Here is a 115,343-nt window from a genome sequence, read left to right as displayed (position 1 = left end):
CCTGTGCAATGGAGGCAGTCGTCCAAGTGGCGGCGCACTTTCTCCTGGGCGGCCTGGCGCACGGCATTTCGGACGTATTTGCCTAGATAGCGCGAGAAGTCCGCGCAGGGGTCGGTGGCAGCGCCCTTCACATGTTCCTGCAGGTATGCCTGACGGAGACCCTCCCGCGCTCTGATGAGCAATGACGACACAGCGTTTGGAGTCAGTTCCATAGCCCGTGCCGCTGCAGCTGGCTTCATGCCCTCAACGTCCACATGCCAAAGTACGGCCTGCCAGCGGGATGGCAAGGAACGGAAAGCCAGCATAAGGATCGTCTTCTCGAAGTCTTTGAGAACAGTGTCATCATTGCCAACCACCACTTCACCCGCAGCGCTATTCAGCGTCGCCGCTGCTCGCCTGCTCTGCAAATTGCGGCGGTGCGACATTCGCCGAACGGTGGTCAACAGATATGACCTGAACGAGTCCACCGGTCCCCTGCCCTGAAGCAGGGATTTTAGGATCGATACAAACGCATCGGATACCACGTCGTCAGCGTCCGTTGGATTATCCGATTCAGTGCGGGCAACATAAGTGGCAATGACTTGATGCCGGCGGAAAAGTTCCTCGTAGGATCCGGAGTCTCCCCCGCGCACGGAAGCAACCAGGTATGTGTCACTCTCGCCAGCAACTAACGCATGTGTGCCCACTCCCCTCCCCTGCTGACTTTGTGCAGGTTTCAGTAGCACTTGTACTTGCTGAACCGTCGTGGAAGATTGGACGCGGCCGAACGGCAGGACGGGAGCAAGCATGGCTGCCTTCCAGAGTGTTTGAGTGGTGACGCCTAGAATCTAGGCAGCAAGTGATTGGTCACACTCAAAACGCAGGCAATTTGTTGGAAGTAGATGTTCCATGCAGGATTTCGACTTTGATGAACGGGATCTCAGGCTCCTGCATGCCCTTCAAATCCGCCCCCGCGCACCATGGACAGCCTTGGCACCTGCCGTTGGTGCCGATGCCGTCACCTTGGCCCGGCGCTGGAATTTTCTTTCCGCGGAAGGGCTGGCATGGGTAGCGACCTACCGTGGCCTCGGTTCCAAAGTCGCCTTTGCCTTGGTGGAAGTTGAGTGCGCGCCTGCCAGCATGGCAACCGTGACCGAAGAGCTTGCGGCCGATCCGGATGTGCTCTCAATGGATCACACCGCAGGTGGCAGGGACATGGTCATCACTGTCGTGAGCCGCGATGAAGCCTCCCTCGGACGATTCATTTTGGACCGCTTGCCAGCCGTCAAAGGAATTCGCAGTACAAGAACCCATCCCGGTATCAACCTTCTTGCGGACGCCCGGGCTTGGCGCTTGCGCTCCTTGCGGGACGACGAGGTAAAACTCATAGAGCGCGAAGCACCTCAACCAAGTCCCGCCGCGAAAGGCGCATCCGCAGATCTGGAAGAGCAACTTTTTTGGATCCTGCGCTCTGATGGTCGAGCCTCGATAACTGAAATATCCCAAAAGTTGGGAATCAGCCCTCCGCGTGCGAAAGCCGCTTTAAGCGCGGCCCTGGCCCAGGATCGGATCGTTGTCCGGCTCGAAATCGCCCGTACATTGTCGCCTTGGCCCGTAAACGTTTGGTACTTCCTCCGCGTCCCAGCCACGCAGGTGGAGGCAGTGGGGGGCCGCTTGGTCGGTCTCGGAGAAGTGCGTCTGGTCGTCACCACAGGCGGTCTGTATTCGATTGTGATCTCGGTGTGGCTTCGCCGCCTTGAGGACATGACCATTCTCGAACGGCAACTGGGTGAAAAGTTGCCCATGGTGGAGATCATGGACCGTTCAGTCGTCTTGCGAACGCCAAAGCATGTTGGCGTCCGGTTGGATCCCTCTGGCCGCCGCATTATGTAAGAGCCCGGACGTGCGAATGCCTCGTCCAATGCGAAGTGGACGAGGCATTCGTTCGTTTGATTATTCCGCGCGACTGCTACTGCTCCTGTTGTTGCGCTCCTGCAATATTGACCAACCAAGCTATGCCGAACTTGTCCACACACATGCCGAAGGTGTCACCCCACGGTGCGCTTTCCAGCGGCATGGTGACGGTGCCGCCGTCGGCTAGTTTGTCCCAGTAGCCACGAAGTTCGCCTTCATCCTCGGACTGACCGCTGAGCGAGACCGAGATGTTGTTGCCAGGGTTGTAGTCCATTCCATTGGGTGTGTCGGCCGCCATCAAGGTCAGGCCGTTGGGTGTCACCAGCATCGCGTGCATGACCTTCTCCGCTTCGGCGGGGTCTTCACTGGCTTGGTATTCGCCAAAAGTGCTGAGTGTCAGTTCGCCGCCAAAGACGGACTCGTAGAAGTTGATTGCGTCCCTGGCATTGTCGCGGAACGAGATATATGGGTTGAGGCGGGTTGTCATCAGTCAGTTCTCCTCATGGTTGTGATAGGTGCGCACGTCACCGTGCGGTAATGCTAGCAGCGCCCAAAGGCGCCTGTCCCCCAAATTTTCAGTCGCCGTCGTACGCCTTTTGCAGAATGTCGATGTCAAGCTTCCGCATCTTCAACATTGCTTCCATTGCCCGCTGGGATCCTGCTGGATCCGGACCATTCAACAGGCCCGGCATCCCAGCAGGGACGATCTGCCACGACAAGCCAAACTTGTCCTTCAGCCATCCGCACTGGCTTTCTTCTCCCCCTCCTTCCAAGAGCGCATTCCAGTAACGGTCCACCTCGTCCTGCGAATCGCAGTTCACCACGAGGGAAACTGCTTCGTTGAAGGTGAAGGCGGGTCCCCCGTTCAGGGCCATGAACTGCCGCCCTTCAATCTCAAAGTCCACGGTTAGGACCTGTCCGCCTGGCCCCGGCATCGATGTCAGGATGGACGAATCATCAAATGTCGAGGTGTAGAACTCAGCCGCCTCTGCCGCCCGGCCGTCAAACCACAAACAGGTGGAAATCTTCTGCATTCTGCAAGTCCTCCAGGATCATGAGGAACCACTTGTCCCCCGACCGAGGCTAGTCGTGTGGGTTCGCCCACACAACGCCCGACGGCGGCTGTCACCGCATGCGCTGTACGCACCAGCCATCGGCGGCCACTCCTTGAGCCAGAGTTAGTCGCCGGACGTCCTGATCCGGCTGACCAGGCCGACCGTATTTGCCTCGCTGTCCTCAATGAACGCCATCCATTCCTCGGAATCCGCCGGTCCGAGGAGGTCATCCTCATGGGTGAAGATCATGTGAGGCTCCGAAATGATCTTGACGCCTTTGCTCCTCAATGCCGCCACTGTGCCGTGAAGGTCTCCAACCTCGAAATAGAGCAGGGACGACGGCGCCCCTTTCTCCAGGAGAAGCCGCACGCCGCCCACGTCAAAGAAGAGGAGCCCAGGAGGGTCAAACAAGGCTTTGGGCTCGGCGCCCAGCAATGCAGCGTAAAAGGCCGCAGCCCTCTTCAGGTCTTCGGCATGCTGGGCTACTTGAACGAATCGCATGATCTCCTCCAGTAATTGGGGTGCGTCCTTTGTTCCTGCCAGTCATCGTGGCCGCAGCAGAAACCAAGCGCAAGAGAGAATCTGCGGGACGTCAACTTCGCGCCCGCACTTCCGCCCGGATAGTGTCAGACCATGCCCTCATCGCTTAGATCCTGGATTCCTGCTGCCGCCGCCGATCTCGTGTTGATTCTTGTCTTCGCCGCGATCGGCCGCGACGCCCATGCCCGGGGAGACATCATCACGGGCGCCTTTGTCACGGCCTGGCCCTTCCTCGCTGGTGCGGGCGTTGCCTGGCTGGTCGCAAGGGTTTGGCGTGCGCCCTATGCCCTCTGGCCTTCGGGCATTTGCGTCTGGATCGGTGCGGTAATGATCGGCATGCTGCTCAGGGCGGTGACTGGCCAGACGGTGGTGTTGCCCTTTGTCATCGTGGCACTTATCAGCCTGGGCGTTTTCCTGCTCGGCTTCCGCGCCATTCTCGCGTTAATTCTGCGGGCGTCACGAAAACGCCATTCCAAAGCCTGAAAGGGTCCCTTCATCTCCCATGTACTAGGCTGAAGTTCGTCCGCAATGAAGGTTTTCCGGAAAGGCCCCACGTGATCACCGCTTTCGTCCTGATCAAGACCGATGCTTCGCGCATTCCGGAAACCGCCGAGCAGATTTCGGCCATCCAGGGCATCAGTGAAGTCTATTCCGTCACTGGAGAATGGGACCTGATCGCTGTAGCCAGAGTGTCCAAGCATGAAGACCTCGCGGATGTCATCGCTGACCGCCTGTCGAAGGTGGATTCCGTGGTTCACACCACTACCCACATAGCCTTCCGTGCCTACTCGCAGCACGATCTCGACGCAGCCTTTGCCCTCGGCTTCGAATAGGACTTAAGGACGCCTCTAGATCCCGCTTCGAGGCGGCAGCACAGCCTGCGAGGCTGACGCTGTGGCTAGTCTTTGGAACTCTGGCTAAGGGCGATCCACTTGGTCAGGACACCAGCGGCCTTACCTGAGTCCACGGACTCCGCCGCCAGCATGAAGGCGGCTCGCATCCGTTCCAACAGATCGCCTTCGGCGTTCATGTCAACGGAAACCAGGCCAGCTGCAGCATTCAAGAGGACAGCATCACGCACAGGACCTGTCTTGCCATCAAGGACTTCACGTACAACCACTGCATTTGCGGCTGCGTCCCCGCCCCGCAGATCTGCAACGGTGGACGGTTCGATACCGAGCTCAGCGGGTGAGAACACCTGTTCTGTGACGGTTCCGTTCCTTATCTCCCAGACTGTGGATGGCCCCGTGGGTGTCAATTCGTCCAGCCCATCGTCGCCGCGGAACACCAGGCCGCGGCTGCCGCGACGGGCAAGGACGCCCGCAACAAGTGGAGCCATCCGGGCGTTGGCGACGCCGACTGCCGAAGCCTGAACATGAGCAGGATTCGTCATGGGGCCGAGAAAATTAAAGGCCGTGGGCACTGCCAACTCCCGCCGGGGTACTGCAGTATGACGGAACGAGGGATGGAAAACCTGCGCGAAGCAGAAGGTGATTCCTGCCTCCTCCGCATTCCGGGCAACCTGGTCAATCGAAAGGTCCAGGCGGACACCCAAGGCTTCCAATACATCAGCAGAACCAGACGTCGACGACGCCGCCCGGTTTCCGTGCTTGACGACTTTCGCGCCCGCGCCGGCCGCAACAAGGGCTGCCATGGTGGAGATGTTGACGGTGTTCAGCCTGTCCCCGCCTGTTCCCACAATGTCCAGCTTTTCACCGGAGATCTGTATGGGGTTGGCATTCTGAAGCATGGCCTCCACAAGGCCGGTCAGTTCTTCCACCGTTTCGCCCTTGGCCCGCAGGGCAACCAGGAAACCAGCGATCTGCGCGGGAGTCGCTTCGCCGGCCATGATCGTGTTCATGGCCCACTCAGTATTGCCCACTGCAAGGTCGTCGCCGTTGATCAGTGCTGAGATGAGCCCTGGCCAGTTATTGCTGGCTGCAGGTGCCGATGCCGGAGAAGTCACCCCTTGATGCTATCGACCGGGCTGCACCGATGACCAATGTGAACCGGACCGGGAACTTTTCCGCGCGATTTCGCGTCTTTGTAGAAAAAGTCTCCCGAATCGGTGGTTTGCATTGGGAACTCTGGACTTTTACAGACATAATGTCCTTGTGACATCTGCGACCCATGCCCCCAGTACCCCGGCGCACCCGACGCTGAACCGCCCCAATCTGGTTTCTGTTGGAACCGTTGTTTGGCTGTCCAGTGAGTTGATGTTCTTCGCCGGTCTCTTTGCCATGTACTTCACCCTGCGGTCCACATCAGGATTGATGTGGGCCGAGGAGACGACCAAGCTCAACTTCCCGTTTGCGCTCGTCAACACCATCGTCCTTGTGGCCAGTTCCTTCACGTGCCAGATGGGCGTTTTCGCCGCTGAGCGCCTTGAACCGCGCCGCACCGGCGGACCCCTGCAGTTCACCCGCTGGGGCATGAGCGAATGGTTCGTTCTCACCTTCATCATGGGTTCCTTCTTCGTAGCCGGACAGACCACGGAATACGCCATGCTCGTCTCAGAGCACGTTTCCCTGTCATCCAACGCCTACGGTTCCGCCTTCTACATGACCACAGGCTTCCACGGCCTTCACGTCATCGGCGGTTTGATCGCGTTCCTGTTCATCATTGGCCGTGCGTTTGCAGCCAAGAAGTTTGGGCACTTTGAAGCCACATCCGCGATCGTCACCTCGTACTACTGGCACTTCGTGGACGTTGTCTGGATTGGCCTCTTCCTGGTCATCTACGTCCTGAAGTAGCCCGGCTTTGACTCTTTTTCTACAAGAGGCAGAATTTCAAGAAGCGGCTCGCGGAGCCGACGCAGGATCGAATAAAGGAACCACCACGTGAAGGCACTCTCGCAGAAGCGACGTCACCCACTGGCAGCCATAGCGCTGCTGCTGATGGGCCTCCTCCTCACTGGTGGGCTGTACGCCGTTGCCACATCCGTCAACCAGGCCAAGGCCGACACCACCAGCTACAGCGCAAGTGACGTAGAGCAAGGCGGCAAGTTGTTTGCTGCCAACTGCGCCACCTGCCACGGCATGGGTGCAAGCGGAACCAAGGACGGCCCCTCGCTGGTCGGCGTGGGTGCCGCAGCAGTTGACTTCCAGGTTGGCACCGGCCGCATGCCCATGCAGATGAATGGCCCCCAGGCACAGAAGAAGCCCGTTCAGTTCAACGAGGAGCAGACCAGCCAGCTGGCCGCTTACGTTGCATCGCTCGGCGCGGGCCCTGCGATTCCGGAAGAACACCTCCTTGACGAAAAGGGAGATGCAGCCAAAGGTGGCGAGCTCTTCCGCGTCAACTGCGCCATGTGCCACAACGCTGCCGCAGCCGGTGGCGCCCTGACTCGCGGCAAGTTCGCTCCCGCGCTGGCAGATGTCACAGGAAAGCACATCTACGAAGCCATGGCCACGGGCCCGCAGAACATGCCTGTGTTCAACGATTCGAACGTCTCACCCGAAGGTAAGCGCGACATCATCACCTTCCTCAAGACCATCGAAGCCAACGGCTCACCGGGCGGTGCCGATCTCGGCGCCCTAGGCCCGGTGTCTGAAGGTCTCTTCGTCTGGATTGCCGGCTTGGGCGTCATCATCGCCTTCACCATCTGGCTGACGTCACGCACGTCCTAGTCCGGACGAAACAACAAACTTCTGCTGCATGGTCAGCAGTTTCGAACTGAAAATTAACTCGGCCCAGGCCGAGACAACGAGAGAAGGATGAGGCGAATTATGGGCAACCATAGTGACGGCAGTCCGAACCACTCGGGCACCGTAGCTACGGCTGGTCAGAATGAAGTGGAGAAGTTCCAGGATCCTGGACTTCCTCCGCATCGTTTGCGCCTGGCTGACACGGACCCGGTAGCCGCAAAGCGAGCCGAGCGTCAGGTAGCCATTTTGTTTGGCACCTCTGTCATCGGCACGCTGATCTTCCTGGTGGCGTACTTCGCCATCGATTTGGGCGACGATTCGACGATTGCAAACATCCGTACCCAGAACCTGCTCCTGGGCCTGGGTACGGCGTTCGCAATGCTTGGCATCGGCACCGGCATCGTGCACTGGGCCAAGGCCTTGATGCCGGATCACGAGGTGTCGGAAGAGCGCCACGCTATCCGTCACGAGGAAGATCGCCAGGCTGCGGTGCGCATCGTCGACGACATCGTCGAGGAAACCGGCATTAAGCGTCGCCCGCTGATCCGCAACACCCTTCTTGGCGCCGTTGCCCTTGCCCCGCTTCCTGCTCTCGCTATTTTCGGCGACCTGGGACCGCGTCCTGATGACAAGCTCGCACACACCATGTGGGCTCCTGAAGGTGGCAAGCTCAAACGACTGACGCGCGATCCCGATGGCACTCCCATCAAGGCTTCGGATGTCACCATCGGTTCGGCCTTCCATGTTATTCCCGAGGGCCTCAACGAACTTCACGAGGGCAAGCTGAACGCAAAGGCCAAGGCCGTCGTTCTGCTGATGCGCCTGGATCCGAACTCGCTGAACCCCTCTAAGGGCCGCGAGAACTGGAGCTACAACGGCATTGTTGCCTACTCCAAGATCTGCACACACGTTGGTTGCCCGGTTGCTCTTTACGAGCAGCAGACACACCACCTTCTGTGCCCGTGCCACCAGTCCACGTTCGACCTCACGCAGGAATGCAAGGTCATCTTTGGACCGGCCAGCCGTCCGCTCCCCCAACTGCCCATCGCAGTTGACGCAGAAGGCTACCTCGTCGCCACCAGCGACTTCAAAGAACCTGTAGGACCGAGTTACTGGGAGCGTGACGAGCATGAGCGCCTCATCAACAGCTGAAGCCCCCTTCGTAGCGAAGACCAAAGTTGGCCGTTTCACTGATTTCGTGGACGAACGTGTAGGTGGCTCCGGCATCCTGCGCGAGTTCGGACGCAAGGTCTTCCCGGACCACTGGTCATTCATGTTCGGTGAGGTGGCGCTGTATTCCTTCGTCATCCTCCTGATGTCGGGCACCTTCCTGACCTTCTTCTTCGATCCCTCGATGGCTGAAACCCACTACCAGGGTTCCTACACGCCGTTGTACAACGTCGAAATGTCCGTGGCTTACAGCTCATCACTGAACATCTCCTTCGATGTCCGCGGTGGCCTCTTCATGCGCCAGGTACACCACTGGGCGGCGCTGCTGTTCGTGGCCTCCCTGGGTGTCCACATGCTGCGCGTCTTCTTCACCGGCGCGTTCCGCAAGCCGCGTGAAATGAACTGGGTAGTGGGCGGTGTCCTGCTGATTCTGGCCATGGCTGCCGGCTTCACTGGCTACTCCCTCCCCGATGACCTCCTTTCCGGCAACGGTCTGCGCATCATCGATGGCGTTATCAAGTCCATTCCGGTCATTGGTACCTACATCTCATTCTTCCTCTTCGGCGGAGAATTCCCGGGCACAGCGATCATTGGTCGTCTCTATGTGCTTCATATCCTTCTGGTTCCGGCCCTGATTCTGCTCATGATCGTGATTCACCTGTTCATGGTTGTCGTGCACAAGCACACCCAGTACCCCGGCCCGGGACGCAATGACGGCAACGTCGTCGGTTACCCCCTTGGCCCGGTTTACGCCGCCAAGGCTGGCGGGTTCTTCTTCATCGTCTTCGGCGTCCTGGCCCTTATGGCAGCTGCCTTTACGATCAACCCGATCTGGAACTACGGTCCTTACGACCCCTCCCCGGTGTCCGCCGGTACCCAGCCTGACTGGTACATCGGATTTGTTGACGGCGCACTTCGCCTCATGCCTGGCGTCATCAACAACTTCCACTTTGAATACATCATCTTCGGACACACGCTGACGCTGAACGTCCTGCTGCCGGCACTCGTGCCCGCGGGCATCATCTTCACCGTGCTGTTCATGTACCCGTGGATCGAACGCTGGGTAACCAAGGACAACCGTGAGCACCACGTCCTTGACCGTCCCCGTAACGCACCCACCCGTACCGCGATCGGTGTTGCAGGCTTCACTTGGTACTGCGTCATGTGGGCAGCGGCAGGCTCGGACCTCATCGCAACGCACTTCCACGTATCCCTGAACGATGTCACGTACTGGTTGCGCACACTGTTCTTCATCGGCCCGATCCTCGCGTTCATCGTGACCAAGCGAATCGCACTCGCTCTGCAGCGTAAGGACCGCGAGATCGCCCTCCACGGGCGTGAGACCGGCCGCATCGTGCGGCTCCCCCACGGTGAGTTCATCGAGGTACACGCTCCCCTGGACGAGTACAAGCGCTACAAGCTCGTTGGATTCGAATCCCCGGTTCCGTTGCCCGCGACGCCGAACGAACACGGTGTCGTAACCCGCAAGGAAAAGCGGCGTGCAGCGCTCTCCAAGTGGTTCTTTGAAGACCGTGTTGCTCCGGCAACTCCTGCGGAACTTGAAGCAGCACACGCGCATGGGGCACGATCCATATGGATCGTGCCCTTCCCTGTTGCATTCACTGTTTGTGACGAGCGGACCGTTACGGACCGCTTCCGGCGCTATTGAGTTCGATAACCAGAGGAATAGTTGCGTGTGGGCCGCACCCCTGGTCGCTGTAGAGGAACCCAGAGCTTATAGCGATCTGCCCGATAGTACGAAACAGAGTAGTCCACCATTGCGCGGGCCACGAAGGCATGACGTTGGATCTTCAGCAGGGGTGCGCCCACATCCACGTTCAACAGCCTTGCCGTGGAGGGGGATGCAGCCGTTGCCTCAATCATGTCCTCTCCCCATTCCATGACCAGGCCGAAGCGTTCGCTGAGGACGTTGTAGAGCGACGTGGGCGGCGCCTCATCCAATAGTCCGGGGACACGGTGCGCCGGGATGAAATTCTCGTCGACGCTCATAGGTTCGTTGTCGGCCAACAGCAACCGCCTGAAACGGACCAACGGCGTGCCTTCCTCGAGCTGTAGCTCCCGCGCCAGAAAGGCACTGGCAGCAATCTGTTCGAAACTCAACACCTTGGCAGCCGGAACCATCCCGCGTCGTTGCATCTCCTCGCTATAGGAGGTCAGCTTCACTTGAAGATCCAGTTTGGGCTTCTTCACGAACGTGCCCAGTCCCACCACACGCTCAATGACTTCTTCGCCCACCAGCGCATCAATGGCCTGCCGTACCGTCATCCTTGCAAGGCCAAACCTTAGCGAGAGGTCCCTTTCGGACGGCAACGACGAACCAGGAGGGCATGACTGGGCTATGAAACTCCTCAATATCTCACGGAGTTGGATGTAAATGGGAGTGCTGCTGGTCCGGTCAATTTCACCGGCGATACTCGCGGCTTCAGGCATGACGAGCGCCCAACATCAAATGAGTCATGCATTAAGGGTAGATCAGTCAGGGCACAGGTCTAGACCAGCCGGAGTCCTCGATATGGAGAGCAGGCCAAGCAGCGGCTACGCTTGTATGGATCAAATTTCACGGACGCATATTCCGTCCTAGCAAAGGAGCTGGCTTGCTGGAGCAGAAATCCTTCGTCGCAGCAGAGATTGGCCTGCATGCGCGAGCAGCAGCCATATTTGTCCGCGCAGTAACTGAGACAGGCCTGCCAGTGACGATAAGGAAGCCTGACGGACCGCCAGTAGACGCACGCTCCCTCCTGGAAGTCATGACAGAAGACTTTGGCCATGGCTGCGAGGTGCACCTTGAAGTCGCGCTGGACGGCCTCCAGGACGGCCAAACTGTCTCCGCCGCCAACAATGCCCTTCGTGGGCTCTCTGCTGTGCTGGAGGGCACTCACGCCCGCTGAAGCCCCAATAATGGCCCAGGACACTATCTAAAGGCCAACGACCACCCATAGAGACAACGACGACGGGCCCCACCAAAAGGTGGGGCCCGTCGTCGTTATGCTGTTTTGTTGCTAGTGCGCGTGGTCGCCACGGCTGTATTCGAAGACCCAGCCGACCAGTGCCACAACGGCAATGCCACCCGCGATGAAGGTGATCCAGAAACCCACCGCAAGGCCCAGGAAGCCGCTTGCGCATGCAATGCCGAGAACCAGCGGCCACCAGCTCCAAGGGCTGAAGTGCCCCTGTTCACCCGCGCCCTCGTGAATTTCAGCATCAGGGCGGTCTTCTGGACGCATACCAATTCGCTTGCCAGTAAAGCCCAGGTAAGCGCCGATCATGCCTACGAGACCGCCAACCAGGAGAATGCCCAGAACGCCGACCCACTCATGCCATTCCGTCAGGAAGCCGTAGGCGATGGCGACCGGGATGAAGAAGAATGCTCCTGCTCCAAAGAGCCACGATTCAATTTTCACTTGCGAACGTCCTTCTGGTCGGCGTTGCCTAGCAGCACTGCTGCGGGGTCCGGGGACTGGGCGGTGTGGACCTGGGCCAACTCAGGGTGGTGCAGGTCCAGTGCCGGGCGCTCCGAACGGATACGGGGCAGCGATGTGAAGTTGTGGCGCGGCGGCGGGCAGGAAGTCGCCCATTCAAGCGACGCTCCGAAGCCCCAAGGGTCATCAACTTCCACCTTCTTGTTGCTGCGCCAGGTGATGTAGACATTCCAGAAGAACGGCAGCAGGGATGCACCCAGGACGAAGGAGGAGATCGTGGAGAACTGGTTCATCCAAGTGAAGTTGTCCTGCGGCATGTAGTCGGCGTAGCGGCGGGGCATACCCTCAACACCCAGCCAGTGCTGGATCAGGAAGGTGCCGTGGAAGCCAAGGAATAGAAGCCAGAAGTGAATCTTGCCCAGACGCTCGTTCAGCATCTTGCCGGTCCACTTCGGCCACCAGAAGTAGAAGCCGGCGAACATGGCGAACACAACCGTACCGAAGACCACGTAGTGGAAGTGTGCCACCACGAAGTAGGAGTCCGAGACGTGGAAGTCCAGTGGCGGGGACGCAAGGATAATACCCGTGAGGCCACCAAACAGGAAGGTCACCAGGAAGCCGATGCTCCAGAGCATCGGAGTCTCGAAGGTGATGGAACCCTGCCAGAGCGTACCGATCCAGTTGAAGAATTTCACGCCGGTGGGCACCGCAATCAACATGGTCATGAACGCGAAGAACGGAAGGAGCACCGAACCGGTCACATACATGTGGTGTGCCCAGACGGTGACGGACAGCGCCGCAATTGCGATGGTTGCGTACACAAGGCCCTTGTAACCAAAGATCGGCTTCCGGCTGAAGACCGGGAAAATCTCGGACACGATGCCGAAGAACGGCAGGGCGATGATGTACACCTCGGGGTGGCCGAAGAACCAGAAGAGGTGCTGCCAGAGGACGGCGCCGCCGTTTTCGGGGTCGAAGATGTGGGCACCAAATTTGCGGTCCGCACCGAGGGCGAACAGGGCAGCGGCCAGCGGCGGGAACGCCATAAGGACGAGGATGGACGTCACCAGGGCATTCCAGGTGAAGATCGGCATGCGCCACATGGTCATGCCGGGGGCACGCATGCAGATGATCGTGGTGATGAAGTTGACGGCACCAAGGATGGTGCCGAAGCCGGACAGTGCGAGGCCGAAGACCCACAGGTCACCGCCGACGCCGGGCGTAAAGGTGGTGTTCGACAGTGGCGCATACGCGAACCAGCCGAACGATGCAGCACCCTGCGGCGTGATGAAGCCGGACACAGCAATGGTGGAGCCGAAGAGGAAGAACCAGAAGGCCAGCGCGTTCAATCGCGGGAAGGCGACGTCGGGGGCGCCAATCTGCAGGGGCATGATGACGTTCGTGAAGCCCGCAAACAGCGGTGTCGCAAACATCAGCAGCATCACGGTGCCGTGCATCGTGAACATCTGGTTGTACTGTTCCTTGGTCTGCAGGATCTGCATACCGGGTTCGAACAGTTCAGCACGGATCAGCAGCGCCATGACGCCGCCGAGGCAGAAGAACACGAAGGACGCAATGAGGTACATGTACCCGATGGTCTTGTGGTCCGTGGAGGTGATCCAGTTGACGACTATGCGTCCCTTGGATTTAGGAACTACGGGAGCCTCTAGGGTCCCGGCGGATTGAGTGTAAGTAGCCACGTCGCTCCCCTTACTTGGTTTCGATCAGGTCCGGGTTGCGGTCGTATTCCGCACCGAGCAGGCCCGTGTTGCCGTCCTGGCGAAGCTTGTCCATGTGGTCCTGGAATTCAGACTCGGAGACAACCTTGACGCGGAACAGCATTTCGGAGTGGTATTCACCGCAGAGTTCGGCGCACTTGCCATCGAAAGTGCCCTCCTTGGTGGGAGTGAACCTGATGTAGTTGGTCTTGCCGGGGATCATGTCCCGCTTCTGCAGGAAGGCCGGGACCCAGAAAGAGTGGATGACATCGCGGGAGTTCAGCTCCAGGTCAACCGACTTGCCAACAGGCAAGTACAGCGTGGGAAGCAGGTCCTTGTTGACCTCGTTGCCGGTCAGGTGAGCCTGAACGCCGGCCTCGTGGAGGTCTTCGTTGATGACCTGGCCCTTTTTGTAGTTGAAGTCCCAAGCCCACTGCTTGCCGCGCACGTCAATGACGACGTCTGCCGGCTGTGAGCGGTCATCGATCGCGCGCTGGTCCTGGTCGGTGAAGTAGAAGAACACCAGCACCATGAACAGCGGAATGGTCAAGTAGAAGACCTCAAGCGGCAGGTTGTAGCTGAGCTGCTTCGGGAATCCAATGGTGCCCTTGCGGCGGCGGTAAGCGATGATGCACCAGACCAGAAGGCCCCACGTGATGATACCGACTGCCAAGGCGGCGATCCATGAGTTGACCCAGAGGTCCATGATCCGGTCAGTGTGGTTGGTCGTGCCGCGCTCAGTTGGCAGCCAACCCTTCTCTACCTCTGGTGAACATCCGGTCAAAACCAACGCGCCGGCTAGTGCCAAGCCAGTGATCGAGGTGATCTTTATGCGTCGGCTGCCGGTTCGGTTCTGCGAACTCACAGACGGCCCTTCCTCTTGTTGCTGTCTCCCGGCAGGCCAAAGGCCACCGGGCACACTAAAAGTTTTACTACCCGATGTAGAGCTTACCGCTATGAAGCGGTTTTCGCGCACATGTCGGCGCCGTGGCTCCGAATGCGTTGGAACGCATGCAGAGGGGCGCCGACATGCGGCGATAGCTCACGTCAGTGGAACGAATCGCCGCAAGCGCAAGACCCACCGGCGTTCGGGTTATCAATGGTGAAGCCCTGCTTCGAGATGGTGTCCTCGAAGTCGATGCTGGCCCCACTCAGGTAAGGGACGCTCATCTTGTCGACTACGACCTCAACGCCGTCGTAGTCGCGGACGGCGTCGCCGTCGAGGAGGCGCTCGTCGAAGTAGAGCTGGTAGATCAAGCCGGAGCAGCCGCCCGGCTGGACTGCAACGCGCAGCCGCAGATCGGTGCGCCCTTCCTGTTCGAGGAGGCTACGGACCTTGCCTGCCGCGACATCGGTCAGATTGACCTCATGCGTGAGAAGCTCCTCGTCGGGGACGAGCTGTGCTCCGGTGCTGTTTTCGTTGGTTGCAGTGCTCATTGGCCTACCTTCTTATGACGCTTCTGGCGGCGGCGCCGGAACGCAGCCTGCCCTTACCCAATTACGTACGGGTTATAGCTCCATGCTACGTCGCGCAGACGCTGAGCTATAACTTCTGACGTAACCACGGACGGCAATTACTTGTTCCCGGCGTGCTCGACCGCCCACGGAAAGAGTCCCCCCGTAACGCCAACGCGCTGCTTACCGGTCCAGGCCTTCGACATTAAGCCGCGCCAGCATCAGCGCCTCGGCCAGCACAGCATGACGGAAATCGCCGATGTGAAGTGATTCGTTGGCACTGTGGGCGCGGGAATCCGGATCTTCTACACCCGTCACGAGAATCTGGACATCGGGATACATCTCGGTCAGGTCGGCAATGAACGGGATGGAACCGCCGATTCCCATTTCCACTGGTTGGACTCCCCAGGCCTCCCCCAGGGCCCAGAGTGCCACCCTGGCAGCTGCTGACGAGGTATCGGTCGCGAAGGCATTTCCTCGCTCCCCCGGCGTGAATGTTACTTCTGCACCGAATGGTGCACGGGACTGAACGTGGTTCCTTAAAGCCTCCATGGCGGCGTCAGGATCCTGACCGGGTGCCAGGCGCATGCTGAATTTCGCCCGGGCTGCGGGAATGAGCGTATTTGAGGCAACGGCAACAGCGGGAACATCCATGCCGATGATGGCCAACGCCGGCTTGGTCCACAAACGCGAGCCGATCGTCCCGCTCCCGGCAAGTTTGACGCCGTCGAGCACTGAAGCGTCAGCGCGGTATTCTGCCTCGGTCAGGTCAACCGCAACGTCGTCATTTCCCACCAGGCCCGCCACGGCGACGTTTCCTTCGTCGTCGTGGAGCGTCGCGATGAGACGGGACAACAGGGTGGGGGCGTCCAGCACCGGGCCACCGTACATTCCCGAATGCACCGCATGCTCCAGCACACGGACTTCGAAGGTGCCATCCACGAGCCCACGCAGGCTGGTAGTTAAGGCGGGAATGCCGACCTTCCAGTTGCTGGAGTCCGCCACCACGATCACGTCGGAGCGGAGAAGCTCGCGATGTTCCTCAAGGAATGTCCGAAACGTGGGTGAACCCGCTTCTTCTTCGCCTTCAAAGAAGAAGGTTACGCCCAGGCCAAACTCATCCCCCAGGACTTTCGTAGCAGCGGCGTAAGCCGCCAGATGGGCCATGATGCCGGCTTTGTCGTCAGCAGCGCCACGACCATAGAGCCGGCCTTCCCGCTCCTCCGCGATGAAAGGCTCGGAAGCCCAAAGATTTCGATCGCCTGGAGGCTGGACGTCATGGTGCGCGTACAACAGAATCGTCGGCTGACCGTCGCGGGCCGGACGGCGGGCGACGACGGCGGGACCACCGGGCGTTCCATCCAATTTGTCGCAGCGAAGAATTCGGACGTCATCCATTCCCGTTGCCCTTACCAAGGAGGCGACAGCTTCAGCGCTGCGCTCCAGCTCGGCGGGGTCGAAACTGGGCCACGCGATTCCGGGGATCCCGACGAGGTCCTTTAACGAGCCGAGGGTAGCGCTAAATGATTCATCTACTGCTTTGGCCAGAGCGGCCACGCCATTGGAGTCGATGACCTGGTTCGACGACGGACCCTCCATGCTGTGGCCGGAGTTCCGTTGCTGATTCTGCGGGGTCTCCGCATGTGCTGATGTCATGCCCAAACTTTACAGCTGGCCAAGAAGCGGCGACGGAAGGCGCGGCAGGCTGCCACACGCCCACCGAACCACGGTGGGCCCGTAACCTGCGCCACCTTCCTGCGGGGTATTCTGTATGGGTGTTCGGACGCAAAAAGGAAGAGCCCAGCGCTCAAGCAGTAGTAGACCAGGCCCAGGCCGCCGCCCAGGAACCGGGCGTCGGAAAGGGCGCCCCTACGCCCAAGCGGAAGGACCAGGAGGCAGCCCGCAAGCGCCCGTTGGTGCCCACTGACCGCAAAGCTTCCAAGGAGGCCGAACGGGTAGCGGTTCAGGACCAGCGGCAGAAGATGCGGCAGGCATTGGACACGGGTGACGAAAAGTACCTGCCCCTGAGGGACAAGGGACCCCAGAAGCGTTTCGTTCGGGATTACGTCGATGCCCGGTTCAGCCTCGGTGAATACCTGATGTTCGGGGCCCTGCTGTTCGTGGTCATCTCCCTGATCATCCCGGCCAGCAGTTCACAGATTACGTATGTCCTGATTGGCTTCTGGATCATGTTCCTTGCCGTCTTTGTGGATGTTTTCATCCTTTCGCGCAAGCTCCGTAAGCGCTTGGGCGAGAAGTTCGGTGAAGTCGAGCGTGGATCAGTCTGGTATGGATGTATGCGCGCCCTGCAGTTCCGCAAGCTCCGCCTCCCCAAGCCGCAGGTCAAGCGCGGCCAGTACCCCGCTTAGCGCCACGCTGAAGAGGCCCCAACCCACTACTTATACGAAGACCCCGGACCATTGGTCCGGGGTCTTCGTATTGTCGCCTTCGTCCTGACTCCTGGATGGAGGCCCTGGACCATCGGCAGCCCTGGCCTAGCGGGAGTTACGCTTCCGGATCTTCGCCAGGCCCTTGTTAATACGCGATGCCCAGAACGGGCCCTCGTAAAGGAACGCCGTGTATCCCTGCACCAGGGTTGCGCCTGCATTCAAACGGTCCTGGACATCCTGGGCTGACTCCACCCCACCCACGGCAATGAGTACGAGCTGATCTCCCACGGCGTCCTTGAGTCGTCGCAAGACCTCCAGGGATCGCTGCTTCAGCGGGGCACCTGAAAGCCCGCCCGCTCCCAGTGATCCAACCTTCGCGGCATCAGTGGTGAGCCCCTCACGGGCGATGGTGGTGTTGGTGGCGATGATGCCGTCCAGCTTGAGGTCAAGGGCAAGCCGGGCGACGTCGTCGATGTCCTCGTTGCTCAGGTCTGGCGCAATCTTGACCAGGAGCGGAACATGGCGGCCAGCAGCTTCATCTGCCGCATCCCCTACGGCCCGGAGCAAAGGCCGCAGAGTTTCCACGTTCTGGAGCAGCCGTAGTCCTGGCGTGTTGGGCGAACTGACGTTGACCACCAGGTAGTCGGCGGCGGGAGCGAGGGTCCGGGCGCTAACGAGGTAGTCTTCCGTGGCCTCATCCAGCTCAACAACTTTCGTCTTACCGATGTTGACACCAATCACGGGTCGTACATCGGCATGCAGGCGCTGCAGGGCAGCTTTCGCCGACTTGAGCCGCGGAGCAACTGCTGCTGCGCCATCGTTGTTGAAGCCCATGCGGTTGATGACGGCGCGGTCCTCGATCAACCGGAACAAACGCGGCTTTTCGTTGCCCGGCTGGGCCTGCCCGGTAATGGTTCCCACCTCTACATGGCCAAACCCCAGTTCGGCCAGCGCTTCGATTCCATGGCCTTCCTTGTCGAAGCCGGCCGCCAAACCGAAGGGAGAAGGGAACGTCAACCCAAAAGCCTCAGTTCGAAGGGACGAATCCGGAGCTGTGATCCTGGCAAGAACCCGGCCTGCACCGGTGCGGTGGGCCGCCCGGATCGCTTGAAAGCCGATCTTGTGTGCTTTCTCGGCATCCATCCAGGAGAAGGCGAGCTTGAAGAAGGTGGGGTAAACACGCATAGTCCTAGTTTTCCGGTTTACTGACAACACACCAAACCCGTGACCTTGCCTGCGGCTAGCATGTACGCATGCCGCTACAAGATCGTGATGCAGATCATGGGAATCGAATCCTCGCCGACGTCATCGTTGTAGGTGCAGGCTTGTCCGGGCTGGTAGCCGCTGCAACTGCCTATGCGGCAGGCAAACGCGTAGCGATCCTGGAGCAGGAACCAGCGGCATCCCTGGGTGGGCAGGCGCATTGGTCCTTCGGGGGCCTGTTCATGGTTGACACCCCCGAGCAACGCCGGCTCGGTGTCAGGGACAGCGCTGAATTGGCGCTCTCGGACTGGATGGCCTCCGCAGGCTTTGATCGAGAACACGATGCGATAGCGCGGCAGTGGGCCGAGGCCTACGTCCAGTTTGCCTCCGGTGAGAAGCGCGCCTGGTTGAAGAGCCTCGACGTCGGCATCTTCCCTTTGGTGCAATGGGCAGAACGCGGGGGTTACGGCCCCCAGGGACATGGAAACACGGTTCCCCGATTCCACGTCACGTGGGGAACGGGCCCCGCCCTCGTGGAACCGTTTCTGGCCAAGGTCCAGGAAGGTGTCCGGGCCGGGAGGGTATCGCTGCACTTCCGGCATAGGGCTACTTCGCTGACGACGACGGCCGGCCGGGTGGCGGGTGTCTCGGGCCAGATACTGGAACCCTCGACGGCGGTGCGCGGCCAAGCGTCCTCGCGAGCCGCCGTCGGGGGTTTCGAAGCCACGGCGGGCGCTGTCGTAGTGACGACAGGCGGCATCGGCGGAAATCACGGGACGGTGCGTCGACAGTGGCCGGGCAATGCTGCACCGGCCGATATGCTCAGCGGTGTACCCGCTTCAGTGGATGGCGATTTCCTTCTTATTGCGGAGTCCGGCGGTGCAGCGTTGGTGAACGGAGACCGCATGTGGCACTACCCGGAGGGAATCCACAATTACGATCCGGTGTGGCCCAAGCACGGCATCCGCATCCTGCCTGGTCCGTCATCCCTGTGGTTGGATGCCGAAGGGCGCCAATTGCCTGCGCCCCTGTTCCCGGGCTTCGATTCCCTTGGCGCGCTTCGCCACATCGTCGCCACCGGTCACAGCCATTCATGGTTCGTCCTGAACCGCACCATTGCGCTCAAGGAACTTGCGCTTTCAGGATCCGAGCAGAACCCGGACCTGACGGGGAGGGACGTGTCACTGCTCGTTTCCCGACTGAAACCAGGCAGCGATACTCCCATACAACGTTTCCTGGACAAAGGCATCGACTTCATTCAGGGATCCTCACCACATGACCTTGCCGGGAAGATGAACGCACTCACGGGGAATCAACTGATCAGCGCTGAGCGCTTGGAGGCGCTGGTACGGGCCCGGGACCTTCAAGTGTCCAGCGGGCTGGGCAAGGACCCCCAACTGGCTGCTATCCGGGCGGCCCGCCGTTTTGCCACTGACAAACTGATGAGGGTGGCTCCCCCACACCGCCTGGCGGATCCTGCCCATGGGCCGCTCATTGCCATCAGGCTGTCCGTCCTCACAAGGAAGAGTCTGGGAGGGCTGCAGACTGACCTCCGATCCAGGGTCCTGGATCAGGAAGGCCGAGTGATCCCGGGCCTTTACGCTGCAGGTGAAGCGGCGGGCTTCGGCGGAGGCGGTATCCATGGGTACAGGGCGCTGGAGGGAACCTTCCTGGGTGGATGCCTTTTCACAGGCAGGTCCGCGGGACGCGAAGCCGCGGCGGATGTCTAAGCTGAAGGCATGGAGTGGTCGGCGGATATCCTCGGAATGGACTTCCAGTCATGCGCCCTGGACGTGGAAGGACCTGACGGTGTGGTGCGGCGGGCAACCTTGGTCCGTCACAGGCCGGAGTCGATGACCCAGGAGGCCGAGGCAACCCGTGGCGCGTTGCTGTTCCTGCATGGCTGGAGCGACTACTTCTTCAACGTGGAACTCGCCAGGTTTTGGGCAAGGCACGGCTATGACTTCTATGCATTGGACATGCACAACCATGGAAGGAGCCTGACTTCAGGTTCGCCGGGCGGCTACGTGGCCAACCTTGGAGACTACGACGCCGAAATCAGCCGTGCCCTCGAGGTCATCCACAGCGAAAGCCCGGGACCTCGCCCGAATGGCGTTGCCATGATGGGCCATTCCACCGGAGGCCTCATTGCAGCACTGTGGACGAGCAAACACCCAGGCCAGGTGCAACACCTGATACTGAACAGCCCTTGGCTCGAAATGCATGGCAGCTCGATTGTCAGGCGGGCCGCGCAAGTCATGGTGGGACCCATTGCCAGGGTCCGGCCCGAGATGGTTTTAAGGCTGCCTGAGCGTGGGTTCTACTTCCGTAGCATCAGCAATACCGCCGAGGGCGAATGGCCGCTGGACGAAAAGTACCGGCCTCCCCTGGCCTTTCCCGTCAGGGCAGGTTGGCTGAGCGCCGTCCTGGCCGGCCATTCACAGGTTGCACGCGGCCTGGACCTGGACATCCCGGTCCTGGTCCTGACATCGGCTGCCAGCGCCAACGGAATGGTGTGGCAGGAGTCCATGCGACGTTCGGATGCGGTGCTGGACGTGGGCATTATCGCACTGCGTGCCATGGCCTTGGGTCGCAGCGTGACCCTGGAGAGAGTGGATGGCGGGCTGCATGATGTCTTCCTGTCCGCACCCAAGGTCAGGGCAGATGCCTACGCGAGGCTTTCACGATGGATTCGCGGGTACATGGAAAGTGAGTTGCCGCAGGTACGGCAGGAAGGGGACGCATGACCACCACTGAAGAATCGGTATCTCTGTGGCAACCGGACATCCTGGGCACCGGATACGAACGTCTGGAACTTCCCCTCTCCCCTGACGAGGAAGGACCGGTCAAAGCCACACTCGTCAGGCATGCCCCGCCAGTTACGGCCCCAACTCCTCACGGCATCCTCGATTTTCTATCCTCGTTCACACAACGCAAGCGACGTGAGGCGTCCATGGATCCCACGGGGGCGCCGCGGGTGGTCCTCTACCTGCACGGCTGGGCTGACTACTTCCTGCAGACCGAACTCGCCGAGTACCTGACGGCGTCCGGCTTTCATTTCTACGCGCTGGATCTTCGGAAATTTGGACGGAGCCTGTTGCCCGGTCAGACACCCGGATACACCACTGACCTGGCTGTCTACGACGAAGATATCGAGGCGGCCTTGCTGGAGATCGAACGGGATGTTGTGGCCAGGACCAACAACCCAGCATCACCGACCATTCATATGGTCGCGCACTCCCTGGGCGGGCTGATTGCTTCGTTGTGGGCTGACCGCCATCCACGCCGGATCGGGTCACTGGTCCTGAACTCCCCTTGGCTGGAGCTTCAGGGCAGCAGCCTGGTTCGCAGCATCGCCATGCATCTGGTGGAGCCCTTCGCGCGAACCGACCCCAAGCGTCCGTTCAGGTTCCCCGAAATGCCTGCGTACTGGGAGAGCGTCAGCAACCAGGCCCACGGCGAATGGGTGCTGGATTCTGTCTGGCGGCCGCGGGCCTCATTCCCCATCCGCGCTGGCTGGACGAAGGCAGTGCTTGCCGGCCACAAAGCGGTGGAGCGAAAACTGAACATTGACGCCCCGGTCCTGGTCCTTTTATCAGGCCGGACCAGGATCCAGTCCGAATGGACAGCCGACCTCATGAGGGCCGACGCCGTGATCGACGTCGAGGAGACATCCCGGCGCGCCTTGGGCTTGGGCAGGCGAACGGCTGTGTTCCGCTACCCAGGGGCACTGCACGACATCTTCTTGTCGCGAAGGACCATTCGCCAACAGGCTTACCGTGACGTGTCGGTCTGGCTTTCGTCCTACCCGTATTGAAGTAGCAGGACCATGTTGAAGTGGCAGACCCCTGCTAATTCGCGGCTGGCGCTGCGTCGACCGCCCCGCCGTACCGGCGATCCCGCTTGGCGTAAATCTCGACGGCGTCCCAGAGCGTGCGCCTGTCAACGTCAGGCCACAGGGTGTCCATGAAGACGAATTCAGCGTAGGCGGACTGCCACAGCAGGAAGTTTGACAACCTCTGCTCGCCGGAGCTGCGGAGGAAGAGATCCACGTCAGGAAGGTCTGGCTCGTCCAGGTACTTCTGGATGGTCTTTTCCGTCACCGATCCCGGCTTGAGCCGCCCGGCGGCAACGTCCTCGGCAATGGCCGAGACGGCGTCGGCGATTTCCGCCCGCCCGCCGTAATTAACACACATGGTCAACGTGCAGGTGTCGTTGGCCTTGGTAAATTCCTCGGCCTCTTCAAGCTCACGAATCACCGAACCCCAGAGGCGCGGCCGTCGACCGGCCCAGCGGATACGGACTCCCCATTCATCGAGTTGGTTCCGTTGGCGACGTAGCACATCCTTGTTAAATCCCATCAGGAAGCGGACTTCCTCCGGGGATCGTCGCCAGTTCTCCGTGGAAAACGCATACACGCTGACGTACTTGATGCCTAGTTCGATGGCTCCGGCCATCACGTCCAACAGTGCAGGCTCACCGGCCTTGTGCCCTTCAATGCGGGGCAATCCCCGCTGGTTGGCCCAACGGCCGTTGCCATCCATGACAATGGCTACGTGCTGCGGAATAAGTTCACTTGGAATGCTGGGCGGAACGGCACCTGAAGGATGTCCGTAAGGGGCCACTACGGGCGAAGTCCGCGCCCGGCTTGTCTTGCTCTTCTTGCCAAGTGCCACAGTCAGCTTCGCTCCACGTGTTTAAGTGATTTCAAGGCGCGTTCCAAATGCCATTGCAGGTAACTGGCCACCAGTCCGGCTGCTTCGCGTCGATGTCGCGAATCCGAGGCGTCAGCTACGCTCCAATCCCCAGTCAGGAGGGCTCCCAACAACACCACGGTCTCCGGTGCCGGGGCCGGGGAGCCGGGAGGGCGGCACTCGCTACACACCATACCCCCCAATGGCGCGGCAAACGCCGTGTGGAGTCCGGGCCTGCCGCACCGGGCGCAGTCAGTAAAGCTCGGCGCCCACCCGCCAGTGGCCAACGCGCGCAAGAGATAGGAGTCCAGAATAAGTTCCGGAGCATGGTCCGAGCGGCTGAGCGCCGCCAGGGCACCCACCAAGAGGTTGTACTGGGCGGTGCCGGATTCGGCGTCCGCGTCCGTAAGCTTCTCGGCCGTCTCTGTCATGGCAGCAGCTACAGTAAAACGGCCATAGTCCGCTGCGATGCTGCTCCCATAAGCGCCTTTGGCCACAGCCTGGGTAACGATATCCAGAGTTCGGCCCGAGATGAGCTGCAAGTCCGCCACCATGAACGGTTCCAGGCGGGCGCCGAAACGACTGGTGGTCCTGCGCACACCCTTGGCAACTGCACGGACCTGCCCATGGTGCTTGGTCAGCAGGGTAATAATCCGATCTGCCTCGCCCAATTTATGGGTGCGGAGCACAACGGCATCGTCCCGATAGGACCGTGCTGCAAATGAGGAGGGATTGGCCACAACTAATCTTCGCACTAAGCCAGTGGCCAAGGAGGACCACAAGACCGTGTGGTGACGGTATTTCCCGTCACCACACCGTCCAGGCGTTAGGCCCGGGCGTCCCGAACTGCCCGGTTTACGGCAGAGATGAGTGCTTTCAGTGAAGAAGTCGTGGTGCTGGGGTCGATTCCCACGCCCCAGAGGACACGTTCTCCTACCGCGCATTCAACATAAGCAGCCGCGCTTGCGCTGCCGCCTTCCGACAGGGCATGTTCGCTGTAGTCGAGCACACGAACATCAACGCCGTCATGGTGCAGGATGTCCAGCAGCGCGGCGATTGGACCATTACCGTGCCCGGTCCTGCGCACCTCTACGCCATCAATCCGCAGGTTCGCGTTCATGGTCATGGCGCCGGACTCGTCCGTTTCAGTGCTTACGCTGCCCAGGGAGTACCGGCCCCACTGGGCTTGTTCCTCATCGGAGGGCAGGTATTCGTCCTGGAAGATCTGCCAAAGCTGCGCACCGCTGACCTCCCCGCCAACAGCATCTGTCCGGCGCTGGATAACTCCGGAGAATTCAATCTGGGCGCGCCGCGGAAGATCGAGATTGTGCTCGTTCTTCAGCAGGTAGGCGACCCCGCCCTTGCCGGACTGCGAGTTGACCCGGATGACAGCTTCATAGCTTCGGCCCAGGTCCTTGGGATCAATAGGCAGGTAGGGAACCTGCCAGGTGAAATCATCCACGGGTACGCCTGCTGCGGCAGCATCCTTCTCGAGTGCTTCGAAGCCCTTCTTAATGGCGTCCTGGTGCGATCCGGAAAAGGCAGTGAAGACGAGGTCGCCACCATAGGGCGAACGTTCGGGAACCGGCAACTGGTTGCAGTACTCAACCGTGCGGCGGATCTCGTCGATGTCTGAGAAATCGATCATCGGGTCCACGCCCTGGACAAACATGTTCAGGCCCAGGGTGACGAGGTCAACGTTTCCGGTGCGCTCCCCGTTACCAAACAGGCAGCCCTCAATGCGGTCTGCTCCAGCCAGGTAGCCGAGTTCTGCGGCAGCAACGCCGGTACCGCGATCGTTGTGCGGGTGCAGTGAAATGATGATGCCGTCACGGGGATGCAGATTGCGGTGCATCCACTCAATGGAGTCCGCGTAGACGTTGGGAGTTGCCATCTCCACCGTGGCCGGCAAGTTGATAATGACCTGCTTGTCGGCTGATGCTTCAAAAACGTCTGCAATCGCATTGCACACCCGGGCTGCATACTCCAGCTCGGTTCCGGTGAAAGACTCCGGCGAGTACTCGTACGTGATGTGGGTATCGGTCAGCGTCTCTTCATACTTCTTGCACAGGCGGGCACCCTGCAGGGCGATATCGAGGATGCCGTCCTCGTCCTGGTTGAAGACAACGCGGCGCTGCAGCACAGAAGTGGAGTTGTACAGGTGCACGATCGCCTGCTTGGCACCCACCAGCGACTCGTAGGTCCGTTCAATCAGGTGTTCACGCGCCTGGGTGAGGACCTGGATGGTGACATCGTCCGGAATATGGCCGCCTTCGATCAGCTGCCGAACGAAATCAAAGTCGGTCTGGGATGCGGAGGGGAATCCAACCTCGATCTCCTTGTATCCCATGTTGACCAGCAGCTGGAACATCTTCAGCTTGCGCGCCGGGCTCATGGGATCGATCAGCGCCTGGTTGCCATCGCGCAGGTCCACTGCACACCAGCGTGGGGCCTTGGTGATTACTTTGTCCGGCCACGTACGATCCGGAACCTCGACAGTGATCTGGTCCTGGAACGGCAGGTAGCGGTGAATCGGCATACCGGAGGGCTTTTGTGCATTACGCATGTCGTGTTGGCCTTTTCTCTAAGATCTAAATGAAAGCTTAGCCGGGCACAACTAAACTCCGCGGCGAGGGTGGCCCAGCTTTCAGATAGCTTTCAGGCCTCGCCGCGGCAGCTAAGAAGAAGCATTCCCGCACGCACAAGTTCACAGTAACACGGTGCGTATGATGACATTGCAACACCTCATGCAACGTCCACTATGCAGACGCAGCGACGGTGGCAACGCCGGCTGCAGCGTCCATTCAAGGAGCCACAGTGCCACAGTCGGGGATCACTCTTTCCAACATCGATCACAGCGTCCGGCCGCAGGACGATCTCTACCAGCACGTCAACGGTGCATGGCTGAACAGCACGACGATCCCTGACGACCGCCCGCTGGAAGGCACCTTCACCGCTTTGCGGGACGAGGCAGAATTGGCTGTCAAGGCGATCATCGAGGAAGCCGCGAACAAGGGAGCATCAGCCTCCGGCATCGAACAGAAGGTCGGCGGCCTTTACGCGAGCTTCATGGATGAGGCTGCGGCAGAGGCGAAGGGACTCGAACCCTTGCAGGAGCGACTGGAGGAAGTCCGGTCAGTGGGTTCGGTGGAGGAATTTTCGGCGTTGCTTGGCCGCCTGTTCCGATGCGACGTGTCCGGTTTGTTCTCGATCTACCCGGCACCGGACGCCGGAAACCCGGAGCGGATTCTTCTGTACATCGGCCAGGGCGGCCTCGGACTCCCGGACGAGTCGTACTATCGCGACGAAAAGTTTGCGCCGATTGTGGCCTCCTACGGTGAATACGTCGCGAAGTTGTTCGGCCTCGCCGGAGTTGCAGACGCGGAAGCCGCGGCTGGCCGCATCGTTGCCTTGGAAAAGGCCCTCGCGTCCCACCACTGGGACAACGTCACACTTCGGGATCCCCAAAAGACGTACAACCTCAAAACGGCGGAAGAAGCAGCGAAGCTGTTCCCCCTGCTGGATACCTGGTTTGAGGCCGGCCGTGTCGATGCCGGCAAACGCGCCGAGATCGTGGTCAGCACGCCGGACTTCTTTGCTGGCGCCGCAGCTCTTCTGGAATCGGAACCCCTCGCCGTCTGGAAGGAATGGCTGACCCTGAGGGTGCTCAGCTCAGCCGCGCCTTACCTTTCTTCGGAGTTTGTGGACACCAACTTCGACTTCTACGGGACCACCCTCAGTGGCACCCCGCAAAACAAGGAGCGCTGGAAGCGCGGCGTGGCCGTCGTCGAAGCAGCACTTGGCGAGGCAGTGGGCCAAATCTATGTGGAGCGCCATTTCCCCGAGGGGCACAAGGCCAGGATGCAGACCCTCGTGGCCAATCTGATCGAGGCCTACCGGGACAGCATTTCTTCCCTTGAGTGGATGGGTGAGGACACAAAGGCCGAAGCCCTTAAGAAGCTGGACGCATTCCGCCCCAAGATTGGTTTTCCTGAGAAATGGATAGACTACTCCGCTGTTGAGATCGACCCCCATGACCTCCTGGGTAACGTAGAGCGGGCCCACGACGCCGACGTCGATCGCCACCTGGATGAAATCGGCAAGCCGGTGGACTTGGACAAATGGCTCATGACTCCACAGACAGTGAACGCCTACTATCACCCGATGCTGAACGAAATCGTGTTCCCCGCCGCCATCCTCCAGCCGCCATTCTTCACTGCAGAAGCAGACGACGCAGTGAACTACGGTGGCATTGGTGCTGTAATCGGACATGAGATCGGCCATGGATTCGATGACCAGGGATCCCAATTCGACGGAAGCGGAGCCCTCCGCAATTGGTGGACCGAACAGGACAGGACGGCCTTCGAAGCCCGCACGGCAAAGTTGGTTGCCCAATTCGACGCGCTATCTCCCTACGCCGCACCTGACCACAAGGTCAACGGCAAACTGACGTTGGGTGAGAACATCGGTGACCTGGGCGGCCTCACCATTGCGTATAAGGCCTACCTGCTCAGCCTCGATGGTGCCGAGCCTGAGGTCCTGGACGGTTTCACAGGCCAGCAACGGTTCTTCATGTCCTGGGCTGCCGGCTGGCGCCAGGTGATCCGAACCGAGGAAGCAATCCGCAGGCTTGCTACGGATCCACACTCCCCCAACGAGTTCCGCACGAATGCCATTGCCCGGAACCTCGACGCCTTCCACGAAACCTTCCAGGTCAACGATCAAGACCGGATGTGGATGGCACCTGAGGACCGGGTCAGCATCTGGTAAAGCCACTACGACGAATGGCCGGACCCCGTGGATGAATCGGGTTCCGGCCATTCGTCTTTATCCTGCCTCGCAGCCAATTACCGCTGCGATGACTGTTATTGGGTGATGTAGAGCGGGTTCACCTGTTGGCACACTGCTTCTTTGGCCGTCTGGTTGACTACATCAGGTGGAACAGAGGCCGCCCCATAGGCTGTCCCCGTTCCGAAGTCGGTGCCCACGTAGAGCTGCACGCCCGAAACTCCCTTGGCTTGCTGAACCTGTGCCGCCGGGATACCGAACAGCGCGGCAACGTCGGTAGCAACGTCGGCGAAGTCCGGACCGTAGTAGACCACGGTCTTCTCCACTGGGTTGGCCAGATACGAAACGGACTGTGTAAATCCATTGCCGGTCAAGGTGGCCAGGAGTTCCTGCGCCCTGGTCCCAACCCCGCTGCCGTTGGCGACTGCTACCGGCTGGATGGCCTTGTTGTAGGCCGGGACTGCAGGGGCAGCAGTAGTAGGCGCCGTGGACGGAGTCCCGGCCCCAGGCTCTGTTGGAGCCGGGCTTGACGTTGCTCCGGGGTTTGTCAGATCCAGATCTGCGCGAAGGGCCGCAAAAAGCTGTGATGCCTGGGGCTCAACGAGCTCCAACCGATTGGGGTCCAACGCGGCTGGCTGGGTGGGGACAGCAACAAAGGCGACTTTGGAGACATCAATGTCCTTCAGCCTTCCACCAATCGTCAGCAGCGATGGCACAGACGCCAACCCCTCATCGACGGTCAGGTTTTGCGTGACGACATCAGCGATCTGCAGGAGCCTCTGGGGATTGCCGAGCGTGCCGTCGGCCTTCAGCTTCCGCGTCAGTGATGAAAGAAACGCCTGCTGGCCCTTGATTCGCCCGAGGTCCCCACCGTCTCCAAAGGCATGCCGGGTACGCAGGAATGCCAGGGCCTGCTCGCCTTCAACCTGAGAGTTGCCCTTCGGCAAACGAAGATGGGAGTCGGGATCAAAGACGGGATCGCTGACACAAACATCCACTCCGCCCACAGCCTTGGACAGTTCCTTCACCGCGTTGAAGTCGGCCATCATGAAGTGATCTATTTCCAGGCCGGTGAGCTTGTTGATGGTGTCCACGGCACAGCCGATTCCGGCTTCTGCCATGGCTTCGTTGATCATCACGCCGCTCCGCGCGGGGAACGTCTGGTTGTTGGTGTGGTCCGTGCACTGGGGCACATCCACCAGGAGGTCACGTGGGAAACTCATGACGCTGACACGTTTATTGTCCGCAGAAATGTCCAGCAGCATCATGACATCCGAGTGGCCGTAGCCCGTGGAATCGTCCGCGTTACCATACTGGGAGTTTTTCCCATCACGGGTATCCGACCCGAGGATAAGGATCTGCAGTCGGTCCGACTTGTCATTGACTACCGCATCATTGCTATCGCGCGATTCTGCCGCGGATAGCGGGGCCTTGGTGATGTTGGTCTGTAGACGGATAAACCAGAAGGCCGCAAAAGCAACGCCGGCAACGAGAGCCACTGACACGAGGCCGGTAACAATCTTGAGCCACAACGGGAGGCCCTTGGGCGCGTTCATGTGGCGCGGAGTTCCCTCGGGGTCCTCCCCATGGCGCGCCGCATCAGGAGCAGCGGTGCCGGGGCCCAGCGGGCGGGCGTCACGACGTCGCACTATTCGGTTACCTTTCCTCAAACACGTGGATCCCCGCAATCATAGTGGCGGATTCTGGGAAGTTCCTTATCGAGCCCGGGCTACGCCGTTGCCGTGACGCCGGTCAGAAGCCGAGTTTCACCAATTGCTTGGGATCACGCTGCCAGTCTTTGGCAACCTTGACATGCAAATCCAGGTAGATCCTTGTTCCCAGGAGCGTCTCGATTCCCTTACGCGCGTTGGTTCCGACCTCACGCAGCCTGCTGCCACCCTTACCAATGATGATGGCTTTCTGCGAAGGCCGCTCCACGTACAGATTGACGCGGACATCCAGCAACGGGTTGTCCTCCGTACGTCCTTCGCGGGGCACGATTTCCTCAACGACGACGGCAAGGGAGTGGGGAAGTTCATCCCGGACACCTTCGAGTGCGGCTTCACGGATGAGTTCAGCAATCATGACGGCCTCGGGCTCGTCCGTCAGCTCACCATCCGGGTAAAGGGGCGGCGACGAGGGCATGTGCCCGATAAGTACGTCGGCAACGGTGGATACCTGGAAACCGTCGGCGGCAGAAACGGGAACGATATCCGCCCAGCCTTGTTCTCCGAGGACTTCACGGCCCAATGCGGCAACAGCGAGCAGCTGTTCGGTCAGGGCCTGACGGTCCACGAGGTCAGTTTTCGTCACAAGGGCAACAATGGGCTTGCGGCCAACGGCAGCGAGCTGCGCGGCGATGTACTTATCGCCGGGACCGATTTTTTCGTTGGCCGGCAAGCAGAAGCCGATAGCGTCCACCTCGGACAACGTGTCAGCCACGAGGTCGTTGAGTCGCTTTCCCAGAAGCGTACGTGGCCGGTGGAGGCCCGGTGTATCAACCAGGATCAGTTGTGCGTCCTCGCGATGGACGATGCCACGAATCGTGTGGCGCGTGGTCTGCGGCTTGGCAGATGTAATGGCCACCTTCTGCCCTACCAACGCATTTGTCAGCGTGGACTTACCCGCGTTGGGGCGGCCAACGAGGACCGAGAATCCGGCGTGGAAGCCACCGAAATCGTCATCGGCGTCGAATTTCTTATTTTGCTTGCTCACGTGGAACTCCCTGTTGCGTTGTGTCGGCCTCATCGAGAAGGTCTTCAAAGTCAGTGTCTTCCTTTGGCATGGCTGCCGCAATGATGTGGCTGACCCGGTTTCGGCGACCCTCAAGCCTATCTGCCTTTAGCGACACACCGTTCACTTCAACGGAGCTCCCGACGATCGGAACCTGGCCGAGAGCCTTGGCAAGGAGGCCGCCAACGGTGTCCACTTCGTCGTCGTCGAGGTCGATATCGAACAGTTCCCCGAGGTCATCGATGCTCATGCGGGCACTGACACGGTAGGTTCCGTCGCCCAGGTCCACCGCTTCTTCGGCCGCGGAATCGTACTCGTCAACGATCTCTCCCACGATTTCTTCGATGAGATCCTCCAAGGTCACCAGGCCGGCGGTGCCGCCGTACTCATCGATGACGATGGCCACGTGGGTGGATTCCTTCTGCAGTTCCTTCAAGAGGTCGCTCACGGGCTTGGATTCCGGGACATACCGAACGTCCCGGGCGAGAGAATCGACGTCGTGCGGTTGCAGTCCGGGTTCGCCGCGATGCATCGCCGCGGCAACGTCCTTGAGGTAGAGAATGCCGCGGATCTGATCCGTGTTCTCGCCAATGACCGGTATCCGGGAATAGCCGGAGCGGAGGAAGAGTGCCATGGCCGCTTCAAGGTCCGAACCCGTCCCGATGCTGACGATGTCCGTGCGCGGAACCATGACCGAGCGAACCAAAGTATCGCCGAAGTCAAAGACCGAGTGGATGAGCTCTGCCTCGTTGTCTTCGATCATGTCCGATTCCGCCGCCCGGTCCACGAACTCGCGGAATTCTTCCTCGCTGACAAACGCGTCATCACCGCCGGGGGCGCCGGGCGCGACTGCGCTCCCCAACGCGACAAGCCAGCCGGGAATGGGTCCGAGGATCCAGCAGAGGAACCTGATCAGCGGGGCGGTAAAGCGGACGATGGGGCCCGAATGCGCGCGTCCCAGCTGCCGGGGCGAGACGCCAACCAAAACGAATCCGATGACAGCCATGATGCCGGTTGCCGCCAATCCGGCAAGCCACACGTTGTCCAGAAAACTGTGCATGACGACAGCGACGGCGACCGCTGCCGCCATCTCGAACCACACGCGCCAGAACCGCAGGGCACGCATATGAGCGACCGGCTTCTTGAGGATGCTCCCCAAGGCTTTGCCCTTGCTGCGGACTACCGATTGTTCAGCTTCGTGCCGGGGCAGGAAATTGAACGCAGCCTCGGCTGCGGTCAGCAAGGCGACGAAACTGAGGAAAACCAGCGCCATGCCGACCAGGATGAGCGAGGTCACTGCATGGTCTCCATGGGGGCATCCTTGCCCAGGAACTCAGACAGCAACTCACGCTGCAAACCGAACATCTCTTCCTTTTCCTCCGGTTCAGCGTGGTCGAAACCAAGCAGGTGGAGGATGCCGTGCGTGGCGAGCAACAGCATTTCGTCCTGGGTGGTGTGTCCGGCGTTCCGCGCCTGCACCTCGGCCACCTGCGGACAAATGGCTATGTCTCCGAGCATTCCCTGCGGCGTGGGCTTGTCAGGTGTGCCCGGCGTCAACTCATCCATGGGCACCGAGAGCACATCCGTGGCTCCTGGTTCGTCCATGAGCTCGATGTGCAGCTTCTCCATGGCGGGTTCATCCACCAGGAGGATGGACAGCTCAGCCTGCGGATGGATGTAGAGGCGCTCGAAGATGAACCGCGACAACGTCACCAGTTGGGCTTCGTCCACCTCCACGCCGGATTCGTTGTTGATTTCAATGCTCATTTTCGTTCTCCACGTTTGTGATGTGTGCCGGCGGCCCCATCCGTACGGTGCGCGTCATCCCACCTGCTGTAGGCCGAAACGATGTCTGCAACCAAACGGTGCCGGACGACATCCGCAGCCTCCAGGATGGAGAAATTGACGTCCTCGATCCCACTGAGGATTTCCCGTACGATCCGCAGTCCGGAGGTGGAGCCAAAAGGCAGGTCGATCTGCGTTACGTCTCCTGTGACAACCATCTTTGAGCCGAATCCGAGGCGGGTCAGGAACATCTTCATCTGTTCAGGAGTGGTGTTCTGGGCCTCGTCCAGGATGATGAATGCGTCATTGAGCGTCCGTCCACGCATATAGGCCAACGGTGCGACTTCAATGGTGCCGGCAGCCATCAGCCTGGGAATGGACTCCGGATCCATCATGTCGTGCAAGGCATCGTAAAGCGGCCGCAGGTAGGGATCGATCTTGTCGCTCAGCGTTCCCGGCAGGAAGCCCAGCCGCTCCCCTGCCTCAACAGCGGGCCGGGTCAGGATGATCCGGCTTACTTCCTTGAGTTGGAGGGCCTGCACGGCCTTGGCCATGGCGAGGTAGGTCTTGCCAGTACCTGCCGGGCCAATACCGAAGATCACTGTGTTGGCATCTATGGCATCCACATAGTTCTTCTGATTCAAGGTCTTGGGCCGGATGGTTTTGCCGCGGCTTGAAAGAATGTTGTGGGTAAGGACATCCACGGGATTCTGGACCGACTGTGTCCTCAGGAGGGAAACGAGCTGCTGCAGGACATCAGGGGTAACGACCGTTCCCCTGGCTACCAGTCCGCGGACCTCTTCAAGGAGGCGCATGATGCGCGGGATGACCGTGGACGGACCGGACATGGACAATTCATTGCCGCGAACGTGGAAGTTGACGTCCGGGAACTGCTCCTCGATGTAGCGCAAGGCTTCGTCATGGCTGCCCAATGAGTGAACCATCTGATCGGAGTTGTCGAACGTGACGATTTCCGTGCGCGTGCCCGGTAAGGTGTGCGGGAACTCGGTGGTGGCTGGGTTCCCGTTTCCGGTCCGCAGCCGCCCATTCAGGGATTCACTCATAGTGGTGGCCGTACGGCCTCTTCTCCTCCGGTCGGATAACAGTTGGTCCATCGTTTCGACAACGGGACTGGCTCAACCGCCAGGCCATATGCCGGAATGCCTTCAATCCTACGCCAGCCCGGCAGACCACGGGCGTTCGCCCGCGGATCCTCTGCCGTATCCTCCCCGCATCCTCCCCGCGAGGGCGTCCGTCGACTGCGACATTTTGTCTCAACTCGGCATCAAGCGGGTATCAATCCTGTTTCAGTTGCCGCCAGTGCCCGCAAACCCGGCCAGCCGCCGTCGACGATATGCCAAGCTGGCAGAGCGGGTAGTCAAACTACGCGCGTTCGACGGGCCGGCGACAACCACCGGCTACCAAGGCAAGGAACCCCCATCACGCAGTCAGTAAGCCATCAGCCCGGCGGGCGAAAGCGGAAAAAGTCCGCCGTCGCAGCGCCTGCGATGCTTGCTGTCCTTTTGCTGACCGGCTGTATCGCCAACGGCGGACCCACTCAAACTACGTCCAGTGCGCCGCCAGTCAGCGTCCAGGAAGCTCCGGCCAGCAACGCTCCCCTGGAGACCACCCAGGCGTCCACTAAGATCCCGGTCTACTGGATTGGGCGGAGCAAGGAAGATGTCTACCTCTACCGCGAATTCAGGGACATCTCCGGCGATGGAAACCCCGTCACCACTGCGCTGCGCATCATGATGGCCGAAAAGCCGTTGGACCACGACTTCTTCACCCCGTGGCAGGACCCCGGCAGCCTGGCAACATCCATCTCGGGCAAGAACGTGATCACCGTTGATATTTCCCGGGATGCCTTCAACTCCAACCTTGATGCAGGCATGGCGCAACGGGCTGTACAGCAGCTGGTCTACACTGCCACGGCAGCAGCTTCGTCGTCAGGCCTGATCAACTCCGGGCAGCAAATCCAAGTGGTCATCCTGGTCGACGGTCACACTGATTTCATGGCCTTCGGCCAGGTACGGCTCGGACAACCAATGGCAAGGGACGCTTCCTTGGTGGCGCCACTATGGATCATCGACCCGCAGGAGGACACCTCGCTCCCGGCTGGCGTGGTCAAGTTCAATGGCCGCAGCACTGACAGCTCCAAGCCGGTCAGCTGGCAGATCCTCCGGGACAACGGCAATGGCGAAAAGGCCAGCCTGCTGACCGGCCAGACAAAAGCCACAGGAGAGCCGGGACAATTCGGCGTCTTCTCCTTCAATGCGACCCTGAAACCAGGGAAATACGAATTGCGCGTATCCCAGGTTCAGGACTCCGGGCAAGCAGACACATCCACCACCGATACGCGGCTTTTCAGCGTCGGCTAGAGCCGGCGTCGCGCATTAGCTGGCGTTGCCTGGAAGGCGACACAGCCTACCAGCGGCCCAACACGTCGGAGGCGAGTACGACGGCGGCGGGTCCCGCCGTCGAAGACCTCAGGACGTGGTGCCCCAAGAGAGCCGTGACCGCCCCGGCGTCGCTGAGGCGCGTCACCTCGCGTGGCGAGATGCCGCCTTCCGGCCCCACGATCAAGAGGACTTCACGTGGTGAATCCAGACCGCCGGCCTCAGCCACGATGGGCGCTTCCAGGACGGTCCGCAAGGGGTTCTTGGCGTCCTCGTGAAGGATTACAGCCAGGTCCGCGGCGGCAACAGCCTTTGCCAAAGCCGCGGAATCCAGGATAGGACGCACCTCCGGTATCCACGCCCGCCGGGCCTGCTTCGCCGCGGCAGTGACCACAGACTGCCACTTCGCGTGGGCCTTGGCAGCGCGATCCCCCTTCCAGCGGACGATGGATCGCTCAGCCTGCCAGGGGATTACGGCGTCTATGCCCAGTTCGGTGGCAGTTTCAATGGCCAACTCGTCACGGTCACCCTTGGCCAACGCTTGGACCAGCACCAAACGCACGTCTGGCTGATCTTCGAAAACTACCTCGGATGCCGTGACGGACAAACTTCCAGGGCCAACTTCTGCAACCGTGCCTGTCAGGCGGGCTCCTGCGCCATCGGCGATGTCCACGGACTCACCGACAGTGAGCCTCTTCACGGTAACGGCATGCCGGGCTTCTGCACCGTCGATGACGAACACAGCGCCCGGCTCAACTCCGTCCAGGCTCCCGGCGGGCGTGAAGAAAACGGGGTTGCTCACCGCTACAGGTTACCGAGCTTGTCCCGCAGCTTGGCGAACATGCCACCGCTGGCCACGAGTTTGCCTTCGCTGAACTGCTCGCCGCGCAACTTGGCAAGCTGCTGCAGGAGCTCTTCCTGTGCTGGATCCAGCTTGACCGGTGTCTCAACGTGCAGGTGCACCTTGAGATCGCCGCGGCCGTAGCCCCTGAGGTGGGTAACGCCCAACCCGCGAAGCGTGATGACTTCGCCGGACTGGGTGCCGGCCTTGACATCAATCTCCTGGGGCCCGTCGAAAGTTTCCAGGCTCAGTTCCGTGCCCAAGGCGGCGGCTGTCATCGGAACGCTCAGTGTTGCGTGCAGGTCGTCGCCTTCACGGATATACGTGGAGTCATTGTTGACGCGGATCTCTACGTAGAGGTCGCCCGCAGGTCCGCCAGCTGGTCCTGCTTCGCCCTGTCCGGAGAGTTGGATGCGCGTACCTGTCGCAACACCGGCAGGGACCTTGATGGTGAGGGAACGCCGGCTGCGGATACGGCCCTGCCCGTTGCACTCGTTGCAGGGATCCTTGATGACCGTACCGAAGCCCTCACAGGAACCACACGGCGCCGTGGTCATGACTTGGCCCAGGATGGATCGAACGGCCCGCTGGACTTGGCCGCTGCCGCCACAGATGTCACAGCGCTCCGGGTGTGTGCCCGGCCGGCAGCAGCTGCCATCGCAGGTGGGGCAGACGACAGCCGTATCAACTTCGAGCTTCTTGTTGACACCAAACACGGCGTCCTTGAGGTCGATGCGGACACTGATCAGTGCGTCCTGGCCCCGGCGCACACGGGAGGCCGGACCAGCGTGCCCGCCGCCACCGCCGAAGAAGGTATCGAAGATGTCCTGGAACGCGAAACCCTGGCCGGAGTAGCCGCCACCAAAGCCGTTGTCAGTGCCATTCTCGTTACCGGTGGCATCGTAGACGCGGCGCTTTTGGGGGTCGGACAGCACTTCGTAAGCATGCGTCACGGCCTTGAACTGCTCCGCGACATCCTCCCCCGGGTTGACGTCCGGGTGAAGCTTTCGCGCCAACTTGCGGTACGCCTTTTTGATCTCTTCCCCGGTGGCTTCCGGCGAGACTCCCAAAACGTCATAGTGGCTGCTCAAAGTCTGTATCTCTTCCTTGTTATACGGTTACACGGCGATTCTTACCTCGGGGCTTGCGTCAGCCGCCGAGAATGCGGGAAAGGTAACGGGCCACGGCGCGCACGGCAGCCATGGTGGTGGGATAGTCCATCCGGGTTGGTCCGAGGATTCCCACCTTGGCACCGGAGCCGTACCCCGTTGCCACAACCGAGGCCTCGGCCAGGCCATCGTAAGGATTCTCGCGCCCGATGCTCACAGTCACGCCGCGGGGATCATCCCCCATATCGGACAACAACCGAAGCATGACAACTTGTTCCTCAAGAGCTTCCAGCACTGGCCCAATGCTCAACGGGAAATCGACATTGGAGCGGGCAAGGTTGGCTGTTCCGGCCATGACGATGCGCTCTTCGCGGCTGGTGTCGCTGAGGGCTTGGAGACCATGGGCAAGATGCTGCGCGAGTCCCCGAAGCTCCGGCGGGCACAGCGCCACTACGGAAGGCAACACCTGCGGCAGCAGTGCCAGCTGGGTTCCCGCGATGCTTCCCAGGAACCGGGAACGCAGTGCCATCAAGGCCTCGTTGCTTACATCAGAGCCAGCCTCGATGACCTTCTGGCCAACGCTTCCTGTATCTGCGATGAGCACCACGAGCACCTGCTTTGGCGCCAGGAGGACAAATTCAACGTGACGGACCAGGGCACGGTTGGAGTGCGGATACTGAACGACGGCGACCTGGTTGGTCAGTTGCGACAGTAGCCTGACCGTGCGCTCAAGGATGTCATCGAGGTCGTCCGGCCCTTCAAGGAGCGAGTGGATGGCTCGACGCTCCGCGGCGGACAACGGCTTGACCTGCGAGATGCGGTCCACGAACAGCCGATAGCCCTTGTCCGTGGGGATGCGGCCTGCGCTGGTATGCGGCGCTGCGATGAGGCCTTCTTCTTCCAGCACAGCCATATCGTTCCGGATGGTGGCGCTGGAAACGCCCAGATGGTGCCGCTCCACAAGTGCCTTGGATCCAACAGGCTCACGGGAATGCACATAATCCTCAACGATTGCGCGCAGCACTTCAAGCTTGCGTGGCTCACTCATTGCAACACCTCCTGACGACTGTCCGGGCCTTTATCGGGACGGATAAACAGCACTCACTTAGCACTCAACATGCCCAAGTGCTAACAAGTCTAGTATGAGCCAGCACGTTGCTAGCATTGAAACCGCCCGCGGGAGTTATTCCCAGCACAACCAGCACAGAGGGGTATGAAGTCCTTGGCTTTCGATACGTGGGGCCCGCAGGATCTGTCCGCTCCTGCCAAACGCCAACTCCCCGAGGTAGCCGTCCAGCGCGGGATGGTCCTTGAAGACGTCCAGTCCGGCTGGGTGGGCGAAGTCACACGGGTGGAGAAATCGGGGGGAATGCACATCGTCTCCCTTGAGGACAGGCGTGGCAAAACCAAGTCGTTCCAACTCGGGTTCGGTTTCCTGCTTGAAGGGCAGGCCATCCGTCTCATGCCTCCGGCAGCAAAGGCTCCTGGTTCGCCTGTGCAGTCGGGTCGAACGGCATCCGGGTCCGTAAGGGTCCTGGGCCATCGTGCACAGGTGGCCAAGGCGAGCCGTATTTGGGTGGAAGGCAAGCACGACGCCGAACTGGTGGAGAAAGTCTGGGGCGACGACCTCCGCATTGAGGGCATCGTCGTAGAGCCACTCCACGGCGTGGACGACCTCAAGTCAGCTATCGCCGCATTCTCGCCCGGGCCAGGGCGCAGGCTCGGGATCCTGGTAGACCACCTCGTGGCAGGCTCAAAAGAATCACGCATCGCCGCAGAAGCCATGACGGTACCCGGAGCCGCCGGAAACGTCCTGATCGTCGGCCATCCGTATATAGACGTCTGGCAAGCCATCCGGCCAAAAGTGCTGGGTATTGAGCGGTGGCCGGAAGTTCCACGAGGCACTGACTGGAAGACCGGGATACTGACCGCGTTCGGCTGGCCGCACGAAACCGCCGAAGACATTGGACTCGGCTGGCAGCGCCTGCTTGGTGCGGTACGCAGCTACGCCGACTTGGAAGCGTCGCTGCTGGGAAGGGTGGAGGAAGTCATCGATTTCCTCACCACTGCCTGACCGTCTTGTCCTGAATTACGTTTCCTCAATGCACTTTTCGCAGGGACGTAACGGGGCGTTGGTCCCGGGATGACCCGGAACCCAGTATTCTGGGACAGCAACACTGCAGCATCTTTACAGCAAAGGGAAGACACCGTGGCAGAGAACGCTCCTGAAGAACCGGGCAGCGCCGCAGGCCAGCCCCAGTACCATGGCGCGCCCGCAAACGCACTCCCACTGACGGCAAGCGAAGACCGGCAGTGGGCCACCCTTGCGCACTTCGGGGGAATTCTGGGATGCCTGCCGTCCCTGTTGATCTATCTCATCTTCCGTGATCGCGGGCCATTTACGGCGCAGGAATCCAAGGAAGCACTGAACTTCACGCTTCCTCCGACCATCGCGGCAGTCCTGGCAAATATCCTGGTTCTGCTTCCCGTCGTGGGCAATATCTTTGCAGTCATCGCCACGGGCATCTGGGTAGCCCTGACGTGCTTCTCAGTCTCGGCTGGTATCCGCGTCAATCACGGACAGCCCCACCGCTACAAGCTCAACCTGCGCTGGATTAAGTAGTCCAAGGCTTCCAGGATTCTGCAGACGATTAGTCCGGCAGAATCCTGCGCACCACGGCGTCGGCCAGGAGCCGGCCCTTAAGGGTAAGAACCAGGCGCCCCTTGAAGGCCGCACCCGGATCCACGAGTTCTTCAGCGATCAGTCCTGCCATCGCATGGCGGCCAACTTTGTCCAGCGCATCAACGGACAGACCTGTACCGAGCCGGGCCTCAAGCATGATGCGCTCGACTTCCCGGGTTTCGGCGTCAAGGGTTTCCCTGCCAGCTGCCGGCGAGTCTCCTGCCGCCAGACGGTTGGCGTAAGCGGTGGGGTGCTTGACGTTCCACCAGCGGACACCGCCCACGTGCGAGTGAGCGCCCGGACCGATCCCCCACCAGTCATCGCCCCGCCAATAGGCAAGATTGTGACGGCAGGCCTGTTCAGGCGCTTTCGACCAGTTGCTGACCTCGTACCATGTCAGCCCGGCTTCCGAGATCAATTTATCGGCGAGCTCATATTTCGCGGCGTGGTCGTCGTCGTCAATTCCGGGAACTTCGCCGCGGCGGATTTGGGCCGCCAGCTTTGTGCCGTCTTCCACGATCAGGGCATAGGCGCTGATGTGATCGGGTTCGTAGGACAGGGCGGTCTCAAGGGACAGTTGCCAGTCCGCCATCGACTCTCCCGGCGTGCCGTAGATGAGGTCAAGGCTAACGGCCAGGCCCGCCTCGCGCGCCCACTGGACCACCAGCGGAACGCGGCTCGGGGTATGGGTCCGGTCCAGCACTTTGAGGACGTGCGGTACCGCGGACTGCATGCCGAAAGAGACGCGCGTAAAGCCGGCATCCGCCAGCACCTGGAGCGACTCGGGCGTTACGGAGTCGGGGTTGGCTTCGGTGGTCACCTCGGCGCCCGGTTCAAGTCCCCACTGCACGACGGCGGCACGAAGGATACGAGCCAAGTCCTCGGCAGGGAGCAACGTGGGTGTCCCACCACCGAAAAATACAGTGCTCAGTGGGCGCTTCGGCAGACCGGAGGCATCCATAGCGGTGGCTGCAAAGTCCAGTTCAGTGACAGCCGTGCCTGCGTAAGCATCCTGCGACGCCCCACCACCCAGCTCCGTGGCCGTGTAGGTGTTGAAGTCGCAATAACCGCACCTCACCGCGCAGAAGGGGATGTGCACGTACAGGCCGAACTTGCGGTGCTCGACGCCGGTCAGCACCTGCGGAGGCAACAAACCGTCCGCAGGTGCAGGGTCGCCCAAAGGGAGGACGCTGGGCATTTACTTCTTTGCCTTGTCCTTGGACTCGTCGGTGGTCAGCGCAGCGATGAAAGCTTCCTGAGGCACTTCAACGCGGCCCACCATCTTCATGCGCTTCTTGCCTTCCTTCTGCTTCTCGAGCAGCTTGCGCTTACGGGTGATGTCACCGCCGTAGCACTTGGCAAGAACGTCCTTGCGGATGGCCCGAATGCTCTCGCGGGCAATAATGCGAGATCCGATGGCGGCCTGGATGGGCACCTCGAATTGCTGACGCGGGATGAGTTCGCGCAGCTTGCCGGTCATCATGACACCGTAGGCGTAGGCCTTGTCACGGTGGGTGATGGCACTGAAAGCATCCACCTGCTCGCCCTGGAGCATGATGTCCACCTTAACGAGGTCGGCAACCTGTTCGCCGTCGGCCTTCCAGTCCAGCGAGCCATAACCGCGCGTCTTGGATTTGAGGATGTCGAAGAAGTCGAACACGATTTCCGCCAAGGGAAGGCGGTACCTGATTTCCACACGGTCCTCGGAGAGGTAGTCCATACCACCCATAACGCCGCGGCGGCTCTGGCACAGCTCCATGATGGCGCCAACAAACTCGTTCGGTGCCAGGATGGTGGCTGAGACCATAGGCTCGCGGACCTCGGAGATCTTGCCTGTGGGATATTCGCTGGGGTTGGTCACGTGGATCACCTTCTTGTCCTCCAGCGTTACCTCGTACTCCACGTTGGGAGCTGTGGAGATGAGATCGAGGTTGTACTCGCGCTCAAGACGCTCACGGGTGATTTCGAGGTGGAGCAGACCCAGGAAACCAACACGGAAGCCAAAGCCCAATGCGGCGGACGTCTCGGGCTCATAGACCAGAGCGGCGTCGTTAAGCATCAGCTTCTCGAGGGCATCACGGAGCACGGGATAGTCAGTTCCATCAAGCGGGTACAGACCCGAGAAAACCATGGGCTTGGCATCGGCGTAGCCGCTGAGCGACTCCGACGCCGGCTTGGCGAGGTTGGTCACGGTATCGCCAACCTTGGATTGGCGGACGTCCTTAACACCGGTGATCAAGTAGCCGACCTCGCCCACACCCAAGCCCTTGGAAGGTGTGGGCTCCGGGGAGCTGACGCCGATTTCCAGGAGTTCGTGAGTGGCGCGCGTGGACATCATCTGGATCCGCTCACGCGGGTGCAGCATGCCGTCCACAACGCGAACGTAAGTGACCACGCCGCGGTAGGTGTCATAGACGGAGTCGAAGATCATGGCCCGGGCAGGAGCATTGGCATCGCCCACGGGAGCCGGGAGGTCACGGACAATTTTGTCCAGCAACGCTTCCACGCCTACTCCGGTCTTGCCTGAAACCTTGAGGACATCTTCCGGGTCTCCGCCAATAAGGTTGGCCAGTTCCGCCGCATACTTCTCAGGCTGGGCTGCCGGGAGGTCGATCTTGTTCAGCACCGGGATGATGGTGAGGTTGTTCTCCATCGCCAGGTAGAGGTTGGCAAGCGTCTGGGCTTCGATCCCCTGCGCTGCGTCAACCAGCAGCACCGCGCCTTCGCAAGCTGCCAGGGAACGCGAAACCTCGTAGGTGAAGTCGACGTGGCCAGGAGTATCGATCATGTTCAGGGCGTAGCTGGTGCCATCGAGTTCCCACGGCATACGCACTGCCTGGGACTTGATGGTGATGCCGCGCTCACGTTCGATATCCATACGGTCCAGATACTGGGCCTTCATGTCGCGCTGTTGAACGACGCCGGTGTACTGCAGCATGCGGTCGGCCAAGGTGGACTTACCGTGGTCGATGTGGGCAATGATGCAGAAGTTCCGGATGATGGCCGGATCTGTTGCGGCGGGCACCGGTGCGGTGCGGGCCATGGGAGACACGCAGGATCCTTACTGTCGACACTCACACGGCAAATCCACCGGCTGGGCAAAGGCCAGCCGGGACACGCCGCGCATCTGATCCTCTAGTCTCCCACGAACCGGCCGTTCACCGTACATTCCCTGCCGGAGCAGTACGTTCCAGCCGGACTCGATGAAACGCTGCGCACCGTTGCTTGGCAAACCATCGCGGTAGCGTTGTCGGCATGGCTTTGGACTTGCGCCCTTTGGGCAAACTCATCCTTCGATCCCTCAAGGCGCTCGGCGGCAGCAGTACTGGTAGGAAGAACGCTCCCGCTGGTTCCCCTCGGCAGCGAACCCGGCAACCCGCCGTCGGGCAACAACCGGGCGCCTACCCCGGCGACTTCACCGGCGTGACGAAACTGCACTACTCCCCCAAGCCGGATGGCCGGCCGGATCCCGGTGAAATTGTGTGGACCTGGGTTCCCTTTGAAGAGGACTTCTCGCAGGGCAAGGACCGCCCGGTGCTGTTGGTTGGCAGGGATGGCGAATGGCTCCTGGGCCTCATGCTGACATCCAAGGACCACGACAACGGCAGGCGGGCTGGAGATTACGTTGATGTTGGGGTGGGGCAATGGGACCGTCAAGGGCGCCCCAGCGAAGTCAAGCTTGACCGCGTGATCCGGGTGAGCCCCCAGGCGATCCGGCGCGAAGGTGCAGTCCTCGGCAAGCCAGCGTTCCTTGAGGTTTCCCAGGCCCTGAGGGATCGTCACGGCTGGAACTAATCACCGTTCCACACTGGGCCCGGCTTTCTGCTATCCTTTATAGCTGTGTGTCCGTGCAGGTCGACGGCCACTCATGGTTGGCTGCCATAGGCATCCCCACGCCGCTCAGTCGATGGCCAACCTGAAAACCCTCTAGACCATTTCCGCATTAAAAAGAGAGTTCATACGTGGCTAATATCAAGTCCCAGAAGAAGCGCATCCTCACCAACGAGAAGGCTCGCCTGCGTAACAACGCCGTCAAGTCCGAGCTGAAGACGGCCATCCGCGCCGTTGCCAACGCCGTTGAGTCTGCTGACAAGGATGCTGCTGCAACTGCACTTGTTGCTGCCAGCCGGAAGCTGGACAAGGCTGTCAGCAAGGGCGTTATTCACAAGAACAACGCTGCAAACCGCAAGTCGGCGATCTCCAAGAAGGTCAACGCACTCTAAGGTTTTTCCAGTTCGACTGAGCTGATCAAAAGGCCGGCGCCCACGGGTGCCGGCCTTTTGGGTTTAACCCCGCCGCTGGATTTAACCCCGCCGCGCGGAGGTAGCGATAACGGTTACCGCGTGTTCCACGGCATACACAGGATCGCGGGACAGGCCTTTGACTTGGGCGTCGGCCTCGGCGACAACTTGGATAGAGCGGATGAGGCCCTCGGGGGTCCAGCGGCGCACGTCCCGCTGCGCCTGCTCGACGAGCCAAGGCTGCATGCCCAAGCTTTTCGCGATGTGGGCCGAGGATCCTTGGGCTCCGGCAACTTTGGCCAGAGTGCGCAGTTTTGCTGCAAGCGCGGCCACCAAGGGAACAGGATCAACCCCGGTAGACAGGGCATGCCGCAAGGTGGACAAAGCCACTGGCCCGTTGCCCGCCATCGCGGCATCGGCCACCTTGAATGCCGTGGCCTCGACGCGTCCGCCGTAGTAACGTTCCACGGTTGCTGCATCCACGGCTGTCGTCGCGTCAGCAATTAGCTGGTTGCAAGCGGCCGCGAGCTCGGACAGATTGGCTCCCACTGCATTGACCAGGGCCTGGACAGCTTCGCCATCAATCCGGCGACCAGCGGCTTTGAATTCCGAGACAACAAACGCAGTTTTGTCCGCGTCCTTCTTAAGAGGCTGGCAATCGATCGCAGGCCATCCAGCCGATTTCACTGCGTCAAGCAGTTTCTTCCCGCGAACACCACCGGCATGGCGCAGCACCAAAACCACATCCTGTTCGGGACGGGCCAAGTACGACAAAGAGTCGGCCAGGAACGCATCATTCATGGCTTCCAGGCCCTCAACTTCAATGAGCTTTCCCTCGCCGAACAGAGACGGGGTCACGGTCATCGCCAATGACCCGGCCTCGTAGGAGCCAGCGTTCAGCCTGCTGAGTTCAACATCCGGAGTTGCCGTCCGCACTTGGGATCTGATGCGGTCCATGGCCCGGATACCGAGGTACTCCTCCGGGCCCGTGATCAGCACCACGGCGGCCGGGGTCGCGTCCCGCCAGCTGACGTTGTTCGCAGCGACGCTCTTGGCCCGGGTGTTTTGGGCAGCAGCCACAGATGGTTCCTTCCGGCGGATTTTTTGCAGACTTCAAGTCTGCCATGCCTTCGCGGCCGTGGTGCCACTGCTGTTGCGGTCGGACTCTTCCCAACATCGAACACCTGGCTGCTGTGTGGATCTTCCCTCCGCCTGCGGCACGATTCGAACAATCTTCCTACTAGGTGTGTGTTAGCGGGCAGCAAGAAATCTGCCACAGGCACCTGTAAGGGGATACCGATGTACAAGAAATCGCTGCTGGGCCTCGGGGTCGTGGCACTCGTTGGAATGGCGCTGGGTGCATGCTCAGACCTTGGAACATCGCCGGACACAGCTTCCGCTCAGCCCAGTGAGAAGGCAGCACAGGCGAAACAGTACAGCAACGGGGAACTACTGGATTTGGTCAAGCAGATCAAGGCGGCTGATGGCACCAGCCTGACCACGGTCTCCGGCGAGGAACTGTCCAGCCAGGAGAACCCGATGAAGGAACTACTGGCCTTGATGACCGTTGAGCCCGCGGAATGCAAGGCACTTGGCGCCCTCGGCTCATCGGAGACCATTGCCGGATCCACAACGGCAGGAGGGGCATCAGTTGACACTGCCGGTGGCGTGATGACGGGTGTAACCCTGACCTCTGGTTTGGGCGCAGACGCACTGCGCAATACGGTCCAGAACAACAAGTCCCAAGCAGCAGCCTGCGAGAACATCACACTCTCCATGGCGGGGCAATCAATGACCATGACAACGAAGCCGGTGGAGGGCGTCAGCTCTGTGCCTGACGCCGCGGCGTACAAGACAGCCATCAGCCTGCCCGATGGCAGGGCGCAGTCCACGTTTATCGCTTACGCCGTGAAGGACGGAGTGTTGATTACCGCTACAGCGTCAGGGCAGAACGCTGATGCAACGGGTGCCGCCGCTGCAGGTGCGCTCATGGATCAAGCAGCGGCACTCATCAAGTAGCGGACCACAAGCGGCGGCATCAGGAAATCCATGATGCGCGCTACTTCCTCCGTGCGATGTTGTCCAGCCGCTCCAACACAACCATCACCCGGTGATGAAGGACCCTCATCCGCAGAAGCACGCCGCCAGGATGCAGGGCTGTCCAGACGACGAGTACGGTAACCACCGAAGAGATGGACATGGCAACGATGCCTGCCGGTCCTTCTGCCCAGGGAAGCGCCGCGCCCGGTAATCCGGCAAAGAACCGCGCTATGCCCGCCACTCCACTGGCACAGCCACCCGCCAGCGCGATCGGAATCGCCGCTGCCAAGGGATGGATCGCGGAGAGCGGCACGGAAAGAGTCCCCAGAATCGTTATGGGAGCCACAAGCGGACCAGCGATCACGTTTGCAATGAGTGCATACGGCGAGAACTGCGGTTGGAGTGCCGCGATGACCGGTCCACACAGCACCTGCGCGGATAGCGGAACCGACACGCCCACAGCCAACCATTTGGGAATGGTGCCAGGAAACCACGACGCAATACGGCTGGCAAGCAGCACGATGCCAAGCGTAGCCAGGACGGAGAGGAGGAAGCCAAAGTTGCTGGCAAGCGTGGGATCCAGCAAAAGAAGCACAACGGTAGCCAGGCATAGGAAAGTTAGCGGTGTTCCCCGCAACCCGCCTGTCAACGCAGCCATCCCGACAAATCCCATCACGGCTGCCCGCAGGACACTGGGCTCCGGTCCCACCAAGACTACGAAGGCACCAAGGCCACATCCCGCAAAGGCGGCGGCGGGAGGACGCGCCAGTCTGAGGCATCTCGCAAGCAGGATGAAGCCGCCCAAAATGAGGCTGCAATTCGCGCCACTGACCGCGGTCAAATGCACCATTCCGGTCGTTTTCATGTCCGCTTCCAGGCTCTCCGGAAGAGCGCTGGTATCACCGGTCACCATGCCTGGCAGCAGCCCCGCAGCATCGGGAGGCAACCAACTTGCGGCATCGCGTAACTGCTCGCGCAGCTTGGCGGCCGAGTCTTGCAGGTCGAAGGCGGAGCCCAACACAACCGGTTTGGTGGAGGCTGTGAGAATCGCCGCTTCTGATTGTCCGGGCCGAACTTCCTTGAGTGTGCCAGTTGTTCGCACACGCTGTCCCGGGCGTATGTCCTGCCACGCATCGTCACCAATGACGATAAGAGAGGCAGAACCGCGAATTACGTTCCCTTCGGTGGTAAGGCTGACCAGGTTCGCCGGAACGGACCATCGGGTATTGCCGGAATGCCCGGGCTGCGGTACAGCAGAAGGGCTGCCTGTGACCCGGACCTGGATGACCACACCGGCGTCGGCGTCGACGACGGCCCCGAGGGGACCTTGGTCCCGCTTTCCGGCAGCCAAAGCACAATGCCCAGCCGCCACAGCACCAAGTACACAGGCCAAGGCGAGAGTAGCCGGAACTGTCCTGGCACGTGAGGCCCCGGTTGCCCGCAGACGCGAATGAAACAGCAAGGCGGTGGCGGCAGCGGCAAGGACTACGCCAACAGTCGCCGACCACGCGGCTGTGAGAACACTGCCAGCCAGTGCAGCGACCCACGTGAGAAGCACGGCAGGAACCAACCGGAGATCCAGACGCCTCAGCAAGCGATCGCGTTCTGAATCCTCAACCACCCTGCACCGTCACCAAATCCTTGAGCGACTCCATAAGCTTGGGCCCGATGCCGTCAATGGCATCCAACTCATCCACTGAGGCAAACGCACCGTGCTCTTTGCGCCAATCCACGATGCGCTGGGCAGTCACCGGACCCACCCTGGGCAGTGTCCCGAGCTCTTCCACGGAGGCAGTGTTGATGTTGACCTTTGTGCCTCCGGTTCCCGGGCTTGCCTTGGTTTCCGCTGGCCCACCTGCGCCGTTCGCGGGTCCGGTTTCCTGAGACGTCCCTCCCCCTGACGCCTCCCCCGCGGCAGGAACATGGATCTTTGCCCCATCTGTGACTACTTCTGCGAGGTTGAGACCATTTAGGTCAGCGCTGGCAGTTGCACCGCCCGCAGCATCGATCGCCTGAAAGACCCGGCTTCCTTCGGGAAGCGAAACGACACCGGGTTTCTGCACTGCCCCGGCGACGTGGACCAACAGCATCTTCATGTCTTGTGGCGGCCTCGCTGATCGAGTCGATTCAGGCTCCCCACCCTCGGGCACTGTTCCGGCCGATACCGACTGACTCAAGGGCTCCATAGTGGGCTGGCCCGTAGTCGCCTGAATAAGGAACCAGGCTGCGCATGCTGCACCAACAACGAAAACGGCAACTGCTACCCTCCACGACGTTCGCCACCGAGTCCGCACCGTCATCGTCTCTTGACCATGGAGGAGATCGGTAGTCACTTTGTCCGGAACGGCCTGGCCCAACGGAGGGATGGAAAGCAAGGGAGCGGGACCCTCTGGAGAGTTCAGTCCAGAGGCAAAGCGTCGCCTGGCTGCCAGCGCTGCGGCGTCTGGGGATCCATCCCGATTCCAGCGTGGCATGATTCGAGCCTACGACCGACGCGATGGGAACTCAGCGGAGCTCTTTGCCTATGTGGATAAGCTCACGCGGGCGTACTGCTCTCCCCCACGATGACCGCCAGAACGCCCAAACCCGCGTGCGCAGCGAGGACTGCCGGCAGGGCGCTGATTTGCGCGGGTGGACAGTCCGGGCATTTATCGCTCAGCCGTTCTGCCAACGCTTCGGCCTCTGACTGGTTACCAAAATGATGAACCGCCAATCGTTGCTGACCAGCAGGTCTTGAAGCAACATCAGCGGCTACAATCTCCTCGAGCCGGGCAACGGCCCGGACAGCGGAACGGACCTTTTCCAACGGAACGATCCTGCCGCCGTCGACCGCGAGTATTGGCTTGATGGCCAGCACTGTCCCCAGCAGCGATGCTGCCGCTCCAATGCGTCCCCCGCGCCTCAGCTGCTCAAGGCTGGGAACGTAGAAATAAACCTTGGTTCGCTCCATGCGCTTCTCCGCGAAAGCACGAACTTCAGCTGCGGACTGGCCAGCGGCCGCTGCCACTACCGCGCTCTGCACACCCATGCCTTGTGCCATGCCGACGGTGCGGGAGTCGAGCACCTCCACAGGGATATCAACCCGGGCTGCAGCCAAGCGCGCAGCATCGGCGGTTCCTGACAGTTCAGAGGAAATATGGATCGACACTACCGCTTCAAAGCCGCGACTTTGAGCGGCGCGATATGCCTGTTCAAACTGACCGGGCGAGGGGCGGGACGTCTTCACTGATGCACCCGATGCCAAGGCAAGGGCCAACGTCTCGGTGATATCGTCTTCGCCCTCACCATAGATCTCGCTTCCCACCATGACAGGCATGGGAACGACGGCCAGACGGCCGTCCGCAGCAAATGCTGCAACCCAGTCAGCCGGCAGGGCAGCTGCAGAATCTGTTACTACAGCAGTCTTTACGACAGCGGGAAGGGCCTCATCGGCGACTGGAACCGGGAGCGCGGGCTGCCGGAGGCGGGACAGCCGTTCCTTGAGCCATATCCAGGCAGGTGGTTCTCGCTCGGGCACGCAACCTCCAACAAAGGTGACCGGCCGCCGGCACAATGCCGGCGGCCGTAAAGTCCCTGATGCCTTGTTAAGTGCCTCGTTTAGGCGGGGACGATGTTCACCAGTTTAGGCGCCCGGACGATCACGGTGCGGATGCCACGGCCATCCATGGCGCGCTGAACATTTTCGGACGAGAGTGCGAGTTCGCGGAGTTCGTCCTCGCTGATGTCCGGCGATACTTCCAACCGGTCGCGGACCTTCCCCTGTACCTGGACAACGGCGGTGACGGTGTCCTGCACGAGCAGGGCGTCGTCGTGTTTCGGCCAGCCGGCATTGGCCACTGAGGCAGGATGTCCCAGCGTGTTCCAGAGATCCTCTGCCGTGTAGGGAGCGAAAAGGCTCAGGATCACTGCAACGGCCTCGACGGCCTCACGCACGGCGGGATCTGCTCCGCCTGCTCCGGAGTCGATGGTCTTTCGCGTCGCGTTGACCAACTCCATGAGGCGTGCCACCACGACATTGAACTTGTTGTTGTCCAGCAGTTCAGCCGCATCCGCGATCGTCTTGTGGGTGACAGTTCGCAGGGCGCGGTCGCCGGTGGCAGGATCGACGCCGGGCTCGCTGCTGACGTCCTGGCCGAGGCGCCAGGCACGGGCCAGGAACTTCGCCGAGCCGGACGGCGAAACGTCAGCCCAGTCGACGTCGTCCTCCGGCGGGGAGGCGAAGACCATGGTCAGGCGTACGGCGTCCACGCCGAACTTGTCCAACTGCTCGCCAAGGTCCACGCCGTTGCCGAGCGACTTGCTCATCGCTTTGCCACCGTTGAGGACCTGGCCCTGGTTGAGGAGCGCGCTAAAGGGCTCGCTTGCCTCGATCAGGCCGATGTCCTTGATGACCTTGGTGAAGAAGCGGGCATAGAGCAGGTGCAGGATCGCATGCTCGACGCCGCCCACGTATTGGCCGACGGGCATCCAGTTGTTGATCTTTTCGGGATCAAAGGGACCTTCGGTGTAGTCCGGCGAAACGAAACGCAGGAAGTACCACGACGAATCCACGAAAGTGTCCATGGTGTCGGTATCGCGCTGGGCTGCGCGGCCACAGTTGGGGCACTCCACGTTGACCCATTCGACGGCGGCAGCCAGCGGGGAGGTTCCCTTCGGTGCCAGCGCCTCACCACGCAGGTTCTCGGGCAGCTTCACGGGGAGTTGGTCGTCCGGGACGGGCACTTCACCACATTCGGCACAGTGGATGATCGGAATGGGCGTACCCCAGAAACGCTGGCGGCTCAACAGCCAGTCACGCAGGCGGAAGTTCACGAACTTTTCGCCGGTTCCCAGCTTCTCCAGGATGCCGATGGCAGCCGGGATGGCTTCGGACTTGGGCAGGCCATCCAGGTCGCCTGAGTTCTTGAGCGTTCCTTCTCCCGCGGTGGCAACCCCGGTCTCGGCGGGGTCTTCATCGCCGGTATCCAGCACGGCGCGAACGGGCAGGCCGAAAGCCTTGGCGAAATCGAGGTCACGCTGGTCGTGCGCGGGAACGGCCATGATGGCTCCGGTGCCGTAGTCGGCCAGAACGTAGTCGGCTGCCCACACAGGGAGCTTCTCACCGTTGAGCGGATTGATCGCGTAGCGCCCGGTAAACACACCGGTCTTCTCGCGTTCCGTGGACTGGCGCTCGATCTCGGAGAGGGCCTTGACCTTTTCCCGGTATGCCATGAGTTCGTCATGATGCTCGGGAGTGACGAGGTCAAGGGCCAAATGTGCATCGGCAGCAACAACGAAGAAGGTCGCGCCGTAGAGGGTGTCCGGACGCGTGGTGAAGACTGTGACTTCGCGCTCGGCCCTGTCCTGGGTAGCTTCAATGACAAAGCGGACATGGGCACCCTCGGAGCGGCCAATCCAGTTCCGCTGCATGGCCAGCACGCGCTCGGGCCAATGGCCCTGCAACTGGTCCATGTCCTCGAGCAGGCGGTCGGCGTAGTCGGTGATCTTGAAGTACCACTGGTTCAGCGACTTCTTGGTGACGGGAGTGCCACAGCGTTCGCAGGCACCGTTAACGACTTGCTCGTTCGCGAGGACGGTGAGGTCTTTGGGACACCAGTTAACGGGCGAGTCCTTGCGGTACGCCAAGCCACGCTCGTAGAAGCGCTTGAACAGCCACTGGGTCCAACGGTAGTACTCGGGATCGGACGTGTGCAGGCGCCGGGACCAGTCAGCCGAAATGGCGTAGCGCTTGAATGAAGCTGCCTGGGTATCGATGTTGGCGTAGGTCCACTCGCTGGGATGGGCGTTGCGCTTGATCGCCGCGTTCTCAGCAGGTAGGCCAAAAGAGTCCCAGCCGATGGGGTGCAGGACGTCGAAGCCCTTCTGGCGCAGATAGCGCGCGACGACATCGCCCATGGCAAAGGCCTCGGCATGGCCCATGTGAAGGTCACCGGAGGGGTAGGGAAACATGTCCAGCACGTAGCGACGCTCCCGCGAACCGTCGTCAAGCGGGGTGAACACCTTGAGGTCTTCCCAGACCTGCGGCCACTTGGCTTCCATCGCGGCGAAGCTGTAGACGCCTTCTTCAGGCGCTCCAGCTGCGGCTGTCTGTGCTGTTCCGGTCTCTGTCTCCGGCTGAACGCTCACTGCTGCCCTCTTCTGTTCTTCGATGGCGGTTTTGCCTCCTGCTGCGCTCCGGTAAGCCCCGGACACACAAAAGCCCCTCGACAATGGAGGGGCGGCCGCTCGGCAGTTGATGGCCGGGCGGCTAGCTAAGCAGAAGGATCGCACGCATACAGACACCTTACCGCACCAAACCCATGGACTGGGCGCAAGACGTCCGTATGCCGAGAGAGGTTCCGGGGACTCCCCGCCATGGTGTGGTGGGCACCGCGAAGCGGGCGGGCGGGAGTCCCCGGAACCTCTGTCGAGTGATGCTTACTTAACGTCTTCGTCGACCCAATCCATGGATTTGGTTACGGCCTTCTTCCAAAGCCGCAACTGCCGCTCCTGCTCTTCGGCAGGCAGCTGCGGTTCCCAGCGCTTGTCCTCGCCCCAGTTGGCACTGAGTTCACCGAGGTCCTTCCAGAATCCAACAGCCAGGCCGGCGGCGTACGCAGCGCCCAGTGCCGTGGTTTCAACCACTTTCGGGCGGACTACGGGTACACCGAGGATGTCGGCCTGGAACTGCATGAGTGCCTCGTTGGCGACCATTCCGCCGTCGACCTTCAGTTCGGTGAGGGGAACCCCGGAGTCCGCGTTGACGGCGTCCAGTACTTCGCGGGTCTGGAAAGCAGTTGCCTCGAGGGCAGCACGGGCAATGTGGCCCTTGTTGGCGAAGCGGGTGAGCCCCACAATGGCGCCACGCGCGTCAGCCCTCCAGTACGGAGCGAACAGGCCGGAGAAAGCCGGGACGATGTAGACGCCTCCGTTGTCCTGCACTGCGGCTGCCAGGTCTTCGACCTCCGGAGCGGAACTGATCATGCCGAGGTTGTCACGAAGCCACTGGATCAATGAGCCGGTGACGGCGATGGAGCCTTCAAGTGCGTAGTGCGGCTTGTTGTCGCCCAGCTTGTATCCCAGAGTGGTGAGCAGGCCGTTCTTCGAGTGGACGATCTCTTCGCCCGTGTTGAAGATCAGGAAGCAGCCGGTGCCGTAGGTGTTTTTCGCTTCGCCGGCCTGGAATGCTGCCTGGCCGAACGTTGCCGCCTGCTGATCGCCGAGGATGCCGGCCACCGGAGTTTCCCGGAGCAACTGGGAGGTGTGGACGTGTCCGTAGACCTCGGAGGAGGACTTGATGGCGGGCATCATGGAGGCCGGGACGCCGAAGACATCAAGGATTTCCTGGTCCCATTGCAGCGTCTCAAGGTCCATGAACAGGGTGCGCGACGCGTTGGTGACATCGGTGACGTGCACGCCGCCGTCGACTCCACCAGTCAGGTTCCAGAGAACCCAGGCGTCGGTGTTTCCAAACAACAGGTCACCGGCTTCGGCGCGTTCGCGGGCGCCGTCGACGTTGTCCAGGATCCATTTGATCTTGGTGCCTGAGAAGTAGGTAGCCAGCGGGAGGCCAACCTTCTGTTTGAACCGTTCAGGTCCACCATCCTTGGCAAGCTCGTCCACAATCGGCTGGGTGCGCGTGTCCTGCCAGACGATGGCGTTGTAAACGGCCTCGCCCGTGTTCTTGTCCCAGACCACTGCGGTTTCGCGCTGGTTGGTAATACCGACGGCGGCGATGTCGTGCCGTGTCAGGTTCGCCTTGGACAGGGCGGAGGCAATGACCTCGCGGGTGTTGTTCCAGATCTCGGCGGGGTTGTGCTCAACCCAGCCTGCCTGCGGGAAGATCTGCTCGTGTTCCATCTGTCCCGTTGACACAATATTGCCCGTGTGGTCAAAGACGATGGCTCGGGAGCTGGTGGTGCCCTGGTCGATGGCGATGACGTATTGATTCATGGTGACGTCCTTGTCTCAGTGGTTTTATACGGTATGCGGATGAGTGTGAGTGATTTGTTCAGGACAGCGTGTCCAGGAATCAGCCAGCGACTGAGGGCATAATGGCCGGCACCCAGAGGCCCACGAGGCCGGCAAGGGTACCGCCAACAAGGGGCCCGACGACCGGGATCCAGGAGTAGGCCCAGTCGCTGGAGCCCTTCCCCTTGATGGGGAGGATGGCGTGTGCGATGCGGGGACCCAGGTCACGTGCCGGGTTGATGGCGTAACCGGTCGGTCCACCGATGGAGACGCCGATACCGACCACGAGCAGCGCCACAGCCAACGGCCCAAGGCCCGAGGGGGTGCCGCCGAAAGTCAGGATGACGAAGACCAGGACGAACGTGCCAATGATTTCGGTGATGAGGTTCCACGGGGTTGACCGGATGGCAGGACCGGTGGAGAACGTTCCCAGTTTGTTGGCTGCCAGCGGCTCCTCATCAAAGTGCTGCTTGTAAGCGAGCCAGCAAACAACGGCGCCCAGGAATGCACCGAGCAGTTCGCCGCCGAAGTACGTCAATGTGGACGCGAAGTCCACGCTGACATCGGGCGCGTATTCCTTGCTTCCCTTCACAAGCAGGCCCAAGGTGACAGCGGGGTTCAGGTGCGCACCGGACTTTGCGGCCACGAAAACGCCCGCGAAGACCGCAATACCCCAGCCCCACGTCACCATCAAGAATCCACCGTTGTTGCCCTTGGTGCCTTTGAGCGCAACGTTGGCCACGACGCCACAACCCAACAGGGTCAGCATCATGGTTCCGAATACTTCGGAAAGGAAAACTATTCCAAGAGACATCTTTGACTCCTCATTTTTCTGTTGTCAGCCTCCTCGCGGGTTGAAAAGGCTGTTGGGACGGTTCCGTTTTCCGCAACCACCCCGGTGTAGTGGGCCCCGAGGGGCTCACCTACCCCGTTTTCCGTCCCCTCTGAGAAGGTGGACGGTCAGCATTTTGTGCAGTCGTCCTCAGGCTACGAGACTGTGGACGTCAACCTTGTGGAATCGACGCAGCACGTCTTGGGCGTGGCGGATTTCAGCCTCACGGACAGCGGCATCCCACCCGAGCGGTTCGGCCAATGCTGCAGCAATCTCGTTCAGCAACTCGCCGGTCACAAGCCCCCGGAACGCCAGGGACGTCCGTCGGATGAGTACATCCACGAGGTGCCCGATCTGCTCGTGCTCAGCCATGAAGGCCAACTCGCGAACACTGAGTTCCCGGGTGGAACGAAGGGGCGAGTCGTGTCCGGCGTTGAGGTAATCGATGACCGCCTCTGCCCGCGTTCCATACCGGGTCAGGAGCCCAGCCACGCGATCGGCGTCCAAGCCCGGCCCCATGTGCTTCTTGATCCACTCCTGTTCGCCTTGTTCCGTTGCAGGGAAGCCGGCGCCGCCACCGATGGCGAGTTTCGCCGTCGAAACTTTCCGTTCCTGACCCAGTTCGCGCAGGACGTCGTTGGTCATGTGTTCGGCAAGCGCCCGGAAGGTGGTCCATTTGCCACCCACCAAGCTGAGTACGACGGCGGCCTTACCGCCTGGCGTCGTCAGGGCACCTTCGCCGGAGCGGACGCTGCGTTCGATCCTGTAGTCCCTTGAGACGAATCCCGGCTGGGTGGCGTCGTGACGCGGCAGGGGGCGGACCCCAGCGAAGCTGTACACGATCTGGCCACGATCCACTGTGATGCTCGGGAAGACGTGGCCGATCAGCTCGAAGAAGTAGTCGATTTCGGATTCTGTACAGACGGCGTCCTCTGACATGTCGGCGTCGACGTCCGTGGTGCCGACCAACACCCTGTCCCCCATGGGGTAAATAAGGACGATACGGCCGTCGGTGTGTTCGAAGAAGATCTCCCGGCCGTTGCAGGCGGCCAGCAGTTCAGGGTGGTCCAGCACGATGTGCGAGCCCTTGGTGCCGCCCATGAACTGGCTGGCGGCTCCCATGGCTTGGTTGGTGAGGTCCACCCATGCACCTGTGGTGTTGACGATGACGTCGGCCTGGAAATCGAATTCCTTGCCGGTCAGTTCGTCGCGGAGCCGCACTCCATCGGTGCCCATGGAAACCAGTGAGACGTAGTTGCTGGCGCGGGCCGTCCCGCCAGGGAGGCCACCGCCGCGCCCGGCCTTCTCGCCATCCTGAAGCACGTCCAGGGTGAGCCGCTCAGGGTTGTGGACCGACGCGTCAAAGTAGGTTGCCGCGTATTTGATTCCCGGGTGCAGCTTGGGTAGCTCCGCCAAAGCCTTGTCCTTGCCGCGGAACTGGTGCCGGGGGACGCTGCCGCCGTCACGGGAGAAGAAATCGTACATGCTCAAGCCGAGCTTGATGAGGAAGGCGCCGCGTTCGTTCGGTTTGCCCTGCTTGTGGGTGAGGAAGCGCATGGGCGCGGACAGGATTCCCGAGAAGGTGCTGAAGATAGGAATGGTGGTCTGCAGCGGCTTGACGTAGTGCGGGGCGATCCGAAGGAGACGGTTGCGCTCCACGACTGATTCCTGAACAAGGCGGAACTCACCGTTCTCCAGGTATCGAATGCCGCCATGGATCATGTGCGACGATGCACCGCTGGCTCCTTGGCAGTAGTCCCCACGCTCCACGAGCGCGACGTCAATGCCCTGCAGGGCGAGGTCCCGGAAGGTTCCTACGCCGTTGATACCGCCACCGATGATGAGTACTTTCGCCGAAGGTCGCTCCCGCAAGGCGGTTACAGATTCACGCCGATGCGCATCAGAGGAGGTACCCGAAATCCTGTTGTGTCCCAAAACTGCTCCCTTGGGCTTGGTTTGTGCGCGGCGTTACGTTCGCTGCACCTTTCACCACTAATCTGGCGAAGGTGGAAAATGGAGTCAAGCTATTTGCACAAACGTGCAGGAAGGAAATGAGATGGGACGCTCACGTCACTCGGATGCCCTCCGGGCCGCACAAATGTATTACCTGCAGGACCTGACCATGGACGCGATCGCGCGGGAGCTCAGGACCTCTCGCTCCACCGTCTCCAGGCTGTTGTCTTCCGCCCGGGAAACAGGTCTGGTCCAGGTCCAGATCCGCAGCCCGTTTGACACCGCTCCCGAGTTGGAGAGCCAGATTCGCGACAAATTCAAAGTGGACGTCCACGTGGTGCCGGTGCTGGACACCTTGAACGAGGCGGAGACGCTGGACCGCGTTGCCATGCAGGCAGCGCGGACCATAGGACCCCTGGTGGATTCCAATGCCATCATTGGCATTGCCTGGGGTGCAACGCTAAGCGCTGTGAGCCGGCACCTGACCAGGAAGGTCACGCACGACACCATCGTTGTCCAACTCAACGGCGCCGGGAACATGCAAACAACCGGCATCACCTATGCGAGCGACATCATGCGGCGCTTTGGCAGCGCCTATGGAGCGCGGGTGGAACAATTTCCGGTGCCCGCGTTTTTTGATCACGCAGCGACCAAGACGGCCATGTGGAATGAGCGCAGCGTTCAACGCATCCTGGATCTGCAGGCGCGCATGAGCATCGCTATTTTCGGTGTTGGATCCGTTGATTCGGACTATCCGAGCCATGTGTACGCTGGCGGCTACCTCGACGAACGAGACCTCAACATGTTGGCTGCCGACGACGTGGTGGGCGACGTCGCCACGGTCTTCTTCCGCAGTGATGGATCATCTGACGGCATTACGCTGAACGAACGGTCCACCGGTCCAAGCCATGAACAATTGCGGCAGGTACGGCGCCGGATTTGCGTCGTTTCCGGCGCCTCCAAAATCAACGGCCTGCAGGGCGCCTTGGCAGCCGGACTTGCCACGGACCTCATCCTTGATGAAGCCTCTGCGCGCCGCTTGGTGAGTTTCAATGGCCAGTCCTGAGGCATTCCGCCGCGGAATGGGTAGAGTCGTTGATATGAGATTCCCGGCCCGGCTGACCCTGAACAATGGCGTGATGATGGACCGCTTGGGAATCGGACTCTATAAGGTGCCGCCAAAAGAAGCTGAGGCTTTGGTGAGCACCGCCCTCGGCGAAGGCTATCGGCGGTTCGATACCGCGGCCATGTATCGCAATGAGGTAGGCGTAGGCCGTGCGATCGGTGGTGCAATCGGCGACGCCAACGAGGCAAACCTCGGCACGGGTGGTTCGGGAGAATCAGTGCACGCCCTGACCCGTGAAGACGTCTTTGTCACCACCAAGGTCTGGAATGACGACCACGGCTACGACTCCACGCTTCGCGCTTTCGATTCATCCATGGCCAACCTCGGATTGGACTACGTGGACCTTTACCTCATCCACTGGCCATGTGCCGGCCGAGGCCTCTTCGTAGAGACGTATAAAGCCATGGAAACCCTTTACAGGGAAGGCAAAGTGCGGGCCATAGGAGTTTCGAATTTCCAGCCCGGGCACTTGGAAGAACTCATGCAGAAAGCCGAAGTGGTCCCAGCCGTTAATCAGATCGAGTTGCACCCTTGGCTTCAGCAGGCCAGGCTGCGGACGCTGCACGAACAACTCGGGATCCGAACCGAAGCATGGAGTCCATTGGGCCGTGGACAGGTCCTGGCCGACCCCGCGATCGTGGACTTGGCCGAAAAGTACGGCAGGACCCCCGCCCAGATCATCATCCGGTGGCATCTCCAGCTTGGGAACCTCGTGATTCCGAAAGCCAGCTCCGCTGGTCGGATCAAAGAGAACTTTGCTGTTTTCGACTTCGAGCTGGAGGCAGCAGACATGGACGGCATGGCCGCGCTTGAACGCCACCACCGCACGGGCTCGCACCCGGACAACGTGAATTAGGAACGGCCGAATGGAAAAAGTGGACACCGCGCACACCCCTGAAGGTGCAGATGCGCCGATTGAGTTCTTCAGCAAGTCCCTGCCGGGACGTACCGTCGCCTCCGACGTGGACGTCGATGGCAGCAAAGTAGCTTATTGGACATACGAACCCGTCAAACCCACGCAGGATACCCGCACGATTTTGGTCATTCACGGTTTCAGGGGTGATCACCATGGATTACTCCGTGTAGCGGACCTGCTTCCGGACATGCGGATTATCATGCCGGACCTCCCTGCGTTTGGCAGTTCAGATCCTTTCCGTGACGACGAACACTCGGTTGAGCGTTACGGCCATTTCATCTCCGGCTTCATGGCCGCGCTGGGCCTGGGTCCCAAGACCGTGCTGCTGGGCCACTCGTTTGGCTCCATCGTCGCGAGTCATTTTGCGGCCCGGAATCCCGGCGCCATTTATCCATTGATCCTGATCAACCCCATCGCTGCACCCGCTTTGGAGGGTCCCAAGGGGATCATGACCAAGCTCGCAGTGTTTTACTACCAGGTGTCCGCCAAGCTTCCAAGGCGCCTTGGACTTGCCCTCCTGCGCAACCGCGCCATTGTCCGGGTCATGAGTATCACCATGGCCAAGACCAAAGACAAGAACCTGCGCCGCTTCATCCATGGCCAGCACGACGCCTACTTCAGCGCGTTCGCCAATCGACGGAGCTTGCTGGAATCCTTCAAGGCATCCGTGTCGGGCACTGTGGCTGACGTCGCGGGAGAGTTGCGCCTCCCCGTGCTGCTGATCGCCGGCGAAAAAGACGAGATCGCCACTTTGCCCAACCAGCACAAACTGATGGAGCGCCTTCCAGAGGCCACCTTGGAAGTGATTCCCGACGTCGGGCATTTGATCCATTACGAGACGCCGGCCCCGGCGGCTGCAGCTATCCGCACCTTCCTGGAGGAACACCCCGCGTGAAAATTGTCATCGACGCCCGCTTCACCAGGACGGACCACCACGATGGCATCAGCCGGTACGGTTCAAGCCTCATTGCAGCAACATCCAAAATTGCGGATGTCACCATGCTCATCAATGACAAACGCCAACTCGCGTTGCTTCCCGACGTGCCCTATGTGATGGTCAACAGCCCGCTGTCCCCTCGTGAGCTGTTTGTTGCCGGCAAGGTCAACTCCTTGGGCGCGGATGTGGTGGTGTGCCCGATGCAGACCATGGGAACCTGGGGACGGAAGTACGGCCTGATCCTTACGTTGCACGACCTCATCTACTACGAACACCCCGCTCCCCCGGGATTCCTTCCGGCTCCGGTGCGCCTCCTGTGGAGGCTGTACCACAAGGCGTTCTGGCCGCAGCGCGTACTGCTGAACCGGGCCGACGTGGTGGCCACCATCAGCAGGACCACGGAGGCTTTGATGGCCAAGTACACCTTGACCCGGCGCCCCGTGCGGATCGTTGGCAATGCCCCACAGCCCGGCCAGACGCCCCGCGATCCTTCGGCCGGGGCGGATAAGACCCTGCTGTATATGGGTTCTTTCATGCCGTATAAGAACGTGGAAACCATGATTCGGGGAATGGCAGGCCTGCCCGATTACACCCTGCACTTGCTCAGCCGGATTACTCCCCAGCGTCGGGCGGAACTTGAGGCCATGGTCCCCCACGGGGCCAAGGTCCAGTTCCACAACGGTGTAACAGACGCCGAATATGGAGGGCTTTTGACCAGGGCGACTGCACTCATCAGCTTGTCCCGGGCCGAGGGATATGGCTTGCCCCTGGTGGAGGCGATGTCACTGGGAACTCCTGTTATCGCCAGCGACATTCCGATTTTCAGGGAAGTGGGCGCCGATGCGGTCAGTTATGTTGACCCCGAGTCGCCCTCGGAGTTCGCTGCGGCTGTCACGGCGTTGGGCGATGACAGATTGTGGCAAGAACGTTCCCGCAGGTCCGTGGAACGTGCTGGAGACTTCAACTGGGACGAATCCGCCCGGCAGTTGCTGGCCGCGGCAGAGGAGGTCGTAGAACTTCGTAAGCGCTACAAGACGTCCACGCCGTCCAGCCGCAGCTGAACCGGGCCGGCTATGCGCTTTGCCGCATTCGCTGCCTTGACGGCACGCATGGCACGGGTAGCGTCTGCGGCGTCTGCATAGGGAATGAAATACAGAGTGCGGACGTCTGCCTCGGCCTCACTTCCGGCGCCTTGGGCACCAGTGGAGAACAGCTGAAGTGGGGCCGGACCGGCGCTGCGGAGCTTCGTACCGGACTTCAGCTTGACGCTTGCCTCGAAGGTACTGGAAAAAAGCGCGACGTCGGCCCTTGGCCCGGTCACTGAAGCTACCCGCACTGCCGGGGGAAGCTGGAGTTCCTTCCGGAGTGCCAGTTCACGCGACGCGTAGCCCGGTGCGTCCCAGCGCAGCAGGGCTCCGGTAGCGGTTGTGTCGTCTGCCGTGATGATGACCAAGCCACCTTGGTTGGAGGGTCTCACCAGGGACGCAGCGTTGAACCACCGCCGAACAGTGTCCTCACCGGCCCGCAGGTTTTCCCGGCGAAGCAATGAATTGCCATCCAGAAGCAACGCCGCTGCGTACCCTTGGGGAGCCACGGGTTCGGCGCCAACTGTAGCAACCACCAATGCCGGAGCATCAGGCACCGTTGCCTTGATGTTCTCCCCCGACGAGGTGATAACCGTTTTTCCAGGAAAAGCCCGCCCTAGTTCCTCCGCCGTTCGCACAGCTCCTGTCGCACTACGGCGCAGGTGGGTGCCGTTGCAATGGTTGCATCGCCACTGCGGCGCCGGCGTGGAACACCAGCGGCAAAGCGGCATGGCGGAACTGCTGGAGATGGCCAGCGGTCCTTGGCAGTTGTTGCAGCGGGCCAGTTCCCGGCACGTCTCGCAAGCCAAAGAGGGCGCGTAGCCAGCACGTGCAACCTGCACCAGCACAGGGCCATGTTCGAGGCCTTCCTTGGCCGCACGCCATGCTGCTCCGGGCAAACGTGCAATCCGGGCCAGGGGATCACGTTCCTGCTCAAAGCTGTCAGCTGTGTTCAGGACGCGCGGAACAGTGGAGCGAATGACCGTTCGCGGCGCCTCGATCGGCACAGCCCATTGCATTTCAACCAGGCGCTGGAGTTCAGTGCTGCGGCTGTGGGATGCCATCAGGCAGGCTGCGTTCTCCTGCTCGGCCCGCAGGAGCAGCACTTCGCGCGTGTGCGCATAGGGAGCCCGCTGATCGATGTGGAGGTCGTCACCGTCGTCCCAACAGACTACGAGGCCCAACTCCCGGACAGGCGCATAAGCGGCGGATCTGGTGCCGATGGCTACACGCGCTTCGCCAGTCAGGATTCGGAGGAAACTTCTGTAGCGCGGAGTTTGACCGTCGTCAGCCGTCAGCCGCGCGACGTCACCCGCTGGCAGGACTTTGGCGAGGGCCGCCTCCAGCTGTTCGAGATCCCTGTAATCGGGGACGACCACCACGGCACCACGGCCGGAAGCCCGGACTGCCGCCACAGCCGAGGCAACCAGCGAAGGCCACCCGTCGGGGCCGAATCCCTGCAACGCCGTGAGGACAGCCTTGGGCGATCCGCCACTGGCCAGGTGGTGGAGGTACTGTGCTCCGTTGGAGTAGGAACCCCAGGCATGGGCGTCTGGCACATTTGACGGAAGCTCCGAATCCCGTGCTGCGTCTCCGGAGAATAGCTCCTTCTCCACTTTGGCAACGCGAGGAGGAACAGCAGTACGCAGGACATCGCTCAAGGTTCCGGCGTAGCGCGCAGCTACCGTTCCAGCCAACTCAGCGATGTGGGGCGTCAGGACCGACAGTGTGGAGATTACTTTGTGAAGTGGGGTCAGCGGGTGGCCGGCATCCGAAGTATCGACGCGTTCCAGCACGAAGCCGTTAAGCTCCCGGCCGTTGAACTTCACTTTCACGCGGACTCCGGGAACAGCAGAATCAGAGAGGTCAGCGGGCACGCTGTAATCGAAGGGCCTGTCCAAGTGAGGCAGGGAGGATTCCAGCACCACGCGGGCTATCGGATTCTCAGCCGCCAGCGCAGGTCCACTGACGGGGGACTTATCCGGGAATCCTTGCAGCAAAGAAGGTTGAAGCAGCGATGGCTGGGCTTCGTGTCCGGCCATACAACTTTCACCTCCAACTCAGTTGCGCGGGCCTTCCACGCAAGAAACGAAGGATGCCCGCAGCGGGATCGACCCACTGCGGGCATCTCTCTGGCTCCAGCCAATCATGGGCCACCGACAAAGTTACAAACACGCCGCTGGCACAGGCGGATAAGCGGGAGATCAGGCGTTGAAGAATTCCTTCAGGTCCGCCACACGGTCCAGGCGCTCCCACGTGAAGTCGGGCTCGTCACGGCCGAAGTGGCCGTGAGCCGCCGTCTTGGTGTAAATGGGACGCTTGAGGTCCAAGGCGTCGATGATGGCCCGGGGACGGAGATCGAAGAGCTCGTTGATGGCCTCACCGATGCGGGCCGGGTCAACAGTTTCCGTGCCGAAGGTCTCTACGTACGTTCCCACCGGACGTGCCTGGCCAATGGCGTAGGCAATCTGGATCTCCGCGCGCTTGGCCAGACCTGCAGCTACCACGTTCTTGGCAACCCAGCGCATGGCGTAGGCAGCCGACCGATCTACCTTGGAAGGGTCCTTGCCGGAGAAGGCGCCTCCACCATGCCGGGAGAACCCGCCATAGGTATCGACAATAATCTTGCGACCAGTGAGACCAGCATCGCCAACCGGGCCGCCGATCACGAAGGCGCCCGCAGGGTTCAGGATGTTGGCTACATGGGAGATGTCAAGGTTGGATGCGGCCAGAACGGGATCGATGACGTGGCTTGCGAGGTCGGCGCGCAATTGGTCCAGGCTCGCATCTTCGGCGTGCTGACTGGAAATCACTACCGTTTCAACCGAAACCGGACGGTCGCCGTCGTACCCTACCGTGACCTGCGTTTTGCCATCCGGACGGAGGTACGCAAGTTCGCCGCTCTTGCGGACCTCGGTGAGGCGCTCCGACAAACGGTGGGCAAGCCAGATGGGCGTCGGCATGTAGGACGCAGTCTCATCGCTGGCGTAGCCGAACATGATGCCCTGATCGCCCGCACCTTGGAGATCGTAGTCGTCCTCCTGGCGGCCTTCACGTGCCTCAAGGGAGTTGAAGACGCCGCCGGCGATGTCGTTGGACTGCTGCCCGATGGACACCGAGACGCCACAGCGGGCACCGTCGAAACCGTTGGCGGAAGAATCATAGCCAATGCCAAGAATGGTCTCGCGGACAATCTGCGGTATCTCGACGTAAGCGTCGGTTGTTACCTCACCGGCCACGTGGACCAGGCCGGTGGTGGCCATGGTCTCGACGGCAACGCGGGATTCAGGATCGGCAGCCAGGAGCCCATCCAGGATGGCATCGCTGATCTGATCGCAGATCTTGTCCGGGTGCCCTTCAGTGACCGACTCTGAAGTGAAGAGCCGGAGCTTGGACGGGGTGCCATGGTGTTCATGGTGCAGCGGTAAAGTCACTCGACCACCTTACTGTGTTGCGGGGCGGCGGCATCTGCCGTGTGTCCCTTTGCTAAGAATTGGGGGCGGAGGCTACCGCCGGTAGATGTTACGGAGCCGGAAAAACCCTGGCCAACTCGGCGCCTACCCGATCAATAACGGCCGCAGCGACGTCAGACTTGGATCCGGACGCCGACTGCGGTTCGGCACCATGGCCGGAAAGGATCACTACGGAGTTGTCGTCCTGGCCGAAGACGCGGCCAACCCCGACGTGGTTGACCACCAGGAGGTCGCAGCCCTTGCGCTTGAGTTTCGCCGTGGCATGCTCCAGAACGTCGCCTTGGGCATCACCGGTCTCGGCGGCAAAACCTACGATCAGCTGCTGGCCACCCTCGGCGTTGCGCCGTTCGACCAGTTCATGCAGGATGTCCGGGTTTCGAACCAGGCGCACCAACGGCGCGTCCTCGCCGTCGACCTTTTTGATCTTGGTGTCCGAAACCTCTGCGGGACGGAAATCCGCTACAGCCGCAGCCATAATTACGACGTCGGAATCCACCGCCGCTTTCAGCGCTGCCTCACGCAGTTCCAAGGCTGAGTCAACGCGGACGAGCTCGACGCCGGCGGGTGGCTCGACGTCCATATGCGCGGCAAGGAAACGCACTGTGGCACCGGCAGCCAACGCTGCCGCGGCCAGGGCCGCACCCTGTTTACCTGACGAACGGTTACCCAGGAAACGCACCGGGTCCAATGCTTCCCTGGTACCACCTGCCGAAATCGTCACCGTACGGCCAGCGAGGGAAGCATGTGCTGCCGGCACGGTCTTGGGTGAATCCGCCTCCGTGGTGGCCTCAGCCAACGCCATGGCGGCCGTGAAAATGGCCTCAGGTTCGGGCAGGCGGCCCGGGCCGGAATCGGCACCGGTCAGGCGGCCGCTGGCAGGCTCCAGGACCGTGACACCCCGACTCCGCAAGGTTTCCACGTTGGCCTGGGTTGCAGCATGCTGCCACATTTCCGTATGCATCGCAGGAGCGAACAGCACTGGACCGTGAGCCATGAGGAGCGTGTTGGTCAGGAGGTCACCGGCCTGGCCCGTGGCTGCCTTTGCCAAGAGGTCCGCAGTGGCCGGTGCGACGACAATCAAGTCAGCCTCGTGGCCCAGACGGACATGGTTGACCTTCTCGACGTCGTCAAAGACGCTGTTGCTGACCGGGTTTCCGGAGAGTGCCTCCCACGTAGCAACACCGACGAAACGGGTTGCTGCTTCGGTGGGGATCACCGTCACGTGGTGACCGGCTTCAGTAAAAAGCCGGAGGAGCGATGCAACCTTGTAGGCTGCGATCCCTCCCCCGACTCCGAGGACTATGCGCACGTGACCTCCGTCAACAGGCAGTCTGTTTTATTCTGCGGGCTCGATCGGCGTGGAAACCAGAAGGCCTTCGTTGATCTCGCGGAGGGCGATCGACAATGACTTCTCATTCAGCTTGGTGTCTACCAAGGGACCGACGTACTCGAAGAGGCCCTCGTGCAGCTGGGCGTAGTACGCGTTGATCTGGCGGGCACGCTTGGCGCCGAAGATTACCAGGCCGTACTTGGAATCGGCAGCCTCAAGCAGCGAATCGATCGGCGGGTTGATGATGCCTTCAAGGTTCGTGGACACGAAATCTCCAAATTCTAGCGGGCCGACAAGTGCAAGCGCTTTTAGCGCTCGTGCGGGGTTAGCCCCATGAGTGAAACAAGCTCGTCCGCTGCCCGGCGAACGTCGTCATTAATGACGGTGTGGTCAAACTCCGGTTCAGCAGCAAGTTCCAGTTTAGCGGTTTCCAGCCTGCGCTGCTGTTCCTCGGCAGTTTCGGTGCCGCGACCCACAAGCCGACGCACCATTTCTTCCCAGCTGGGCGGTGCCAGGAAGACGAACTTGGCATCCGGCACAGCCGCTTTTACCTGGCGTGCGCCCTGAAGATCGATCTCGAGCAGTACCGATTTTCCCTCCGCAATGGCAGCATTCACGGTACTCCGGAGCGTGCCGTACCGGTTCTGGCCGTGGACCACGGCCCACTCCAGGAGTTCGCCATCAGCTACCAGCGAGTCAAACTCTTCGGCGGACTTGAAGAAGTAGTGAACCCCATCCTTCTCGCCTGGACGCGCAGCGCGGGTGGTGGCGGAGACGGAAAGCCAGACCTCTGGATAGTTGTCCCTGATGTAGGTGGATACGGTTCCCTTGCCAACAGCAGTTGGGCCTGCGAGGACAGTCAGTCCAGGTTTCTTGCTCACGGATTCCTTCGGGGAGATGCGTCAAACGCTTTGCTGGGTGTCCATAAAATCTACCAGCGCCCGGGCCTGGTGAATTCCCAACCCCCTGATGCGCCGGGATCCGGCGATGCCTATCTCCGCCATGATCCCGGCCGCACGTACAGGTCCTATGCCTGGGAGGGCCTCCAACAGCTCCACCACCCGCATCCGCGCAATGGCTTCATCCGTAGTGCCTGAAGAGATCAGCTCAGCGATGCTCAGTTCACCGCGTTTGAGCCGCTCCTTGGCTGCGGCCCGCACAGCACGCGCCTTCGCAGCCTTATCCAAAGCATCGGAACGCTCCTGCGGTGTCAGCTCTTTCAGACCCACGGCCAAACCCCTGTCAGATCGGATTTGTGATTCACGTCACGCGAAACTGATCCTGAACCTACCGGCAGGCGGCAGGTTGCGCAATGAGGCGTCAGTGAATCATTCCGCCCGTAGCCCGTCGAGTGTTTCCTGGGTAACCGCCCGCAAGGCAGCCTTCGTTGGACCGGCGGCAAGGATGCCCCGGCTCGACGTAGCCAGCACTGTGGGATAGGCGACGCCGAACGTGGAGCGGAGATCCGCGGGCGTAGCACCCTGCGCACCCAGGCCAGGCGCCAGGATTGCTCCGCGGACCGGGCCGAGGTCGATGTCCAGATCTTCGAGTGCAGAACCGATGGTGGCGCCCACAACAAGTCCCACTGAACCCAGGACGCCCGCGTAGCGCTTGTTCTCGGCTGCGGCAGCAGTGACTATCCCGCGGGCGACGGAATTGCTTCCGCCAACGTGCTGGACAGACTTTCCCTCCGGATTGGATGTCAATGCGAGCACAAACACTCCCCTGCCATTTTGCGCAGCAAGGTCCAGTGCCGGACGCAGGGATTCGAAGCCCAAGTAGGGACTCAAGGTCACTGAATCTGCGGCCAGGGCTGAACCGTCACGCAGCCATGCATCTGCGTAGGCAGCCATGGTGGACCCGATATCACCGCGCTTGGCGTCGGCGATGCTCAGCACATCCGCCTCGGCAGCTGCGGCCAACGTCCGCTCCAGGACAGCCATGCCCGCCGAGCCGTGGCGTTCGTACAATGCCACTTGCGGCTTCACCGCGGCAGCGAGGGAAGCCACGGCCTCCACAACGCTGAGCGAGAAGCGCTCCAGCCCGGCGACGTCGTCGTTCAGTCCCCAGTCAGCCAGAAGCTGGGGATGAGGATCGATTCCGACGCACAGCGGACCGCGGCTGGCCATTGCGGCGGCCAGCCGGGAGCCAAATGACTCCCGGCCCGGCTGCTGCGCGTCCTGGGCCTCGTGCCCAACAACAGAGTCAGGCATTGACGGCGGCCTGTGATGCGCTCAGGTTGGCTGCGTGCTCCTGCAGGCTGGTGACCGACCACTCGTAGGTGCGAAGTGCCTCAATTGCCTGCACGGCTGCGTTGAACTCAGCCACAGTGGTGATGCAGGGAATGCCGATGGAGGTAGCCGCTGCCCGGAGCTCGTAGCCATCGCTGCGGGCTTCCCCACCGGACGGAGTGTTGAACACCATGTCGATCTCGCCGGCAATGACGAGGTCTGCGATAGTGCCTTCACCTTCGGCGCTGCTGCCCTCGGCCACCTTGCGGACCGGAGTCGCCTGGATGCCGTTGCGGCGCAGGACGTCAGCCGTGCCACCCGTGGAGACGATCTCGAAGCCAAGGTCCGAGAGGCGCTTGACGCCCATGATCACCGAGCGCTTGTCGCGGTTGGCTACCGAAACGAAGATCTTGCCTTCGGTGGGCAGCGCGTTGTTTGCGGCGGCCTGGCTCTTGGCGAATGCGGTATCGAAGTGCTTGTCGATACCCATGACTTCGCCCGTGGACCGCATTTCCGGCCCGAGCAGGGAGTCGACAACCTTGCCCTCCGGAGTACGGAAGCGGCTGAACGGCAGGACAGCTTCCTTGACGGCGACCGGAGCGTCCAGGGGCAAGGTGGAACCGTCACCGGTTTCCGGCAGCATCTTGTAGGCGCTGCGGAGCTGGTTGATGGTGACACCGGTACCGATCAGTGCGGCAGCCTTGGCCATCTGAACGCCAGTGGCCTTGGAAACGAACGGTACCGTACGCGAAGCACGCGGGTTCGCTTCAAGGACGTACAGGACGTCGGAGGCCAGCGCGAACTGGATGTTGATAAGGCCACGGACGCCCACGCCCTCAGCGATGGCCCGCGTTGCAGTGCGCACGCGCTCGATCACGTTGTTGCCAAGTGTGATCGGAGGAAGGACACAGGCCGAGTCTCCGGAGTGGATACCGGCCTCCTCGATGTGTTCCATGATGCCGCCGAGGTACATGTCGGTGCCGTCGAAGAGGGCATCGACATCGATTTCGACCGCGTCTTCCAGGAAGCGGTCAATCAGCACCGGGTGGTCCGTGGTGATTTCCGTGGCGTTGGCGATGTAGCGGGAGAGGTTTGCCTCATCGTAGACGATCTCCATCCCGCGGCCACCCAGGACATAGGACGGACGAACAAGCACGGGATAACCGATCTCGTCAGCGATCTTCTTGGCATCCTCGAAGGAAACGGCGGTCCCGTTCTTCGGGGAGGTCAGGCCCGCCTCGTCCAGGACACGGGCGAAGGCGCCACGGTGCTCTGCGAGGTCAATCGCCTCAGGAGAGGTGCCCAGGATCGGCACACCGGCGTCGGCAAGCTGCTGTGCAAGCTTCAGGGGCGTCTGGCCACCGAGCTGGACGAAGACGCCCATGACGCCACCGGTGCGCTCTTCAGCGGCGATGACCTCGAGGACGTCCTCAAGGGTCAGCGGCTCGAAGTAAAGGCGCGTGGAAACGTCGTAGTCGGTGGAGACGGTCTCGGGGTTGCAGTTGACCATGACGGTCTCGTAGCCGGCCTTGCGCAGCGCCATGGAGGCGTGGACGCAGGAGTAGTCGAACTCGATGCCCTGGCCAATGCGGTTGGGCCCTGAACCAAGGATGATGACGGAGGGCTTGGCGTGCAGGCCTACCTCATCTTCCTCGTCGTAGGACGAGTAGTGGTACGGGGTGTAAGCGGCAAACTCAGCGGCACAGGTGTCCACCGTCTTGTAGACCGGACGGATACCCAAGGCCTGGCGGACGCCGCGGACCACTGCCTCATTGTTGTGCGTCAAGGCACCGATCTGCTCGTCGGAGAAACCATGGCGTTTGGCGTTGCGCAGCATTTCCTCGGTGAGCACGCCAGCCTTGCGGATCTCCTGCGCGGTTTCGTTGAGGAGCTGCAGCTGGTCCAGGAACCAGGGATCGATCTTGGTGGCTTCGAAGAGGTCTTCCACCGTGGCGCCACCCAGGAGTGCGCGCTGCACCTGGTGCAGGCGGTCCGTCGTGGGGCGCTTGGCCTTCTCGATGAGCTCGGCAACCTCGTACTCCGGCACGGAGCTGAAGTCCAGCTGCGAGCCCTTCTGCTCCAGTGAACGAAGGGCTTTCTGCAGGGCTTCGGTGAAGTTGCGGCCCATGGCCATGGCTTCGCCAACGGACTTCATGGTGGTGGTCAGCGTGTTGTCGGCTGCCGGGAACTTCTCAAAGGCGAAGCGCGGCACCTTGACCACAACGTAGTCCAACGTCGGTTCAAACGATGCCGGCGTCTTCTGGGTGATGTCATTCGGGATCTCGTCCAGGGTGTAACCAAGGGAGAGCTTTGTGGCGATCTTGGCAATGGCGAAGCCGGTTGCCTTGGAAGCCAGCGCGGAGGAACGGGATACGCGGGGGTTCATCTCGATAACCACTACGCGTCCCGTAGCGGGGTCGATGGCGAACTGGATGTTGCAGCCACCGGTGTCCACGCCGACTTCGCGGATAACAGCGATGGAGACGTCCCGAAGCTTTTGGTACTCGCGGTCGGTGAGGGTCAGCGCCGGAGCAACCGTGATGGAGTCACCGGTGTGGACGCCTACGGGATCGAAGTTTTCGATGGAGCAAACAACAACGACGTTGTCGTTCTTGTCGCGCATCATCTCAAGCTCGTATTCCTTCCAGCCGAGAATGCTCTCTTCGAGCAGGACCTCGGTGGTGGGGCTGTACTGGAGCCCCTGGCCGACGATGCGGCGGAGGTCGTCCTCGTTGTAAGCCAAGCCTGAGCCCAAGCCACCCATGGTGAAGGACGGGCGGACCACCATGGGGTAGCCGAGGTCTTCGGCCGCAGCGAAGGCTTCGTCCATACTGTGAATGATGTGGCTGCGGGCCGACTCGGCGCCACAACGCTCAACGACGCCCTTGAACTTCTCGCGGTCTTCTCCGAGCTCAATGGCAGCAATGTTTGCGCCAATGAGTTCCACGTTGTACTTCTCCAGCACACCGTTCTTGTCCAACGCGATGGCAGTGTTCAGAGCCGTCTGGCCACCCAAGGTGGGCAGGATAGCGTCCGGACGTTCCTTGGCGATGATCTTCTCAACAACCTCGGGCGTGATGGGCTCGACGTAGGTGGCGTCGGCGAACTCGGGGTCCGTCATGATCGTGGCCGGGTTGGAGTTCACGAGGATGACGCGGAGGCCTTCCTCCTTGAGGACGCGGAGAGCCTGGGTACCGGAGTAGTCGAACTCGGCTGCCTGGCCGATGACGATGGGGCCGGAACCGATGACAAGGACGCTCTTGAGATCTGTACGCTTGGGCATTACTTCTTGTCCTCAGTCTTGGATTCGGTGGAGTTGGCGGCGCCGGCGGTGGCCGATTTGGTTTCGGCCATGAGGTCGATAAAGCGGTCGAAGAGGTACGCAGCATCGTGCGGGCCAGCCGCAGCTTCAGGGTGGTACTGGACCGAGAACGCCGGGATGTCCAGGCAGGCAAGGCCTTCAACGACGTCGTCATTCAAGGAGACGTGGCTGACTTCCACGCGGCCGTAACGCTCCTCGGGGGCGACCGTGGCACCGTTCAGCGGCGCGTCGACGGCGAAGCCGTGGTTCTGCGAGGTGATTTCAACCTTGCCCGTGCGGCGGTCCATCACCGGCTGGTTGATGCCGCGGTGGCCGTAGCGGAGCTTGTAGGTTCCAAAGCCGAGGGCACGGCCCAGGATCTGATTGCCGAAGCAGATGCCGAAGTAGGGCAGTTTCTCGTCCAGCACCGAACGCAGGAGTGAGACCTGGTGGTCTGCGGTGGCAGGGTCACCGGGCCCGTTGGACATGAAGAAGCCGTCCGGATTGACCGCGTTGACCTCCTCCAGGGTGGACGTCGCCGGCAGGACATGCACACGCACGCCGCGCTCCGCGAAGCGGACCGGGGTCATTGCCTTGATGCCGAGGTCGACGGCGGCGATGGAGAACCTGGGCTCGCCATCCCAGCCGTGGTCCTTGGGTTCCACGACGTACGCCTCATCAATGGACACCTCTTCAGCCAGCGCCGCGCCTTCCATGGGGGCGCTTGCCAGCACGGCGTTCAGGAGCTCCTTGTCCGATGCCTGGGCGGCCTCGCCCGAGAAGATGCCTGCGCGCATGGTCTTGTGCTCGCGGAGGTGCCGGGTGATGGCACGGGTGTCGACGCCCTGGATGCCCACGATGCCTTGCTCCACGAGTTCATCATCGAGACTGCCTTCCGAACGCCAGTTGGAGGGGCGGCGGGCAGCGTCGCGCACAATGTACCCTGCCACCCAGATGCGGCGGGACTCAGCGTCTTCGCTGTTGACGCCCGTGTTGCCGATGTGGGGTGCTGTCTGCACCACGAGCTGGCGGGCATATGAGGGATCGGTGATGGTCTCCTGGTAGCCGGTCATTCCGGTGGCGAAGACGGCCTCACCGAGGGCCGTTCCCTGGGCGCCGTAGCTGCGGCCGCGGAACATGCGGCCGTCTTCCAGCACCAGTACTGCTGCGGAGGGGGTGGGTGTGGTGGCTGCTTTACTGTCCGTCACTTTATTACTTTCCACTATCGGCATCTGCCTGAGGGGCTGCGGAGATCAATTCTTGAATGGCTTCGAGGAGGAGCTCTTTGTCGGCTGCATGCCTGGTCCGGAATCCGGTATCCAGTTCCTTGCCGCCCAGCTTCCAGCTGACGACCAGGAGTCCGTCTTTTTCCACGAACTTCCCGGCCATGCCGGCTGCTTGGCGGCTGTCAGCCACTGCGGCGCGCGGGATGAACACCGGGGCGGCGCCCGAGCGGTCGAACAAGATGCCTTCAGTATGGATGCTCAGTTCCGCATTGGTGCGGAGTCCGAGGCCTTGCACTGCGATCCGGTCCAGCCAGTCACCTGCCGTGGTAGTGGCAACGTACTGGCCCTCCGCTACTACCGTGGCCGGTGTCAGCTGCTGCGGCACCTCGGGGAGGCGTTCGACGTCGGCTTGTCGCCTGAGCCTGTTCCGCCACCCCAGCCAGATCATCATCAGGACGACGATGATCAACGGCACCGTGATGAGCACGGTGAGTGTCTGGTTGCTCATCAGCTACCGCTGACTGCCCCGGCGGCATCCGGGGTTGGGTAGTTTCCGGCGTACCGGTACGGGGTGTTGAGCTTGCCGTTGAGAACCGTTGGGTGGCCCTTGAAGAAGGTTGCCACCACGGATCCGGGCAGCTCTTTGCCCTTGAACGGTGAATTGCGGCCCATGGTGGCCATCTTATGGGGGTCGACCGTCCAACGCGCAGCCGGGTCCACCAGGATGACGTTGGCGGGCTCGCCTTCCTCCAACGGGCGGCCCTGGTCCGCCACGCGGCCGATAACTGCCGGCGTGAAAGAGGTGACCCTGGCGAAGTCGGCCCACGTCATGAGTCCGGTTTCGATCATCGTCTCCTGGACAACAGACAATGCCGTTTCCAGGCCAGTCATGCCCATGGCCGCCTGGGCCCATTCGCATTCCTTGTGCTCGCTGGGGTGCGGGGCGTGGTCCGTGCCGACAACATCGATCGTGCCGTCAGCCAGGCCTTCACGGAGCGCCTGGACGTCCGCATCCGTACGCAGCGGCGGGTTGACCTTGTACACGGGATCGTAGCTGCGGACCAGTTCGTCGGTGAGGAGCAGGTGGTGGGGCGTGACCTCGGCCGTGACGTTGATCCCGCGGGCCTTGGCCCAGCGGACAATTTCGACAGATCCAGCGGTGGAGACATGGCAAACGTGGAGGCGGGAACCCACATGCTGCGTGAGCAGGACGTCGCGGGCAATGATGCTTTCCTCTGCCACGGCCGGCCAACCCGCAAGACCCAGCACCGCCGAGACGGCGCCTTCATTCATCTGTGCCCCGGCGGTAAGGCGGGGTTCCTGCGCGTGCTGGGCCACCACGCCGTCGAACGCTTTGACGTACTCCAACGCTCGGCGCATCAGCACGGGATCGTGCACACAAATGCCGTCGTCGGAGAACATCCGCACCTGGGCGCGGGAATCCGCCATCGCACCGAGCTCCGCAAGTTGCTCACCGGCCAGGCCCACCGTGACAGCGCCAACGGGACGCACGTCCACCCAACCGGATGCCCGGCCGAGGCTGTGGACCTGCTCGACGACGCCCGCCGTGTCAGCAACGGGGTTGCTGTTGGCCATGGCGTGAACGGCCGTGAAGCCACCCAGGGCTGCGGCACGAGTGCCGGTCTCGACCGTTTCAGCATCCTCGCGGCCCGGTTCGCGCAAGTGCGTGTGGACGTCAACCATGCCGGGGAGGGCAACCAGGCCCGTTCCGTCGATCACTGTGGCGGCCTCGTCAGAGAGGCCCTTGCCGCGGGCGGCGATGATGCCATCCCGGATCAACAGGTCTTCAACTTCGCCGCCGAGAATGGCGGCCCCGCGGATCAGGTACGTGTTCTCGGCCATCAGTTGCTCTCCTTGGTGGGCTGGCTTACAGCGTGGGTGGTGGCTGCCGTTGCAGCGGTTGCTTCGCGGGAATCCCCGGAGAGCAGCAGGTAAAGGGCGGCCATGCGCACTGAAACACCGTTCCGCACCTGTGCAAGCACTGTTGAGCGGGGTGAATCGGCGGCGGCCGAGGAAATTTCCAGGCCACGGTTCATGGGGCCGGGATGCATGATGATGGTGTCTTTCATGCCAAGGTCATCCAGTGCCCGAAGCCGGGCGTCATCGAAACCCCAGCGGCGTGAGTACTCACGGGTGGACGGGAAGAACGAGGCATGCATGCGCTCACCCTGGACTCGCAGCATCATCATGGCGTCGACGCCCGCCTCCAGCGTTTCGTCCAGGTTGTAGCTGACCTTGCAAGGCCAGTGCTCGACGCCGATCGGCAGCAGTGTGGGTGGCGCAACCAACGTGACCGCGGCACCGAGCGTGCGAAGCAACCAGACGTTGGACCGGGCCACGCGTGAATGCAGGACATCTCCGACGATCGCCACACGCATGCCTCGAAGGTCCGCCCCTGTGGACTTCGTCCCGTTGAGCTGGGACCAGTGGCGCCGCATCGTGAACGCATCCAACAGCGCCTGCGTGGGGTGTTCGTGGGTGCCATCGCCTGCGTTGATCACTGCGGCGTCGATCCAGTCCGTGGCAGCAAGCCGGTGCGGAGCGCCCGAAGCCCAGTGGCGGATGACAACCGCATCGGCGCCCATGGCGGCCAGCGTCTGCGCAGTGTCTTTCAGGGACTCACCCTTGGACACGGAAGAGCCCTTGGCGGCGAAGTTGATGACATCGGCCGAAAGCCGCTTTGCTGCGGCTTCGAAGGAAATCCGGGTCCGGGTGGAGTCCTCGAAGAAGAGGTTCACTACCGTGCGACCCCGGAGTGCGGGGAGCTTCTTGACCTCGCGGTCCCCCACGGCCGACATTTCCTCGGCGGTGTCCAGGACCCGGATGGCGTCGAAAGCGCTGAGGTTCTCAGTGGAGAGGAGGTGCTTCATTTGCCGGCCTCGATTACTACTTCGTTGACCGGAACGCCGTCTACCGAGTCGATTTCCTCAAGGTGGACGCGGACTTTTTCCGCGGAGGAAGTTGGTAGGTTCTTGCCTACATGGTCCGCGCGGATGGGAAGCTCACGGTGACCCCGGTCAACCAGGACTGCCAGGCGGACAATCCTGGGACGGCCAAGGTCCACCAGGGCATCCAGCGCTGCCCTGATGGTGCGGCCGGAATACAGGACGTCGTCGATGAGGACAACAACTTTGTTGTCGATGCCAGACAGTGGCAAGCGCGTGTGGTGGGGTGGCCTGGTGGGCTGATGCGAAAGATCGTCACGGAACATGGTGACGTCGAGTTGGCCGACGATCGTTTCCGCGTTGATACTGGGGTCAGCGGCAGCGATCTTGTTGGCGAGTCGCACGGCCAAGGGATAACCGCGGCTGGGAATGCCCAGGAGAACAAGGTCCTGGGAGCCTTTATTGGCTTCGAGGATCTCATGGGCGATACGAGTCAGCGCACGATCGATATCCGCTTGGTTGAGGACAACCCGCGACGGAACCTGCGCTGAAGTGACTTCAGTCATTCGCTCGTCTCCCCTTTCCCCGCCTCACGGGACGGAATTAAAAAAGGAATATTTGCCTTCCAAAACTACCACAGCGCAAACTGGCAGCCTCACCGGGCGGCGGACGAGGCGGTGAGTTAAAGCTCACAGTCAAGGCTGTGGAATAGGCTCTAGGCCATGAGCAGCAACCATCCTGGACACCCCGGCGGACACCAACCCTACCCGCGGCCCTACCTGGAACCGGCAGCCAATCCAACGTGGATCGGGCGGGTACAGCCCGGAAACTACCAACCAGCCCCCGGGAACCCCGGCGACCTTCCCCAGCAGACCTGGGCGGCTCCACCGGCATCCCGGGGACGCCGGTCGCCGGGCACACTCCCCCTGCTCCTGGCGGGCGCCATATTAGTCCTCGGCAGCCTTCTCCTGGTGGTTCCGTTCCTGCTGGGCAATACAGGAATCGCCGGCTTCGTGATCGGGTTCATCGCCTCCCTGATCCCGTTGTCGGTAGTGCTGCTGACCGTGCGGCTCATTGACCGTTGGGAGCCGGAACCGAAAAGGCTGCTCTGGTTCGCTTTCACGTGGGGAGCCGCAGTTTCGATTGCCGGAACCCTGTTAATCCAGCCCCTCTTCGCCTTGGCAGCCCCTACCACCAGCGAAGAAGCATTCACATACTTCATGGCCACGGTCCAGGCTCCCATCGTGGAGGAATTCACCAAGTCGCTAGGCCTATTGCTTCTCATCCTTGGTGCCCGGAAGTACTTCGATGGCCCCGTGGACGGTGTCGTCTTTGCTTTTACCATCGCCGCCGGCTTCGCCTTCACGGAGAACATCCTCTACTTCGGCCGTGAGATCGCGTCATCATCGGAGCCCGGCACGGACCTTGTCCGCATCTTCATCCTGCGTGGGGTTATGTCACCCTTCGCACATGCCATTTTCACGGGAACAACCGGCCTCATCATGGGATTCGCCGCCCGGAGGTGGCATTCCGGCTATGCAGTCCTGGCCTTCGTCATCGGCCTCCTGCCGGCCATGTTCCTGCACAACAGGTGGAACAGCATGGGCCAGGACTTCCTGCTGGACTACTTTGTGGTGCAGGTGCCAATCTTCCTGATCGCGGCCCTCGGCATCATTTTCCTGCGCATTGCCGAAGGCAAACTCACGCGCCAGCGGCTCCTCGAATATGCCAGGGCCGGATGGTTTACGCCTGCCGAAGTTGAAATGCTGGCAACATCCCAAGGAAGACGACATGCCCTTCGGTGGGCGGCCTCCAGTGGTCGCGCCGCACAGATGCGCGCATTCATCAAGGGTGCCACGGCCTTGGCGTTCACGCGCCAACGCATCCTCAGCGGCCGCGATGTGCTCGTTCATCAGCAGGATGAACTTGACCATCTTCGTGCGATTCCAGCGCTTCGGGCGGCTGTGCTGCACTAGGAGCTTGAGCACGCTTAACTAGGAGCTTGAGCACGCTTAAAGAGAAGGACCCGCATCCTGAATGGATGCGGGTCCGGCGGTGCACTTAGGCGAGAAGCGACGGCTTGAGCTTCTGGAGCCGGCCAAGCAAGCCGTTGATGAAGGCCGGTGATTCGTCCGTGGACATCGTCTTGGCGAGGGCCACAGCTTCGCTGACAGCCACTCCGTCCGGGACTTCGTCGTTGTAGAGGAGTTCCCAAGCGCCAATGCGGAGGATGATGCGGTCTACCGAAGGCATCCGCTCCAGTGTCCAGCCCTGGGCATAGGTCTGCAGGAACTCATCGATAGTTGGCTGCATGGAGACGACACCCTCAACGATTTCCATCGTGTAAGGATTGATGACGAGATCCGTCTTCTCCCGACGCGCCTTGAGCGCGTCAAAAGCCGAAACGGAGCGCTGCTCCGCCTCGAAAAGTACTTCAAGTGCCCTGCTACGGGCTTTACCGCGTGCGCTCACTAGTCGTTGACCCGGCCCAGGTAGCTGCCGTCGCGGGTATCAACCTTGACTTTGGTACCCTGCTCCACGAACAGCGGAACCTGGATTTCGTAGCCGGTTTCCACGGTCGCAGGCTTGGTGCCTGCCGAGGAGCGGTCGCCCTGGAGGCCGGGCTCGGTGTAGGTGATTTCGAGAACGACGCTCGGCGGCAACTCGATGTACAGCGGCGTGCCTTCGTGGATGGCGATGTTCACCATCTGGTTCTCAAGCATGAAGTTTGTGGCGTCGCCGACCGTGGCACCGGAAACGGTGATTTGGTCGTAGTCCTGGGTGTCCATGAAGACGAAGTCTTCGCCATCCTGGTACAGGTACTGGTAGTCACGGCGGTCAACCGTAGCGGTCTCGATCTTCAGTCCGGCGTTGAAGGTCTTGTCAACCACCTTGCCGGACATGACATTGCGCATCTTGGTGCGAACGAAAGCGCCACCCTTGCCCGGCTTGACGTGCTGGAACTCAATGATGTTCCAGAGCTGGCCCTCGAGCTTCAGTACGGTTCCGTTCTTGATGTCGTTTGTGGTTGCCACTCGTATCCTCTGGTTTCTCTCACTGGTTCTAGCTACGGTTTCTAGCTTCCAGCCGGGTATGCCAGCCAGCACGCCAAAAGGCGTGCCAGCGCGTATTTATCAAAAATCCAAGAACCATTCTACCGTCAAATGCACAGTGGCTTGCCTACGGGTGGTTTCGCCCGGGATCAGGACGCGAGTTCCAGCACATCCCTGGCCCGCTGGAGGGCCACCGCAGAGGAGTAGATCAGTGCGGCATCGGCAGCCTTGGCAACCCTTAGGTCCAGTGCCTTGGCGAACTCCTCGGATGCTGCCAGCGCATTTCCGCTGACGAAATATGCCCGGCCTAAATACTGGTGGACGATCGCTTCCTTGGAAGTACCTTGGACTTCCTGCAGCAGCTGGCGGAACAGTTGGATGGCACGATCCAGGCGATTGGTGGCCCGGTGGACTTCGGCTTCAAAAATCCGCAATCGGAAGGATTCCGGGTCCTTGTAGCGTGCCTCAGCGAGCAGTTCCGCCGCTTCCTTGGGCTGGTTTTCCAGCAGCAGCGCCATGATCCGGTCCGCAGGGTCTTCCGAAGCCGCCAACGCAGACTCCAGTGCGTCTTCGTTGACGATGACGGGCAGCAAAGTATCGGGGTTCGTGCGGACGCCCGGGAATCCGCCGGTTGGCCAGTCGCTGACGCCTTCTCTGAGGGCGGTCATCATGAAGCAATCTCCTGGTAGGCGGCAAACAACAGGGAGGTATCCGGGACGTCCAGAATGCCGGGCTTGGCTACGCCATCCAGGACAACAAAGCGCAGGAGGTCCCCACGGGACTTCTTATCGCGCCGCATTCCGTCCAGCAGGCCTTGCCAGCGGTCCTTGCGGTAGGTGATAGGGAGGCCAAGGCTCTCAAGGATGGTGCGGTGCCGATCGGCGTCGGCGTCCGAGAGACGTCCAACGCTCCGGGCCAATTCCGCAGCGAACATCATGCCTACCGACACGGCCGCGCCATGGCGCCACGAGTAGCGCTCCACGAGTTCAATGGCATGGCCCAGGGTATGTCCATAATTCAGGATCTCGCGCAGCCCGGATTCCTTGAGGTCCTGGGAGACGACGTTGGCTTTGACCGCAATGGCACGCTCGATGAGTTCACGGACAACGTCCGATTCCGGGTCCATCACTGCGTCCGTGTTCTTTTCAATGAGGTCAAGGATCGCGGGATCGGCGATGAAGCCGCACTTGATGACCTCTGCCATTCCAGAAATCAGCTCGTTCCTGGGCAAGGTCTTCAGTGTGTCCAGATCCGCCAGAACAGCCGCGGGAGGATGGAATGATCCCACCAGGTTCTTGCCTTCGGCGGTGTTGATACCTGTTTTGCCGCCAACTGAGGCATCCACCATGCCCAACAGGCTGGTGGGCATGTGGATGACTTTGACTCCGCGAAGCCACGTGGCAGCAACGAATCCAGCGAGGTCGGTCACCGCGCCGCCACCTACGGCCACGATGGCGTCCGAGCGCGTGAAGTCGTTCTGACCCAGTACCTGCCAGCAGAAAGCGGCAACCTGTATGTGCTTGCCTTCTTCGGCATCCGGGATCTCGGCCGTCAGTGCGGTGAAGCCGGCAGCTTCGAGCTCATCGCGGACGGTGTCACCGGTCAGGCGAAGAGCGCGTGGGTGAATGACAAGCACGCGTCGAACCCGCTCGCCAAGTTTGGCGGGAAGGGATTGCAGGAGGCCACGGCCCACCACAACGTCGTAATTTTCAGCGGTTGATTGGCCGGTCACCTTGATGACAGTTGCTTCGTTGCTCACTTTTCAACTTCCTCTTTCAAGGCTGCATGCTGGCGCAGCCGCTCCTCCAGGTGGAGGCCGATTTCAGCCACGGATCCTGAACGGACATCCAGGACGATGTCTGCAAGACGCTCATATACAGGACGCCTGGTGGCAAACAGGGCCTCCCAACGGGACATTGCGTCGCCCTGCAGCAGGGGCCTTCCAGTATTTCGCGCGATCCTGTCCGCAACGGTGGAGGCGTCGCATTCCAGGTAGACCACGGTGCACTCCCCCAGCAATTGCTGGGTTCCCGAGTCCAGAACGGCTCCGCCACCGAGCGAAATCACCGCGGGCTGTTGTTTGGCGGCCTCGATGGCCTTCGCCACTGCCCGGGCCTCAATTTCACGGAAGGCGTGTTCTCCCCGACCAGCGAAGATGTCCGCGATGCTGCCGTGCGCGGCAACGACAACCGCATCCGTGTCCACAAAAGGAACGCCGAGCTGCTGGGCAAGTTGCTGGCCGATCGCAGACTTGCCAACTGCCATAGGGCCCACCAGGACAACGGGACGGCCAGCGCAGCCGCCCTGGATCGTGCGGCCCACTACCGGCCGACCGAGTCCAGGGTTGCCGGGATGTTGTCCAGGTAGCTCTGCAGGTTACGCATGGTCTCGGCAACAGAATCACCGCCGAATTTTTCGGCAATGGCTTCTGCGAGGACAAGAGCCACCATCGCCTCTGCTACTACGCCCGCTGCTGGAACTGCACAGACGTCCGAACGCTGGTGATGCGCCTTGGCTGGCTCGCCGGTGCTGACGTCAATGGTGCGGAGTGCGCGGGGAACCGTGGCAATTGGCTTCATGGCGGCCCGGACGCGCAGGACTTCGCCAATGCTCATGCCACCCTCAATGCCGCCGGCGCGGTTGGTCTGACGAATGATTTTACCGTTCTCATCCTTAAGGATTTCGTCATGCGCTGCGGAACCGCGGCGGGCAGCGGTGAGGAAGCCGTCACCAACCTCCACGCCCTTGATGGCCTGAATACCCATCAGAGCTGCGGCCAGACGGGAATCGAGGCGACGGTCCCAGTGGACGTAGCTGCCCAATCCAGGGGGAAGTCCGTAGGCAAGGACCTCAACCACGCCTCCAAGGGTTTCGCCTTCCTTGTGGGCGGCATCCACCTCGGCGACCATTGCATCCGATGTTTCGCGGTCGAAGCAACGCAGGGGATCAGCGTCAAGGGCGATGACGTCCTTGGGCAGAGGCAACGCCTTGCCCTCGGGTACGGTGACGCTGGCGATGGAAACGGTGTGACTGACCAACTCCACGCCCAGTTGCTTCAGGAACTGGGCGGCAACGGTACCGAGCGCAACACGGGTGGCGGTCTCGCGCGCACTGGCGCGCTCAAGGACCGGACGGGCTTCGTCAAAGCCGTACTTCTGCATGCCGGTGAAATCGGCGTGCCCGGGACGTGGGCGCGTCAGCGGGGCATTGCGGGCCTGGTCGGCAAGGACTTCAGGGTCCACGGGATCAGCAGACATGATCTGCTCCCACTTTGGCCATTCGGTGTTGCCCACCTGAATGGCAACGGGACCACCCTGGGTGATGCCGTGACGTACGCCACCGAGGATGGTGACTTCATCCTGCTCAAACTTCATGCGGGCGCCACGTCCATAGCCCAGGCGACGACGCGCCAAAGCATCACGGATTTGCCCGCTGGTGAGTTCAACACCGGCGGGCACGCCTTCAACAATTCCGATCAGAGCCGGACCATGGGATTCACCGGCAGTCAACCAACGCAACATATAACCAATCCTGCCATGTAAGGCCTCTAGAACACTCGCCGGGGAAGCCCAACTGAGTCGCACATCACATCTATGACGGAGGCGTCAACGTCACAGCCACTGAACTGCCGGATCTGCTCTGCTGCTTGGTACATCAGCATTTCGAGCCCCGGAACCACCGCTCCCCCATGTGCGTGCCAAACCTCGGCGAGGCGGCTCGGCCAAGGGTCATATGCGACGTCAAGCAAAACACCCGCCGCCGTTCCCGGCAGGGCAGAGAGTTCCTCCGCCAGGGCATCGGCCGCACGCGGTGGAAAGGTGGAGATGATCAGCCCGGAGGAAGCAACGGCCGTAGCCGCCTCGGTGAGGGGGCGGAGACGCAGGGAAATCCCGACGGCGGCAGCGGCGGCTTGCGCGTCAAGGGCACGTGCGGTGTCCCGCACGAAAACGTCGACATGATCGGCACCGAGCTCGCGCACAGCAGCAATCGCGGCTGCCGAGGTACCTCCACCGCCAAGAACAGCAGCATGCGGTGTCGAAGCGATTCCCGCGTAACGAACTGCTTCCACGATGCCTTCGACATCAGTGTTGTAGCCGATCCGGCGAACCGATCCGGCGTCGTTCTCGAAGACGACCGTGTTGATAACACCCAGGTGGGCGCCAGCACCACGAACCTCATCGACTTCCCTGACCATGGCCGATTTCAAGGGCATGGTTACCGAAAGCCCGCACCACGATGCGTCCCCGCGGAGGGAGTCCATGAACGCCGGAAGCCTGTCAACCGTCAGGTCGATTGCCGAGTATTCGATGTCCACACCGAGCTTGGCATAGGCAGCGGTGTGCATCGCCGGGGATTTCGAATGTGAGATCGGGTGCCCGAGGACCGCGGCGCGACGACTCACACGCACCGTCCGGCGTTTGCCTGGCACCACGCGTTGTACTGCTCAACGTAAGTGCTGTGTTCGGCCAGCGTCTTGGAGAACTTGGTCTCCTTGGTGTCCAGGTTGATGGTCACCCAATACAGGTAATCGTTTTGCGTCGGTTTAGCCGCTGCATCGATTGCCGTCTTGCCCGGGGAACCAATCGGGCCTGCGGGAAGCCCTGGATTTGCGTAGGTGTTGTAGGTGTTGGACTTGTCAGCCTTCTCTTCGTCCGTGAGGTGGAAGGACTTCTTGCCCAGACCATAAGTGACAGTGGCGTCTGACTGGATGAGCCCGTTGGTCTCCGTGTTGTTGGGCTTAAGGCGGTTATAAATCGCGCCGGCGACATTTCCGTAGTCGGCCTGGCCGCCCTCCGCCTGGACGATGCTGGCGATGGTTACGGTGTCGTACTGCTTGGCCGGATCCGTAATTCCTTGGGCCTTGAGCTCATCAAGAGTGCTGGAGACCAGCTTCTGGATGATGTCCTTACCCGATGTGCCCAGTGGGAAGCGATACTCTCCGGGAGCCAGGAAACCCTCCAGGTTCTTGGCCTTTGCAGGCACCCCGAATTGTCCCGGTGCCTGGTTGAAGCCATTGAGCTGGGCCATGGGAATACCCGAGCCCTTGGAGATTGCCTCCAACGACTCGGTGATCCGCAGGCCTGCACTCAAGGCGAAGTAGATCACCTTGGAAGCGTCCTTGTTGACGAGGACCGCAACGGCGTCGGAGTTTTTCATCTCGGTACGGAAGGTGAATTCCCCGGGCGAGAGTTCCCCGCCCTCGGTGACGAATTCCTTGACGAAGGAATCGGCGTCTGCCACGACGTGATTTTCCACCAGGGCTGTTGCCACCGCCTTGGGGCCGGCGCCTTCCGGCACCGTAATGCTGACAGAGCCTGTCCCGGGACCGGGGTAATCAGTGACTTTGTCCATGCCAAGGAGGGGCTTGAGGAATTGCGCCCCGATCGCAATGGCAGCAACAAAGACTCCCAGCGTAATCAGCAACGCAAGGACACGACGGCGACGCCGCGCCTTCTTGGCCGCAGCTTTGGACGACGCCGTAACTTCTACTGGAGCGATGAGGTGGTGGTGCTCGTCATGAAGCTCGTCATGAACCTCGTCATGAAGCTCCATGTGCCCTTCGTGGGCTTCGTAATCATAGTCCGGTGCATGTTCTGCAAACGCATGATCGTCCACGTGGACAGAGCCTTCGTGGACTGAGCCTTCGTGGACACCGTAATGGTGTTCGTTGGTATGACCGGCATAGACGTGTGCAACGGCAGGGACCGGAAGGGCATCATCATGGTGCTCCTCTTCCGGAAGTGCAGGATCCACGTGCTCACTGGGAGATGGCGTCGCAATTGCCGGTGCTGCCTCCGGAACGGGCGGTAAGGCCTCCGGAACAGGAGGAGTTACGACTGTCTGCACGGGTTCAGGCGCAGCCGGTGCAGGCGCAACCGGTTTAGGCGTAGCGGGTTCAGGTGCAACCGGTGCAGGCGCAGCAATTGGCTTGGGAACCGCGGGAATGGGGCGCGGCAGTTCAGGCTCAACATCCGCCGAAGGCGCTGCTTCCCCCGGGGTCGCTTCAGGAACGGGTACGACGTTCTGGTTCTGCGTGGCGAGGAATCGTTCCCGCGCCCGCAGTTCCTTGCGGGTCAGCGGCATGCCGCCGCCGGCGGTTCCGCTGGAGGGGTCGTTGTTGACCGGGCTCACAGTTGCAGTCCCCTCGTAGAAGAATCTGGTTCAGGGCCGGAGGAAGCCTGCAGCGTTGGGGCACTGCTGGACGTGTTGGACTGCGCCGGTACTTTTACGCGGCGGCCAACGTCCGTTCCTCTGGCTTTTTGCATGTCGATCGCGTGCTGAAGTATTCCAGCAGCGGCAACCTGATCAACCACTTTACGGTGGTTCTTGCTGCTCATGCCAGCTTCGTGCAGGTTGCGGTGCGCCGTAACAGTGGAAAGACGCTCATCTACGAGGTTCACGGGAACGTCCAAACCGGCGCGGGCGAGCTCGCCCGCCAGCAGTTCGGCGTACTCCGTTGCCATCTGCGCCGAGCTTCGTTCCTCACCCTTCATGGTCTTTGGAAGGCCCACGAAAATCTGCACGGCCCGCATTTCCGCAGCCTGTTTAACCACCACACGAACATCGGAGTTCTTCTTGGCGTCACGGCCCACTGTCTTGAAAGGCGTGGCCAGGATTTCGTCGGGGTCGCAAATGGCCAGCCCAACCCTGACGGTGCCGACGTCTACCCCCAGCTTGATGCCGTGGGGGTAGACGCCGCTGTTCGTACTGGAATTCACCGTTAACGCTTGGCTATCGCATCCACCACCGCTGTGAGGGCCTCAGAGACCTTCCCAGCGTCGGTGCCGCCACCTTGAGCGACATCGTCCTTGCCGCCGCCGCCACCGCCAAGGATGCCTGCAGCAAGACGGACCAGTGCTCCGGCCTTCACGCCGGCTTCACGGGCAGCTTCGTTCGTGGCAATCAAAATGACGGGCCGATCATTGCTGACACCTGCAACTGCCACAGCGGCGGCTTCGGAGCCCAGACGGTTGCGGAGGTCCAGGGCAAGGTTCCGAAGGTCGTCTGCTCCACCTACCTGGCCGGCATCGTGGGCCACAACCCGCACACCCGCGGCGTCCTTGGCGGTACCCACCAGGTTGGCGGCTGCTGCAGCCAACTGCTCCTTGCGAAGGCGGTCGAGTTCCTTCTCCGTTGCCTTCAACTTGTTCAAGGTGCTGGAGATGCGGTCCGCGAGCTGGCCGGAGGGAACCTTCAGCAGTTCTGTGAGTTCCGTAACCAGTGCACGCTCGGCGGCCAAGTGTCGGAAGGCGTCCAAGCCCACGAAGGCCTCCACACGGCGGTTTCCCGAACCGACGGACTGCTCACCCAACAGGGAAAGGCTGCCAATAAGGGAAGTATTGGACACGTGGGTGCCACCACAAAGCTCGCGGGACCAAGCGCCGTCGATCTCCACCACACGTACTTCACTGCCGTAGTTCTCGCCGAACAGTGCCATGGCGCCCAGCGCCTTGGCTTCGGCCAATCCCATGACCTTGGTGTCCACGCGATAGTTGTTCCGGATGGCGATGTTGGAAACCTCTTCAATTTCGGATCGCGTGGCGGGGCTCAGGCCCTCACCCCAGGCGAAGTCGAAGCGGAGGTAGCCGGCCTTGTTGTAGGAACCACGCTGGGTAGCTTCCGGGCCCAGGATCTGGTGCAGCGCGGCATGCACAATGTGCGTACCAGTGTGCGCCTGCTCAGCTGCGTGACGCCGTTCACGGTCGACGGCGGCGCGCACCAGGGCATCGGTGGCGATCTCGCCTTCCCGGACGATTGCCTTATGGACGCTGAGGCCCTTGACCGGGCGCTGGACGTCCAGGACCTCGACGACGAATCCGTCGCCGGTGATCAGGCCGGTGTCGGCCGACTGTCCACCGGCTTCTGCGTAGAATGGCGTCTCATTGAGGACCACTTCGATTTCGTCGCCCGTGGAGGCGTGTGCCACCCGCTGACCGGCGCTGAGGATGCCGCGCACCTTGGACTCGCCATCAAGCTCGTCATAGCCGGTGAAGGTGGTCTCACCCTCACCCAGCATTTCCTGGTAGGCGCTGAGGTCGGCGTGGCCACCCTTCTTGCCCTTGGCATCTGCCTGTGCGCGCTGACGCTGTTCAAGCATCAGCGAGCGGAAGCCTGCTTCGTCCACCTTGAGGCCGGCTTCTTCAGCCATTTCCAAGGTGAGGTCTATCGGGAATCCATAGGTGTCATGGAGCGCAAAAGCGTCAGCGCCGGACAAGGGAACGCCTGCAGCCTTGGATTCGGCCACTGCATCCTCCAGGCGTGCCGTACCAGAAGCAATGGTGCGCAGGAACGCCTTTTCTTCGGCATAGGCGATACGGCTGATGCGTGCGAAGTCCGTCTCCACTACCGGGTAGACACCCTTCATGGCGTCGCGGGAAGCGGGAAGAAGGTCCGGCAGGCAGGCCCGCTCAACACCGAGCAGGCGCATCGCACGGACGGCCCGGCGGATCAGACGGCGCAGGACATAGCCGCGGCCTTCGTTGGACGGTGCCACGCCGTCGGCAATGAGCATCAGGGCCGAACGGATGTGGTCTGCAACAACGCGCATGCGGACGTCGTCAGTGTGGTGTGGGTCATCAGCTGACTCTGCAGAGGTGTACTCCCGGCCGGAGAGCTCAGCAGCTTTGTCGATGACAGGACGGACCTGATCGGTCTCATACATGTTCTCAACGCCCTGGAGGATCATCGCAAGACGTTCCATGCCCAGGCCGGTGTCGATGTTCTTGTTCGGGAGTTCGCCTACGATGTCGAAGTCCACCTTGGAACGGACATTTTCGATCTGGTACTGCATGAACACGAGGTTCCAGATTTCGATGTACCGGGTCTCGTCAGCGAGGGGTCCGCCTTCTATACCGTAGGCGGGGCCACGGTCATAGTAGATCTCGGAGCACGGGCCAGCCGGGCCGGGCTGGCCGGTGTGCCAGTAGTTGTCGGATTTGCCCATGCGTTGAATGCGGTCAGCCGGGATGGCGGTGTTCTTGAGCCACAGTTCCTTGGCTTCGTCGTCTTCTTCATAGACGGTCACCCAGATGCGTTCGGCCGGAAGCCCATAGCCGCCGTCGTCAACGCTCTTGGTGAGAAGCTCGAAGGCGAACTTGATGGCATCTTCCTTGAAGTAGTCACCAAAGGAGAAGTTGCCGCACATCTGGAAAAACGTGCCGTGCCGGGCCGTTTTACCGACTTCCTCGATGTCGCCGGTGCGGATGCACTTCTGGACGCTGGTGGCGCGCTGGTAGGGCGGCTCTTCGCGCGCGGTCAGATAAGGAATGAATGGGACCATGCCGGCCACAGTGAAGAGAAGTGACGGGTCGCTTGAAACGAGCGACGCGGAGGGAACGGCGGTGTGGCCCTTGCTGACAAAAAAGTCCACCCAGCGCTTGGTGATCTCCTGCGACTTCATTAGCTGATTACTTACCCTTCTCAATTCACTGCACACGTTGTGCGCGGAACCGGCTGTTGCCCTTCCGCAGCTTTCCATTCTGCCCTGTTGCGGGCGCGGGAGCGAACCGTGTTCGCTAGCGCCGGCCGGCGTTGGGGTTGTTATCCGTACTTGTAATGCCCAACGCGGCCCTCAAGTCCTCTTCCCGTTCATGCATGCCTGACCGTACAGCGTCGGCGAAATCGAACATGCCATCGGCCAGGCGGCCAACCGCGCGATTCAGGCCATCGGGGCCGATGTTGGCCTGGGCCTGGGTGACTTTGCGGAAGGCGATAACGCCAATGGCGACGCCAATGCCCATCCATACAATTCTTTTCATGTGTTCCGGGTCTCCAATTGGTTCAGCGGCTGCGGCGGCCGGAGGACGGAGCGCGACGGCCGGCGAAAGCCGAACGGACACCATAACTGAAAGCTGCAACCTTGATCAGCGGCGAACCAACAGTCGCAGCCACCAGGGAGGTCAAAGCGGAAATGTTCGCCGATGCGTCGGAGACATTCGAGGCGATGCCGTCGACTTTTTTCAGTTGCTGGTTGGTAGTGGAAACCGTTGCGGTTACTTCGTCCATGAGGGGCGTCGCCCCGTCGCTGATGGATCGGATGGTGGTGCGCACTTCGTCAAAGACGCCACCGAGCTTCAAGATAGGCACGGCCAACAGCAGGACCAGGAGTGCGAAGACTCCTGCTGCTATCAGGCCGGCGATGTCGCCACCAGACATAGAATTCATCTCCTAGATTGTTGCGCTGCCCTTCACGGCCGGAATCCGGCTTCGGCCAAGGCCTCCCCAGTACCTTATACAAAAAGAAAGCCCGCGGCGTGTGCCACGGGCTTCCTTGTAAGCGCTGCTTGAATTTAGCGAGCGTAGAATTCGACGACGAGCTGCTCTTCACAGATCACGGGGACCTCAGAGCGCTTCGGGCGGCGAACCAGGCGGGCCTGCAGGGCGTCGAGCTTGACGTCCAGGTATGCCGGCACGTTGTTCAGGGCGTGGGCACCAGCAGCTGCGACCTGGAACGGAGCCATGACCTCGGAGCGGCTGTGAACGTGGATGAGCTGGCCTTCGCCAACGCGGAAGGACGGGCGGTCCACGCGGATGCCGTCAACCATGATGTGGCGGTGCACAACGAGCTGGCGGGCCTGTGCGATGGTGCGGGCGAAGCCTGCACGCAGTACCAGGGCGTCCAGACGCATTTCGAGCAGCTCAACCAGGTTTTCACCGGTGAGGCCCTTGGTGCGGCGTGCTTCTTCGAAGGCACGGGTCATCTGGGCTTCGCGGATGCCGTACTGGGCGCGCAGACGCTGCTTTTCGCGCAGACGTACGGCGTAGTCGGAGTCCTGCTTCTTGCGGGCACGGCCGTGCTCACCGGGGCCGTACGGGCGGCGCTCCATGTACTTGGCGGCCTTGGGGGTCAGAGCAATGCCGAGTGCACGCGAAAGGCGTGCGGTACGGCGAGCACGAGTGTTGTTAGCCACTTGTGTCCTTCCAAATTACTGCGGTGTGTCAGTGTTACTGGCCTCCATCAGGGAGAGCATCGGCCAACCGCTGCCTTTTGCTACTGGTCCGCGGCACAGCTCCATTGAAGGAATCTTCAAAGGGATTGTGCGTCGGGTCATGCCAGACAAGCAACTATCCTACCACGCTACTGTCCCCGGATGATCTTCCGGAGCCGTTCCAGCCTGACGGCTATATCGCGTTCGGCGCCGTTGTTGGTTGGCTCGTAGTAGTCCTTTCCCACCAGGTCATCCGGCGGGTACTGCTGAGTTGCCACTCCATGCGGTTCATCGTGCGCGTACTTGTAGCTCTTGCCATGTCCCAATTGTTTGGCACCTGGATAGTGCGCATCGCGCAGGTGCATGGGGATGCCCCCGCCGAAACCGGCACGGACATCGGCAACCGCTTTGTTCAGGCCCATGTATGCCGCATTCGACTTGGGTGCGGTGGCAAGGTGGACTACAGCTTCAGCCAGGACAATCCGGCCTTCGGGCATCCCTATCAACTGGACGGCCTGCGCGGCTGCCACAGCTGTTTGCAACGCCGTGGGATCAGCCATGCCGATATCTTCCGCAGCGGAGATGACGATGCGCCGTGCCACGAACCTCGGGTCCTCCCCCGCCTCCAGCATCCGCGCCAGGTAGTGAAGGGAGGCATCAACGTCCGAGCCCCTGATCGACTTGATGAACGCACTGGCGACGTCGTAGTGCTGGTCGCCAGCCCGGTCATAACGGACAGCAGCGGCGTCCAAAGCACGCTCAGTATGCCTGAGTTCCACCAGCACCGGAGCGTCCGGGGCGCCGTCGCCGGCAAGTCCGGGTTCGCCGTCGTCCGTGACATTGGTCCCGTCGGTTTCGACGTCCCCTTCGTCGACGGTTGAGACGGCATCCTTGTCTCCGAACGCGACGCCGGCCGCAGCTTCCAAGGCAGTCAGGGCCCTTCGGGCGTCACCTCCGGAGAGCCGCACCAAATGATCCAAAGCCTCAGGGCTGAGTTCCACGCGGCCGGCAAGGCCACGGGCATCGGCAACAGCCCGCTGCAGCAGCCCGGCAACATCGTCATCCGTCAGCGGCTTCAACGTCAGCAGAAGTGAGCGGGACAGCAGTGGCGATACCACTGAGAACGACGGGTTCTCGGTGGTGGCCGCCACCAGGACCACCCACCGGTTTTCAACGCCAGGCAACAGCGCGTCCTGCTGCGCCTTGTTGAAACGGTGGATTTCATCAAGGAACAGGACGGTGGTCTTCTTGTACAGGTCCCGCGCGGTCAAAGCCTCATCCATCACCCGCCGAACGTCTTTCACACCAGCAGTAATGGCGGACAGTTCCACGAACTTCCGCCCCGGCCCGCGGGCAATGACATGCGCCAGCGTGGTCTTCCCGGTGCCCGGAGGCCCCCACAGAATGACGGAGCTCGGCCCGGCCGGCCCCGCAGCTTCTGCACCGGCGGCGAGCTGCCGAAGCGGGGAACCGTGACCCAGCAGATGCTGTTGGCCCACCACGTCATCCAGGGTCCGGGGCCGCATCCGAACTGCGAGGGGGCTCCGCTGGGACGCCATCCATCCGGCGTCGGAGGCTCCTCCGGCGGCAGGCAGATCCTCCGACTCGTCGTCGTTGTTTGCACCGGCACCAAAGAGATCTTCCACATGGATAGGCTACTCATAGTTCCAACAAAGGAGACATCGACGTGGACCGCCGCGCATCCGCCCCGCAACAACGGCAGCCGAAGGCCTCCAGACGCACGGCCCTTGTCCCCGCGTCACGGCTGTCCGGTTGGGTGGATCGGTTCGCCCAGAGCCATGGCGCACTCATTGAAGAGACCAGCGACGGCGGGATCCTCCTCCGCGCCGCCGACGGGGCTTCTGCCCTCCTCAAGGCACCGTGGCCGGTTGATGGGCGTCCAGGCCGCGGCGCCACTGACATCGAACGGCTTGCCGCTCTTGCAGGCCAGGAACGTGGCCTTGGTATTTTGCTGGTGCGTCGGGGCGGATTCGCCGTGGCTGTGGCGAGCGGCAGCAAGATCCTGGAATCCAAAAGCGGTAACCGCTACGTTCAGTCCAGAACGGCCGCAGGTGGCCAATCCCAACAACGGTATGCCCGGCGCCGCTCCAACCAGGCGGACGCCTTGGTGGACTCCGCGGCGGAATATGCCGCGCGTATTTTTGCCAGCCACCGTGTTGAGTACCTTGTACCCGGCGGGGATAGAGCATTGGTGGACCTGGTTCTGGCGCAACCCTCCATGCGCGCTCTGGCCAGCCGAAGCCAGCTTGCTTTCCTGGACGTACAGGAACCCAAAACTGCTGCGCTTGCAAAAGCTGCTTTGGACGCTTGTTCCATCCGAATCCTGGTGACTGATCCACCAGCGTAAATGATCCTCAGCAGCCTCCAGGCGCCCGCCTCAAGGGAGCCTGCCGATACAGATAACTCCCTTGTTCCACGAACCCGGCCCGCGAATACAACGCCTGGGCACCGCGGTTGGAAGCAGTAACCAACAGCCAAAAACCCTGGAGATTGCGGGCCGCTCCCTCATCCAGTAGAGCTGCCAGCACCATCGTCCCGTATCCCCGCCTGCGGTGGGTGGCCGAGGTTGCCATGGCGTAGAGGCCTCCCCAGCCGTCCACCAGGGCGAGGCGTCCGACGGCGGCCGGTCCGCCGTCGTCGTCCCTCACCAGTGCGTACACAGACTCGCATCCGGTAAGAATGGCGCGGGCAACCTCCAGTTCCGCCTGGCCACCACGCCCATCCACGGACCACCACAAGCGAAGCCATTCATCGGCGGGCGCGTCCGAGAGTTCTACCCTCTGGGGCCGGTCATCCAAGGTTTCCAAGGCGTCCATGCCCCGGACCATAATCAGGGTTTCCGACTGCCTGGTGAAGCGTTGCCCGTCCAGGACGGCGTTAAGGCCTGCACTGGCGTTATGACCTGCACTACGGGAGTCATCGAATATCTGGAAAATGAGCGGGAGACGCCGCTGCCTGTACCAGGATGACGCCGAGCTGACTGACCGCTCCAGGTCCGGACTGCTTCCCAGGTCCGGCGCGCCGGACAGCATCCCCGGCAGGTTCCTCGGCCACACGGAGTTCGCCCTCTGAGTAACCCCAGCGGACGCACGGAGCACCCACTCCCCCGCGTTTCCCACGTCAAAGGCTTCGCGCTCTACGGCGGGCCACGCCTTATCCATGAGGGTTTCCAAGAATGCTTGTTCCAACATCGCGGCACCTTTCATGTGCAGGAACACCAAAGGCTCCCCACATCAGTGGGGAGCCTTTGGCTACCGTCTTATTCGGACTCGGTCTCCGGCGTGGCCGCAGGCTTGGTTTCCGGCTTGAAGTCTACGCCGGCTTCCTTTCGCTGCTGTGCCGTAATGGGAGCAGGAGCGGCGGTCAGCGGGTCAAAGCCATTGCCGGTCTTCGGGAAGGCAATGACGTCGCGGATGGACTCGACACCGGCGAGCAAAGCCACCACACGGTCCCATCCAAGCGCGATGCCACCGTGCGGCGGGGCACCGTACTTGAAGCCCTCCAAGAGGAAGCCGAACTTGGTCTCGGCGTCTTCCTTGTCCAGTCCCATGAGCTGGAAGACGCGTTCCTGGACTTCACGTTCGTGGATACGGATGGAGCCGCCACCGATTTCGTTGCCGTTGCACACGATGTCGTATGCGTAGGAAAGTGCCGACTCAGGATCCTTGTCAAAGGTGTCAAGGAACTCGGGCTTGGGAGAGGTGAAGGCGTGGTGCACAGCTGTCCACTGGCCAGCGCCAACAGCAACGTCACCGGAGGCAACTGCTGCAGAAGCGGGCTCGAACATCGGAGCGTCCACGATCCATACGAAGGCCCAGTCTTTGGGATCAATCAGGCCAGTGCGGTGGCCAATTTCAACACGTGCAGCGCCAAGGAGGGCCCGTGATGCGGACTTCTCGCCGGCGGCGAAGAATATGCAGTCGCCCGGCTTGGCACCAACAGCATCGGCCAGGCCGGCACGTTCTTCGTCGGTGAGGTTCTTGGCCACGGGGCCAGCGAGTTCGCCATCTTCCTTGTAAAGAACGTAGGCCAGCCCCTTTGCGCCACGCTGCTTGGCCCATTCCTGCCAGGCATCCAGGGCACGGCGCGCCTGGGAAGCGCCCCCGGGCATAACGACCGCGCCAACGTAAGGTGCCTTGAAAACGCCGAAGTTGGTGTCCTTGAAGAACTCAGTCAGCTCGGTGAGCTCCAGGCCGAAGCGCAGGTCCGGCTTGTCGGAACCATACTTTGCCATGGCGTCCAGGTACGTCATGCGTCGGATCGGGGTGGGGACCTCGACGTCGATCAGTTGCCACAGGGCCTTCACGATTGCTTCGCCAAGCTCGATGACATCGTCCTGGTCAACGAAGCTGGCCTCGATGTCCAGCTGGGTGAACTCCGGTTGGCGGTCCGCGCGGAAGTCTTCGTCACGGTAGCAGCGGGCGATCTGGTAGTACTTTTCGAATCCGCCCACCTGGAGCAGCTGCTTGAAAAGCTGCGGCGACTGCGGGAGCGCGTACCAGGAACCCGGGGCAAGTCGGGCGGGGACGACGAAGTCACGGGCGCCTTCCGGCGTCGAACGCGTCAACGTGGGTGTCTCAATCTCGACGTAGCCGCGCTGGTGCAACAACTCGCGGGCGATACGGTTTGCCTCGGAGCGGAGGCGGAGGTTGCGTGCAGGACCAGGGCGGCGAAGGTCAAGGTAGCGGTGCTTAAGGCGCGCTTCTTCGCCAACTTCCACATGCTCGTCGATCTGGAACGGCAGGGGTTCCGAAGTGTTCAGGATGATGACTTTGTCCGCCATGACCTCGATCTCGCCCGTAGCCAGCGCGGGGTTCTCATTGCCTTCAGGACGCTTGCTAACGGTGCCCGTAACCTGCAGGACGTACTCGTTCCGCAGGCCGTGGAAGACCTCTTCTTCACGGACAACCACCTGGGCGACACCGGAAGCGTCACGAAGGTCAACGAATGCAACGCCACCGTGATCACGGCGGCGGCCCACCCAGCCGGCCAGGGTAACGGTTTGTCCAATGTGCTCGGAGCGAAGTGATCCGAGGTCATGTGTGCGCAGCACAGCATTCCTTTCAGCATGAATTTTCAAGGGATCATTGCAAAGACGATCCCGTCCGAGTTTACCCGCCCCGGCCGCGGCTGAATCACCTGGCCTGGATCAGGCGGTGATGACCCGGACGTGCAGATCTTCCTCCGACGGCGACCAGCTGGCCGGGTCCGCGTCCACCTGCGCGCCGGACCGGATGTCCTTGACCTGGTGCTTGCCGTCATCGTCAGTGAACCAAACAAACGGAATTCCCCGACGATCCGCGAACTTGATCTGCTTGCCGAACTTTTCTGCCTTCGCAGCAACTTCAGTAGCAATACCGCGGCCGCGAAGCTGTGCCGCGACGTCCTGTGCTGCGGACCAACTGTCGTCGTTATTCAAAGCGACCAGGACAGCAGTCGGCACTGCCCGGGTAGCCGTGGCGAGTTCCTGGCTCAGGATCCGCGAGACAAGGCGGGTGACGCCGATGGACAAGCCGACGCCGGGGAACTTCCGGTTTCCCTTGCTGGCCAGGGCGTCGTACCGTCCGCCGGAACAAATCGAACCCAGTTGTTCATGGCCTACAAGGACAGTTTCGACGACGGTGCCCGTGTAGTAGTCCAGTCCACGGGCGATGCTGAGGTCAGCGACCACCTTGCCGGGTGCGCGCTGGACCGCAGCCTCAATGACCTGCTGGAGCTCGCTCAATCCTTCCTCGAGAAGGTCATCAGTCACCCCCAGGGCACGTACCTGGTCCACGAACGAGGTGTCCTCCGTGCGGATGGTAGCAAGCTTGAGCGCCAGTGCCGCCTGCTCATCCGAGGCGCCAAGCTCGCTCTTGAGCAGCTCAGCGACTTTGCCTTCGCCAACCTTTTCCAGTTTGTCGATGCTCCGCAGGACTCCGGCCGTATCAGTCAAGCCAATACCGCGGTAGAAGCCTTCAGCCAGCTTGCGGTTGTTGATCCGGAGGCGGAAGTCCGGGATTGGGAGGGCGCTCAATGCCTCGGCGATGACCAGAGCGATTTCGACGTCGTAGCGGAACGGCAACTCGCCATCGCCCACCACATCTATATCTGCTTGGGTGAATTCGCGGGCACGGCCTTCCTGCGGACGCTCGCCACGCCAGACCTTCTGGATCTGGTACCGGCGGAAGGGAAAGGCAAGATAACCCGCGTTCTCCACGACGTACCGAGCGAAGGGAACAGTGAGGTCGAAGTGCAGGGCAAGCGCATTCGGATCGGCTTTGTCTGCCCTGTCCGTGGTGGTTGACCTGGAAGCTTCGTCTTCGTCGTCCTGCAGGCGGCTCAGCCCATAGACCTCTTTGTCGATCTCGCCTTTACGCAGCAACTGGCCGACCGTTTCAACAGCACGCGTCTCAATGGAGGAGAAACCGTGCAGCTCGAACGTTTTCCGGAGCGTGTCCAGCACATGGAGCTCCACCAACCGCTCCTGGGGAAGCCACTCGGGGAATCCGGACAGGGAGGCGGTACGTGCCATGGTGGATAAATCTCCTCGAAGAAAGCTGACTCAGGAATGAGCACCGCAGCTTTAAAGGCCTTTTCGGCGATTATGGGGCGGGCGTCCAGCCGGTCATGCATAAACTATGTGCGGCAGCCAGTTTATGCTTTCCGCGCGTGCACATCTAATGCAGCATGCCCGGTCCCTGCAGGCGGCCGGCGAACGTGGACACAATCAGGAGGACTCTTGGCAACAAGGTCGCGGGATGACCGCGAAGCGAGACGCCGCATCCGGCAGATGGAAGCCAAGCGTGCCCTGCGGCAGGAACAGGGCAAGCGGCGCAAACGCGACAATACTGTTGCCATCGGCGCGGGCGCTGCCGCTGTGATCCTTGCGGTGGTGCTGCAACTGACAGTTTTCAGTTCCAATCCCACTGAGGCAGAGTTCGCCGCCGCAGAAGCCGGACTGAACTCCCCTTCGGCATCACCTTCGGCATCCAACAGCGCAGACATACCCAGCCCGGACACCGCAGCCGGTAAAACCTTCACCGGGGAGCTTGCCTTGAACAGCGGCGTTGTAGGAGTGGAACTGAACGGAACGGCTGCTCCCCAGGCGGCCGCCGTCATCAAGTCCCTCACCGATGCCGGCTACTACAACGGAGCCTTCTGCCACCGGCTTACAACCTCTGAGACGTTCGGCCTGCTGCAGTGCGGCGCCAAGTCCGAAGACGGCGCAGACGATCCCAACTACCGCTGGGGTCCGCTGGAGAACACACCAACGGACAACACATACTCGGCTGGAACAATCGCCGTTGCCCGCTCGGGAAACAACGCCTACGGCAACGGTCATCAGTTCTTCATTGTGTATAAGGACACCACAATTCCTGCGGACACCGCCGGTGGTTACACAGTGGTGGGCAAGGTCACCAGTGGCCTGGAAGTGGTCACGAAAATCGCTGCAGCAGGCCTGAAACCGGGCGAAAACGCGACCGACGGCGCCCCTGTGGCACCTGTCACGATAGACTCGTTTTCTCTGAAGTAACCAGCCTTTGGCCCCGGTCCGGGGTGCAGTACCTTAGCAGTCCCTCCAAGCGAAAGACTTTTAGCGGTGACAGACAGTCAGAAATCCGACGAAACAGCAGTAGTGGCCAACCAAGACGCAGTCGAGGCAAACAGCCCGAACGGCACTGAGGCAGCACCTGCGGCTGAACAAACCCCCGCCGTTGCGGCCGACGAAACACCGGCAGCAACCGAAGCCCCTGCCGCAACCGAAGCCCCTGCCGCAACCGAAGCCACTGCCGCTGCAGAACCGCCTGCGGCAGAAGAAACGCTTGCAGAAGCAGCTGAAGTGGCACCCGCAGTGGAGGAAGCACCAGCGGCTGCGGCGGCACCGGCACCCGCAGCGGAGGAAAGCAAGCCTGCCGATTCGCGGCCCACCCCTTCCCCTGCTGCCTTCGCCGCGCGCCCCAAGGCGCCTGCCGCCGTCGTTCCGGCTGCACCCGCAGTGTCGGCCGCCTCGCTTGCTGAGGCAGCCAAGTGGGGGCGCGCCGAAGGCGATGGCCACGTATTCCTCACTTTGGATGGCGAAGAGATTGCCGTAGGCCAGTACCCGGGTGTTAGCCCTGACGAAGCCCTGGGCTACTTCGCCCGGAAGTTCGACGACGTCATTGCCCAGATAGTCCTGCTGGAACACCGCGTGGAATCCAAAGCCCCGGCAACGGATATGCAGAAGACGGTAACCCACCTCCGCGAACAGCTCGCAGAGCGCAATATGGTGGGCGATATCCGTTCCGCCGAAGCACGCCTGGACACGCTGTCCGAGCAGATCGCCGAGCTGGAAAGGTCCGAGAAAGCAGCACATGAGGCCGTCCGCGCAAATGAGCTTGCCGCGCGAGAAGCCATTGTGGCGGAGGCGGAGAGCATCGCCGGCCAGGATCCTGCCCAGATCCAATGGAAGACGTCCAGTGCGCGAATGAACGAACTTTTCGAGACCTGGAAGGCTGCGCAGAAGAGCGGGGTCCGTCTTGGCCGGAGCAATGAAGACGCACTCTGGAAGCGCTTCCGCTCGGCACGCACTGTCTTCGATCGCCACCGCCGCGCGTACTTCTCGCAGCTGGACAGCAACAACTCTGCGGCCAAGGTGGCCAAGGAAGCATTGATCGCAGAGGCTGAGGCGCTTTCCTCTTCCACTGACTGGGGTTACGCCGCCGGGGAGTACCGCAGGCTCATGGATCAGTGGAAGGCCACCCCACGCGCCAGCCGCAAGGATGACGACGCGCTCTGGGGCCGTTTCCGCGCCGCGCAGGATGTGTTCTTCAGCAACCGGCAGGCTGCAAACGAGCAGATCGACCAGGAGTACACGGCCAACCTTGCAGTGAAGGAGCAGTTGGTAGCTGAGGCGCAGGCGCTGCTGCCGATCAACGATCTCAACGCAACGAAGAAGGCCCTGCAGTCCATTCGTGATCGCTGGGAAGATGCCGGTAAGGTCCCCAGGGCGGACATGGGCCGCATCGAGGCCGGTCTTCGCAAGGTGGAGGACGCGGTCCGCGAGGCCGAGGAGGAGAAGTGGCGCCGGAGCAATCCGGAGACCAAGGCCCGCACCAACAGCGCTTTGTCCCAGCTTGAGTCCGCTATTGCCGGGCTCAAGGAGGATCTGGAGAAGGCTGAAAAAGCCGGAGACCAACGCCGCATCAAGGCTGCGCGTGAAGCTCTTGAAGCACGTCAGGCGTGGCTGGACCAGATCCAGCGTTCAGCGAGCGACCTCGCCTGACCCAGCTTTGGGTTCATGGTGAGCCCACGTTTGTCTGCAGGCCCTGTACCGGTTATCCACATGCCCGGTACGGGGCCTGTACTGTTGCGGTCAGGACACGGAATGATCAATGAATGGTCCCACCCGTCACAGCCCCGCACCTGCAGGAGCCCGTTCTTCCCGAGCTCTATGCACCCAGCCGCATCTTCACCTGGCCTGAATTGCAAGGCATGGCGCTGGATGGCATCCTGCTTCCCTTATACGGGAGGAGCTACGCGTCGCCCGGGATTGCAGTCACGCCCCGCCTCAGGGCCCGTGCAGCTGCCCTGACTGTCCCGGACCGGATGCGGACCAAGGTGGTGGCGGGCAGGCTTACTGCGGCGTGGATCTACGGATGCGCCAGCCCTCCAGAGCGGTTATCACTCCTGGTGGATGCCAAGCATCGTATCTCCAGTGTGCGCAGTGCCCGGGGATGCAACCTCCATGAGGTCCGGCTCGGCCAGCTGGACGTTGTAAGCCTAGGTGGCATGCTGGTGAGCAGCCCCTTGAGAACAGCCGCGGACATCGCACTGCACGTCGAGTCGGATCAGGCCCTGCCGGCACTGCGGCGACTCCTGGACCACCCGGAGCTCGGCATCAGGCTACGTTTGCTTACCCTTGCCGTGGAGGCAGCGCCGCGGGTTCCCCACAAGAAGCGTGCGCTCGCTACGCTCGCACGGCTCTTGTCCCCGAACTAGCTCCTGCGCCTGTTACCCGTGGTGCGGTAAACGTCGAAGACCCCGTCAATACGCCGCACCGCGCTGAGGACATGGTGCAAATACTTTGGGTCACCCATTTCGAAGGCAAACTTGGAGATCGCCACCCTGTCGCTGGAAGTGTGCACCGAAGCCGCAAGGATGTTGACATGGTTTTCAGACAGGACTCGCGTGACATCGGACAAGAGAGACTTCCTGTCCAGGGCTTCCACCTGAATCTCAACGAGGAAGACACTGGACTGTGTTGGTGCCCACTCGACCTCGACGATCCTGTCCGGCTGGTCGCGCAACCCGGAGACGTTGGTGCAATCGGTCCTATGGACCGAGACGCCAGAACCGCGGGTGACAAATCCAAGGATCGGGTCAGGGGGCACAGGAGTACAGCACCGGGCAAGTTTGACCCAGACGTCTCCCACGCCGCGGACGATGACACCGGAATCGGAAAACTTGGACTTGGCAACCTGCGTGGGGATGCTGACCTCGTCAAGGTCCTCATCCGGGGTCTCGTGCCCACCCAGATGCTCGACCAGCTTCTCCATGACTGACTGGGCAGAAGTGTGGCCGTCACCCACGCCTGCATACAGGCCGGAGATGTCAACGTAGTGGAAGTCCTCGGCGACCGCAGACAGTGCATCATGCGTCATGAGCCGTTGCAGTGGGAGGTTCTGCTTTCGCATTGCCCGCGTCAGCATGTCCTTGCCGCGGTCAATCGCTTCCTCGCGGCGTTCCTTGGTGAACCACTGGCGGATCTTGTTCCGGGCCCTTGCCGACTTGACGAAGTGCTGCCAGTCCTGGCTTGGACCTGCACCCTCCGCCTTTGAGGTGAAAATCTCGACCCAGTCGCCATGGTTCAGTTCGCTGTTCAGCGGCACAAGCTTGCCGTTGACGCGTGCTCCGATGGTCCGATGGCCGACTTCCGTGTGAACCGCGTAAGCAAAGTCAACAGGTGTCGATCCAGCAGGCAAGGCCATGACTTCACCCTTGGGCGTGAAGACGAAGACTTCCCGTGCGTTGATCTCGTACCGCAGGGAATCGAGAAATTCGCCCGGATCCGAGGTTTCCTGCTGCCAGTCCACCAAGGACCGCAGCCAACCCATATCGCCGTCGCGTGGGCTGCCAGGACCCACGGCGGTGCGGTTCGGCTGGTCCTTGTACTTCCAGTGGGCTGCGACGCCATACTCCGCCCGGCGGTGCATCTCATGGGTGCGGATCTGGATTTCCACGGGCTTTCCACCTGGGCCGATCACCGTGGTGTGAAGGGATTGGTACATGTTGAACTTCGGCATGGCGATGTAGTCTTTGAACCGCCCTGGAAGTGGGTTCCATCGCGAGTGCAAGGTACCTAGTGCCGCGTAACAATCCCGCACCGAGTCAACCAGGACGCGAACGCCCATGAGGTCGTTGATGTCGTCAAAGTCCTTATCGCGGACGATCATCTTCTGATAAATGGAGTAGTAGTGCTTCGGCCGGCCGGTAATGGTCGCCTTGATCCGCGCAGTCCGAAGATCATCGGCAATCTGGTTGCGGATAACACTGAGGCTCTTCTCGCGTTCGGGGGTGCGGTCCCCCACCATGCGGACGATTTCCTCATACACCTTGGGGTAGAGCGCCGCGAAGGACAGATCCTCCAACTCCCATTTAATGGTGTTCATACCCAGGCGGTGCGCCAGGGGAGCGAAGATCTCCAGCGTTTCCCGGGCCTTGCGGGACGAGGATTCTGCAGAAACGAACCGCCATGTACGAGCGTTGTGGAGCCGGTCGGCAAGTTTGATCATCAGGACCCTGATGTCCTTGGCCATGGCCACGACCATCTTGCGGACTGTCTCCGACTGGGCTGCTTCTCCGAAGCTGACCTTGTCCAGTTTGGTCACGCCGTCCACGAGCATGGCCACTTCCGGGCCGAAGTCGCGGGTGAGGTCATTCAGGGTGTAGGGGGTGTCCTCCACCGTGTCGTGGAGCAACGCAGCGGCCAGGGTGGTTCCTGTCATTCCCAGCTCAGCAAGGATGGTAGCTACTGCCACCGGGTGGGTGATGTAGGGATCACCACTCTTGCGCTTCTGCCCCTGGTGACTGCGCTCTGCAACCGCGAATGCGCGCTGAATGAGGTCGAAATCTTCTTTGGGGTTGTTGGCTCGCACCGTTCGAAGGAGCGGTTCCAGAATCGGCGAGTACGGCGCTACGCCCCGGCCGGTCAATCGCGCAAGCCGGGAACGCGTGCGCTCCCGCCTACCTGGAAAGGTAGGACGCACGCCGGGAGTGTCGACTGGAACCGTACCAGCAGTCCGTCCAGCCACGCTTGTTGCCGGAACCGTCACACCGTGGTGACTGTCCTCCCCGCCCGTCGGTGGTGCCGACGTCGCACGTTCTTCCACAGAAGTACCCCTCACGACCTATTTAATTCTTCCAGTCTATTCCCGCAGGCGAATGCTTCCGCAACCGGACAGCACATGACGCAGGCCCCGGCAAGTCAAAGAGAAAGGACCCCGCTGTAAAGCGGGGTCCTGCTCAAGGACGTAATGCCTGGTGGAAATAGTCTAAACAGTGGCCTCGGCCCGGCGGTGGGCCACTTTCTTGGCCTGCTTCACGAGGTCCGGCTCGCCCTGGCGCAGCCAGGCATAGAGCGGTGCCGCAATGAAGATCGTCGCTGCCGTTCCGATGAGGATTCCGACGAACAACGCCAGGGAAAGATCCCGCAGCGTTCCAGCGCCCAACAGTCCGGCCCCGATGAAGAGAATTGCTGCAACCGGAAGGACGGCAACCATCATGGTGTTGATGGAGCGGACCAGGGTTTGGTTGACCGCAAGGTTGACCTCTTCACCGAAGGTCCGGCGCGTAGAGGTGGAAATGTCCGCTGTGTTCTCGCGGATCTTGTCGAAGACCACCACGGTGTCATACAGCGAATAGCTCAGGACAGTCAGGAATCCGATGATGGCCGACGGCGTCACCTCGAAATCACTCAGGGCGTAGACGCCCGCTGTGGTGAACATCGTGACGAGCATGCCCACCAAGGCAGAGAGTGACATCTTCCAGGTCCGGAAATACAGAGCCATGAGGACAGCAGCGAGGCCGACGAACACCACCAGCCCAATGAGTGCCTGGCGTGTGACGTCCTGACCCCACGTGGGACCAACAAAGTTTGATGTCACCTCGTTGTCCGTTACACCGTAAGCGGTGGTCAGGCCTTCTTTGATGCGGTTGGTCTCGTCATCTGTCAGCTGGTCCGTCTGAATCCGCATGGTGGTGCCCGCCACGTTCGCAACGCGGGGAATGGCACCGGATACGACGTCATGGACAGCCTTTTCGCCCAGGCCGGCATCGGTGGTCTTCACGTTGGAAACGGTGAACTCCGAGCCCCCGCGGAACTCGATGCCGAGGTTGAAGCCGCCCTTCAAGACCGGGATCAGGATGGAGAGGGCCACAGCGACCGCAGCAATGATGAACCAGATCTTCTTGGAATCAACAAAGTTATAAGAACGCTTGCCCGTGTAAAGCTCGTTGCCGAAGGTTGCGAAGCTCGTAGTCATTACTTCTCCTCCTTGGTGCCGTTGGAGGGACCGGTCAACTGGCCCTTCTCGGCAAGGCGCCGTTCGGCGATGGTCATGCGGCGTTCTGCTTCGGCTGCTGCACCCGTATTACGTGCACGGACAACGGCCGGTTTCTCAGCAGGTGTGCGGAGACGTCCAGCTCCCCGATACAACGGGATAGCTCCCAGACGGTCAGGTGACAGGCCGGAGAATCTGTGGCCTTCGCCAAAGAACCTTGTACGGGCAAGGACCTGCAGCATCGGATGCGTAAACATGAACACCACGATGAGGTCAGCGACAGCCGTGAGGCCAAGGGTGAAAGCGAAGCCACGGACATTGCCCACAGCCACGAAATAAAGGACCAAGGCTGCCAGCAAGTTCACTGCCTTGGAGGCCAGCACAGTCCGCTTGGCACGCTTCCAGCCATTCTCGACGGCGGATACGAGCCCGCGGCCTTCACGAAGTTCATCGCGGATTCGTTCGAAGTACACAATGAACGAGTCGGCCGTCTGTCCGATGGCCACGATCAGGCCGGCAACACCTGCCAGGGACAGGCGATAGTTTTCAGTCCAACCCAGAATGGCGATGGCGAGGTAGGTCAAGCCACCGGCGACTACCAGGGAAGCGATGGTGACAAAGCCAAGGGCCCGGTACTGGAAGAGCGAGTACACAACTACCAACAACAGGCCGATGAGGCCGGCAAGCAGGCCGAGCCGGAGCTGATCGCCACCGAGCGTGGCAGAGATCTGTTCCTGGGACTGGATCTCGAAGGAGATCGGCAAAGCGCCGTAGCGGAGCTGGTCGGACAGTGCTTTTGCGGAGGCCTGGGTGAAGTTGCCCGTGATCTGCGGTTTTCCGTCGGTGATGACTGCAAGCGACCTCGGTGCAGAGATGACCTTGTCATCAAGGACGATGGCGAATTGTGCCTTGGGGTCGTTGCCGCCCTGGGCAAGGGACGCGGTGTAGAACTGGTTCAACCGCTCCGTGACTTCCTTGAACTTGGCAGTTGCCTCGGAGTTGAACGTGATGTTCACGCCCCAGGAGTTGGTCACCGATCCCTGTGCACCTTGGACCTGCGAGAAGGACGAGGAACTGATGTCCTGGCCTTTGACCTCGACCGGACCAAGGATGTACTTGATGGCGGGAGTCTTGTCCGTTGCCGGCTCACAGGTCACCAGTGGCTTGGCCGGATCTGAACGCTCCCGCTTCTCAGTGGAAGGGTTGACGCAGTCGAGCGCCTCGAATTCCTTGTAGATCTCAGGAGTCACCCAGTTGGTATCGCTCGCGTTGGTGGGTTCCGCGGTGGGCTTGGGCAGCTTGTCATCCGGCGTACGGGATTCGACAGGGATGGCCGCAGGATCGGCCGCAGCGATCACCGGGCGGAAGTTCATGTCCGCCGATGCCTGGATGAGGTCACGGGTTTCCTTGGACGGAGTTCCCGGGAGGCTCACCACCACGTTCCGCCCCGACTGGGTGCTGATCTCGGCTTCGGCAACACCGGAGCCGTCCACACGCTGCCGGATGATGGCCACTGCCTGGTTGAGCTGTTCCTCAGTGATATCGCTGGAACCCTCTACGCGGGGAGCCAGAATCATCTGGGTGCCGCCCTCGAGGTCCAAGGCAAGTTTGGGAGCCCAGCTCGCATGGCCGGAAATGACTCCGCCACCCAGCACAGCGGTGAGTACAACGAATATTGCTCCAAGCCAAGTCAGCACCCTGCGGGCTGAGTTTTTGGGGCCGGTCCGTGCCATTATCGATCTTCCTTTTATCGCCGGACAGCCGCCGGCGGACGCTGGTAAGCGTCAGCCGGCGGCTTCCGCTGCCGTAGAAGTGTCCTTGCGCGGTGTTGCCGCGACTGACGGTGCTAGTTGTCCTTCTTATCCTCGTTGTTGAGGCGCGCGATGGTTTCGTCCGGCGTTTCAGTCGCAGCGGGGGTCTCATCGGCAACGGTCAACGAAGAAGCGTCGTCCGGAACAACAGGGGCTTCCTCTTCAGCCTTTTCGACCACCTTGGTGACGGCCTGGCGGTGAACCGTAGCTTCGTTTCCGGGAGACAGCTCGATAACGACCTTGTTCTCAGCTTCATCGATGGACACGATGCGTCCGAAAAGACCGAAGCTGGTCATGACATCGACGCCCGGAGCGAACTTGGACTGCATCGCAGCCTGCTGCTGCTGGGTCTTCTTGTTGCGGCGGAACATCATGAAGACAAAGAGTCCAAGCATGACGAACAGCAATATGGTCATTGGATCCACAGGGAAGTTCCGTTCTTTACTTACGTTTTGGTTCACGGCAACGTCCCCGGCAGATCCTGCGGCCACGGGACTAAACCCGCAGAGCAACGCGCTTCACCGCGAAGCGGGCGCGTGGATCAAGGACTCGAACGTGCCGAGCGTCATACCAGTCTAGTAGGAAAAGCTGAATACAGCGTGTTAACCGATGGTATCTACGCTTTCAGCATGGTTTTCATCCTCGTCAAACAATGCAAGGGTCTCCTGACCGAATACGCCCGCAGGCACAGCATAACCAAGGTGTGTCCAGGCTGATGCCATGGCGATGCGCCCACGAGGTGTCCGCCCAAGCAGTCCTTCGCGCACCAGGAATGGCTCAGCCACGGTCTCCACCGTTTCGGGTTCTTCACCCACGGCAATGGCCAAGGTGGACAAGCCAACAGGGCCACCATTGAACTTGGTAATGAGGGCTTCAAGAACGGACCGGTCCAGCCTGTCCAAGCCACGCTGGTCTACTTCGTACATATCCAAGGCAGCTGACGCCGACCGGGCATCGATTTGCTCAATGCCATGAACGAGGGCCCAGTCACGAACACGGCGCAGGAGTCGGTTGGCTATACGTGGTGTTCCCCGGGAGCGACCGGCGATCTCGGTGAAACCTGCAGAGTTTACCTTCAGGTCAAGAAGTCCGGCAGAGCGGCGGAGGACAAGTTCGAGTTCGGCCACCGAATAGAACTCAAGGTGCCCGGTGAAACCGAATCGGTCCCTCAAGGGGCCCGGAAGAAGTCCTGCACGGGTGGTGGCGCCTACCAGGGTGAAAGGCGGGAGCTCCAAAGGAATTGCAGTTGCGCCTGCTCCCTTGCCAACCACGATGTCCACGCGGAAGTCCTCCATGGCCATGTACAGCATTTCTTCTGCGGGCCTGGACATGCGGTGGATTTCGTCAAGGAACAGGACCTCCCCCTCCGAGAGCGAGGAAAGGATGGCCGCGAGATCCCCGGCGTGCTGGATGGCCGGTCCGCTGCTGATACGCAGCGGCGCGTTCATCTCCGCTGCAATGATCATGGCAAGTGTGGTCTTACCGAGTCCTGGAGGTCCGGACATCAGCACGTGGTCGGCGCTGCGGCCACGCATTTTCGAGGCCTCAAGGACCAAGGCAAGTTGCTTGCGGACCCGATGCTGTCCTACGAAGTCGTGGAGGTTCTTGGGTCGGAGAGCAGCCTCAATGACCCGCTCTTCCGGTTCCTCTCCCCCGCTGACGAGTGACTGCTCAGCCACGGCTGCCTACGCGGTTGCCGGCGCGGGCCCCGTCCTGGCCAAGCCAGCGCAGCGTAGCCCGAAGTATTTGGGCCACGTTACCGTCGTCGACAAGCTCGGGGGAATCGGCCATGGCTTTATCGATGCTGCCGGCGGCGTCCTTCTCGGACCAGCCCAGACTGGTCATGGCAGCCACTACCTGGGGCTTCCATTCCACGGTAGCGATCACCGCAGGTGTTGTTCCTGTGCCCGTGCCGTGCGGGACCAACTTCCCGGCCAGCTCGAGGACAATACGGCCGGCCACCTTTGGCCCAATGCCGGGCACCTTGGTGAATGCCTTGCTGTCACCGGTGTGAGCCGCCACCCGGATGGCTTCCGGTTCGTGCACGGCAAGTACGGCCAGAGCCAGCCGCGGCCCGACGCCGCTCACGCTCAGCAGGACATCGAAAACCTCGCGTTCATCATCATCGGCGAAGCCGAACAACGTGAGGGAATCCTCACGGACGATCATGGAGGTGAAGAGCTTCGCCTCGGCACCTACTTTTAGGTGGCTCAAGGTCTGGGGTGTAGAGAAAACGCTCATTCCCGCACCGTTGAGGTCGATCACGGCGGTCGACAAGCCAACGTGGGCAACTGTTCCACGGAGAAAACTGATCAAGACCCGGCTCCTGAGGTACTGCCTGCTCGGCTCCCATGGATCCATGGCGCCAAGCGGACTATCCGAACATATCTACGAATACCCTAGCAAGGGGTACCGACAATCACCGCGCACGGCGCGCTTTCGCTTCGGCTTCCGCCCAGGCCCGCTGAGCCGGGGTGAGGGAACCCGTGCCCGTGTTCCCGCCGATTCCACCCATGCCGCTCCCTGCCCGCCAAGCATGCGTCAGGGCCAGAGCGAGGGCGTCTGCGGCGTCAGCGGGCTTGGGCGGGGCATCGAGCCGCAGGATCTTAGTCACCAATTTGGTGACCGCATCCTTGTTGGCAGTACCACTTCCGGTGACGGCGGCTTTGACTTCAGAGGGCGTGTGCAAAGCGACGGGAATGCCGCGACGCGCGGCCGCTGCGATGACAACGCCCGAGGCCTGGGCAACGCCCATCACCGTGCTGACGTTCATCTGCGAAAAAACGCGCTCGACGGCGACGACGTCCGGCTCGTGCAGGTCCAGCCACTCGTCGATGGCTTGTGCGATGACCAAAAGCCGCTTGTCCAGCGTCAGCTCAGCTGAGGTCCCGACCACACCAACAGCCACCATGGTGGCCCGGCGGTTCCGTTCGATGTCAACTACACCGATGCCGCAACGGGTGAGGCCCGGATCGACTCCCAATACGCGAAGAGTCAAGTCCGGGCCTCCCTGTTTGTCGTCAAAATAAAGGTTCTGCCCTGCCTAGTCGGCGTCGAGGGCAGCCTGTACTTCCTCGCTGAAGTCGGCGTTGCTGTAGACGTTCTGGACGTCATCGAGGTCTTCGAGGGCATCCACGAGTTTCATGAATTTCCGGGCGCCATCAATATCCAGGTCCACCTGCATGGAGGGCACGAATTCAGCTTCATCGGATTCGTACTCGATGCCGGCATCCTTCAAGGCATCACGGATGGCCTGCAGATCGGAGGGCTCGGAATGCACTTCCCAGTTCTCGCCACTGTCCTTGACTTCCTCAGCGCCGGCGTCCAGGACGGCCATCAGGATGTCATCCTCGCTCAGCCCATTCTTTGGCAGCACCACGACGCCCTTGCGGGTGAACAGGTAGCTGACCGAGCCGGGATCTGCAATGGTGCCACCGTTGCGGGAAATCGCGAGTCGAACCTCGGAAGCCGCACGGTTCTTGTTGTCAGTCAGGCACTCAATCAACAACGCCGAGCCCTGGGGGCCACGGGCTTCGTACATGATTTCGGTGTAATCGACCACTTCGCCTGTGAGGCCGGCGCCACGCTTGATGGCGCGGTCGATGTTGTCGTTGGGAACCGAGGTCTTCTTCGCCTTGGTAACCGCGAGTTCCAGGCCTGGGTTGCCGGCGAGGTCCGGGCCGCCCATGCGCGCAGCAACTTCGATGTTCTTGATCAGCTTTGCGAACGACTTTGCACGCCTGCTATCAATGATGGCTTTCTTGTGCTTGGTAGTCGCCCATTTGGAGTGGCCTGACATGCTTTACGCTTCTCCTCTGATCATTCGAATAAAGAGTTCATGCACGCGCTTCTCACCTGTGACTTCCGGATGGAAAGAGGTGGCCAACAGCTGGCCGGAGCGCACTGCAACAATTCTAGCCAATCCGTGCAAAGTGGCGGTGTGGCTGGCATGCTCGGGATCAACCTGTGCCAGGACTTCGACTCCCGGGCCAACCCGTTCCACCCAAGGTCCACGGATGAAGACCGCGTGCACCGGATCCACGCCGGACTCCCCTGCGCTGAACTCGAGTCCTTTGAAATCGAGGTCCGTTTCAAAGGACTCGCGCTGCCGCCCGAAGGCATTGCGGCGCACCGTGATGTCCAGTCCTCCGAAAGTCTGCTGGGGGTTTCCGTCCAGATCAGCAGCGGGATCGGCAATCTCATCGGCAAGGAGAATCATGCCGGCACAAGAGCCGTACACGGGAAGGCCCTCGGCGATACGCTTCCGCAGCGGGTCCGCGAGTTCAAAGATCCTTGAAAGTTTGTCGATCGTGGTGGATTCCCCACCCGGGATGATGAGGCCGTCAACGTCATCCAGCTCTGCAGGGCGACGGATGCCCACACCCGTGGCGCCTGCGGCTTCCACTGCGTGGATGTGCTCGCGGAAGTCGCCTTGGAGGGCCAGTACGCCGATCCGGAGTCCTGCACCCACGCGTGATGAAGCGTCGGAAAGGGGGTTGGTCATTAGACCATCATAGTGGTCCGGCCAGGCAATCTCCTCCCCGAGGCCACCCCGGAGGACAAGCGGGAGTGCCAGCAGGAGAAGCCTCCAGGCCAAGTTCCATGCCTTAACTGGGATATATTACAGAGCATGTTTTCCTTCAGCGTTCCCCTCGGCAAGCTGGTCCGCACACTGTCCCGGCTCCGGGGTGGCGGCTCTGCTTTCCCCGGCCTGGTGGTTGAAAAAATCGATCCTGGTTTCATGCAGAGAACGCTGTCCGGCCTTCCCCATGGTGTGGCGGTTGTCAGTGGCACGAACGGAAAGACGACAACCACCAAAATGGTGGTCGAGCTGCTGGAAAGCCAGGGCCTGAAGGTCTTCACCAACCGCACAGGCAGTAACTTCACCCGGGGCGTAGCCGCCTCCCTCCTCGGCGATGTTGACTGGCGTGGCCGACTCGACGCCGACGTCGCCATCCTCGAACTCGACGAAGCACATGCCGTGCATTTCGTGAACAAGGTCCCGCCCCGTTTCAGCCTCTTGCTGAACGTCCTCCGCGACCAGCTTGACCGGTTCGGCGAGATCGATAAGACCGCCCGACTGCTCGAACACATCGCCCAGAAAACCACGGATACCGTGGTGCTGAACCGTGAAGACCCCCGTGTGGCACGCATCGCCAACACCCTCAATGCTCCGGGGGCCCTCCACCATCCCAGCGTCCGCTATTTCGGCCTCGATGAATCGCTGCGCAGCACATTTCCCAACGACGACGATATGCGGACCGCCACCACGGGCCCCTCGTCCCCGAACACACCGGCACCCGGCACCGCAGGTGAGGTACCCGACGGCCCTGCTGCCGACGTCGTACTCCGCCGCGTGGGTGCCCAGGACGCTGACTTTGAGTTCGACGGCGAAACAGTCACCACGGGCATGAAGCTACGGGGTGTCTACAACATCTTCAACGCGGCCGCCGCGCTCTCCCTGGCCAGGGCGATCCTGGGTACGGGAGCCGTCGACACTCCCAAACTGGTCAAAGCACTCGGTGATGTGGCTCCTGCTTTCGGGCGCGGCGAAAGCCTCACCGTGGATGGCCAGCCGTTGGAACTTGTGCTCGTTAAGAATCCCAGTGGCTTCCGGCTGGGCCTGAAGTCCTTCCCTGCCGGCGGCTACGCCACCATGATCGCCATCAACGACAATTATGCAGATGGCAGGGATATGTCCTGGCTCTGGGACGTTGACTTCGAATCACTCAGGGAAGATGGCGTCGAGGTCCTTACCGGCGTCCGCGCCTACGATATGGCACTGCGCCTGCAATACGACGAGGTCCGCTTCGGTACAGTCGAGACCGACATAACCTCGGCGCTCCATGCATTTATCGACGGCTCGCGAGGCAAGCCCAAGCGGATTTTCTGCACGTACACCGCCATGCTCGCGATCCGTCGCGAACTGGCCAAAATCACCATAGTTGAGGTGGTCTCATGACCTCGGAAGCACAGCCCACCAAAGGAACCGTCCGCGTCCTGCAGCTGTACCCACGGGACATGAATATTTACGGTGACTGGGGCAATGCCCTGGTCCTGCAGAAACGAATCAAGTGGCATGGCTACACGCCGGAGCTGCTTGAGTACAACGTCGGCGACGACTTTCCCGAGGACATTGACATCATCGTGGGCGGCGGCGGGCAGGACAGCGGCCAGCTGGTTATTCAGGATGATCTGCAGGCACGCGCCGATCATTTGCGGGAGCTCGCGGACGAGGGCGCACCAATGCTGGTCATTTGCGGTCTCTACCAGCTTTTCGGAAAGTTCTTCAAGACCAGCGCAGGGCCTGTCATTCCCGGGATCGGTATCCTCGACGTCGAAACGCACGGCACGGATGAGCGGCTGATCGGCAATGTCACACTCAAGTCCTCCGAATTCGGGGACGTTCTGGGGTATGAGAACCATAGTGGACAGACCACCCTGGGCCCCGGCGTCCAACCGTTGGGGACAGTCACCAAAGGTGCGGGGAACAACAGCAAGGATGGTCACGAGGGAGCCCGCTACCGCAACGTGGTGGCCAGCTACCTGCACGGTTCGCTGCTGCCCAAGAACCCGGCGATCGCCGACTTCCTGATCCGGACGGCCGTGGAACGCAAGCATGGCACTTTCGTGCCTGGAACGCCCGACGACGACTATGCCCGCCTCGCGCGGGAGCACGCCGCCCGCCGCCCACGCTAGCCGGGTGGTGGTTCGACTACCTGCTGACCTTACCTCTCCTTGGTAATGAGCAACTCGTGGGCGCCGGCAGTTGCTGCCCCCATCGACTCAACCACAGTCTTGGTGCGCTCGTGGGTCTCTGCATCAGCTGCCGGGGAAGCGCAGACTCCTTGTGGTGCATCGCTGGCCACTGAGCACCAACGGTAGGGATCCCGAACAATCACTGACGGCGCCCATGCGAGATCCGAGGCGGTCCAAACACCGGCCGCGTTCTGGCTGAACTGTGCACGGACCAGAAGTCCTTCATTGTTGACCACATACCAGGGCGACAATTCCGTCACGCCATTGCCCAGTCCGTAGACAATCCACGTGCCCTTGTAGTTTTCGATCGGCAGCACCGAGTGCGTGTGGTGTCCATAAACCATGGTGAATTGGCCGCTGTCCACCAAGGCGTGTGCGACTTCCTGTTGTTGGGCATTGGCCTCGCTGGCGTACTCATCACCGGCGTGCATGACTCCCAGTACGATGTCGGCCCCTAGCGCACGGGCCTTGGTGGCTTTCGCAATCATGACCGTGGGATCAAGCTCGTCCACAAGCCACGGGTACTCCGGAATCTGCCCGTTGTGACCGTAGGTGCCAGCAATGACGGCTACTGTTGCGGCGCCTGTTTTGAGCATCAGGATTTCCTGTGATGCAGCTTCAGTCCGGTAGGAACCAGTGTGCTTGAGCCCGGCAGCATCCAGCGCATCCAATGTCCGGAGCAACCCTTCCGTCCCCCGGTCTATGGTGTGGTTGCTGGCTGTGGTGCAGGCTTGGTACCCCACATCCTTGGAGGCGGTAACGATCTGCGGCGGGACATTGAAGGACGGGTACGCGGAGAACGGACCATCCGGGGTGGCAACAGGGGTTTCCTGGTGGCAAATGGCGAGATCGCTGTTCCGGATGTAGCGGCGCTGGCCTTCAAGGAGCGGTATGAAGGTGTATCCAGGCTGCCCTGCGGCAGCAGCATCGGCGCGGGCCTGCTGCCACAACTGTGTATGGATCAGCATGTCGCCCGTGACAGTGATGGAAGTACAACGCAGCTCGGAACAAGCAGGCCCCTTGCCCGGGGTTGGCGTAGGAGTCGGCGTTGGGGTGGACGCAGGAGACGCGGGGGCAGTAGCGGCGCTGCTTTGCTCCCGGGAGTCGTTCTCTGCGATTACTCCGCAGGAGCTCAAGGACATGGCAAGCACTGAGGCGGCCAACAGGGCGCCCGTTCGCCGTGAACTCTTGCGGCGGCTGTGAGCCCGACGACTTGCGGAAGATGTGATGTTCCCCATAACGGCAATCCTACGGCGCACGACGCGCGGGATTCTGGCGAGCCGCCCTTGAGGACACGATTCTTAAGTGAAAGAGTCCCTTCATGACGAATCCGCTTTTGAGTCCCAGTCCCCTGCCGTTCGGCTTGCCACCCTTTGAAGCAATCAGCACCGAGGACTACGCCGAAGCCGTGGACGCGGGACTGGACGAACACCTCCACGAGATCCAGCAGATTGCGGCGAACTCTATGCCGGCGACTTTCGAGAACACGGTCTTGGCCATGGAAAGGTCCGGGCGGTTGCTGGACCGGGCCTCGGCGTCGTTCTTTACGCTTGTATCGGCCGATGCGTCGGAGGCGATCAGGGAGTTGGAGACTGGCCTCGCACCCAAGTTTGCCGCACATCAAGACGCCGTCTACATGAACCGTGACTTATACGAACGCTTCAATGCCATCGACAGCGCCAGCCTTAATGAAGAGTCTGCTCGCTTGGTCCAGGAATACCTCAAAGAGTTTCGGCAGTCCGGCATTCAACTTGACGACGACGGCCAGGCGCGGCTTCGGGAAATCAACGCCGAACTCTCGCGTCTGGGCACTGAATTCGGCCAGCGCGTCAAGGAGGCGATCAAGGCTGCCGCTATTCTCCTCGACGACGAAGCCGACTTGGCCGGCATGTCTCCCGAAGATGTCGCTGGCGCTGCCGAAGCCGCCAAGGCCGCCGGGCACGATGGTCAGTTCCTCTTGACGCTGATCCAGCCAAGCAACCAGCCTGCCCTCGCCTCGCTGGAAAACCGGACCGTTCGGCGTCGCCTGTTTGAAGCGTCCATCGCTCGAGGCACCGACGGCGGAAATCTGGATGTCCGTGATCTGGTGACGGCAACGGTCCGCTTACGCGCGGAGAAAGCCGGCCTGCTGGGCTTTCAAAACTTCGCGGAACTCGTAGTGGACCAGCAGACGGCCCCGGACTTCACGGCCGTGCAGGCAATGTTGGGCCGGTTGGCACCTGCAGCCGTCCGTAACGCCCAAGCCGAAGCCGAAGCTTTGGCCGAGTCCGCCGGCCATCCATTGGAGCCTTGGGACTGGGCTTACTACTCCGCCCAGGTTCGGCGGGAAAGGTACCAAGTGGATGAACAGGCCATCAGGCCCTACTTCAGCCTCGAAACTGTCTTGGCTGACGGCGTCTTCTTTGCAGCGACCAAACTCTATGGCATCACGTTCCATGAGAGGCCGGATCTGGCCGGATACCATGAGGACGTCCGGGTGTGGGAGGTGCGAAACGAGGACGGCAGAGCTCTGGGCCTCTTCCTTGGGGACTATTACACGCGCGAATCCAAGCGCGGAGGAGCCTGGATGAACTCGCTCGTGGAACAGTCCCGGCTCCTTGGCACGCAAGCCGTGGTGATCAACAACCTCAACATCACCAAGCCGGCGCCCGGCGAGCCTTCTCTCCTGTCCCTGGACGAGGTCCGGACTGTCTTCCACGAATTCGGGCATGCGCTCCACGGCCTGTTCTCCGACGTGGAGTATCCGCGGTTCTCCGGAACGTCCGTGCCTCGGGACTTCGTGGAGTACCCGTCCCAGGTCAACGAAATGTGGATCATGTGGCCCGAGGTATTGGCTAATTACGCACGCCACCATGCGACGGGAGAACTGCTCCCGCAGGACATCGTGGACAAAATCAACGGATCCCTGCTGTGGGGTGAGGGATTCGCCACCACTGAATACCTCGGAGCAGCATTGCTGGATGTGGCGTGGCACGTGATGACAGAGCCCGAAGTTCCGGACGACGTCCTTGCCTTTGAAGCCAAGGCGTTGGCCGACGCCGGCATCGCCCACCCGCTGATTCCGCCGCGCTACCGTACCGGCTACTTCCAGCACATCTTTGCCGGCGCCGGGTATGCGGCCGGCTATTACTCCTACATCTGGAGCGAAGTCCTGGATGCGGACACCGTTGAGTGGTTCAAGGAAAACGGCGGCCTCACCCGCGCAAACGGCGACCGGTTCCGTTCGGAGCTGCTCGCCCGCGGAAACAGCCGGGATCCGCTGGAATCCTTCCGCACGTTCCGAGGCCGGGACGCCGACCTTGGCCCCCTGCTAAAGCGCCGGGGACTCAACTAACCCCAACACCCCAGAAACGGAACGGTGGGCGCCGATCCGGCAGCGTGCGTAAAAGGGCCCCCGCCCCAGCCACCACCAAAATGGCGGCAGCGAGGGCGGGGAATAGCACGCAGAGGATCAGCCTCCGCCGTAGCGAAAGAGACTTACCAGCCGCGCTCTGCGAGGCGGTGGGGCTGCGGGATTTCGTCGACGTTGATGCCTACCATCGCTTCGCCCAGGCCGCGGGAGACCTTGGCGATGACGTCGGGGTCGTCGTAGAACGTGGTTGCCTTCACGACTGCGGCAGCGCGCTCTGCGGGGTTGCCGGACTTGAAGATGCCAGAGCCAACAAAGACGCCATCGGCGCCGAGCTGCATCATCATCGCAGCGTCAGCCGGGGTTGCGATGCCACCGGCGGTGAACAGCACCACCGGGAGCTTGCCCGTGGCGGCGATTTCCTTGACGAGTTCGTACGGGGCCTGCAGTTCCTTGGCCGCGACATACAGCTCGTCTTCGGGAAGGGCTGCGAGCTTGGCGATCTCGGAACGGATCTTGCGCATGTGGCCGGTGGCGTTGGAAACATCGCCGGTACCGGCTTCGCCCTTGGAACGGATCATCGCCGCGCCTTCGTTGATGCGACGCAGCGCCTCACCAAGGTTGGTGGCGCCACAGACGAAGGGAACGGTGAAGTTCCACTTATCGATGTGGTTCACGTAGTCGGCCGGGGTCAGGACCTCGGACTCGTCGATGTAGTCCACGCCGAGGGACTGCAGGACCTGGGCTTCGACGAAGTGGCCGATGCGGGCCTTGGCCATGACCGGGATGGACACGGCAGCGATGATCTGATC

Annotated in this window: 106 protein-coding genes (1 of these 106 running past the window's edge); 32 read left to right on the top strand and 74 right to left on the bottom strand. The window is 61.3% G+C overall.

All coding sequences use genetic code 11. The annotated features are described in order from the left end of the window. Positions 1 to 686 carry the 5' portion of an RNA polymerase sigma factor gene (locus AC1DD5_RS11390; protein ID WP_477521491.1) on the bottom strand. The gene continues 64 nt to the left of window position 1, outside the view, so only the first 686 of its 750 coding nucleotides appear in the window; the start codon lies at positions 684 to 686; the stop codon falls past the left edge of the window. Between the two features lie 202 nt (positions 687 to 888). On the opposite strand from AC1DD5_RS11390, the gene AC1DD5_RS11385 reads away from it, so the two are divergent. Further along, positions 889 to 1,872 (top strand): Lrp/AsnC ligand binding domain-containing protein, encoded by a 984-nt coding sequence (locus AC1DD5_RS11385; RefSeq protein ID WP_477519415.1) that lies wholly within the window; start codon positions 889 to 891, stop codon positions 1,870 to 1,872. Between the two features lie 76 nt (positions 1,873 to 1,948). On the opposite strand, the gene AC1DD5_RS11380 is transcribed toward AC1DD5_RS11385, so the two are convergent. From AC1DD5_RS11380 to AC1DD5_RS11370, 3 genes are all read right to left on the bottom strand, one after another. Continuing rightward, positions 1,949 to 2,380 carry a VOC family protein gene (locus AC1DD5_RS11380; RefSeq protein WP_477521490.1) on the bottom strand — a complete coding sequence of 144 codons (432 nt, stop codon included), beginning with the start codon at positions 2,378 to 2,380 and terminating at the stop codon, positions 1,949 to 1,951. Between the two features lie 88 nt (positions 2,381 to 2,468). Further along, the gene (locus AC1DD5_RS11375) at positions 2,469 to 2,927 is read right to left on the bottom strand and encodes a VOC family protein (RefSeq protein WP_477521489.1); all 459 of its coding nucleotides are present in this window, start codon (positions 2,925 to 2,927) and stop codon (positions 2,469 to 2,471) included. Positions 2,928 to 3,071: 144 nt separating this feature from the next. Further along, on the bottom strand, positions 3,072 to 3,449 hold the full coding sequence (locus tag AC1DD5_RS11370) for a VOC family protein (RefSeq protein WP_442005729.1): 378 nt from the start codon (positions 3,447 to 3,449) through the stop codon (positions 3,072 to 3,074). A gap of 132 nt (positions 3,450 to 3,581) precedes the next feature. Here AC1DD5_RS11370 and AC1DD5_RS11365 point away from each other — a divergent pair, with 132 nt between their 5' ends. Further along, positions 3,582 to 3,971: a DUF3054 domain-containing protein gene (locus tag AC1DD5_RS11365; protein WP_442017783.1), complete on the top strand. Its 390-nt coding sequence runs from the start codon at positions 3,582 to 3,584 to the stop codon at positions 3,969 to 3,971. A gap of 71 nt (positions 3,972 to 4,042) precedes the next feature. Then, on the top strand, positions 4,043 to 4,321 hold the full coding sequence (locus tag AC1DD5_RS11360) for an Lrp/AsnC family transcriptional regulator (protein WP_223932953.1): 279 nt from the start codon (positions 4,043 to 4,045) through the stop codon (positions 4,319 to 4,321). Between the two features lie 65 nt (positions 4,322 to 4,386). On the opposite strand, the gene trpD is transcribed toward AC1DD5_RS11360, so the two are convergent. Beyond that, the gene (gene trpD, locus AC1DD5_RS11355; protein ID WP_477519418.1) at positions 4,387 to 5,454 is read right to left on the bottom strand and encodes an anthranilate phosphoribosyltransferase; all 1,068 of its coding nucleotides are present in this window, start codon (positions 5,452 to 5,454) and stop codon (positions 4,387 to 4,389) included. Positions 5,455 to 5,602: 148 nt separating this feature from the next. On the opposite strand from trpD, the gene ctaE reads away from it, so the two are divergent. The 4 genes from ctaE to qcrB all read left to right on the top strand — a co-directional run bounded on the left by ctaE (position 5,603) and on the right by qcrB (position 9,974). Beyond that, the gene (gene ctaE, locus AC1DD5_RS11350; RefSeq protein WP_442005649.1) at positions 5,603 to 6,241 is read left to right on the top strand and encodes an aa3-type cytochrome oxidase subunit III; all 639 of its coding nucleotides are present in this window, start codon (positions 5,603 to 5,605) and stop codon (positions 6,239 to 6,241) included. A gap of 87 nt (positions 6,242 to 6,328) precedes the next feature. Next, on the top strand, positions 6,329 to 7,117 hold the full coding sequence (qcrC, locus tag AC1DD5_RS11345) for a cytochrome bc1 complex diheme cytochrome c subunit (protein WP_442005650.1): 789 nt from the start codon (positions 6,329 to 6,331) through the stop codon (positions 7,115 to 7,117). A gap of 99 nt (positions 7,118 to 7,216) precedes the next feature. After that, positions 7,217 to 8,287 carry a cytochrome bc1 complex Rieske iron-sulfur subunit gene (gene qcrA / locus AC1DD5_RS11340; protein ID WP_477521488.1) on the top strand — a complete coding sequence of 357 codons (1,071 nt, stop codon included), beginning with the start codon at positions 7,217 to 7,219 and terminating at the stop codon, positions 8,285 to 8,287. Next, positions 8,265 to 9,974 carry a cytochrome bc1 complex cytochrome b subunit gene (gene qcrB / locus AC1DD5_RS11335; protein WP_477521487.1) on the top strand — a complete coding sequence of 570 codons (1,710 nt, stop codon included), beginning with the start codon at positions 8,265 to 8,267 and terminating at the stop codon, positions 9,972 to 9,974. Before qcrA ends, qcrB begins: the two co-directional genes overlap by 23 nt. Here the strand turns inward: qcrB and AC1DD5_RS11330 are convergent. Continuing rightward, the gene (locus AC1DD5_RS11330; protein ID WP_477521486.1) at positions 9,968 to 10,756 is read right to left on the bottom strand and encodes a GntR family transcriptional regulator; all 789 of its coding nucleotides are present in this window, start codon (positions 10,754 to 10,756) and stop codon (positions 9,968 to 9,970) included. The two genes, qcrB and AC1DD5_RS11330, sit on opposite strands and share 7 nt — an antisense overlap. 164 nt (positions 10,757 to 10,920) lie before the next feature. On the opposite strand from AC1DD5_RS11330, the gene AC1DD5_RS11325 reads away from it, so the two are divergent. Further along, positions 10,921 to 11,214 carry an HPr family phosphocarrier protein gene (locus AC1DD5_RS11325; RefSeq protein WP_477519420.1) on the top strand — a complete coding sequence of 98 codons (294 nt, stop codon included), beginning with the start codon at positions 10,921 to 10,923 and terminating at the stop codon, positions 11,212 to 11,214. Between the two features lie 111 nt (positions 11,215 to 11,325). On the opposite strand, the gene AC1DD5_RS11320 is transcribed toward AC1DD5_RS11325, so the two are convergent. From AC1DD5_RS11320 to AC1DD5_RS11300, 5 genes are all read right to left on the bottom strand, one after another. Next, positions 11,326 to 11,727: a cytochrome c oxidase subunit 4 gene (locus AC1DD5_RS11320; RefSeq protein WP_442017777.1), complete on the bottom strand. Its 402-nt coding sequence runs from the start codon at positions 11,725 to 11,727 to the stop codon at positions 11,326 to 11,328. Further along, on the bottom strand, positions 11,724 to 13,445 hold the full coding sequence (gene ctaD, locus AC1DD5_RS11315; RefSeq protein ID WP_216925611.1) for an aa3-type cytochrome oxidase subunit I: 1,722 nt from the start codon (positions 13,443 to 13,445) through the stop codon (positions 11,724 to 11,726). Before ctaD ends, AC1DD5_RS11320 begins: the two co-directional genes overlap by 4 nt. 10 nt (positions 13,446 to 13,455) lie before the next feature. Further along, positions 13,456 to 14,328: an aa3-type cytochrome oxidase subunit II gene (gene ctaC / locus AC1DD5_RS11310; protein ID WP_442005655.1), complete on the bottom strand. Its 873-nt coding sequence runs from the start codon at positions 14,326 to 14,328 to the stop codon at positions 13,456 to 13,458. A gap of 182 nt (positions 14,329 to 14,510) precedes the next feature. Next, on the bottom strand, positions 14,511 to 14,900 hold the full coding sequence (locus AC1DD5_RS11305) for a HesB/IscA family protein (RefSeq protein ID WP_442005656.1): 390 nt from the start codon (positions 14,898 to 14,900) through the stop codon (positions 14,511 to 14,513). Positions 14,901 to 15,101: 201 nt separating this feature from the next. Beyond that, entirely contained in the window at positions 15,102 to 16,574 is a 1,473-nt protein-coding gene (locus AC1DD5_RS11300; RefSeq protein WP_477521485.1) for a M20/M25/M40 family metallo-hydrolase, read from the bottom strand. A gap of 119 nt (positions 16,575 to 16,693) precedes the next feature. Between AC1DD5_RS11300 and AC1DD5_RS11295 the strand changes: the two genes are divergently transcribed. Then, a complete protein-coding gene (locus tag AC1DD5_RS11295) occupies positions 16,694 to 17,287 on the top strand; it encodes a DUF3043 domain-containing protein (protein ID WP_442005658.1) in 594 nt (197 codons plus the stop codon). A 126-nt stretch (positions 17,288 to 17,413) separates the two neighbouring features. On the opposite strand, the gene AC1DD5_RS11290 is transcribed toward AC1DD5_RS11295, so the two are convergent. Then, on the bottom strand, positions 17,414 to 18,493 hold the full coding sequence (locus AC1DD5_RS11290) for a quinone-dependent dihydroorotate dehydrogenase (protein ID WP_477519422.1): 1,080 nt from the start codon (positions 18,491 to 18,493) through the stop codon (positions 17,414 to 17,416). Between the two features lie 68 nt (positions 18,494 to 18,561). On the opposite strand from AC1DD5_RS11290, the gene AC1DD5_RS11285 reads away from it, so the two are divergent. From AC1DD5_RS11285 to AC1DD5_RS11275, 3 genes are read left to right on the top strand one after another with little or no spacing between them, the layout of a single operon-like run. After that, complete coding sequence (locus AC1DD5_RS11285) at positions 18,562 to 20,241, top strand: FAD-binding dehydrogenase (RefSeq protein WP_477521484.1); 1,680 nt, start codon at positions 18,562 to 18,564, stop codon at positions 20,239 to 20,241. Positions 20,242 to 20,250: 9 nt separating this feature from the next. Continuing rightward, entirely contained in the window at positions 20,251 to 21,258 is a 1,008-nt protein-coding gene (locus AC1DD5_RS11280) for an alpha/beta hydrolase (protein ID WP_477519424.1), read from the top strand. Beyond that, positions 21,255 to 22,328, top strand: a complete 1,074-nt coding sequence (locus tag AC1DD5_RS11275) for an alpha/beta hydrolase (protein ID WP_442005662.1) — start codon at positions 21,255 to 21,257, stop codon at positions 22,326 to 22,328. The genes AC1DD5_RS11280 and AC1DD5_RS11275 overlap by 4 nt, the downstream gene beginning before the upstream one ends. Positions 22,329 to 22,362: 34 nt before the next feature. On the opposite strand, the gene AC1DD5_RS11270 is transcribed toward AC1DD5_RS11275, so the two are convergent. From AC1DD5_RS11270 to leuA, 3 genes are all read right to left on the bottom strand, one after another. Continuing rightward, the gene (locus AC1DD5_RS11270) at positions 22,363 to 23,187 is read right to left on the bottom strand and encodes an isoprenyl transferase (RefSeq protein ID WP_477519425.1); all 825 of its coding nucleotides are present in this window, start codon (positions 23,185 to 23,187) and stop codon (positions 22,363 to 22,365) included. Between the two features lie 2 nt (positions 23,188 to 23,189). Further along, positions 23,190 to 23,945: a DNA repair protein RecO gene (recO, locus tag AC1DD5_RS11265; RefSeq protein WP_442005664.1), complete on the bottom strand. Its 756-nt coding sequence runs from the start codon at positions 23,943 to 23,945 to the stop codon at positions 23,190 to 23,192. An 86-nt stretch (positions 23,946 to 24,031) separates the two neighbouring features. Continuing rightward, positions 24,032 to 25,771 (bottom strand): 2-isopropylmalate synthase, encoded by a 1,740-nt coding sequence (gene leuA / locus AC1DD5_RS11260; RefSeq protein WP_442005665.1) that lies wholly within the window; start codon positions 25,769 to 25,771, stop codon positions 24,032 to 24,034. Positions 25,772 to 26,022: 251 nt separating this feature from the next. Between leuA and AC1DD5_RS11255 the strand changes: the two genes are divergently transcribed. After that, positions 26,023 to 27,975, top strand: a complete 1,953-nt coding sequence (locus AC1DD5_RS11255) for a M13 family metallopeptidase (protein WP_477521483.1) — start codon at positions 26,023 to 26,025, stop codon at positions 27,973 to 27,975. 95 nt (positions 27,976 to 28,070) lie between these two features. Here AC1DD5_RS11255 and AC1DD5_RS11250 read toward each other — a convergent pair whose 3' ends face one another. The 5 genes from AC1DD5_RS11250 to AC1DD5_RS11230 all read right to left on the bottom strand — a co-directional run bounded on the left by AC1DD5_RS11250 (position 28,071) and on the right by AC1DD5_RS11230 (position 33,575). Then, on the bottom strand, positions 28,071 to 29,642 hold the full coding sequence (locus AC1DD5_RS11250; RefSeq protein ID WP_477521482.1) for an LCP family protein: 1,572 nt from the start codon (positions 29,640 to 29,642) through the stop codon (positions 28,071 to 28,073). 103 nt (positions 29,643 to 29,745) lie between these two features. Beyond that, a complete protein-coding gene (gene era, locus AC1DD5_RS11245) occupies positions 29,746 to 30,741 on the bottom strand; it encodes a GTPase Era (protein ID WP_442005668.1) in 996 nt (331 codons plus the stop codon). Then, complete coding sequence (locus AC1DD5_RS11240) at positions 30,692 to 32,023, bottom strand: hemolysin family protein (protein WP_477519428.1); 1,332 nt, start codon at positions 32,021 to 32,023, stop codon at positions 30,692 to 30,694. The genes era and AC1DD5_RS11240 overlap by 50 nt, the downstream gene beginning before the upstream one ends. Continuing rightward, positions 32,020 to 32,493: an rRNA maturation RNase YbeY gene (ybeY, locus tag AC1DD5_RS11235; RefSeq protein WP_224090475.1), complete on the bottom strand. Its 474-nt coding sequence runs from the start codon at positions 32,491 to 32,493 to the stop codon at positions 32,020 to 32,022. The genes AC1DD5_RS11240 and ybeY overlap by 4 nt, the downstream gene beginning before the upstream one ends. Continuing rightward, on the bottom strand, positions 32,490 to 33,575 hold the full coding sequence (locus AC1DD5_RS11230) for a PhoH family protein (protein WP_442017767.1): 1,086 nt from the start codon (positions 33,573 to 33,575) through the stop codon (positions 32,490 to 32,492). Before AC1DD5_RS11230 ends, ybeY begins: the two co-directional genes overlap by 4 nt. Before the next feature lie 444 nt (positions 33,576 to 34,019). Here AC1DD5_RS11230 and AC1DD5_RS11225 point away from each other — a divergent pair, with 444 nt between their 5' ends. Continuing rightward, entirely contained in the window at positions 34,020 to 34,892 is an 873-nt protein-coding gene (locus AC1DD5_RS11225) for a GerMN domain-containing protein (protein WP_442005671.1), read from the top strand. Positions 34,893 to 34,938: 46 nt separating this feature from the next. Here AC1DD5_RS11225 and AC1DD5_RS11220 read toward each other — a convergent pair whose 3' ends face one another. The 3 genes from AC1DD5_RS11220 to hrcA are packed head-to-tail and all read right to left on the bottom strand — an operon-like array spanning position 34,939 to position 37,908. Further along, positions 34,939 to 35,712: a 16S rRNA (uracil(1498)-N(3))-methyltransferase gene (locus AC1DD5_RS11220; protein WP_442005672.1), complete on the bottom strand. Its 774-nt coding sequence runs from the start codon at positions 35,710 to 35,712 to the stop codon at positions 34,939 to 34,941. Positions 35,713 to 35,714: 2 nt separating this feature from the next. Further along, positions 35,715 to 36,842, bottom strand: coding sequence for a molecular chaperone DnaJ (gene dnaJ, locus AC1DD5_RS11215; RefSeq protein WP_431115348.1), 1,128 nt, complete (start codon positions 36,840 to 36,842; stop codon positions 35,715 to 35,717). Positions 36,843 to 36,900: 58 nt separating this feature from the next. Further along, the gene (gene hrcA / locus AC1DD5_RS11210) at positions 36,901 to 37,908 is read right to left on the bottom strand and encodes a heat-inducible transcriptional repressor HrcA (RefSeq protein WP_442005673.1); all 1,008 of its coding nucleotides are present in this window, start codon (positions 37,906 to 37,908) and stop codon (positions 36,901 to 36,903) included. Between the two features lie 174 nt (positions 37,909 to 38,082). Here hrcA and AC1DD5_RS11205 point away from each other — a divergent pair, with 174 nt between their 5' ends. Beyond that, positions 38,083 to 38,934 carry a DUF3097 domain-containing protein gene (locus AC1DD5_RS11205; protein WP_442005730.1) on the top strand — a complete coding sequence of 284 codons (852 nt, stop codon included), beginning with the start codon at positions 38,083 to 38,085 and terminating at the stop codon, positions 38,932 to 38,934. 135 nt (positions 38,935 to 39,069) lie between these two features. Continuing rightward, positions 39,070 to 39,483 (top strand): DUF4870 domain-containing protein, encoded by a 414-nt coding sequence (locus tag AC1DD5_RS11200; protein WP_159699313.1) that lies wholly within the window; start codon positions 39,070 to 39,072, stop codon positions 39,481 to 39,483. A 28-nt stretch (positions 39,484 to 39,511) separates the two neighbouring features. On the opposite strand, the gene hemW is transcribed toward AC1DD5_RS11200, so the two are convergent. Together hemW and lepA are read right to left on the bottom strand one after the other, a co-directional pair. Further along, positions 39,512 to 40,741, bottom strand: coding sequence for a radical SAM family heme chaperone HemW (hemW, locus tag AC1DD5_RS11195; RefSeq protein ID WP_477521481.1), 1,230 nt, complete (start codon positions 40,739 to 40,741; stop codon positions 39,512 to 39,514). Continuing rightward, positions 40,742 to 42,595, bottom strand: coding sequence for a translation elongation factor 4 (lepA, locus tag AC1DD5_RS11190; RefSeq protein ID WP_442005675.1), 1,854 nt, complete (start codon positions 42,593 to 42,595; stop codon positions 40,742 to 40,744). A gap of 203 nt (positions 42,596 to 42,798) precedes the next feature. On the opposite strand from lepA, the gene AC1DD5_RS11185 reads away from it, so the two are divergent. Together AC1DD5_RS11185 and rpsT are read left to right on the top strand one after the other, a co-directional pair. Next, on the top strand, positions 42,799 to 43,338 hold the full coding sequence (locus AC1DD5_RS11185) for a type II toxin-antitoxin system PemK/MazF family toxin (protein ID WP_477521480.1): 540 nt from the start codon (positions 42,799 to 42,801) through the stop codon (positions 43,336 to 43,338). Between the two features lie 167 nt (positions 43,339 to 43,505). Continuing rightward, on the top strand, positions 43,506 to 43,766 hold the full coding sequence (gene rpsT, locus AC1DD5_RS11180; RefSeq protein ID WP_216925588.1) for a 30S ribosomal protein S20: 261 nt from the start codon (positions 43,506 to 43,508) through the stop codon (positions 43,764 to 43,766). An 81-nt stretch (positions 43,767 to 43,847) separates the two neighbouring features. Here the strand turns inward: rpsT and holA are convergent, their stop codons facing one another. Further along, positions 43,848 to 44,864, bottom strand: coding sequence for a DNA polymerase III subunit delta (holA, locus tag AC1DD5_RS11175; RefSeq protein WP_477521479.1), 1,017 nt, complete (start codon positions 44,862 to 44,864; stop codon positions 43,848 to 43,850). Positions 44,865 to 45,083: 219 nt separating this feature from the next. On the opposite strand from holA, the gene AC1DD5_RS11170 reads away from it, so the two are divergent. Next, positions 45,084 to 45,803, top strand: coding sequence for a hypothetical protein (locus tag AC1DD5_RS11170; RefSeq protein WP_477521478.1), 720 nt, complete (start codon positions 45,084 to 45,086; stop codon positions 45,801 to 45,803). Positions 45,804 to 45,843: 40 nt separating this feature from the next. On the opposite strand, the gene AC1DD5_RS11165 is transcribed toward AC1DD5_RS11170, so the two are convergent. The 7 genes from AC1DD5_RS11165 to AC1DD5_RS11135 all read right to left on the bottom strand — a co-directional run bounded on the left by AC1DD5_RS11165 (position 45,844) and on the right by AC1DD5_RS11135 (position 56,541). Beyond that, entirely contained in the window at positions 45,844 to 47,445 is a 1,602-nt protein-coding gene (locus AC1DD5_RS11165; protein WP_477521477.1) for a ComEC/Rec2 family competence protein, read from the bottom strand. Next, positions 47,438 to 48,298 carry a helix-hairpin-helix domain-containing protein gene (locus AC1DD5_RS11160; protein ID WP_477521476.1) on the bottom strand — a complete coding sequence of 287 codons (861 nt, stop codon included), beginning with the start codon at positions 48,296 to 48,298 and terminating at the stop codon, positions 47,438 to 47,440. The genes AC1DD5_RS11165 and AC1DD5_RS11160 overlap by 8 nt, the downstream gene beginning before the upstream one ends. A gap of 62 nt (positions 48,299 to 48,360) precedes the next feature. Next, complete coding sequence (locus AC1DD5_RS11155) at positions 48,361 to 49,341, bottom strand: DegV family protein (RefSeq protein ID WP_477521475.1); 981 nt, start codon at positions 49,339 to 49,341, stop codon at positions 48,361 to 48,363. 80 nt (positions 49,342 to 49,421) lie between these two features. After that, positions 49,422 to 51,950 (bottom strand): leucine--tRNA ligase, encoded by a 2,529-nt coding sequence (gene leuS / locus AC1DD5_RS11150; protein WP_477521593.1) that lies wholly within the window; start codon positions 51,948 to 51,950, stop codon positions 49,422 to 49,424. Between the two features lie 291 nt (positions 51,951 to 52,241). Beyond that, positions 52,242 to 53,756, bottom strand: coding sequence for a glycerol kinase GlpK (glpK, locus tag AC1DD5_RS11145; protein ID WP_442017756.1), 1,515 nt, complete (start codon positions 53,754 to 53,756; stop codon positions 52,242 to 52,244). Positions 53,757 to 53,835: 79 nt separating this feature from the next. Then, positions 53,836 to 54,588 (bottom strand): MIP/aquaporin family protein, encoded by a 753-nt coding sequence (locus tag AC1DD5_RS11140; RefSeq protein WP_442005685.1) that lies wholly within the window; start codon positions 54,586 to 54,588, stop codon positions 53,836 to 53,838. Between the two features lie 168 nt (positions 54,589 to 54,756). After that, positions 54,757 to 56,541 carry a glycerol-3-phosphate dehydrogenase/oxidase gene (locus tag AC1DD5_RS11135; protein ID WP_477521474.1) on the bottom strand — a complete coding sequence of 595 codons (1,785 nt, stop codon included), beginning with the start codon at positions 56,539 to 56,541 and terminating at the stop codon, positions 54,757 to 54,759. Between the two features lie 121 nt (positions 56,542 to 56,662). Here AC1DD5_RS11135 and AC1DD5_RS11130 point away from each other — a divergent pair, with 121 nt between their 5' ends. The 4 genes from AC1DD5_RS11130 to AC1DD5_RS11115 are packed head-to-tail and all read left to right on the top strand — an operon-like array spanning position 56,663 to position 60,599. Next, positions 56,663 to 57,625 (top strand): sugar-binding transcriptional regulator, encoded by a 963-nt coding sequence (locus AC1DD5_RS11130; RefSeq protein ID WP_442005687.1) that lies wholly within the window; start codon positions 56,663 to 56,665, stop codon positions 57,623 to 57,625. A gap of 34 nt (positions 57,626 to 57,659) precedes the next feature. Then, complete coding sequence (locus AC1DD5_RS11125; RefSeq protein WP_477521473.1) at positions 57,660 to 58,541, top strand: aldo/keto reductase; 882 nt, start codon at positions 57,660 to 57,662, stop codon at positions 58,539 to 58,541. Between the two features lie 10 nt (positions 58,542 to 58,551). Then, positions 58,552 to 59,496 (top strand): alpha/beta fold hydrolase, encoded by a 945-nt coding sequence (locus tag AC1DD5_RS11120; RefSeq protein WP_477521472.1) that lies wholly within the window; start codon positions 58,552 to 58,554, stop codon positions 59,494 to 59,496. After that, on the top strand, positions 59,493 to 60,599 hold the full coding sequence (locus AC1DD5_RS11115; RefSeq protein WP_477521471.1) for a glycosyltransferase family 4 protein: 1,107 nt from the start codon (positions 59,493 to 59,495) through the stop codon (positions 60,597 to 60,599). The genes AC1DD5_RS11120 and AC1DD5_RS11115 overlap by 4 nt, the downstream gene beginning before the upstream one ends. On the opposite strand, the gene AC1DD5_RS11110 is transcribed toward AC1DD5_RS11115, so the two are convergent. The 13 genes from AC1DD5_RS11110 to pyrR all read right to left on the bottom strand — a co-directional run bounded on the left by AC1DD5_RS11110 (position 60,566) and on the right by pyrR (position 75,656). Then, positions 60,566 to 62,665 (bottom strand): primosomal protein N', encoded by a 2,100-nt coding sequence (locus AC1DD5_RS11110; protein ID WP_477521470.1) that lies wholly within the window; start codon positions 62,663 to 62,665, stop codon positions 60,566 to 60,568. The two genes, AC1DD5_RS11115 and AC1DD5_RS11110, sit on opposite strands and share 34 nt — an antisense overlap. Before the next feature lie 162 nt (positions 62,666 to 62,827). After that, on the bottom strand, positions 62,828 to 64,057 hold the full coding sequence (gene metK / locus AC1DD5_RS11105) for a methionine adenosyltransferase (RefSeq protein ID WP_477521469.1): 1,230 nt from the start codon (positions 64,055 to 64,057) through the stop codon (positions 62,828 to 62,830). Positions 64,058 to 64,145: 88 nt separating this feature from the next. Then, positions 64,146 to 65,405: a bifunctional phosphopantothenoylcysteine decarboxylase/phosphopantothenate--cysteine ligase CoaBC gene (coaBC, locus tag AC1DD5_RS11100; RefSeq protein ID WP_477521468.1), complete on the bottom strand. Its 1,260-nt coding sequence runs from the start codon at positions 65,403 to 65,405 to the stop codon at positions 64,146 to 64,148. Positions 65,406 to 65,432: 27 nt separating this feature from the next. Then, on the bottom strand, positions 65,433 to 65,693 hold the full coding sequence (gene rpoZ / locus AC1DD5_RS11095) for a DNA-directed RNA polymerase subunit omega (protein WP_017197559.1): 261 nt from the start codon (positions 65,691 to 65,693) through the stop codon (positions 65,433 to 65,435). A 41-nt stretch (positions 65,694 to 65,734) separates the two neighbouring features. Continuing rightward, complete coding sequence (gene gmk, locus AC1DD5_RS11090) at positions 65,735 to 66,307, bottom strand: guanylate kinase (protein ID WP_442017748.1); 573 nt, start codon at positions 66,305 to 66,307, stop codon at positions 65,735 to 65,737. 21 nt (positions 66,308 to 66,328) lie between these two features. After that, positions 66,329 to 66,655: an integration host factor, actinobacterial type gene (gene mihF, locus AC1DD5_RS11085; RefSeq protein ID WP_477519446.1), complete on the bottom strand. Its 327-nt coding sequence runs from the start codon at positions 66,653 to 66,655 to the stop codon at positions 66,329 to 66,331. A 99-nt stretch (positions 66,656 to 66,754) separates the two neighbouring features. Next, complete coding sequence (gene pyrF / locus AC1DD5_RS11080; protein ID WP_477521467.1) at positions 66,755 to 67,639, bottom strand: orotidine-5'-phosphate decarboxylase; 885 nt, start codon at positions 67,637 to 67,639, stop codon at positions 66,755 to 66,757. Further along, positions 67,632 to 70,940 carry a carbamoyl-phosphate synthase large subunit gene (carB, locus tag AC1DD5_RS11075; protein WP_477519448.1) on the bottom strand — a complete coding sequence of 1,103 codons (3,309 nt, stop codon included), beginning with the start codon at positions 70,938 to 70,940 and terminating at the stop codon, positions 67,632 to 67,634. The genes pyrF and carB overlap by 8 nt, the downstream gene beginning before the upstream one ends. Then, positions 70,940 to 72,190, bottom strand: coding sequence for a glutamine-hydrolyzing carbamoyl-phosphate synthase small subunit (gene carA / locus AC1DD5_RS11070; RefSeq protein WP_477521466.1), 1,251 nt, complete (start codon positions 72,188 to 72,190; stop codon positions 70,940 to 70,942). The genes carB and carA overlap by 1 nt, the downstream gene beginning before the upstream one ends. Next, positions 72,171 to 72,692 carry a PH-like domain-containing protein gene (locus AC1DD5_RS11065; protein WP_442017744.1) on the bottom strand — a complete coding sequence of 174 codons (522 nt, stop codon included), beginning with the start codon at positions 72,690 to 72,692 and terminating at the stop codon, positions 72,171 to 72,173. The genes carA and AC1DD5_RS11065 overlap by 20 nt, the downstream gene beginning before the upstream one ends. Beyond that, positions 72,692 to 74,047, bottom strand: coding sequence for a dihydroorotase (locus tag AC1DD5_RS11060; protein WP_477521465.1), 1,356 nt, complete (start codon positions 74,045 to 74,047; stop codon positions 72,692 to 72,694). The genes AC1DD5_RS11065 and AC1DD5_RS11060 overlap by 1 nt, the downstream gene beginning before the upstream one ends. Then, positions 74,047 to 75,075, bottom strand: a complete 1,029-nt coding sequence (locus tag AC1DD5_RS11055; protein WP_477521464.1) for an aspartate carbamoyltransferase catalytic subunit — start codon at positions 75,073 to 75,075, stop codon at positions 74,047 to 74,049. Before AC1DD5_RS11055 ends, AC1DD5_RS11060 begins: the two co-directional genes overlap by 1 nt. Further along, entirely contained in the window at positions 75,072 to 75,656 is a 585-nt protein-coding gene (pyrR, locus tag AC1DD5_RS11050) for a bifunctional pyr operon transcriptional regulator/uracil phosphoribosyltransferase PyrR (RefSeq protein WP_477521463.1), read from the bottom strand. Before pyrR ends, AC1DD5_RS11055 begins: the two co-directional genes overlap by 4 nt. A 156-nt stretch (positions 75,657 to 75,812) precedes the next feature. On the opposite strand from pyrR, the gene AC1DD5_RS11045 reads away from it, so the two are divergent. Next, on the top strand, positions 75,813 to 77,066 hold the full coding sequence (locus AC1DD5_RS11045) for a PrsW family intramembrane metalloprotease (protein ID WP_477521462.1): 1,254 nt from the start codon (positions 75,813 to 75,815) through the stop codon (positions 77,064 to 77,066). 85 nt (positions 77,067 to 77,151) lie between these two features. On the opposite strand, the gene nusB is transcribed toward AC1DD5_RS11045, so the two are convergent. The 14 genes from nusB to AC1DD5_RS10975 all read right to left on the bottom strand — a co-directional run bounded on the left by nusB (position 77,152) and on the right by AC1DD5_RS10975 (position 90,717). Continuing rightward, positions 77,152 to 77,562: a transcription antitermination factor NusB gene (gene nusB / locus AC1DD5_RS11040; protein WP_216925562.1), complete on the bottom strand. Its 411-nt coding sequence runs from the start codon at positions 77,560 to 77,562 to the stop codon at positions 77,152 to 77,154. Further along, entirely contained in the window at positions 77,562 to 78,125 is a 564-nt protein-coding gene (gene efp / locus AC1DD5_RS11035; protein WP_011774957.1) for an elongation factor P, read from the bottom strand. The genes nusB and efp overlap by 1 nt, the downstream gene beginning before the upstream one ends. Positions 78,126 to 78,292: 167 nt before the next feature. Continuing rightward, entirely contained in the window at positions 78,293 to 78,814 is a 522-nt protein-coding gene (locus AC1DD5_RS11030) for a tetratricopeptide repeat protein (protein WP_442005703.1), read from the bottom strand. Beyond that, positions 78,811 to 79,902 carry a 3-dehydroquinate synthase gene (gene aroB, locus AC1DD5_RS11025; RefSeq protein WP_477521461.1) on the bottom strand — a complete coding sequence of 364 codons (1,092 nt, stop codon included), beginning with the start codon at positions 79,900 to 79,902 and terminating at the stop codon, positions 78,811 to 78,813. The genes AC1DD5_RS11030 and aroB overlap by 4 nt, the downstream gene beginning before the upstream one ends. Then, positions 79,899 to 80,453: a shikimate kinase gene (locus AC1DD5_RS11020; protein ID WP_442005731.1), complete on the bottom strand. Its 555-nt coding sequence runs from the start codon at positions 80,451 to 80,453 to the stop codon at positions 79,899 to 79,901. Before AC1DD5_RS11020 ends, aroB begins: the two co-directional genes overlap by 4 nt. An 11-nt stretch (positions 80,454 to 80,464) precedes the next feature. Further along, positions 80,465 to 81,664, bottom strand: coding sequence for a chorismate synthase (aroC, locus tag AC1DD5_RS11015; protein WP_442005705.1), 1,200 nt, complete (start codon positions 81,662 to 81,664; stop codon positions 80,465 to 80,467). Positions 81,665 to 81,690: 26 nt separating this feature from the next. Further along, positions 81,691 to 82,545: a shikimate dehydrogenase gene (locus AC1DD5_RS11010; protein ID WP_442017738.1), complete on the bottom strand. Its 855-nt coding sequence runs from the start codon at positions 82,543 to 82,545 to the stop codon at positions 81,691 to 81,693. Then, positions 82,542 to 84,275, bottom strand: coding sequence for an endolytic transglycosylase MltG (gene mltG / locus AC1DD5_RS11005; RefSeq protein WP_477521460.1), 1,734 nt, complete (start codon positions 84,273 to 84,275; stop codon positions 82,542 to 82,544). Before mltG ends, AC1DD5_RS11010 begins: the two co-directional genes overlap by 4 nt. Beyond that, the gene (gene ruvX, locus AC1DD5_RS11000) at positions 84,272 to 84,862 is read right to left on the bottom strand and encodes a Holliday junction resolvase RuvX (RefSeq protein WP_477521459.1); all 591 of its coding nucleotides are present in this window, start codon (positions 84,860 to 84,862) and stop codon (positions 84,272 to 84,274) included. Before ruvX ends, mltG begins: the two co-directional genes overlap by 4 nt. A 2-nt stretch (positions 84,863 to 84,864) precedes the next feature. Further along, complete coding sequence (gene alaS / locus AC1DD5_RS10995) at positions 84,865 to 87,543, bottom strand: alanine--tRNA ligase (RefSeq protein WP_477521458.1); 2,679 nt, start codon at positions 87,541 to 87,543, stop codon at positions 84,865 to 84,867. A gap of 115 nt (positions 87,544 to 87,658) precedes the next feature. Further along, the gene (locus tag AC1DD5_RS10990; RefSeq protein WP_442017734.1) at positions 87,659 to 87,901 is read right to left on the bottom strand and encodes a DUF6167 family protein; all 243 of its coding nucleotides are present in this window, start codon (positions 87,899 to 87,901) and stop codon (positions 87,659 to 87,661) included. A 22-nt stretch (positions 87,902 to 87,923) separates the two neighbouring features. Next, positions 87,924 to 88,298, bottom strand: a complete 375-nt coding sequence (locus tag AC1DD5_RS10985; protein WP_442017867.1) for a DUF948 domain-containing protein — start codon at positions 88,296 to 88,298, stop codon at positions 87,924 to 87,926. A gap of 134 nt (positions 88,299 to 88,432) precedes the next feature. Then, positions 88,433 to 89,053, bottom strand: coding sequence for a 30S ribosomal protein S4 (gene rpsD, locus AC1DD5_RS10980; RefSeq protein ID WP_216925553.1), 621 nt, complete (start codon positions 89,051 to 89,053; stop codon positions 88,433 to 88,435). A gap of 167 nt (positions 89,054 to 89,220) precedes the next feature. Further along, positions 89,221 to 90,717 (bottom strand): replication-associated recombination protein A, encoded by a 1,497-nt coding sequence (locus tag AC1DD5_RS10975; protein WP_477521457.1) that lies wholly within the window; start codon positions 90,715 to 90,717, stop codon positions 89,221 to 89,223. Between the two features lie 41 nt (positions 90,718 to 90,758). Here AC1DD5_RS10975 and AC1DD5_RS10970 point away from each other — a divergent pair, with 41 nt between their 5' ends. Continuing rightward, the gene (locus tag AC1DD5_RS10970) at positions 90,759 to 91,439 is read left to right on the top strand and encodes an acVLRF1 family peptidyl-tRNA hydrolase (RefSeq protein ID WP_477521456.1); all 681 of its coding nucleotides are present in this window, start codon (positions 90,759 to 90,761) and stop codon (positions 91,437 to 91,439) included. Positions 91,440 to 91,446: 7 nt separating this feature from the next. Here the strand turns inward: AC1DD5_RS10970 and AC1DD5_RS10965 are convergent, their stop codons facing one another. The 3 genes from AC1DD5_RS10965 to hisS all read right to left on the bottom strand — a co-directional run bounded on the left by AC1DD5_RS10965 (position 91,447) and on the right by hisS (position 95,606). Beyond that, complete coding sequence (locus AC1DD5_RS10965; protein WP_477521455.1) at positions 91,447 to 92,283, bottom strand: GNAT family N-acetyltransferase; 837 nt, start codon at positions 92,281 to 92,283, stop codon at positions 91,447 to 91,449. 68 nt (positions 92,284 to 92,351) lie between these two features. Next, the gene (aspS, locus tag AC1DD5_RS10960; RefSeq protein WP_477521454.1) at positions 92,352 to 94,145 is read right to left on the bottom strand and encodes an aspartate--tRNA ligase; all 1,794 of its coding nucleotides are present in this window, start codon (positions 94,143 to 94,145) and stop codon (positions 92,352 to 92,354) included. Positions 94,146 to 94,241: 96 nt separating this feature from the next. After that, the gene (gene hisS / locus AC1DD5_RS10955) at positions 94,242 to 95,606 is read right to left on the bottom strand and encodes a histidine--tRNA ligase (RefSeq protein WP_477521453.1); all 1,365 of its coding nucleotides are present in this window, start codon (positions 95,604 to 95,606) and stop codon (positions 94,242 to 94,244) included. Positions 95,607 to 95,813: 207 nt separating this feature from the next. Between hisS and AC1DD5_RS10950 the strand changes: the two genes are divergently transcribed. The 3 genes from AC1DD5_RS10950 (at position 95,814) to AC1DD5_RS10940 (ending at position 99,052) form a co-directional block, all read left to right on the top strand. Then, the gene (locus AC1DD5_RS10950) at positions 95,814 to 96,608 is read left to right on the top strand and encodes a peptidylprolyl isomerase (RefSeq protein WP_477521452.1); all 795 of its coding nucleotides are present in this window, start codon (positions 95,814 to 95,816) and stop codon (positions 96,606 to 96,608) included. Positions 96,609 to 96,674: 66 nt separating this feature from the next. Then, the gene (locus AC1DD5_RS10945; protein WP_477521451.1) at positions 96,675 to 98,336 is read left to right on the top strand and encodes a DUF349 domain-containing protein; all 1,662 of its coding nucleotides are present in this window, start codon (positions 96,675 to 96,677) and stop codon (positions 98,334 to 98,336) included. A 113-nt stretch (positions 98,337 to 98,449) separates the two neighbouring features. Next, on the top strand, positions 98,450 to 99,052 hold the full coding sequence (locus AC1DD5_RS10940; RefSeq protein WP_477521450.1) for a hypothetical protein: 603 nt from the start codon (positions 98,450 to 98,452) through the stop codon (positions 99,050 to 99,052). On the opposite strand, the gene AC1DD5_RS10935 is transcribed toward AC1DD5_RS10940, so the two are convergent. The 9 genes from AC1DD5_RS10935 to pdxT form a co-directional block, all read right to left on the bottom strand. Continuing rightward, positions 99,049 to 101,442, bottom strand: a complete 2,394-nt coding sequence (locus tag AC1DD5_RS10935) for a RelA/SpoT family protein (RefSeq protein ID WP_442005733.1) — start codon at positions 101,440 to 101,442, stop codon at positions 99,049 to 99,051. The genes AC1DD5_RS10940 and AC1DD5_RS10935 overlap by 4 nt on opposite strands. 162 nt (positions 101,443 to 101,604) lie before the next feature. Continuing rightward, complete coding sequence (secF, locus tag AC1DD5_RS10930; RefSeq protein WP_477521449.1) at positions 101,605 to 102,594, bottom strand: protein translocase subunit SecF; 990 nt, start codon at positions 102,592 to 102,594, stop codon at positions 101,605 to 101,607. Continuing rightward, complete coding sequence (gene secD, locus AC1DD5_RS10925; protein WP_442005719.1) at positions 102,594 to 104,345, bottom strand: protein translocase subunit SecD; 1,752 nt, start codon at positions 104,343 to 104,345, stop codon at positions 102,594 to 102,596. The genes secF and secD overlap by 1 nt, the downstream gene beginning before the upstream one ends. Before the next feature lie 113 nt (positions 104,346 to 104,458). Beyond that, on the bottom strand, positions 104,459 to 104,839 hold the full coding sequence (yajC, locus tag AC1DD5_RS10920) for a preprotein translocase subunit YajC (protein ID WP_442005734.1): 381 nt from the start codon (positions 104,837 to 104,839) through the stop codon (positions 104,459 to 104,461). Positions 104,840 to 105,025: 186 nt separating this feature from the next. After that, entirely contained in the window at positions 105,026 to 106,102 is a 1,077-nt protein-coding gene (ruvB, locus tag AC1DD5_RS10915; protein WP_477521448.1) for a Holliday junction branch migration DNA helicase RuvB, read from the bottom strand. Continuing rightward, complete coding sequence (ruvA, locus tag AC1DD5_RS10910; protein WP_477521447.1) at positions 106,095 to 106,739, bottom strand: Holliday junction branch migration protein RuvA; 645 nt, start codon at positions 106,737 to 106,739, stop codon at positions 106,095 to 106,097. Before ruvA ends, ruvB begins: the two co-directional genes overlap by 8 nt. A gap of 103 nt (positions 106,740 to 106,842) precedes the next feature. Then, positions 106,843 to 107,421, bottom strand: a complete 579-nt coding sequence (gene ruvC / locus AC1DD5_RS10905; protein ID WP_442005722.1) for a crossover junction endodeoxyribonuclease RuvC — start codon at positions 107,419 to 107,421, stop codon at positions 106,843 to 106,845. 45 nt (positions 107,422 to 107,466) lie between these two features. After that, positions 107,467 to 108,222 (bottom strand): YebC/PmpR family DNA-binding transcriptional regulator, encoded by a 756-nt coding sequence (locus AC1DD5_RS10900; protein WP_216925538.1) that lies wholly within the window; start codon positions 108,220 to 108,222, stop codon positions 107,467 to 107,469. 3 nt (positions 108,223 to 108,225) lie between these two features. Next, complete coding sequence (pdxT, locus tag AC1DD5_RS10895; RefSeq protein ID WP_442017726.1) at positions 108,226 to 108,927, bottom strand: pyridoxal 5'-phosphate synthase glutaminase subunit PdxT; 702 nt, start codon at positions 108,925 to 108,927, stop codon at positions 108,226 to 108,228. 126 nt (positions 108,928 to 109,053) lie between these two features. Here pdxT and AC1DD5_RS10890 point away from each other — a divergent pair, with 126 nt between their 5' ends. Both AC1DD5_RS10890 and AC1DD5_RS10885 read left to right on the top strand, forming a co-directional pair. After that, positions 109,054 to 110,385, top strand: coding sequence for a DUF1727 domain-containing protein (locus AC1DD5_RS10890; RefSeq protein ID WP_442005725.1), 1,332 nt, complete (start codon positions 109,054 to 109,056; stop codon positions 110,383 to 110,385). Beyond that, positions 110,382 to 111,122: a type 1 glutamine amidotransferase gene (locus AC1DD5_RS10885; protein WP_442017724.1), complete on the top strand. Its 741-nt coding sequence runs from the start codon at positions 110,382 to 110,384 to the stop codon at positions 111,120 to 111,122. Before AC1DD5_RS10890 ends, AC1DD5_RS10885 begins: the two co-directional genes overlap by 4 nt. Positions 111,123 to 111,151: 29 nt before the next feature. Here the strand turns inward: AC1DD5_RS10885 and AC1DD5_RS10880 are convergent, their stop codons facing one another. After that, on the bottom strand, positions 111,152 to 112,183 hold the full coding sequence (locus AC1DD5_RS10880; protein WP_477521592.1) for a CapA family protein: 1,032 nt from the start codon (positions 112,181 to 112,183) through the stop codon (positions 111,152 to 111,154). On the opposite strand from AC1DD5_RS10880, the gene AC1DD5_RS10875 reads away from it, so the two are divergent. Together AC1DD5_RS10875 and AC1DD5_RS10870 are read left to right on the top strand one after the other, a co-directional pair. Continuing rightward, on the top strand, positions 112,149 to 112,385 hold the full coding sequence (locus AC1DD5_RS10875) for a hypothetical protein (protein ID WP_442005736.1): 237 nt from the start codon (positions 112,149 to 112,151) through the stop codon (positions 112,383 to 112,385). The genes AC1DD5_RS10880 and AC1DD5_RS10875 overlap by 35 nt on opposite strands. Before the next feature lie 118 nt (positions 112,386 to 112,503). Continuing rightward, complete coding sequence (locus AC1DD5_RS10870; RefSeq protein ID WP_477521446.1) at positions 112,504 to 114,516, top strand: M3 family metallopeptidase; 2,013 nt, start codon at positions 112,504 to 112,506, stop codon at positions 114,514 to 114,516. A gap of 143 nt (positions 114,517 to 114,659) precedes the next feature. On the opposite strand, the gene pdxS is transcribed toward AC1DD5_RS10870, so the two are convergent. Then, positions 114,660 to 115,343, bottom strand: a 684-nt coding sequence (pdxS, locus tag AC1DD5_RS10865) for a pyridoxal 5'-phosphate synthase lyase subunit PdxS (RefSeq protein ID WP_477521445.1), incomplete at its 5' end; no start/stop codon positions are given.

The organism is Paenarthrobacter sp. 10L420 (assembly GCF_056395385.1).
Note: the sequence above shows the minus strand (reverse complement) of the source record. Positions and strands in the feature narration are given on the sequence as shown.

What these genes read in the sequence shown, in the direction of transcription:
- AC1DD5_RS11030 (WP_442005703.1), bottom strand. Translation starts at nt 78,814, where the DNA reads ATGATGACCGCCCTCAGAGAAGGCGTCAGCGACTGGCCAACCGGCGGA.
- pdxT (WP_442017726.1), bottom strand. Translation starts at nt 108,927, where the DNA reads ATGACCAACCCCCTTTCCGACGCTTCATCACGCGTGGGTGCAGGACTC.
- AC1DD5_RS11300 (WP_477521485.1), bottom strand. Translation starts at nt 16,574, where the DNA reads ATGACATCAGCACATGCGGAGACCCCGCAGAATCAGCAACGGAACTCC.
- AC1DD5_RS11120 (WP_477521472.1), top strand. Translation starts at nt 58,552, where the DNA reads ATGGAAAAAGTGGACACCGCGCACACCCCTGAAGGTGCAGATGCGCCG.
- ybeY (WP_224090475.1), bottom strand. Translation starts at nt 32,493, where the DNA reads ATGAGCATTGAAATCAACAACGAATCCGGCGTGGAGGTGGACGAAGCC.
- AC1DD5_RS10890 (WP_442005725.1), top strand. Translation starts at nt 109,054, where the DNA reads ATGTTTTCCTTCAGCGTTCCCCTCGGCAAGCTGGTCCGCACACTGTCC.
- pyrF (WP_477521467.1), bottom strand. Translation starts at nt 67,639, where the DNA reads ATGCCTGACTCTGTTGTTGGGCACGAGGCCCAGGACGCGCAGCAGCCG.
- hemW (WP_477521481.1), bottom strand. Translation starts at nt 40,741, where the DNA reads ATGCCCAGCGTCCTCCCTTTGGGCGACCCTGCACCTGCGGACGGTTTG.
- qcrA (WP_477521488.1), top strand. Translation starts at nt 7,217, where the DNA reads ATGGGCAACCATAGTGACGGCAGTCCGAACCACTCGGGCACCGTAGCT.
- AC1DD5_RS10985 (WP_442017867.1), bottom strand. Translation starts at nt 88,298, where the DNA reads ATGTCTGGTGGCGACATCGCCGGCCTGATAGCAGCAGGAGTCTTCGCA.
- pyrR (WP_477521463.1), bottom strand. Translation starts at nt 75,656, where the DNA reads ATGACTGAAGTCACTTCAGCGCAGGTTCCGTCGCGGGTTGTCCTCAAC.
- AC1DD5_RS10990 (WP_442017734.1), bottom strand. Translation starts at nt 87,901, where the DNA reads ATGAAAAGAATTGTATGGATGGGCATTGGCGTCGCCATTGGCGTTATC.
- AC1DD5_RS11160 (WP_477521476.1), bottom strand. Translation starts at nt 48,298, where the DNA reads ATGCCACGCTGGAATCGGGATGGATCCCCAGACGCCGCAGCGCTGGCA.
- carB (WP_477519448.1), bottom strand. Translation starts at nt 70,940, where the DNA reads ATGCCCAAGCGTACAGATCTCAAGAGCGTCCTTGTCATCGGTTCCGGC.
- AC1DD5_RS11370 (WP_442005729.1), bottom strand. Translation starts at nt 3,449, where the DNA reads ATGCGATTCGTTCAAGTAGCCCAGCATGCCGAAGACCTGAAGAGGGCT.
- AC1DD5_RS11330 (WP_477521486.1), bottom strand. Translation starts at nt 10,756, where the DNA reads ATGCCTGAAGCCGCGAGTATCGCCGGTGAAATTGACCGGACCAGCAGC.
- AC1DD5_RS11060 (WP_477521465.1), bottom strand. Translation starts at nt 74,047, where the DNA reads ATGGCCGAGAACACGTACCTGATCCGCGGGGCCGCCATTCTCGGCGGC.
- AC1DD5_RS11280 (WP_477519424.1), top strand. Translation starts at nt 20,251, where the DNA reads ATGGAGTGGTCGGCGGATATCCTCGGAATGGACTTCCAGTCATGCGCC.
- AC1DD5_RS11055 (WP_477521464.1), bottom strand. Translation starts at nt 75,075, where the DNA reads ATGAAGCACCTCCTCTCCACTGAGAACCTCAGCGCTTTCGACGCCATC.
- AC1DD5_RS11185 (WP_477521480.1), top strand. Translation starts at nt 42,799, where the DNA reads ATGGCTTTGGACTTGCGCCCTTTGGGCAAACTCATCCTTCGATCCCTC.
- AC1DD5_RS11275 (WP_442005662.1), top strand. Translation starts at nt 21,255, where the DNA reads ATGACCACCACTGAAGAATCGGTATCTCTGTGGCAACCGGACATCCTG.
- AC1DD5_RS11290 (WP_477519422.1), bottom strand. Translation starts at nt 18,493, where the DNA reads ATGCGTGTTTACCCCACCTTCTTCAAGCTCGCCTTCTCCTGGATGGAT.
- AC1DD5_RS11110 (WP_477521470.1), bottom strand. Translation starts at nt 62,665, where the DNA reads ATGGCCGGACACGAAGCCCAGCCATCGCTGCTTCAACCTTCTTTGCTG.
- yajC (WP_442005734.1), bottom strand. Translation starts at nt 104,839, where the DNA reads ATGACCATATTGCTGTTCGTCATGCTTGGACTCTTTGTCTTCATGATG.
- era (WP_442005668.1), bottom strand. Translation starts at nt 30,741, where the DNA reads ATGAGGCCGACACAACGCAACAGGGAGTTCCACGTGAGCAAGCAAAAT.
- AC1DD5_RS10940 (WP_477521450.1), top strand. Translation starts at nt 98,450, where the DNA reads ATGGTCCCACCCGTCACAGCCCCGCACCTGCAGGAGCCCGTTCTTCCC.
- AC1DD5_RS11045 (WP_477521462.1), top strand. Translation starts at nt 75,813, where the DNA reads ATGAGCAGCAACCATCCTGGACACCCCGGCGGACACCAACCCTACCCG.
- AC1DD5_RS11130 (WP_442005687.1), top strand. Translation starts at nt 56,663, where the DNA reads ATGGGACGCTCACGTCACTCGGATGCCCTCCGGGCCGCACAAATGTAT.
- AC1DD5_RS11230 (WP_442017767.1), bottom strand. Translation starts at nt 33,575, where the DNA reads ATGAGTGAATCCCTGAATGGGCGGCTGCGGACCGGAAACGGGAACCCA.
- carA (WP_477521466.1), bottom strand. Translation starts at nt 72,190, where the DNA reads ATGCCGATAGTGGAAAGTAATAAAGTGACGGACAGTAAAGCAGCCACC.
- AC1DD5_RS11380 (WP_477521490.1), bottom strand. Translation starts at nt 2,380, where the DNA reads ATGACAACCCGCCTCAACCCATATATCTCGTTCCGCGACAATGCCAGG.
- glpK (WP_442017756.1), bottom strand. Translation starts at nt 53,756, where the DNA reads ATGAATCAATACGTCATCGCCATCGACCAGGGCACCACCAGCTCCCGA.
- secD (WP_442005719.1), bottom strand. Translation starts at nt 104,345, where the DNA reads ATGGCACGGACCGGCCCCAAAAACTCAGCCCGCAGGGTGCTGACTTGG.
- leuA (WP_442005665.1), bottom strand. Translation starts at nt 25,771, where the DNA reads ATGCGTAATGCACAAAAGCCCTCCGGTATGCCGATTCACCGCTACCTG.
- qcrB (WP_477521487.1), top strand. Translation starts at nt 8,265, where the DNA reads ATGAGCGCCTCATCAACAGCTGAAGCCCCCTTCGTAGCGAAGACCAAA.
- AC1DD5_RS11385 (WP_477519415.1), top strand. Translation starts at nt 889, where the DNA reads ATGCAGGATTTCGACTTTGATGAACGGGATCTCAGGCTCCTGCATGCC.
- AC1DD5_RS11140 (WP_442005685.1), bottom strand. Translation starts at nt 54,588, where the DNA reads ATGTCTCTTGGAATAGTTTTCCTTTCCGAAGTATTCGGAACCATGATG.
- AC1DD5_RS11170 (WP_477521478.1), top strand. Translation starts at nt 45,084, where the DNA reads ATGTACAAGAAATCGCTGCTGGGCCTCGGGGTCGTGGCACTCGTTGGA.
- aroC (WP_442005705.1), bottom strand. Translation starts at nt 81,664, where the DNA reads ATGTTGCGTTGGTTGACTGCCGGTGAATCCCATGGTCCGGCTCTGATC.
- AC1DD5_RS11375 (WP_477521489.1), bottom strand. Translation starts at nt 2,927, where the DNA reads ATGCAGAAGATTTCCACCTGTTTGTGGTTTGACGGCCGGGCGGCAGAG.
- alaS (WP_477521458.1), bottom strand. Translation starts at nt 87,543, where the DNA reads ATGAAGTCGCAGGAGATCACCAAGCGCTGGGTGGACTTTTTTGTCAGC.
- hrcA (WP_442005673.1), bottom strand. Translation starts at nt 37,908, where the DNA reads ATGAGTGAGCCACGCAAGCTTGAAGTGCTGCGCGCAATCGTTGAGGAT.
- AC1DD5_RS10900 (WP_216925538.1), bottom strand. Translation starts at nt 108,222, where the DNA reads ATGTCAGGCCACTCCAAATGGGCGACTACCAAGCACAAGAAAGCCATC.
- AC1DD5_RS11285 (WP_477521484.1), top strand. Translation starts at nt 18,562, where the DNA reads ATGCCGCTACAAGATCGTGATGCAGATCATGGGAATCGAATCCTCGCC.
- secF (WP_477521449.1), bottom strand. Translation starts at nt 102,594, where the DNA reads ATGACTACGAGCTTCGCAACCTTCGGCAACGAGCTTTACACGGGCAAG.
- AC1DD5_RS10875 (WP_442005736.1), top strand. Translation starts at nt 112,149, where the DNA reads ATGTCGCCCGTGACAGTGATGGAAGTACAACGCAGCTCGGAACAAGCA.
- AC1DD5_RS11365 (WP_442017783.1), top strand. Translation starts at nt 3,582, where the DNA reads ATGCCCTCATCGCTTAGATCCTGGATTCCTGCTGCCGCCGCCGATCTC.
- AC1DD5_RS11065 (WP_442017744.1), bottom strand. Translation starts at nt 72,692, where the DNA reads ATGAGCAACCAGACACTCACCGTGCTCATCACGGTGCCGTTGATCATC.
- AC1DD5_RS10870 (WP_477521446.1), top strand. Translation starts at nt 112,504, where the DNA reads ATGACGAATCCGCTTTTGAGTCCCAGTCCCCTGCCGTTCGGCTTGCCA.
- AC1DD5_RS10885 (WP_442017724.1), top strand. Translation starts at nt 110,382, where the DNA reads ATGACCTCGGAAGCACAGCCCACCAAAGGAACCGTCCGCGTCCTGCAG.
- AC1DD5_RS11125 (WP_477521473.1), top strand. Translation starts at nt 57,660, where the DNA reads ATGAGATTCCCGGCCCGGCTGACCCTGAACAATGGCGTGATGATGGAC.
- AC1DD5_RS11225 (WP_442005671.1), top strand. Translation starts at nt 34,020, where the DNA reads ATGCTTGCTGTCCTTTTGCTGACCGGCTGTATCGCCAACGGCGGACCC.
- AC1DD5_RS11305 (WP_442005656.1), bottom strand. Translation starts at nt 14,900, where the DNA reads ATGAGCACTGCAACCAACGAAAACAGCACCGGAGCACAGCTCGTCCCC.
- AC1DD5_RS10965 (WP_477521455.1), bottom strand. Translation starts at nt 92,283, where the DNA reads ATGTTGGAACAAGCATTCTTGGAAACCCTCATGGATAAGGCGTGGCCC.
- hisS (WP_477521453.1), bottom strand. Translation starts at nt 95,606, where the DNA reads ATGGCACGTACCGCCTCCCTGTCCGGATTCCCCGAGTGGCTTCCCCAG.